This is a genomic window from Thioclava sp. DLFJ5-1, from assembly GCF_002020115.1.
GTDB classification, from domain to species: Bacteria; Pseudomonadota; Alphaproteobacteria; order Rhodobacterales; family Rhodobacteraceae; genus Thioclava; species Thioclava sediminum.
Genome location: NZ_MPZU01000008.1, coordinates 1 through 111,809, shown reverse-complemented (window position 1 = coordinate 111,809; position 111,809 = coordinate 1). Strand labels below are relative to the sequence as shown.

The window sequence follows — 111,809 nt, the reverse complement described above, 5'->3', positions numbered from 1 at the left end:
GGAGTAACCCGACAGTTCAACGCCGATGACGAAGAACAAAAGACCGTTGGCCGCGAGTGCGAAGGCCGCAGGATAGCCGATCAGCAGGAAGACGATCAGCGAGATGAACATGATCGGGGCCATGTTCTGAGCGATAAGCTCGAGCATTACAGACCCTCCTCTTCGGCGATGGGATCATGGCCGTGATGGCCCGCGCTGTCGGCATGGGGATCGTCGATCAGCCCACGCATCACACCGATCTTCTTGATGATCTCGGACACGCCTTGGAAGAACAGCTGCCAGAAGCCGATCAGCAGCAGGAGCTTGGCCGGCCACAGGATCAGACCGCCCGAATTCGTCGACATCTCGCCCGAGCGGATCGAGATCATCACGAAGGGCGTCAGCTTGAACAGCATCAGCAAGACGAACGGCATCAGGAAGAAGATATGCCCGAGCAGATCGATCCAGTGCTGCACTTTCCGCGAGAAGGCACCATAGACGATGTCGATGCGGATATGCTCGTTTTGCTTGAGCGTGTAAGCGGCAGCGCCCAGAAACGCCGCGCCGAAAAGATACCATTGCAATTCCAGCCAAGCGTTCGACGACATGTCGAAGGCTTTGCGCACAATGGCGTTGGTCGCACTCACGAGGACCGACACCAGAATAAGCCACGACACCGCCTTGCCGATGGTCTCGTTTATCCGGTCGATCGCGCGTGAAAGGGCCAGCAAAGCGCCCATCTCACTTCCTCCCTAAATTTGTCCCGAAAGCCTGCGCGAGGCTTTGCCCGTGATTGGCCGAGTGGGGGAGAAAGGTCAAGCAATTAAGGCTCCATCTGGTCTGTTCACTTGACCAGATCGGCCTAAAAGCCCCGCCTCTGAGCCCGATATCGCGACTGACCAAGCGTCAACGAGATCAATTCACCGCGACTGCCCCTGCGGCACCCGGCTCGGGAGCCCCTTCCGGTTTCTCAAAGTTGCGACTCGCAGGTCGCGGCGCGCAATAATCGGGAAGGAAATTCCGCCGCCCGCGACATTTTATTCAGCGTTTGGGCATTGACGCCCCCAACGCCCGATCCTAATGTCCGCGCAAAGCAGTCCGAAAGGGATCCGCAATGGATGCGATTCTTCTTGTCGTCGTAGGAGCCAAGCGCATGGGCCGGTAACGGTACAACCATGAAGGTTCCCATGCGCCCCCGCCTCAAAGCCGGGGGCTTTTTCTTGGACAGGTGGATGCTTGAGAGTTAGCGGTGGGCGGCGTGGCCCTCGCGCAAGGATGGAGTGAGCATATGGCACGGCAGATGACCGGCGCGAAGATGGTGGTTCAGGCGCTGAAGGATCACGGGGTCGAGGTAATTTTCGGCTATCCGGGCGGCGCGGTCCTTCCGATCTATGACGAGATTTTCCAGCAAAACGACATCCGTCACATCCTCGTCCGCCACGAGCAGGCCGCGATCCACATGGCCGAAGGCTATGCGCGCTCGACCGGCAAGCCGGGCGTGGCGCTTGTGACCTCGGGTCCGGGCGCGACCAATGCGGTGACCGGGCTGACCGACGCGCTGATGGACTCGATCCCAATCATCGTGCTCTCGGGTCAGGTGCCGACCTTCCTCGTGGGCACCGACGGTTTCCAGGAGGCCGACACGGTGGGCATCACCCGCCCCTGCACCAAGCATAACTGGCTGGTGAAGGATCCCGCGAAGCTCTCCGAGACGATCCATCAGGCCTTCCACGTGGCGACCTCGGGCCGTCCCGGCCCGGTGCTGATCGACATGCCCAAGGACGTGCAATTCGCGGTGGCCACCTATACCGAGCCGAAAGCCGCGAAGGTCGACCATTACCAGCCGCAGGTGAAAGGCGATCTCGACGCGATCACCAAGCTCGTCGAGCTGATCGAAACCGCCGAGAAGCCGGTCTTCTATACCGGCGGCGGCGTGATCAACTCGGGCCCCGCCGCGAGCCAGCTGATGCGCGAACTGGTCGATGCGACCGGCTTCCCGATCACCTCGACGCTGATGGGGCTGGGCGCCTACCCTGCCTCGGGCAAGAATTGGCTCGGCATGCTCGGGATGCACGGTCTCTATGAAGCCAACCTCGCGATGCATGGCTGCGACCTGATGATCAACCTCGGCGCGCGTTTCGACGACCGGATCACCGGCCGCGTGGCGGACTTCTCGCCGAAATCGACCAAGGTGCATGTCGATATCGACGCCTCCTCGATCAACAAGATCATCGCCGTCGACCTGCCGATCCTCGGCGATATCGGCCATGTGCTCGAAGACGTGCTCAAGGTCTGGAAATCGCGCGGGCGCAAGGTGAACAAGACCGCGATCGAGAAGTGGTGGAAGAAGATCGACGAGTGGAAGAAGGTGAACTGCCTCGCCTACACCAACTCCGAAAAGACGATCAAACCGCAATATGCGCTGCAGCGTCTCGAAGAGCTGACCAAGGGCATGGATCGCTACATCACGACCGAGGTCGGTCAGCACCAGATGTGGGCCGCGCAGTTCCTCGGCTTCGAGGACCCGAACCGCTGGATGACCTCCGGGGGTCTGGGCACGATGGGCTACGGCTTCCCGGCTTCGATCGGCGTTCAGATCGCCCATCCCGAAAGCCTCGTGATCAACGTGGCGGGCGAGGCGAGCTGGCTGATGAACATGCAGGAGATGGGCACCGCGACCCAGTTCCGCGTGCCGGTGAAGCAGTTCATCCTCAACAACGAGCGTCTGGGCATGGTCCGCCAGTGGCAGGAACTGCTGCATGGCGAGCGCTACTCGCATAGCTGGTCTGAAAGCCTGCCCGATTTCGTGAAGCTCGCCGAGAGCTTCGGCTGGAAGGGGATGCAGGTCTCCGACCCCGCCGATCTCGACGATGCGATCATGGAGATGATCAAGCATGACGGCCCGGTGCTGTTCGACTGCCTCGTGGAGAAGCACGAGAACTGCTTCCCGATGATCCCGTCCGGCAAGCCGCATAACGAGATGCTGCTGGCGGCCGATGCCGATGTCTTCAAGGAAGGCGCGGCGCTGGTGTGATGCGTAGGCTGGGGGGGCCAGCCCCCCAGACCCCCCGGGATATTTGGACCAAGAGGAAGATCGGGTCCGAACTAGGAAAAGGAGAGAGGCAATGGCCGCTCTGAAGATCAAGAAAGGCTCCTCGAGCCATTCCGCTTACGACCTGCGCGACAGCCACGACCAGATTGAGCGCAGCCATACGCTCGCCGTGATCGTGGATAACGAGGCGGGCGTTCTGGCCCGTGTGATCGGGCTGTTCTCGGGCCGGGGCTACAACATCGACAGCCTGACCGTGGCCGAGGTGGACCATAAGGGTCACCGCAGCCGGATCACCGTCGTCACCCGCGGCACCGAGAACGTGATCGACCAGATCAAGGCACAGCTGGGCCGGATCGTGCCGGTCCACGAGGTGAAGGACCTCACCGTCGAGGGCTACCCGGTCGAGCGCGAACTGGCGCTGATCAAGGTTGCGGGCACCGGCGACAAGCGCATCGAGGCGCTGCGTCTGGCCGAGATCTTTCGCGCCAATGTGGTCGACTCGACGCTGGAGAGCTTTGTCTTCGAGATCACCGGCACGCCGGAGAAGATCGACGCTTTCGCCGATCTGATGCGCCCGCTGGGTCTGGCCGAAGTGGCCCGCACCGGGGTCGCGGCCCTCTCGCGCGGGGCCTGAGCCCGAGCGACATGGCCGAGCCGCATCTCGCCACCGATCCCGCTCTGGGTGTCGTCATTGTCACCTATCGGTCCTCGGACGTGATCGCGGCCTGCCTCGCCTCGCTGCGCGCCGCAACGGGCGTGGCGCTGCATGTGGTGGTGGTCGACAATGCCTCTCCCGATGACACGGTCGAGGTGATCCGCGCAGCCGTCCCCGATCTGATGGGGGCTGCGGAGGCGGGTCAGGACGGCATCGCTCTGATCGAAGCGGGAGCCAATGGCGGGTTTGCTGCGGGCATCAATCTTGGCCTCGCGCGGCTCGCGGCCAATCCCGCGCTCGACCGGTTCTGGCTGCTCAACCCCGATTGCGTCGTGCCGCCCGAGACGCCTGCCCTTCTCGCCACTCACGACCCCGGACCGCAGGGTGCCGCGATGATCGCGCATCGGGTGGTCTATGGCGATGATCCGGGCACGATCCAGATCGACGGCGGGGTGATCGACCGGCGCACCGGAATCACCCATAACCTCAATCAGTTCGCTCCCGCCGACAGCCCTGCCCCGGACCCGTCCCGGATCGACTTCGTCACCGGCGCGAGCCTTGTCGCCACCCGCGCCCATCTCGAGCGTGCAGGGCCGATGACAGAAGACTATTTCCTCTATTACGAGGAGGTCGACTGGGCGCTGCGCAGGGGCGACCTGCCGATCTCCTATTGCGAAGGCGCGGTCGTCCATCACGTCGCGGGCACGGCAATCGGTTCGCAGCGGATGGGCTCGGTCGCCTCGCCTTTCTCGCAGTACTTCAAACATCGCGCACGGGCGATGTTCCTGCGCCGCCATTTCCCCGCCGGGCTGATCGGCGGTGCGGCGTGGTCGCTGGCGAAAGCCGCGCAGCTGCGGGCCCAGGGGCATGGGGCGGAAGGCGCAGCGCTCTTGCGGGGCTTCTTCGGGATGGCACCGCCCGGAGCGGTGCTGGCCGCGCTCAGCCCCGATGCGCGAGCGAAGATCGGGCGTTAACGACCCAGCGCGCGTGCATAGATCCCCGCCATACCCTCGGCCTTAACCGGCCAGAGCCCTTCTCGCAGAACTTTCTCCTTGCCCCCGGCCCCAAGCCGGGCGCGCAGGTCGGGATCATCGGCGAGCCGTTCGATCGCCGCCGCGACATCGCGGGCCAGTGCCTCGGGCGTGGAGACCGGACATTTCAGCCCCGTCACGCCCTGCTCGACGATGCCGTCGGGCCCGCCGCGGGCTGCGGCGATCACCGGCAGGCCCCAGCGCATCGCCTCGTAGAGAACATTCCCCGCCGGTTCGCGCCAGCTCGGGAAGACGAAGATGTCCGATTGGGCATAGAGGCGTTCGACCTCCTCGCGCGGAATCGCCCCACGGAAATCGCAACGATCTGCGATGCCGAGGCGCGCAGCCTCGGCCCGGCAGATCTCGATCTCCTCGCCGGCCCCGGCGCTGGTCAGATGCAACGCGCGGCGATCCTTCAACAGCCCCATCGCGCGGACCACGTCGCGCAGGCCCTTCGTGCGCACGCCGCGCCCGACATGGAGCAGCCGGATTTGCCCGTCAGCCTGCGGGGCGCGCTCGGGCGCAGGCTCCTCGATCCCGAGTTCCAGCACATTCGCGTAGTCACGGATCGGCACCGAGGCGAGGTGGTCGCGGATGTAAGGCGCGACGCCAAGCACCAGGGCGGCCTCGGCGTAGGAGCGCCGCAGGAACGGATCGAAGCGCAGCCGCAGATGATCGAGTGCGCGCAGTCGGGTATACCACTTCGCCGCCCCGCTCTCTGCGGCGAAGGCACGCGGGGTCGAGAGCGCACCGCCAAGAGGACCGATCACATAAGCCACACCCGCCCCGCGCAGAGGCGTTGCATAGCGCATCGCCTGCGGCATGATCTGATGCGCGATGTCGAACTCGCGCGCGTGATCGCGCAACCAGCGTCGCACATGGCGCGCGAAGATCGGCCAGTCGGGCTTGAGCATCGCGCGCAGACGCGGATTGCTGTCGAGCACCGTGGGGCGCGGCCATGTCACGACCCGCGCCTGCGGGAGCTGTTCGGAGATCGGCGAATGGCGCGGGCTCTGAAAGGTCGCGACCGTCAGATCGACCAGAGGGCTCAACGCCTCGGCCCATTTGAAGGCGACGAAAGCCTCACCGATGGCTTCTTTCGAGAGGGTCGGCGCGATCAGCAACACCCGTAGCCTGTCACTCATGCAAGACGCTCCTTGGGCGCGGCGAACCGGGTATAGCGGCTGCGCGCCGCGGACATGTCGGCAGGCCCGGCCTTGGTTTCAGGCGCCCGCTCCTGCTCATCGATCATCCACATCCCCGCGCCAAACATGAAAAAGACGAAGGCATACATTGCCCCCCAGACATGTACCGTGCACAGCGTGAAGGACATGCCGACGAAGGTGAATACCCAGGCACGGCGACAGACGAGCAGGCGGAAATCGCGGGAGAAGTCACGCCGCATGACTTGGCTCAGCCCCAGCGCATATCCGACCGCGACCAGCAGGAAACCGGGGATGCCGTAGCGTACCGCCATCACCAACCAGAAATTGTCCATCGAACCCGAATACATCCACGAGGGCCGCACCCAGTCCTTAAGCCCCAGCCCGAAGATCGGGTTCGCCCAAACATTCCGCATCCCCCAGTCGAAGATGATCGCGCGCCAATAAGCTGTGTGCGAAGAGAAGGTCGCATAGGACATGAACACCTTGATCGGCGAGCGGTTCGACAGCAGATCGATCGTGACATAGGCCAGCGCAAAGAGCCCCACCAGAAGCCACCAGCGCCACTCGATCTTGCGGAAGGTCAGCGACCAGCCGATCAGTCCGATCTGCAGCAGCAGCGCCAACAGCGCCCCCGAAGACAGCGCGAGCCCGCCGGAAAAGACGATGAAACCGCTCATCACCACGCGCCAGAACCGCGAGCGCAGGTTCTGGAATGCGACGAAGGCGAGCGGGAAGGCGCAAGAGGCATAAAGGCCGAAATGGATCGGGTGATCGAATACCGCCTGCACCCGCTCCAGCCCGAAGCGCGGATCGGGGTAGACAGGCCGGACCGAGGTGATACCGGGCAATTTCGCGATCAGAGTCGGGATCAGCGGTGTGCCGGTCTTCGTCTCGTAGAGCGTGAAGGGCAACAGCAACACGAAAGACCAGATCAGCGCCTTGGCGAGCGCGATGAAATCCTCGCGCGAGCGGATGAAGGCCCGGCCCATCAGATAACCGCCCAGAAACTCGATCCCGACGGAACCCGCCTGCTGGATCACGCGGTCGGGGTTGTTGACCGCCAGCGCGAGGGTCAGCGCGAGAAAATGGCCCAGAAACAGCCAGTCCACCCACAGGATGCGCCCGTATTTGCGCGTGAATAGACCGATCAGAAGCGGTACGACCATCACCAGCATCACCAGCCGCAGCCCGGTCAGCGCGAGCGAGCCGAGATTGAAACTGACCGGGATCAGGATCGACAGCAGCATGATCAGGACCGGCAGCGGCAGTTTCGCTGCGGACAGCCCGTCCTCATTGCCCGGCGCATCCACGGGCTGGGAGGAGTGACCCGAGAGGGCCTCGCGCGATCCGGCCGCAGCCGTTCGACCGATGGCACTGGCCCCCGCCCCGATCATCGCATCGCCCCGCTCACCGCCGGGCTGCTCGCGGTCAGGTCAAGCGCCTCGATCTCGCCGTGGAAGCTGCCCTTGCCGAAGGGATTGCCCAGCGCGAGGCCCCAATACTCCATCGGCTTGAGCCGCCCCGACACGGTGCCCTTGCCGATCACCTCCTCGCCCGAAAGCACCTCGAACAGGCGATCCTCGGAGGCGTAGCGGAAGGTGATGTCGTGCCACTTGCCGTCATAGATCGGGACGCGCTTGGTGCGCAGGAACAGCCGCTGCCCGCTCTCGGGCCAGAACTCGACCTCGAACGTGCCGCGCCCGGTCAACCGCACGATCAGCGACTGATGCAGCCGCAACAGCTCTCCGGCGGATTTGTAATCGCCCACCGCGCGCAGCTTCATATGCAGCGCAAAGCGGTCCGCCCCGTAGAGCGGCGCGACCATTTCGCGCGGGATCACCACGGCGCCGCCGCCCAACCCGAATTCCAGCGCGCCGGGGCTGAGCGGGATCGAGTCGAGCGCCTCCGGCTGCGCCCCGGCATGCGAGATCAGACGGCCCAGCTCGGGGTCATAACTGAGGATACGGTCGTCGCGGACCATGACATAGCCGCTGCTCTGCGCGCTCCGCCCATCGGGCAGCGTCAGCGAAAGCGTCACCTTGTGCCGCCCCGGCATCCGGAAACCCACTGGCACCTGCGCGCCGTCGAGGCTGGTCTGCCCGTCGATCTGCCAGCGATAGGCGACCTCGGCAGGGTCCACCCCCTCGGGCAGCACACTCTCGCGCGCGTCGAATTGTAGCGTTGTGCCGCCGCCCTCGCTGCGCGCGAACCGCATGACCGGCTGGAACGCGTCCGGACCGCCGAGCATATCGAGCATCGGCGCACCGATCCCGCTCCCGGCCAAGGCCCCGCCCGGAAGATAGGCGTAATTCATGATCTCACGCGGGGCACCGGTGCGCGCAGCGACGAAGAGCTGGTCGTAATAGCTCGCCCGCTGCGGCGTGATGTCCTGAATCAGCAGATTGTCGCGGAGCTTCCAGTCGGGCTGCGCCGCCGGGCCTGCGATCTCGCTCACCGCATTGCGGGCGATCTCGACGGCGCGGGCATCGCGCGCCACGCGGATCTGCGGGATCCAGAGAACCGGATCGCGCCTCTCTCCCTCGGAATAGACGTCATGGATGAGCGTGTTGTTGGCGATCTTCACGCCCTCCGCCTCGCCCACCGTGATCCCGTGCAGATGGGCGTTGATGATGACGTTCCCGCTGATCTCGACATTGCGGTAGAACATCTCCGCACCCGCCTTGCCACGATCGACCAGCTCGTTGCGCATCAGGATCGACTGGGTGAAGCCGCCCTCGCCGGAATTGAGCAGGTTGTTCGTGATCGCGATGTCGCGGCTGGGCCGTTCGGTGCCGGCGGTCCAGAACTGGATCATATCGGCATGATCGCCAGACGCGACCGCACGGCGGAAATCGTGAATGTGGTTGTTTGCGATCTCTGCGCGTTCGATCTGGGCGAAGTTCAGCCCGTCCATCCGCATGTCATGGATGTCGTTGGCGACCACCACCAGATCGGTGCAGTCGGTGAAGATCGCACCGCGGTAGAAGCGACGAAACTCGGAGCGTTCGACCGTGATCCCGGTCGAGGCGCGCACGGCGAGGCCGAAGGCGGTGGGCAGCGGCCCCTGCTCGATCAGATCGGGATCGGCGGGCGCGAGGTCCCCATCGAACAGCGCGTTGCGGATCGTCAGATCGCGCGTGGTGAAGACCTGAAACGGGCGGGTGTTGGATCGGTCGCCGTCAGAGTAACGGTAGTCAAAAGTCACCGCCTCGATCACGACATGGCTGACTTCGCGCAGGTTCATCTGCGCGATCACCGCCCGGTTGTCCGGATCGGCAGAGCGGAAGGTGATCGGCGCGTCCTCGCGCCCCGTCAGCCCCCGCAGATCGAGCGCGTCATAGTCGCCCGGCGCGATCAGAACCGTGTCGCCAGGCTCCAGCTTCGCCCCGACCCGCGCCAGCCCGGCCGTATCCGAAACCTGCCAGTCGCGCGCTATCGCGGGCCACGCCCCGAGCACGAGAAGACCGACGGCCAAAAGCCCACGCCGTCCGACGCGGGCTGCATGCCTCGTGGTGAATGCGATCTGCTCCATCGCTGCCTGCCTGTTCCGGGCCGCTTTTTGCGGCTCTGATATCTTGACGTCACGCTAGCGTGAGGAAGATCGACGCAGCAAGCGCTTTAACCCAGATTAAACTTTGCACATCGCCATTGTGGCCTTCGCGCCGCTAAAGCCGCCCGAAAATCGCCTGCCGCAGCATCCAGCCCATCCGCGCGAGCCGCAGCCTCGCAAGCGTCGCCACGGCGCGCCACCGCTCGGTCGCGTCGCGCAGGTCGGGATGGCGCAGCACCTTCGGCAGATGGGCGAGGATCGAGACGGGCATCAAGAGCGCCTTCGCCCCCCAGCGCAGCCGCGCGGGCAGGTTCGAGCCGTTCACGCCGAAGCCTTCTTCGGTCAGGCGCCGCCATTTGCGCGAGAGCGCCACCCAGTCCTGCCGCGACGGATGGCCCACGCGCAGCACGTCGGCATAGATCAGCGAATAGCCCTTCGCGGTCGCCCGACGGCACCAGTCGAGATCCTCCGACAGCCCGGCGATGAACGGTCCCGTCGCCTCGTAGACATCGCGCCGGGTCAGCAGGTTCCCGGTGCCGGAGAACCCTTTTTCCTCGATATAGCGGCGGAAATCGAATGCGAAGACGGTCTCGAACGCCTCCGCGCCGGAACGCGGCGGCGGGGTCTCGTCGAACACGAAGACATGCCCGCCAACCAGATCGCCCTGCCCGGCCACAGCGAAAGCGGTCGCGATCCAGTCCGGGTCGGCCACGCAGTCGCTGTCGATGAAGAACAGCCGTGCCGCCGTCGTCTCCGCCACGCCGCGATTGCGGGCCTCTGCCGCGCCCTTCTTGGCCTCGGTCACGATCCGAAGGTCGGGATAGGCCGCGCGGACGGGGGCCAGATCATCGGTCGAGCCATTGTCGACCACCAGCAGCTCGCAACGCGCATCCAGCTGCGGCGCAAGCGTCTCGAGGCAGCGCATGAGCCGCGTGACGTCGTTGTAATGCGGGATGATGATCGCGGCCTCGGCCATCACAGCGCCTTCATCAAGTTTAACAACGCCGCGTCATAGGCGGCGAGCCGGTCGATCCCCCGCGCCAGCGCCGCCTTCGCCTCTGCCGCGAGCCTGTCGCGATTGGCGAAACCCTGCTCCAACGCCACCATCACCGCATCCGCATCCGCCTTGGTCGCATCGACCGTATGGTCATATCCCAGCGCCCCGAAGACCCCTTCGAACTTGCGGCTATAGGCGAGCGGCACCACAGCGACACCGGACGAGAACGCCGCTATACAGGCATGCATCCGCGCCCCGGTGAAGAAATCGAGCCCCGCGATATAGCTCTTTGCCTCGGACGGGCTCGCGAAGGCAGGCGCGCAGATCACGTCATGCGCGGTGGCCAGCTTTTCGCAGGCCCGGAAATCATCCTCGATCACCATCGGGCCTTCGGGCACGATCACATGCGGGACCAGATGAACCTCCGCCCCCTGCCCCTTGAACCAGTCGATCGCGCGCGCGATCAGCGCGGGATAATCCAGCGCCATCCCGAAATCATTGCCCCCGTGATAGCCCCCCGCCATCAACAGCCCCGAGACGTTGACGCCGACGCGCACCGGTCCATCGTCGCGCGGCGCGGGCGGGTCATAGGGCAGCCGCAGCGCCAGATCGGAGGCCAGAACCGGCGCGCCGCGATAGCCCAGATCGTCCAGCGCCGCGCGCGAGCGTTCGTCGCGCACCGCCACCAAGCCCGAACGGTTGAGGCTCGTCCGCGCCAGCCGCTTCGACCAGCCCTTGGTGAAGGGCCCCACGGTCTGCGGCGCGACCACCAAAGACGTGCCCGCGAGATGGGTGGCGAACTTCATCCAGAACATCTTCACCAGTCGCGAGGCCCCATAGATGTCCGCGAAACTGTCGCCGCCGCCAATGTCGATCACCAGATCGGCCGCCTTAACTTCGGCCCACAAACCCTTGGGGGATTTCAGGAACGCGCCATCCACTTCGATCAGTCTCAAATCGTCGCCTGCCACATAAGGCGCGCGCCGATCCTTCCAGTCGAGCACGGTGATCGCGATCTGGCGCCCCGCTTTGGCGGCAAGATCGCGCAGCAGGGCGATCTCCGACACGGTCAGCGCGCCGACGCCAAGATTGTCCGAGCGCGTCGAGTGGAAGATCAGGCAGACGCGCAGAGTGCGGCTCATTTTCGGCCCCGCAACACACGTCGGACCGTGCCTGCGAAATTGCGCAGGTTCCGCGTGACCGGATTCTGCAGCGCGCAGGCGCGCAGGTTCATCCCCTCGTAGCGCGGGATCGGGCGGGCCATCAGTTTGAGCGCGGCGAGACGCGCGAAAAGGGCGCGGCGACGTTCGCGCTGGCCGGGCTGGATCGCGGCCAGTTCCGCCACATCGAACGGCACGGTCTCGACCGCCGCGGCCGCCTCGGCCTCTCTCAGAATTTCCACGCCGAGCCGCGTGCGTGCCACGATCAGGCTGCGCCCCGGCGCCTCCTCGAACAGCGGATAGCCCGCATCGTCGGCCTCCCACGCATCGGCGCAGACCAGATCGGCGGCCACGCCGGTACCATCGGCGCAAATCTTGCAGCGGTGCTGGATGTGGCGCGAGAGCACCCCGCCCCAGGCCCCGTGATAGCTCGTCTCGCGGGTGGAGCCATCGTGCAGCGCGGCCATCGTCTTGCCCGGCCAGCCATTGCCGCGATAGCGCAAGCCCGCCAGCTGATCCTCGGGCGCGCCCATTTCCGCCAGCAATTCCCGCGCGCCCTCCGCGCTGGGAACGCCCGCGCAGAAGAAGGACAGGATCACCGGGAAACTCCGCGCGAGTTTCGGATCGCGCGCGACCAGCGCCCGCAAAGCCACCGCATCGCAAGGCTTTCCGATCACCGCGAAGCGCCGCCCATCCGCTATCAGCGACGACAGATCGGCCAGCGGCGCCGAAGGCGCATAGCGCGAGCCCGCCGCCCCCAGAACCTCGTCGCGCGTGGTGCTCAGCCGCATCCGGTTGCCGATCGGGTTGTCGGGATCGGGCTCTATCTGCGCGATGGCGTCGACGCGCCCCGATTGCAGCAGATGCAGCGCCAGCGCCGAAAGCGCCCCGCCCGAAGCCCCCGCATGGCGCAGGTCCGCGTCGGTGGCATGGCCCGCTTTCATCTCCATGAACCGCCCCCAGAGCGGCTCCTCTCCGGGCGCGACGCGCTGCGCGCTCTGGCCCAGGCCCGGGCAGCACGCGGCAATCGCGGTCTCTGCCCGCGCGCTGATCTCGGCGCTTTGCACCGGGCGCAGGAAGCCGCGCGCATCGGGCGCCATCGCGATCTCATCCGGCGCGACCCCAGCGCATAGCCCGCAGCCCGCGCAGAGATCGCCCGCCGCGACATGGGCGAGCGCGTCGCTCGAAGGCGTCGAAATGGGGCTGTGATGGGGCATGCTCGGCCGATCTGGTTTTTCAAGGAGTTGAACAGCAAAGCCGCGAATCTGGCAAGGCTTGGCTGGGTCGGTCGCCGCGCGTGACGTGGCCGTCAAGCCACAGCCGCCACAGCGCGCTTGACCCGACGGCCCCTCGGGCGGGATTATGGGCGCAAAACATGCGCGGGCGGCCAAACCCCGCGCCATATCGGACAGTACATGCTTCGCACCGCGATCCTCATCCTCAGCGGGAACGCCGCCACCTCGGCGCTGATGCTCGCGCGCAACCTCGCGATCGCGCGGCTGATCCCGGTCGCCGATTACGGCGTGGCCGCGACCTTCGCGATGGTGATGGCAGTGATCGAGATGGGCTCGACGCTGGGGCTGCAGCAGCAGATCGTGCAGTCGAAGCGCGGCGACGACCCGGCGTTTCAGGCGGCACTTCAAGGTTTCCAACTGCTGCGCGGCGTGATCGCGGCGGCGGCGCTCTTCGTTCTGGCCGGGCCGATCGCAGGCTTCCTCGACATCCCAGAGGCTGCACCTGCATATCGCTGGCTCGCGCTGGTGCCGCTCCTGACGGCGGCGCAGCATTTCGACATCCACCGCGCCCAGCGCAGGGGCCACTACCGCCCGATGCTACTGACAGGCGCCCTGCCCGCACTGGCCGCGCTGATCGCGATCTGGCCGCTCTCGCGCCTCTTCGACGACTGGCAGGTAGCGCTTTGGGCGATCCTGCTGCACGCGGCCCTCGGCGTTGTGGTCTCGCACCTGATGGCCGAGCGCCGCTACCGCCCGCGCCTCGACCGTGCCGAGATGCTCGCGAACCTGCGTTTCGGCGCACCGCTTCTGGCCAATGCTGCCCTGATGTATCTGGTCTTTCAGGGCGACAAGATCATCGTCGGGCGACTGGCGGGGATGGAGGCGCTGGCGATCTTCGCGATGGGCATGACGCTGACGCTGACGCCCACGCTGATCGGCGCGAAATCGGTGCAGAACCTCTTTCTGCCGAAACTCTCGGCCGCGCATGGCCGTGCGGACGCCGTCGCGCATCGCCAGCTTGCCGGGGCGACCTTCGAGGGGATGTTCCTCACCGGATCGACCCTCCTGCTGGGCACGGTCCTGATCGGACCGCTCGTCGTCACGGCCCTTTTGGGGGCGAAATATGCAAGCCTCCTGCCGCTCCTGATCCCCTTCGCGCTGATGAATGCGCTCCGCGCGATCAAGAACGGGCCGAGCACGGTCGCGCTCTCGGCGGGGCAGACCGATAACGGTTTTTGGGGGAACCTGCCCCGGATCGCGATGCTGCCGCTGAGCTATTGGGCGCTTGCCCAGACTGGCTCGGTCGTGCCGGTGATCTGGCTCGGGGTCGCGGGCGAGGCGATCGGTCTTGGCGTGGCGCTCTGGCAGCTGTCGCGGGTCATGGCGCTGCCTCAGGTTGGCCGCGCCGCGCTGACGACAGCACTCGTGCTGGTCGCGATCCCGCTGATCACACTCGCCGCGCCCGGCGCGCTGGTGATCTGGCCGATCGCGCTGATCCTGATGGCGGTGCAACTTGCCGCCCTGCCCCATCTGCGAGCCTATTTCGGACGCCCGCAGATCGGCACTGCCTGACCCCGCGCCTCTGTACGATTTTCGTGCTACACTCCCCGATGACGCGCGCCATAAACCAAAGAGGGAGGATCGGTATGAACCGGTTTCTGGGTTATGTCTTCGTCGCGGCTTTGTCATTCACCACACCTGTCCTTGCCGAGGAGATGCGCGAGGTTCCGGTCTATTTCTCAGCCGGAGCGGATAACGCGGTTCTGAGCGATCGCATCAAGGGCTATGACAGCGTGATCTACACGATCGGCGCCGAGGCCGGTCAGACGATAGATATCAAGCTGTCCACGAAACACACCGCCACGTATTTCAACCTCTACGGTCCCGGGAGCGGCCCGGGCGATCAGGCGATCATGACCAGCCAGTTAACGCCCGAGCTGAACCACTACAAAGGCACGCTGCCCAGTTCGGGAACCTACAAGATCTCGGTCTACATGATGCGCTCGGCGGCCCGGCGCGACGAGGTTGCGAATTTCGACATCCGGATCGGGATCACCGGGAAGACCGGCGCGATCGTGCAGGGCGATTATGCCGACGGGCTGCAGGGCGGGCCCGATTTCTGGGAGGTCCAGACCGGCGACATCAACGATCCGCTGAACCTGCGCGCGGGGCCCTCGACCGGGGCGGCGATCCTCGGGCGGTTCCCCGAGGGGGCGATCCTGCGCAACATGGGTTGTCGGATGGCCGAGGGACAGCGTTGGTGTCAGGTCGCGGCGACCGAAGGGTCTCTGACCGGCTGGGTTGCCGGGCGCTACCTTCGTGAAGGCTCCTCCCCGCCGCCACGTGTGGCCGAACCCGAGACCCGCGATCAGCAGGTCCAGTTCGCCCCCGGCACAAGCGGCGCGGTGCTGAGATCGACCCTCGCCCCCGGAGCCGCGGTGATCTACCGGCTCGGTGCTCGGGAAAAGCAGTTCCTGACGGCACAGCTCCAGACCGACTCGCCTGCGGTACATTTCAACATCTTCACCCCCGACGGCGAGCTTCTTTACGAGAGCCGCGGCGGCAGGCGCGACTATCGCGGGCAGCTCTGGCTCAACGGCGAGAACCGGATCACGGTCTACAATATCGGTGACGCCCCGGCCCCCTTCACGATGATCGTCGGGATCGAGTGAGCGGGCGCCAGCTGGGTCGCCACCCGACCGTGAGCAGGCTTACTCGGAAACCTTTTTCACGAATTGCGACTTCAGCCCCATCTGACCGATGCCGGGCACCTTGCAGTCGATGTCGTGATCGCCGTCCACGAGGCGAATGCCGCGCACCTTGGTGCCGACCTTCACGACCGAGGAAGAGCCCTTCACCTTGAGGTCCTTGATCACGGTCACCGTGTCGCCATCGTTCAGCACATTGCCGACCGCGTCACGCACCTCGGCGGGCGCATCCGCGTCCCCCGAGGCCGACCATTCATGGCCGCATTCGGGACAGATCAGGAGGGCGTCCATCTCGTAGGTGAAGGACGAGTTGCATTCGGGGCACGGAGGCAAGGTATCGCTCATGGGTCATGCCCTTAGTCTCACGCGCCTGTTATCGCCAGAAAAATCTCTCCACCTGCGACAAAAAGCGAGAACGGACCGGTGTGGCTCCCGCCCGCTCAGGCGGGATCGGGCAGGCCGTGAACCTCGCCCGCGCGCAGAACCTCGGGCGCATAGGCCTTGCGGGCAAACACCTCGCGGACATCCTCGACGAAGCTCTCCAGCGGGTCCATCGGATAGTCCGGATCGAAGCTCGACTGATCCCAGCGTTCGCAGAATTGCTCGCAGCTGGTGTAACAGGGATGATCCTTGAACTTCTGGCGCTCTTCCGGGTCCCAACCGTAGTGATGGCCGTAATAGGCGATCTGGAAGATGCCGTGATGCTCCACCACCCACGAGACCTCCTCGCGGACATAGGGGCGCAGGATTTCGGCGGCCATCCGGTCGTGGTTCTGCGGGGCGAGCCGGTCGCCGATATCGTGCAGCAGCGCCGCCACGACCCAGTCGAGATCCGCCCCGTCGCGCCGGGCCCGCGTCGCCGCCTGAAGCCCATGTTCGAGCCGCGTGATCTGGTAGCCCGACAGCGTCTCCTCCGCCTGCGCGGCCAATTCGCGCAACAGCCGGTCCGCCGTGCCTGCAAGGAAGGGTTTCTCCAGCTCTTCGAGCAGTTCGTAGTCCTCGCGGGTGCCGTCTTTCATCTGGGTGAAGGAGACTGTCGGTCCGGATGCGGTCATCTGCGGTCCTTCCGGTTGCGGGTTTCAATCCTCGGCCCCCTCGGGGCCCTGCGCCTATCGTGACGCGCGGGGGCAAAAATGACCAGAGCCCGTCCCGGCCCTAGCCTCTGGAAATAATGCGGCCCTCTCCGGGGGGTTGGAGAGGGCCAGTTTCGCCGATCAGGCTCATTAGTTTACCGCCCGAGCTGTTTTTAGTCTCGCCTGGTCCTTCTCGGCGTCTGGGGCGAGCGCACCCGCCCCGGATCTCGTATCACCCGAGATTATTTCTCGAGCTGTCGTCAGGGTTCGAAGCGACGATCCGCCGTCCGTTCACTCTGCGGACGTGGTATCCTTCGTGCTCTCCACGTTCGACTTGTTCTGCAAGCCGCCCGCGAGTTATTTCCCCTTGCCCCGGAACGTTAAAACGCGTGTTCAATCCGGTGCTTGTCTCTCGGGTTACGGTAATCTTCTTACGTGCCATCTTAATCTCCTTGGCAGCTTATCCACACCTATCCACAGCGACGTGAAAACATGTGGACTTTTGGAAGCACGCTATTGATCCCTTCACCCGGTTCGTGGTCTTTCATCGTTATCGACCCTGTCGGGCCGAGTTTTGGTCCTTCCGCAGCGTGCTAAGCTCTTGCGGAATGGCCCGAGGGGGAAAGTTGGCGCTTTCCTCCTCGACCCTCAATCTCAGTGCAGCGCCATCTCGCGCGCGGTCATCAGGGTGACGGTGGTCGCACCGCCGCCCATGCGGATATCGGTCACGTCGAGCGCGTGGTGATCGAGGTCGCCACCGAGGCAGGCGATCTCGATGCCGGTGAAGGTCGCATCGATCAGCGAGGTCAGTTCCTCGCCCACCAGCTCGGCCTCGATGCCACCGGGAATCCGGCGCGTGGCTTTCGGGGTCACCTTCTTATTGCCGACGATCAGATCCAATTTCCGCTCCTTTTGCCGCCTTTGGCGGTCGTTCTGTCCCTCGGGCCCGTCATGCGAATGGGCCTTAGTCGTCACGTCCCAGTCCCCGACACGCGGATCGCGTGGCGTCGTCGTCGGGGCCCCAGCCGCCAGACCGGAGCCCCTGTCCCTCAAGAGCAACCGCTGGTCGCCCCGCAGGTGTTGCACTTCATGCAGGTGCCGTTGCGCACCAGCGTGTAGTTGCCGCAATCGCCGCAGGCCTCGCCCTCGTAGCCCTGCATCTTGGCCTTGGCGCGCGCATCCATCTGGACACCGCCAGAGGAGACCGCGGTGGAGCTGGACGCACGGGCCTGCGCGCTTTGTGCGGGCATCTGCGAGGTCACGACATCCACACCGCCCTGCAGCACCATCAGCTCTTGCGGCAGGCGCTTGCGCAGGTAGCCGGTCGAGGAAATCTGGCGCAGCACTTCGAGCGATTTCGACGCGTTCTCGGACATCGGCTCGACATTGCCATCGGCGCGCTTGCCCTCGTTCTCACCGCCGCCCAGATCGTCGAAGCTGGTGCCCTGCGGCTTGATATGTGCAAGGTCGGTGCGGTCGAGATAGGACACGGCCAGTTCGCGGAACACGTAATCGAGGATCGAGGTCGCGTTCTTGATCGAGTCGTTGCCCTGAACCATGCCGGCGGGTTCGAACTTGGTGAAGGTGAAGGCGTCCACGAACTCCTCCAGCGGCACGCCGTATTGCAGGCCGACCGACACGGCGATCGCGAAGTTGTTCATCATCGCCCGGAAGCCAGCGCCTTCCTTGTGCATGTCGATGAAGATCTCGCCCAGCGTCCCGTCGTGGTATTCGCCGGTGCGCAGATAGACCTTGTGGCCGCCCACGACCGCCTTCTGGGTGTAGCCCTTGCGGCGCTCGGGAAGCTTCTCGCGGTGGCTGCGCACGATCTCCTTGACCAGCACCTTCTCGACGATCTTCTCGGCGAGCACGGCAGCTTTCTCCTGGGTCGAGCCGGTGGCGAGGATTTCCTCGGCCTCCTCGTCATCCTCGACCAGCGCGGCGGCCAACGGCTGCGACAGCTTGGAGCCGTCACGATAGAGAGCGTTCGCCTTGATGCCGAGCGACCAGCTGAGTTCATAGGCCGCTTTCACGTCTTCGATCGAGGCGTGGTTCGCCATGTTGATCGTCTTCGAGATCGCCCCCGAGATGAAGCTCTGCGCGGCGGCCATCATGTAGATGTGGCTGTCGACGCTGAGGTAACGCTTACCCTTCTTGCCGCAGGGGTTGGCGCAGTCGAACACGCTCAGGTGCTCGTCCTTCAGGTGCGGCGCCCCTTCCAGCGTCATCGTCCCGCAGACATGGTCGTTTGCGGCGTCGATCTGCTTCTTGGTGAAGCCGAGGTGACGCAGCATGTCGAAGGTCGGATCGTTCAGCTTCTCGGCCGGGATGCCCAGCGTCTGGGTGCAGAACTCCTCGCCCAGCGTCCACTGGTTGAAGACGAAGCGGATATCGAAGGCGGTCGGCAGCGCGGCCTCGACCTTCTCGATCTCGCGCGGGCCGAAGCCGTGGCCGATCAGCGCGGTGGTGTTGATGTCGGGGCAGTTGCCGAGGCTGGCGTGACCCACGGCATAGGCGATGATCTCTTCGATCTGCGCCGACCCGTAGCCCAGCGTCTCGAGCGCACCCGGCACCGAGCGGTTGATGATCTTGAAGTAGCCGCCGCCTGCGAGCTTCTTGAACTTCACCAGCGCGAAGTCCGGCTCGATCCCGGTGGTGTCGCAATCCATCACGAGACCGATCGTCCCGGTCGGCGCGATCACCGACACCTGCGCGTTGCGGTAGCCGTGCTTCTCGCCCAGCGCCAGCGCCTCGTCCCAGGCTTGGGTGGCGAGTGCGACCAGATCCTGATCGGGGCAGCCCTTGTGATCGAGCGCGACCGGCTTGGTCTCGAGCGCCTCGTAACCCTCGGTCTTGCCGTAGGCCGCGTTGCGGTGGTTGCGAATGACGCGGAGCATATGCTTGGCGTTCTTCTCGTAGCCCGGGAACGCGCCCAGCTCGCCCGCCATCTCAGCCGAGGTGGCGTAGGAGACACCGGTCATCACGGCGGTCAGCGCGCCACAGAGCGCCCGGCCCTCTTTGCTGTCATAGCCCAGACCCATGTTCATCAGCAGGCCGCCGATATTCGCGTAGCCGAGGCCCAGCGTGCGGAAGTCGTAGCTGCGCTGCGCGATTTCCTTCGAGGGGAACTGCGCCATCAGCACCGAGATTTCCAGCGTCACGGTCCACAGGCGGGTGGCGTGCATGTAGCTTTCCGCGTCGAACTTGCCGTCCTTGTAGAAGGTCAGCAGGTTCATCGAGGCGAGGTTACACGCCGTGTCGTCGAGGAACATGTATTCCGAGCACGGGTTCGAGCCGCGGATTGCACCGTCTTCGGGGCAGGTGTGCCATTCGTTGACCGTGTCGTGGAACTGGATGCCCGGATCGGCGCAGGCCCAGGCGGCGTGGCCAACCTGCTCCCACAGATCGCGCGCCTTCACGGTCTTCGCGACCTTGCCGTCTGTGCGGCGGATCAGTTCCCAATCGGCATCGTCCTTCACCGCTTTCAGGAAGGCGTTGGTGACGCGCACCGAGTTGTTCGAGTTCTGGCCCGAAACCGAGACATAGGCTTCCGAGTCCCAATCGGTGTCGTAGGTCGGGAATTCGATGCTGGCATAACCCTGCCGCGCATATTGCAGCACGCGGTTGATATAGGTCTCCGGGATCATCACGCGCTTGGCGGATTTGATCGCGTCTTTCAGCGCTTCGTTCTGGCTCGGATCGACCGAGGTCTCCGCCGAGCCGTCGAATTCGCGAATGGCGGTGAAGATGCCGTTCAGCTCACGCTCATGCAGCTTGGAGCCCGCGACCAGCGAAGCCACTTTCTGCTCTTCGATGACCTTCCAGTTGACGAATTCCTCGATATCGGGGTGATCCATGTCGCAGATCACCATTTTCGCCGCGCGGCGCGTGGTGCCGCCCGACTTGATCGCACCCGCTGCGCGGTCGCCGATCTTGAGGAAGCCCATCAGGCCCGAGGATTTGCCACCGCCCGACAGGCTCTCGCCTTCGGCGCGCAGCGAAGAGAAGTTGGTGCCGGTGCCCGAGCCGTATTTGAACAGGCGCGCCTCACGGACCCAGAGGTCCATGATCCCGCCCTCTTTCACCAGATCGTCCGAGACCGACTGGATGAAGCAGGCATGGGGCTGCGGATGCTCGTAGGCCGAGGTCGAGGAGGTCAGCTTGCCCGACTTGTGATCGACATAGAAGTGACCCTGACCGGGGCCGTCGATGCCGTACGCCCAATGTAGGCCGGTGTTGAACCATTGCGGCGAGTTCGGCGCGGCCATCTGTTCGGCCAGCATGAAGCGCATCTCGTCATAGTAAGCTTGCGCATCTGCTTCCGTGGAGAAGTAGCCGCCCTTCCAGCCCCAATAGCACCAGGCACCGGCGAGACGGTCGAACACTTGCTTGGCCGAGTTTTCACCGGTGAAGCGCGCCTCTTCGGGGAGCTGAGCAAGCGCCTCTTCATCGGGGACCGAGCGCCACAGGAATTCCGGCACGCCCTTCTCTTTGACCTTTTTCAGCGCCGCCGGAACGCCGGCCTTGCGGAAGTATTTCTGCGCGAGAACGTCAGACGCCACCTGGCTCCAGCGGCCGGGCACCTCGACCGACTCGTTTCGGAACACCACTTTCCCGTCGGGGTTGCGAATCTCAGACGTGGTCGTCGTGAATTCCAGCGCGCCGTAAGCGCCGGTTTCGTCGGTGGTGAACTTCCGTTCGATCTTCATTGCCCTGTCCCCGTTTGCAGTCAGTCCAATCCGGTGCCGGCGGGAGCCGCAGAAGACAAAGAAGCCCGGGCCTCGCAGTCGACACCGCGAGGGCTGCGCGCCCCGGATTCGGGGGTGCAATGTCCGAAATCTGTCCCTTGGCCCCAGGCTCCACTACATCTGGTGGGTTAGCCTCCGACACCACACAACCTGCCGTAGGCGCACCGAGCCGTCAACGAAACTTTCACCTTGAGTCAGTCCATTTTTCAGTTGACCGACCCCAAGGGAAGCGCGCTGCACGATTCCTCCACATTTGGTTAACGCATGGGCGCTGCATTGCGGCACCAATAAGGGCCAAATTTCATTGAAGATTCGGGGGCTTTAGCCGCTCATCTGGCAATTTCAATCCACAGAACGCAATATCTTGTGGATAGCCTCGCCGAGGTTGCGCAAAAATTGGGCAAAGCCGAAGAGCGTGTCGCTAGTGTCACAATCAAGAGCCTACCACTAGATATAGCGGGCCCGATTCCGGCGATTTCGAGGGGATGGTCGGGGCGGCGAGATTCGAACTCACGACCTTCTGTACCCAAAACAGACGCGCTACCAGGCTGCGCTACGCCCCGACGCCCTCTCCTTACAAAGAGGCTCGTCCCAAGGAAAGGGTCATTCGCAGGGAAATGCGGCCAGCGCAGGGTCAACGCTGGGATGCGCCAGCTGCGCCCCCGGTTCGATGCCGTGGCGCGCCGCCATCCCGGCATTGATCTCGAGCACGTAGCGCACCGGTGCGCCGGAGGGAATCGGGGTGTCGTCATTGGGCGCGGTATTCGCTGCGACCTTCACCACTTCGCCTGTCGGGTCGATGAACACCATGTCGAGCGACAGCGGCGTGTCATGCATCCAGAAGGCGACCTCCCGCGCATGCTCGTAGATGAAGAGCATCCCTGCCCCTTCGTCCATCTCGCGCCGCCCCATCAGGCCCTGCGCGCGCTCGGCGCTGCTATCGGCAATCTCGACGGTGAAGCTGACCGGCTGGTTCCCGGTGCGCAGAATAGCGAGGTCATCGCGGCACTGCGCCCCCTCCGCCGCGGCGAGACCCGGCGTTACGGCAAGGAAAAGCGCGGCGCTCAGCGCCCGGATTTCAAGCCTGCATCCCATGCGAGAACCTGTGCCGCCATCCGACCGCGCTTGCCTTCGATCACGCGCAGGCACACCGCTTCGCCGGGGGTAAGATCGGCAAAACCCGACCGGCGCAGAACTTCCATATGGATGAAAATGTCCTCGTCATTCTCGAAGACATTGGCAAAGCCGAAGCCCTTGGATTTTTCGAACCACTTCACCCGTGCAGGCTCAAGCGGCAGCGCCGCGATATCGTCGAACGTGTTGTCGCCCAAATCCTCGATCGGCGCGACGGGCTCGCCTTCCGGAGGAAGAATCTCCAAAACCTCGACCGCCTGCGCGCCGCGCGGGGTCAGCTGCATCTGGACCCGAATCCGCGCGTGATCGGCAATCGAGCCCTGACCGAAATTGCGCAGAACATTCGCATGAAGAAGGATGTCAGGCCCTCCTTCGCCATCGACGATGAAGCCGAACCCTTTGACAGGGTCGAACCATTTGACGGTGCCGGTCACCTCACGAAGCTCTGCCTCGGACTCCCCCAGCATATTCCATCCCGTTTGCATTCGCGGGCTTTCCTGTTCGCATTTCCTCCGCACGTCCTTCTGGAAATGCGGTGTTTAGGGGACACTTCAAGAGATTGCCCAAAGTTTCAAGACCCTATGCAATTCACGAAGCGCGAGTTTCAGGGGTTCAGGCGGGTCACAACCCACTGATCGGCAAGGGTTTGCCGGCTCCAGCGGAAGCGATCATGAAGGCGAAAAGAACCGTCTGCCCAGAATTCCAACTCCAACGGCTTGATTCTGAACCCTCCCCAAAACGGCGGCCGATCGGGATTCGCGCCGTGGCTCGCGGTCACCTTCGCGACCTCCGCCATCAAGGCGCTGCGCGAACTCAGTGGCTCACTTTGCCGTGAGGCCCAGGCGCCGAGACGCGATTTCAGCGAGCGCGACTTGTAGTAGGCATCAGCCTGCGGCCCCTCCTCGCGCTCAACCATACCGCGAACCCGAATCTGCCGGCGCAGCGATTTCCAATGCATCACGAAGGCGGCCTTTCCGGCGCTTTCGATCTCCTGCGCCTTCACCGATCCGTAGTTGGTGTAGAAGACGAAAGCCCCGCCGGAGGGCATGTCGCGCCCCTCGATTTCCTTGAGAAGAACCATGCGCGCATTGGGCAACCCGTCCGGATCGACCGTCGCCAGGGCAATCGCATTGGGATCGTTGATCTCGGTGTCCGCGGCCTCATCCAGCCATGTCTGCGCGATGGCAAAAGGATCGTCGCCTGCGAAAATTCCGGTTCTGTCACTCATACTCGCCTCCAGTCTCGCCGCCGCTTCGCACATCAGGCGCAACGCCCCGATCTGCAACACGATCCACACGATCATGCTTGACCGGAGGTCAGTAGCCTTGATGCGTCTCCACCTTTCGCCTAAAGCATTCGGACTTACCAGAGCGAAGCGGGGGAAAACCTGACATGTCAAACAACCTGATGGCAGGCAAACGCGGGCTGATTATGGGCCTTGCGAATGACAAATCCATCGCCTGGGGCATCGCCAAAGCCCTCGCGGATGCCGGTGCGGAGCTGGCCTTCTCGTTCCAGGGCGAGGCGCTGAAGAAGCGTGTGGGCCCGCTGGCCGAACAGCTCGGCTCCGATATCCTCGTGGAATGCGACGTCGCCAGCGGCGACTCGATCCAGACGCTCTTCGAGACGCTGCGCACCCATTGGGACAGTATCGATTTCGTCGTCCACGCGATCGGCTTCTCCGACAAGTCGGAGCTGCGCGGACGCTACGTCGACACTTCGCGCGACAATTTCAAAACCACGATGGACATCTCGGTCTATTCCTTCACCGCCGTGTGCAAAGAAGCCGCCGCGATGATGAACGAGGGCGGTTCGCTGCTCACGCTCACCTATTACGGTGCCGAGCAGGTCATGCCGCATTACAACGTGATGGGCGTGGCGAAAGCGGCGCTGGAAGCCAGCGTGATGTATATCGCCGAGGATCTGGGCAAGGACGGCATCCGCTGCAACGCGATCTCCGCCGGCCCGATCAAGACGCTCGCCGCGAGCGGGATCGGTGATTTCCGCTACATCATGAAGTGGAACGAGCTGAACTCGCCGCTGCGCCGCAACGTGACTCAGGAAGAGGTCGGCAAGGCCGCACTCTACCTGCTCTCCGATCTCGGTTCCGGCACCACCGGCGAGACGCTGCATGTCGACGCTGGCTATCACGTGGTGGGCATGAAAGCGGTCGACGCGCCCGATATCGACGTGGTCACCAAGCGGAAGGAATGAGATGACCCTCGCGGCCCTCACCGCGATCTATTTCGTGCATCTGGCCGCGGCGATGTCGCCGGGGCCAGCGGTGCTTCTGGCTGCGCGCACGGGTCTGCGCGAAGGTTTCGGGCGCGGCATCTGGCTCGCGCTCGGCATCGGCCTGGGCGCGGTGATCTGGGCGGCGGCGGCGCTGTTCGGCCTCGCCCTCGTCTTCAAGGTCGCCCCTGCCCTGCTGACCACGCTCAAGATCGCGGGCGCGGCCTATCTGCTCTGGCTCGCCTATAAGATGTGGCGCCATGCGGGCGATCCGATGGATGAAGCGATCCCCGACCTGCCGCGCACCCGCTCGGCGCCGCGGCTGATCTGGCTCGGCATCTCGACCCAGCTCGCCAACCCCAAACCCGCCGTGTTCTTCGGCACTGTCTTCCTGACCTTCATCCCGCCGTCGGCGCCCGCCTGGGCCTATGTCGCGATCCTCGGCATCGTGATGTTCAACGATGCGGGATGGAACGTCATCGTCGCGCGGATCTTCTCGCTCGAGAAGACGCGCGCGGCCTATCTGAACCTGAAAACCGTGATCGAGCGCTGCTTTGGCGGCCTGCTGGCGCTGCTCGGTCTGAAACTCGCTCTGAGCTGAGGAGACCCCCGATGTCCGACCGTCTGCCGCATGAAAAAGGCTTCCATGTCAGCTGGGACCAAATCCACCGCGATGCGCGCGCGCTGGCATGGCGCCTCGACGGCAAGGGCCCGGGCGACGGCAGCTGGCGCGCAGTGGTGGGCATCACCCGTGGCGGGCTCGTTCCGGCGGCGATCGTCGCGCGCGAGCTGGACATCCGCACGGTCGATACGATCTCGGTCAAAAGCTACAACCATCAGGAACAGCGCGAAGCGCAGGTCATCAAGCCGACGCAAGAGAGCCTGATGGAAAACGGCGGCGAAGGCGTGCTGATCGTCGACGACCTCGTCGATACCGGCAACACGCTGAAGCTGGTGCGCGACCTCTTCCCGAAGGCGCAATTCGCCACCGTCTACGCCAAACCGATGGGCGCGCCGCTGGTCGACACCTTCATCACCGAGGTCAGCCAGGACACCTGGATCTTCTTCCCCTGGGACATGGCGCTGCAATATGTGCAGCCGTATCGCGGCACGGACTGATCGGTGAAATTCGGCGCCCCCGGAACCCCTCTGGGTCGGTTCCTGCACTGGCTCTTCGAGGTCAGCCTGATCATCAAGGCAATCTTCGAGATTGCGGAAACGCTGTCTGGCCTCGCGCTGCTCGGCCTGCCGAAGAATGCGCTGTTCGATGCGGCGCATTGGCTGACCGCGCGCGAGCTGCGCGAGGATCCCAATGACCGGATCGCCAACGCATTCCTGAACGCGGCCCATCACTTCTCGATCCAGACGCAGGATTTCTACGGCTTCTATTTCACCAGCCACGGCTTGCTGAAACTTGTCGTAGTGCTGCTGCTGATCCGCGGGCTGATCTGGGCTTATCCGATGGCGATCGTGATGATGACGGGCTTCGTGGCCTACCAGATGTATCTCTACAGCCTGAACCATGGCGCAGGCATGCTGGCGCTGACGGTGCTGGATCTCGTGGTGATCGCACTGACCCTGCGCGAATGGTACGTGCGGCACAACTTCGCGTGGCGCAACCACCGTGAGAAACGCAGCTAAGGGGGCGCTGCCTCCCTTCGCCTGCCCCCGGGATATTGCCGCCAAGAGGAAGCGCAAACCCCTTCTTCTCGATCCAAATATCCCCGCCGGAGGCTCCCGCCTCTTGCCAAGCGCGCGGCGCTCTGCTGATCTCGCGCCGATCAGCCAAGAGGACCTTCATGCCCCATCCGCTCAACCCCGCGCTCGCCGCCACCTTCCCGCCCCCGGTCATGGAGGCGCGGCGCTGGCTCGACGGGGTCGAGTTCACCGCCGATCGACCGCTGATCAATGTCTCTCAGGCAGCCCCTGTCGATCCGCCGCCCGAGGCGCTACGTCAGGCTATCGCCGAGGCCGCGCTGAACGATCCGCAGGCGCATCTTTACGGCCCCGTTCTGGGCCTGCCCGATCTGCGTGCCGAACTCGCGCATCAATGGTCGCTGGCCTATGGCGGCGAGATCGCAGCGCGTCAGGTCGCGATCACGCAAGGCTGCAATCAGGCGTTTTGCGCGACGCTGGCCACGCTCGCAGGTCCGGGCGACGAGGTGATCCTGCCGACGCCGTGGTATTTCAATCACAAGATGTGGCTCGACATGGCGGGCGTGCAGACGGTGCCGCTGGCCCCCGGCGCGGGGCTTCTACCCGACCCGGAGGAGGCCGCCGCGAAGATCACCGACAAGACCCGCGCGATCGTGCTGGTCTCGCCCAACAATCCGGGCGGGGCAGAATATCCGGCCGAATTGCTGCGCGCCTTCGCCGATCTGGCCAAGCGGCACAAGCTTGCGCTGATCGTGGACGAGACCTATCGCGATTTCGACTCGCGTTCGGGCGCGCCGCATGATCTGTTCTCGGACCCCGACTGGCCGCGTTATTTCATCCATCTCTACTCGTTCTCGAAGGCCTATCGGCTGACCGGGCATCGCGTCGGCGCAATCGTCGCGGGCGAGGCGCGCCTCGCCGAGGTCGAGAAATTCCTCGACACGGTGGCGATCTGCCCCTCGCAACTCGGCCAGATGGCCGCGCTTTGGGGCATGCTCCACCTGTCGCAATGGGTCGCGGGCGAACGCGCGGAAATCCTGCGCCGGCGCGCGGCGATGGAGGCCGCCTTCGCCGATCTGGAGGGCTGGAAGATGCTCGGCTGCGGGGCGTATTTCGCCTATGTGACGCATCCCGATCCCCGCCCTTCTCCTGATTTCGCAAAGGCTCTGGTGCGCGAAGCCGGGGTGCTGATGCTGCCCGGTACGATGTTCATGCCGCAAGGCGCAAACGGGGCCGCGCAGCAGATGCGGATCGCCTTCGCCAATGTCGATACGGACGGGATCGCGGCCCTTCGCGACCGGCTGGCGGGCCTCGCGCGCGGCTAGCCTTGCAGGCCAGTAATCAAAGCCCTAAACAGCGCCCAACAAACAATGCCCGAGGAGGAACCCCGATGAAGATGCGCAGCCACGGCAAGAGTGTCGTCGTCTGGATCTTGCTGGCCATGCTGATCCTTGGTCTCGGCGGTTTCGGGCTACGCAATTTCTCCGGTTCGGCCAAAGCGGTCGGCGCGGTCGGCAACACCAAAATCACCGTCGACGATTACGCTCGCGCCCTGCGTCAGGAGATGCAGCAACGCAGCCAGCAGCTTGGCCAGCCGGTCACGATGGCGCAGATGCGCTCCTCCGGCGTCGACCAGCAGGTGCTGGGCAAGCTGATCGGTCAGGCCGCGATCGGCGAAGGCGCGCGGCGTCTTGGCGTGTCGGTGGGCGACCAGCAGTTGCAAAAACAGCTCTACGACGTTCAGGCGTTCCAGAACGCCTCGGGCAAGTTCGACCGCGAAACCTATAAATTCGCGCTGCGCCAGCAGGGCTATACCGAGCCGCAATTCGAGGCGCAGCTGCGCGACGATCTCTCGCGCTCGATCATTCAGGGCGCGGTCGCAGGTGGCGTGGATGCGCCCAAGTCGGTGGTCGATGCCTATACGAAATATGTCAGCGAGAAGCGCGGCTTCACCTGGGCCGAGGTGAGCGAGAGCGATCTGACCAAGGCGATCCCGGACCCGACGGACGATCAGCTTCAGACCTATTACAACGACCATATCGATCAGTTCACCGCGCCGCAGACGCGCGACATCACCTATGCGTGGCTGACGCCGGACATGCTGGCCGACAAGGTCAAGATCGACGACGCCACGCTGAAGGCCGAATACGAGCGCCGCGCCGACGAGTTCAAACAGCCCGAGAAACGCCTCGTGGAGCGTCTCGTCTATTCCGACATGGACGCGGCCAAGGCCGCGAAAGCCAAGCTGGATGGCGGCGCAACCTTCGCCGATCTCGCGAAGGATCGCGGCCTGACGCTGGCCGATGCCGATCTGGGCGACGTGACCCGCGACGATCTGGGCAAGGCCGCCGACCCGGTCTTCTCGGCCGAGAACAACAGCGTGGTCGGCCCCGTCGAGACCGATCTGGGCCCGGCCCTGTTCAAGGTGAACGGCATCATCGATGCGCAGGAAACCTCCTTTGCCGAAGCGCGCGACGAACTCGCGGGCGATGCCGAAGCCGAGAAGGCGCGCAACGAGATCGGCAAGATGAGCGAAGATCTGCAGGACCGTCTGGCAGGCGGCGCGACGCTGGAGGAGATGGCCAAGGAAACCGATATGGAGCTTGGCCAGATCGCCTACACCGCCGACAGCACCGACGGCATCGCGGGCTATGACGAATTCCGCAAAGCGGCCGACGAGGCCACGACCGACGCCTATCCCGATCTGCAGACGCTCTCGGATGGCGGCGTCTTCGCGCTGCGCCTAAACAAGATCGTGCCGCCCCAGCCCAAGCCGTTCGCCGATGTGAAGGACGAGGTCGCAGCGGCCTGGCGCGCCGATCAGGTGGTGCAGGCCGAAGAGGACCGCGCCAAGGAGATCGTCTCGGCGGTCGAGGGCGGCAAATCGCTGGGCGAGACCGGCGTGCTGACCACCAAGGTCGCGAGCATCGGCCGGGGCGGCTATTCCGACGAACTGCCGCCGCCGGTGATCTCGAAGGTCTTCAAGACCGAGCCGGGCAAGCCCGCGCAGATCACCGCGAACGGCAAGGTCTATGTCTTCGTCACCGACAAGGTCATTCCGGCGGATATGGAAGATGCCGACACCAAGCTGATCTCGGGTCAGATCGGCACCCAGCTGTCGAACTCGCTGGCCAATGACCTGCTCAATTTCTACGCGACCGCCGTGGAGTCGGAGGCCGGGCTCGATCTCGACAACCAGACCGTGACCGCCGTGCAGTCGCAGATGCAGTAAGGAGGCCCGCCGTGGTCGCTCTCTCCCCCTCTTTCGAGGCGTTCGAGGAACGCTGGGCCAAGGGTGAAAACCAGCTGGTCTACGCGCGGCTCGCGGCCGATTTGGACACGCCCGTCTCGCTGATGCTCAAGCTTGCCGAGGCGCAGCCCAATTCCTTCATGCTGGAATCGGTGACCGGCGGCGAGGTGCGCGGGCGCTACTCGATCGTCGGCATGAAGCCTGACGTGATCTGGGAATGCCGGGGCGAGCAGGCACGGATCAACCGCTCGGCGCGCTTCGACGAGGCGTGGGAAGACCTTCCGGGCCACCCGTTCGACAGCCTCCGGGCGCTGATCGCGGAGAGCCGCATCGAGATGCCCGACGACCTGCCCGCAGCGGCGGCGGGTCTCTTCGGTTATCTCGGCTATGACACGATCCGTCTGGTCGAGAAGCTGCCGAACGTGAACCCCGATCCGCTGGGCGTGCCCGACGCGATGCTGCTGCGCCCGTCGGTCGTGGCCGTACTCGACGGGGTGAAGGGCGACGTGATCATCTGTGCGCCCGCCTTCCAAGCCGAGGGCAAGTCCGCGCGCGCGGCCTATGCGCAGGCCGCCGAGCGTGTCTCGGATGCGCTACGCGATCTCGACCGCACGCCGGTGGAGAGCCGCGATCTGGGCGAGAGCCTGCAGGTCGGCGAGATGCATTCGAACTTCACCAAAGAGGGCTACATGTCCGCCGTGGAGAAGGCGAAGGATTACATCCGCGCGGGCGACATCTTTCAGGTGGTCCCGGCGCAGCGCTGGTCGGCGCATTTCCCGCTGCCGCCCTTCGCGCTTTACCGCAGCTTGCGACGCACCAACCCCTCCCCCTTCATGTTCTTCCTGAACTTCGGGGGCTTCCAGATCGTGGGCGCTTCGCCCGAGATCCTCGTGCGCGTGCGCGAAGGCGAAGTGACGATCCGCCCGATCGCGGGCACCCGTCCGCGCGGGGCGACCCCTGCCGAGGACAAGGCGCTGGAAGAGGACCTGCTGGCCGACAAGAAAGAGCTGGCCGAGCACCTGATGCTGCTCGATCTGGGTCGCAACGATGTGGGGCGTGTCGCCAAGATCGGCTCGGTCCACCCGACCGAGAAATTCATCATCGAGCGTTACAGCCACGTCATGCATATCGTCTCGAACGTCGTGGGCGAGCTGGCCGACGATCAGGACGCGCTCTCGGCGCTGTTGGCCGGTCTGCCCGCAGGCACCGTGTCCGGCGCGCCCAAGGTTCGCGCGATGGAGATCATCGACGAGCTGGAACCGGAGAAACGCGGCATCTATGGCGGCGCCGTGGGCTATTTCGCGGCCAATGGCGAGATGGACATGTGCATCGCGCTGCGCACCGCCGTGGTGAAGGACAAGACGCTCTACATTCAGGCGGGCGGCGGCGTGGTCTATGACAGCGACCCCGAGGCCGAATGGATGGAGACGGTCAACAAGTCGAAGGCGCTGCGCAAAGCCGCCGAGGATGCGGGGCTGTTCGTCGCCACTCGCGGCAACGGCTGAGGCAGTCGCCTTTTCCCAAGCTTTGAGAACGCGGGCTTACTGGCCCGCGTTTTCCATTTTCGGTTCGGTGTCCGGAGTGCCAGCCGCCACGCTATCCAGCGCCAACGCAGAAACCGGGGTCAGCGTCACCTTGCTCTGCGCATCGACATACCAATCCTCGATCCCCTGAACCGATTCCGGCCAGGCCGAGAGCATCACCACGACCGAGCCGTTGCGCTCCGCCTCGAAATCGGCGCGCGCGAGCATCCGCGAGATCACCGCGGCCTTCTCGCGCCCGTCATCGATCACGCGCCAGACCTGTGCGCGCGGCAGATCGGCGGAGGTCGCGATCTGGTTGGCGCTGTCGAAGCCCTTCTTCTGCGTCACAACCCCAAGCCCGCCGCGGCTGAGCGCCGAGATCATCTGGCGCGCAAGCGGGCGGTTGTTCTGGAATTGCGGCTGCGGCGGCTCCACGACGGCGACCGCCTCGGGGATCACGTGACGCCAGGCCTCCAGCGCCACCTCGACATCCTCGGGCGCGGCGTTCGCGGGGAGCCCGGCTGCGAGGATCGCGACCTCGAACCCTGCCGCGCGGAAGGCTTTCGCATCGTCGGCAGCGCCGTCGCGGGTCGGATCGATCGCGATGGTCATCGGCAGATCGCTCGCGGTGATCGTCGCCGGGTCGAGCCCGCCTGCCGCCACGCCCGGATCAATCAGCACAAGCGAGATTTGCGGCTTGTCGCTGATCGGTGCGGGGGCTGCGAATTTCTGGATCGGGTTCAGATCGGCCGCATCGACCGCAGCGACCTCGGGCATGTCCTGCGCGGACTGCGCGTCGGAGCCCTCCTCCGTCGAAGGCGCGGTCGAAGGCGTCACTTGCGGCAGGCGATCCACCACCACGCCGGGCGCGGATTTGAACCCGCCCATCGCTTTGCCCGGCAGCGACGGGGCGTCTTGCAACGAAAAGATGCGCGGCTTGATCGGGGCCGCATCTCCGCCTTGCGGCAGAGCGCGCCCGGCGGGCAGGTGCGGGCTTGCGGTCGGGTCGTTCGATATCTCGGGTTTGTCCGCCTGCGCAGTGTCGATCCCCTCGCCCTCGGGCGGCAACTGATCCGGCGCGGGCATGTCACCGAGCGACGGGGCCGCTTGGGGCGCCGCCTCGGGGGGCGTGATCTCGGCCTCGGGCAGTGCGGGCATCTCATTCGCCGCGACAATCGTGTCGCCCTCCTCCGCAGGCGGCGTCGCTTGCTCGGACGCTTTCGGCGGCTGCAGGGTCACGTCGGGCAGCGCGGGCATCTCGGCTGCTGGCAGAGTTTCAGCGGTCCGCTGCGGCTGCGTTTCGGGCGCGCGCGCAGCGGCAACCTCGGGCGTGGCATCGGGCGCGGGCGCGCCTTGCAAAGAGGCAGGCGGGGCGCTGTCGGGCTGGGCCCCGGCCTCCGGCGCGACCGGCTCGGCGAGCGCGACGGACTCCCCATCCGCGTCGGGACGCGGCTCGGCCATGTCGGTCGCCATTTCCGGGCGCGCGGCGCTTTGGATTTCGTCGGCACTGGGCGGCGCGAGGCTCGGCTGCGGCTCGGACACGCGCGGCGTCTTGGTCGGCGCTGAAATCGGCGCCCCGTCCGGCGTCGGCATCGAGGGCGTGCGATCGGTCGCAGGGCGCGAGAAATCGGAGCCCGCAGGCAGGTCCACATTCGCCGGTTCTTCGGGCGTCGGGCTTCCGGCGAGCTTGATCTCTGCGCCGGGCTCTTTCGGCGCCGGGAAGATCAACGACATCACGCCCGCACCAAGTACCGCGACCAGCAGACCGGCCAGTCCGCCCTTCATCACAGATCGCATCATTGCCTGCCTCCATCTTCACCGCTCTTGATGCGCGGCTTTTCCCGGGGACTGCCCTTGACCCCGACCCTTCGCTGATAGCATCTATAGCCCGACCCGTTCCCCGGTTCACCCCCCTTGATAAGCGCATCGGCGCTTGTGTGCATGGGGGACGCCGGGGGCCAACAAACGAAAGGGCCCGGCCATGCTGCTGCTCATCGATAATTATGACAGCTTCACCTATAATTTGGTGCACTATTTTGGCGAGCTGGGCGCCGATGTGAAGGTCTGGCGTAACGACGCGCTGAACGTGCAGGAGGCGATGGGCATGGGCGCCGAAGCGATCGTGCTGTCGCCCGGGCCTTGCGATCCCGATCAGGCGGGCATCTGCCTGCCGCTGGTGATGGCCGCGGCCGAAGCGAAGCTGCCTCTGTTCGGCGTCTGTCTGGGGCATCAGACCATCGGTCAGGCCTTCGGCGGGAAAGTCGTGCGCGCCTCCGAGATCGTGCATGGCAAGATGGGCGAGATCCGCCACGAGGGCAAAGGCTGCTTCAAGGGCCTGCCCTCTCCGCTGAAAGCGACGCGCTACCACTCGCTGATCGTGGAGCGCGAGAGCCTGCCCGACTGCCTCGAGATCACTGCCGAGCTGGACGACGGCACGATCATGGGCCTGCGTCATCGCGAGCTGCCCATCGAGGGCGTGCAGTTCCACCCGGAATCCATCGCCTCCGAGCATGGCCACGCGATGCTGAAGAATTTCCTGACAGAGGCAGGCGTCAGCCTGAAGGTGCCCGCATGAGCCAACCGATGAGCGAAGCGATGAAGCCGCTGATCTTTGCGGCGTCCGAAGGTCCGCTGAGCCGCGCGCAGGCCGAAATGGCATTCCAGTTGCTGTTCGAGGGCGAGGCCTCGCCCGCACAGGTCGGCGGTTTGCTGATGGCGCTGCGGGCGCGCGGGGAATCCGTGTCGGAATATGCCGCCGCTGCCGCCGCGATGCGTGCGAAATGCGTGCCGGTCAAAGCCCCCGAGGGCGCGATGGATATCGTGGGCACCGGTGGCGACGGGATGCACACGCTCAATATCTCGACGGCTGCGGCCTTCGTCGTGGCGGGCGCGGGCGTGCCGGTCGCCAAACACGGCAACCGCGCGGCCTCGTCGAAATCGGGCACGGCGGATGTGCAATCCGAGCTGGGCATCGACGTGATGGCCGGTCCCGAGGCGACCGAGCGTGGTCTGGCCGAGGCCGGGATCGGCTTCATGATGGCGCAGATCCACCACCCCGCGATGCGCCACGTCATGCCCGTGCGTCAGGAACTGGGCTGCAAGACCATCTTCAACATCCTTGGCCCCCTGACCAACCCCGCGGGCGTAAAGCGGCAGCTGACCGGGGCTTTCGCGCCCGACCTGATCTTCCCGATGGCCGAGACGTTGCAGATGCTCGGCTCCGAGAAGGCATGGTTGGTGCATGGCTCGGACGGGACCGACGAGATCACCATTTGCGGCACGACCGAAGTCGCCGCGCTGGAGAACGGCCGCATCGAGTCGATCCAGATCCACCCCGAGGATGCGGGCCTGCCCGTGCACAAGTTCAAGGATCTGGTCGGCGGCACGGCGGCCGAGAACGCCACCGCCCTGCGCGCGCTGATGGATGGCGAGGCTTCTGCCTATCGCGACGCGGTGATCTTCAACGCGGCTGCCGCGCTCGTCGTGGCAGACAAGGTCGCAGACCTGAAATCCGGGGCGGAAATGGCCGCCGAGAGCATCGATAGCGGAAAGGCGAAGACCGCGCTGGAAACGCTCGCCCGCATCACGCAGGAGGTCGCCGGATGAGCACGATCCTCGACAAGATCAAAGCCTATAAGCTGGAAGAGATCAAAGCGGCCAAAGCCGCGCGCCCGCTGAGCGAAGTTGAGGCTCAGGCCAAGGCGCAGGCACCCACGCGCGGTTTTGCCAACGCCCTGACCGCGAAGGCGGAAACGGGCTACGGGCTGATCGCCGAGATCAAGAAGGCCTCGCCCTCGAAAGGGCTGATCCGCCCCGATTTCGACCCGCCCGCGCTGGCCAAGGCCTATGAAGAGGGCGGCGCGGCTTGCCTGTCGGTGCTGACCGACACGCCCTCGTTTCAGGGCGCGCCGGAATTCCTGTCGGCGGCACGCGCGGCCTGTTCGCTGCCCGCTCTGCGCAAGGATTTCCTCTATGACACCTATCAGGTCGCGGAAGCCCGTGCCTGGGGCGCCGATTGCATCCTGATCATCATGGCCTCGGTCGAGGATGATCTGGCCGCCGAGCTGGAAGACGCAGCCTTCGGTTGGGGCATGGATGTGCTCGTCGAAGTGCATGACATGGAAGAGACCGAGCGCGCCCTCAAACACCTGAAATCGCCGCTTCTGGGCGTGAACAACCGCAACCTGAAGACCTTCGAGGTTACGCTCGACGTGACCCGCGAACTTGCGCCGAGCATCCTCGCCGAAGGCCGCGATCTGGTCTGCGAGAGCGGCATCTTCACCCGCGACGACATGGCCGCGATGGCCGAAGTCGGCGCGCGCCGCTTCCTGATCGGCGAAAGCCTGATGCGGCAGGACGATGTCGCGGGCGCAACCCGGACGCTTCTGGAGGTCGCATGAGCCTGTCGCATTTCGACAAGGACGGTCAGGCCCATATGGTCGACGTCTCCGATAAGGAGGTGACCGACCGCATCGCCGTGGCCGAGGGGCGCGTGGTGATGCTGCCCGAGACGCTGGACTATGTCCTGAAGGGCACCGCGAAGAAGGGCGACGTTCTAGGCATCGCACGGATCGCGGGCATTATGGCCGCGAAGAAGACCTCCGATCTGATCCCGCTCTGTCATCCCCTACCGATCACCAAGGTCACGCTGGACTTGGAACCCGACGAGGCGCTGCCCGGCGTGCGCATCCGTGCCACCGTGAAGACCTCGGGTCAGACTGGCGTGGAGATGGAGGCGCTGACGGCGGTCTCGGCGGCGGCGCTGACGGTCTATGACATGCTCAAGGCGGTCGAGAAATCCATGCAGATCGAAGGTATCCGCGTCGTGCTGAAAGACGGCGGGAAATCCGGGAAATACGAGGCCGAAGGGAGCGCATCATGAGCCTGTTGCCCGTCGAAGAGGCGCTGGAAAAGGTTCTGGCACTGGTCGAGCCGCTGGGCACCGAACGCGTGAGCCTGCGCCACGCCCTTGGCCGCGTGATGGCCGAGCCCGCCACGGCGCAACTGACCCAGCCGCCCTTCTCGGGCTCGGCGATGGATGGCTACTGGATCGACGTGGCCGACCACCTGCCCGGCGCGACGCTCACCGTCGAGGGCGAGGCCGCCGCCGGTCGCGCTTATGACGGCACGCCCACCCCCGGTCAGGCGGTGCGCATCTTCACCGGCGCACCGGTGCCGGGCCCGAATGGCGTGGTCGTTCTGCAGGAGAACGTGACGCGTGAAGGCGACACGATCACCCTGCCGCAAGAGCTTGAAACCCATAACAATATCCGACCCAAGGGCCAGGACTTCGCGCAAGGCGAGAGCTTCTGCCCCGACCGCCCGCTGACCGCGCGCGATCTGGGCCTGCTGGCCGCGATGAACGTGGCCGCCGTCACGGTGCGCCGCCGCCCCATCGTCGCGATCATCGCCACCGGCGACGAGTTGGTGATGCCGGGCGAAGAGCCGGGACCGGACCAGATCATCTGCTCCAACAGCTTCATCGTCGCGGCACTGGCCGAGCGCATGGGCGCCGAGGCTCGCATGCTGCCGATCGCGCGCGACGACCGTGACAGCTTGCGTACCGTGTTCGACCTTGCGAAAGGCGCCGATCTGGTGGTGACCTCGGGCGGCGCCTCGGTCGGTGCGCATGATCTGGTGGGCGAGGTCGCTGCGGAACTGGGGCTCGACCGCAGCTTCTGGAAGATCGCGATGCGCCCCGGCAAGCCCTTGATGGCGGGCCAGATCGGCGAGGCCGCGATGCTGGGCCTGCCGGGCAACCCGGTCTCGGCCACCGTCTGCGCCGAGCTGTTCCTGCGCCCGATGCTGCGCAAGCTCGCGGGTCTGCCGACCGAAAGCCGCGTGCAACAGGCGATCCTCGCGACCGATACCGGCCCGACCGGCCCGCGCACCCATTACATGCGCGCCACCCTCGCACCCGGCGATCCCCTGCCCCGCGTCACGCCCTTCGACAATCAGGACTCCGCGATGCTGAGCCTCCTGTCGCAAGCCGATTGCCTTCTGATCCGCCCCTTGGGCGACGGGCCGCGCAAGGCGGGCGAGACGGTCGAGATCCTGCCACTGGACTAAGCCGCGCCCGCCTCGGGCGTTGACAGGCCCCGTGAACAAGGGTAGAACAATCCTTGAACATGTGCCTTGACCGGGGAACGGAGGGTCGCGGATGCTGACGCGCAAGCAGCTGGAATTGCTGGAATTCATTCAAAAACGGATGATGAAGGACGGTGTTCCACCCTCTTTCGACGAGATGAAGGACGCGCTGGACCTGCGCTCGAAATCCGGCATCCACCGTTTGATTACCGCTCTGGAAGAACGTGGCTTCATCCGCCGCCTCGCTCATCGGGCCCGCGCGATCGAGATCGTGAAACTGCCCGATGCACTGGAGAAGAAATTCGGCGCCCCCGCAGGCGACAACGCTGGCAGCTTCGCGCCGCAGGTGATCGAGGGCGACAAGACCGACCCGCCGCGCGGCGCGATGCCGGTCGACGTGATCCACGCGCTGGAACTGCCGGTGATGGGCCGGATCGCCGCCGGTGTCCCGATCGAGGCGATCTCGGAAGTCTCGCATCACGTCGCCGTCCCAGGCTCGATGCTGAGCGGTCGTGGGGAGCATTACGCGCTCGAGGTCAAAGGCGACTCGATGATCGAGGCCGGCATCAACGATGGCGATGTCGTAGTGATCCGCGAACAGGGCACCGCCGACAATGGCGATATCGTGGTCGCGCTGGTCGAGGGGCATGAGGCGACACTGAAGCGCTTCTACCGTCGCAGCGGGATGATTGCGCTGGAAGCCGCGAACCCGGCCTATGAGACGCGGCTGCTGCGCGACGATCAGGTAAAGGTGCAGGGGCGGCTCGTCGGGCTGATCCGCAGCTACTGAGATTTGGTGAATTTTTGGGAAAGAGCGTCCTGCGGGGCGCTCTTTTTCGTATGTCGCGCCGGTGGCGTGGGCGGGAGCCTCCGGCGGGGATATTTGGAAAGAGCGAAGATCAGGGGCGCGTCCAGAGGCGGCGGCCTTTGATTTGCGCGGTCGTTGTGACTTCGCCCGTGGCGCTGATGGCGACAGCGCCAGTCTCCCGCAGGCGCGCGGCGTCCCACAGATCGCAGGGGCCCGTGGGGGCTTCGATCTTGCTGGAGATCACGACGATACCCCCCTTCGCGCAAATCGCAGGCAGGGCCTCTTTTGCCGATTTTCCCGTGAGATGAGCGAGCGGCGCGCGTCGAAACTGCGCAATCCGCGCACCGCGCGGCCCAGAGAAGGCGGAGCGTGCGGCGGCCTCTTCCAGCGACACCGGATCGCAATCCGCCGCTAGCCAGCGTTCGGAGATGAACCCCGCGCCCGGCTTCGACAGCGCCCGGCCCAGCGGCGTCATCAGCCCGACCTGCTGCGCTTCGGGCGCGATCAGGAGTGCCGGACGCTCCGCCTCGGCGCGCAGCCAAAGGGCGCCGCCCAGAAGGATCAGACCGACGCTCGCACTGCGCCCGGCCCCGCGCGTCAGGATCACCCCCAGCGCGCCAAGCGCGATCAAAGGGATCACCCACGGCCCCGGCTGGACGATCGCAAGAACCGAACCGTCGAGGCCGCTCACCCACTCCGCCACGCGCAAGATCCACGCCGTGCCCTGCCCCATCGCCCAAAGCGCGGGCCCGGCGAGGCCGAGGGGCGCGAGCAGTGCTGCGAGCACCCCCATCGGCATGATCACCAGCCCCATTGCAGGCACGGCGAAGAGATTGGCCAGCACCCCGTATTCCGAGAGCCTGTAAAACTGCGCAGCCACGATCGGCGCGGTGGCTGCGCCTGCGATGAGAGAGGTAGCGATCAGCATCAGCACCGGGCGCAGCAGGCGCGGCAGATAACGCGACGCGCGGGTCCACGGCCCCAGCGCCACGATCAGCGCGGTGGTTGCGGCGAAGGACATCTGGAAGCCGGGCTCGGTCAGGCTCTCGGGCTGCCAGATCAGCAACAGCGTGGCGGCGAGCGCAACGGTGCGCAGGCTCAGCGCGCGCCGGTCGAAGAGCACCGCGAGAAGCATGATCGACACCATGATCCACGCGCGCTGGGTCGAGACCGCAGGCCCCGCGAGCCAGAGATAGGCGCTGGCCGCAACCAGCGCCGCGATGGCGGCCAGTTTCTTCGTAGGCCAGATCAGGGCGGGGCGCCCCGCCAGCGCCAGACCGTAGCGCACCAGACCGAAGACGAAGCCCGCGAGCATCCCCATATGCAGCCCGGAAATCGCGATCAGATGGGCGAGGCTGGAGCGGCGCATCACCTCGCGCGTGGCCTCGCTGAGGCCGGAGCGGTCGCCGGTCATCAGTGCCGCTGCGACCGCACCGGGCTGGCCCGCGATCCGCGCCTGGATCGCCGCCGAGAGCCGCATCCGCGCGCGATGCGCCGCCATCGCCCAATCGCCGGGATCGGGCGGCGCGATGCGCAGCACCGGCGCGCGAGTATAGCCGATCGCGCCGAGGCGATCGAACCAGGCGGTGCGGCGAAAGTCGTAATCCCTTGGGGCCGCTGGCGGCGGCGGGGGCGAGAGATTCGCCGTGAGCATGACCTGCGTGCCGGGCTCGGGGCGGAACTGACTTTGATCGCCGTGCAGAGTGACCCGCACCCGTGCCGGGGTCTTGGCGGGAGGAATTCGGTCGATCCGCACTCGGTCCAAGGTCAGCCGGATCAGGTCGGAGCGCGCGCGGTCGATCTTCACGATCCGCCCGCTGACGGGGCCGTAATAGCGATACTGCAGCACCGGGGCGGCGACGAGATGGGCGCGCAGCCCCGCGAGCAACAGCCCCAGAGCCGCGAGGGCGATCAGCGCCGCGGGCAGCCGGAGCCACGCCGCGCCGCGCAGCCAAAGCGTCAGCGAGACCGCGCAGATTACGAGCGTGCTCAGGTAGATAGGCCATCCCGGCTCGACGCCGAGGGAGAAATACGCCCCGACCCCGACACCGAGCGCCACCGGCATCCACAGGAAAAGCTGCGCACGGGCCCGCGCCAGCGCGCCCAGCGGATCGGAGAGCCCGCCGAAGAGCGCCGCGATCAGACGCGGAGCGCGGCCCGCGCCCGTCGCACCCTCCGGCTGCGCCCAGTCGCCGGGTTCGGCATTGATCGCCATGCTTGTCCTCGGCCCCGTCCCTGCTTATGCATCGAGCCGAGAAAGCCTATGCGCTTGATGGTTTCCGATAGGTTAACGCGGGCCGGTAAGAGCCCGCGAAGAAAGGTCCCGACATGTCCGACCAGATTGTCACCCGTTTCGCCCCCTCGCCCACCGGCTATCTGCATATCGGCGGTGCGCGCACGGCCCTGTTCAACTGGCTTTATGCCCGTGGGCGCGGCGGCAAATTCCTGCTCCGTATCGAGGATACCGATCGCGAACGCTCCACCCCCGAGGCGACGGCGGCGATCCTTCAGGGGCTCGAATGGCTGGGGCTCGATTATGACGGTGAGGTGGTAAGCCAGGCTGCGGGCGCGGCCCGCCATGCCGAGGTTGCCCATCAGATGCTCGAGAAGGGCCACGCCTACAAGTGCTTCTCCACGCAGGAAGAGATCGCGGCCTTCCGCGAGGACCCGGCGAACAAGGGGCAGATGTTCCCCTCGCCGTGGCGCGATGCCGATCCCGCGACGCATCCGGATGCGCCCTATGTGATCCGTCTGAAAGCGCCCCGCGAGGGCACGACGGTGATCACCGACGCTGTGCAGGGCGAGGTAACGATCCGCAACGATCAGCTCGATGACATGATTTGTTTACGTTCTGATGGCACACCGACCTACATGCTGGCCGTTGTCGTCGATGACCATGATATGGGCGTGACCCATGTGATCCGCGGGGACGACCATCTCGTCAATGCCGCGCGGCAGATGCTGGTCTATCGCGCGATGGGCTGGGACGTGCCCACCTTCGCGCATATCCCGCTGATCCACGGCCCCGACGGCAAGAAGCTGTCGAAACGCCACGGCGCGGTCGGCCTCGAGCAGTATCAGGCGATGGGCTACCCCGCGACGGGGATGCGCAACTACCTCGCGCGGCTCGGCTGGAGCCATGGCGACGACGAATTCTTCACCGACGATCAGGCGAAGGAATGGTTCGACATCACCGGCATCAACAAGGCGCCGGCGCGGCTCGATTTCAAGAAGCTCGAAAATATCTGCGGCCAGCATATCGCGATCACCGATGAGGCCGAATTGCTGCGCGAAATCGAAGGTTATCTCGCAGCTGCAGAAAAACCGCCGCTGGGTGACGCACAGAAATCTGCGCTTATGCGCACGCTTCCCATCGTGAAGGGCTCGGCGAAGTTGTTGCCGCAACTTCTTGAAAAGGCGCAATTCTCTCTGACTCAGCGCCCGATCGAGATCGAAGAGAAAGCGGCCAAGGCGCTCGATGATGTATCCCGTGGTATACTGAGTGAATTGACCTTTGCGCTGCAACGCGCTAATTGGTCGCGGGAAGACCTGGAAGCCGCCGTCGGACAGGTTGCCGAAGCGCACGGACTGGGCCTTGGGAAGGTCGCTGCTCCGATGCGGGCGGCCTTGGCGGGGCGAGCGGCTACCCCCAGCGTATTCGATATGATGCTCGTTTTGGGCCAAGAGGAAACTCTGGCACGACTCGACGATCAGGCGGCCTGAGGCCTGGCCGCCCTCTCCGGACGCCTGTCCGGACGCGATAGACCGGCGCGGCCCAGCCGGAGGATGAAAGGGAATTTACATGGCAGACAACTCGAAGACCGCCACGCTCTCGCTTGACGGACAAACCTATGAGCTTCCCGTGCTCTCGCCCTCGGCTGGTCCCGACGTGCTCGATATCCGCAAGCTCTACGGTCAAGCCGACGTCTTCACCTACGATCCGGGCTTCACCTCGACCGCAGCCTGCGAGTCCAAGATCACCTTCATCGACGGTGGCAAGGGCGAGCTTCTGTATCGCGGCTACCCGATCGACCAGCTCGCCTCGGAATCGCACTATCTCGAAGTGTGCTACCTGCTTCTCTACGGGGAACTGCCGAGCAAGCAGCAGATGGAAGATTTCGAATATCGCGTGACCCGTCACACGATGATCCACGAGCAGATGAAGCAGTTCTTCCAGGGCTTCCGCCGTGACAGCCACCCGATGGCGACCATGGTAGGCGTCGTGGGCGCGCTCTCGGCCTTCTATCACGACAGCCTCGACATCTCGGACCCGTGGCAGCGCGAGGTCGCTTCGATCCGTCTGATCGCGAAGCTGCCGACGATCGCCGCGATGGCCTATAAGTATTCGATCGGTCAGCCCTTCGTCTATCCGAAGAACGAGCTGAGCTACGCCGAGAACTTCCTGCATATGTGCTTCTCGGTCCCGGCCGAAGACTACAAGATCGAGCCGGCGCTCGCGAAGGCGATGGACCGTATCTTCACGCTCCACGCCGATCACGAGCAGAACGCCTCGACCTCGACCGTGCGTCTGGCAGGCTCTTCGGGCGCGAACCCGTTCGCCTGTATCGCAGCCGGCATCGCCTGTCTCTGGGGCCCGGCCCACGGCGGCGCAAACCAGGCCTGCCTCGAGATGCTGCGCGAAATCGGCACCGTCGATCAGATCCCGGAATACATCAAGCGCGCCAAGGACAAGGACGATCCCTTCCGCCTGATGGGCTTCGGTCACCGCGTCTACAAGAACTTCGACCCGCGTGCGAAGGTCATGAAGGAATCGGCGGACGAGGTGCTCGACCTGCTCGGCATCCACGACAATGAAACCCTTCAGGTCGCCAAGGAACTCGAGAAGATCGCTCTGGAGGACGACTATTTCGTCTCCAAGAAGCTCTATCCGAATGTCGACTTCTACTCGGGCATCATCCTCGAGGCGATGGGCTTCCCGACCTCGATGTTCACCCCGATCTTCGCGCTCTCGCGCACCGTCGGCTGGATCTCGCAGTGGAAAGAGATGATCGAGGATCCGACCGGCAAGATCGGTCGCCCGCGTCAGCTGTATACCGGCGCGACCTATCGCGATTATGTCGATATCGCCAAGCGCTGAGCGTAAGCCACATCATTGCGGGCCGGAGGGGAGACCTTCCGGCCCGTTTTCTATTCTGATACCGGGGACAAGGGGGCGCTGCCCCCTTATGGCTGCGCCATTCATCCCCCGGGATATTTATCCAAGAGCGAAGACATAGCTGACCGTCTGACATATCGCCCGCATCATTTCCTCTGCTCGCTCGGTTTCGAGGGGAAGGGATATTCGGATCGCTTCACCGCGAATATGACCGACATCGTCGAAGGACGGTTGCGGCAACCGGAGGGCGCGGCGGTGGAGATCGAAGTGGTGGACGCGGCGGATGACATCTGCGGCCCCTGCCCGTCGCGGCGCGGATCGGGCTGCACCGCGCAGGCGAAGATCGATCGGCTGGACGCGGCCCATGCCGAGGCGCTGAACATTGCGCCGGGCGATGTGCTGACATGGGGCGAGGCGCTGGAGCGGATGGCCGCCCTGCCCGCCGATGTGCATCAGACGATCTGCGCCGAATGCCAATGGCTGAGCGCGGGCATGTGCGCCGCCGCCCTCGCCCGACTTCAGGACGAGGCTTAACGCCACCCCGGGTCAGGAGGGCAGCACTGTAAAGCCGCCCAATGCGCTCGCCCGCCAGTTTGCAAAACAGCGGGAAACGCGCGGGACGTGCATCTGCACGCTTGCGCGACGGCGGGTGTGGTGGCAAGAAACGCGCCATGAGCACGGATCAGACCCAAGACCCTTCGCAGGGCAAGAAACTGGCGCTTGTCACAGGCGCTTCGCGTGGCCTTGGCGGGGCGATCGCCGAAGCTTTGGCCGCAGACGGCTGGCACGTCATGGCCGTCGCACGGACCACCGGCGCGCTGGAAGAGCTCGACGACCGCATTCAGGCGAAGGGCGGCACCGCTTCGCTCGGTCCGCTCGACGTCACCGAACCCGATCAGATGGCGCATCTCGCGCAGTCGATCGGTGCGCGCTGGGGTGGGCTCGATCTCTGGGTGCACACGGCGATCCATGCTGCACCGCTCTCGCCGACCGGGCATATCGACGGGAAGGAACTGGCCAATTCGGTCAAGGTGAACGTGACCGCGACCGCGCAGCTCATTGGGCTGATGGAGCCGCTGCTGCTCGCGCGCGAAGGCACCGCGCTGGCCTTCGGCGATCCGCGTGCGGGCCAGAAATTCTTCGGCATCTATGGAGCTACGAAAGCCGCGCAGATGGCGATGATGCGCTCGTGGCAGGCCGAGACCGTGAAGATCGGGCCGCGCGTGGTGATTGCGGAGCCTGCACCGATGGCGACCGCGCTGCGCGGACGGTTCTTCCCCGGCGAAGATCGCGAGGCGCTGGCCGATCGCCACGCCGAGGCACGGCGCATCCTCGACACGCTCTGATCGCGACCAAAGCGCCGTCGAAATGGCCTTCGGCTGCGGCGCTTTGGCGACACATCCGCACTGTCGCCCGCCCCCGCTTTACCCTTCATCCGCCGCACGGTAAGCATCGGGTGACGCGACGGCGAACTGGGGGCAACATGCGTATTCTCATCACCAATGACGACGGGATCGACGCACCGGGACTGGCCGTTCTGGGCGAGATCGCCGAAGAACTTGCAGGCCCCGATGGCGAGGTCTGGACGGTCGCGCCGGCCTTCGAGCAATCGGGCGTCGGCCATTGCATCTCCTACACCCGGCCGATGATGATCTCGAAGCTGGCAGAGCGCCGTTTCGCCGCCGAAGGCAGCCCCGCCGATTGCGTGATGGCCGGCCTGTATGACGTGCTGGAGGAGCAGCGACCCGATCTGGTGCTCTCGGGCGTGAACCGGGGCAACAACTCCGCCGATAACGCGCTCTATTCCGGCACGTTGGGCGGCGCGATGGAGGCGGCGCTGCAAGGTGTGCCCGCGATCGCCCTGTCGCAATTCATCGGCCCTGAGGTCTTCAACGCCCCCGACATGTTCGAGGCAGCCCGGGTCCATGGCGCGGCGCTGGTGCGCAAGCTGATCGACCAGGGCATCTGGGACGATGGCGATTACCGGGTCTTCTACAACGTCAACTTCCCGCCGGTGCTGGCCAAGGACGTAAAAGGCCACAAGGTCGCAGCCCAAGGCTTCCGCAAGGATTGCTTCTTCTCGACCGAGGCGCATCACGCGCCCTCGGGGCGACGTTTCCTCTGGATCAAGGGCGGCCCGCAGCACACCCCGACGCAGCCGGGCACCGATGCCGCCGTCAATCTCGACGGCTATATATCGGTCACGCCGATGCGCGCCGATCTGACGGCGCATGACGTGATCGCCGATCTGGAGGCCCGTCTGGGATGAGCGAGGATGCGGAAGAGGATCTGGCCGAGCGCAAGATGCGGTTCCTCTTCGCACTGCGCTCCAAGGGCGTGACCGACGCGCGCACGCTGCACGCGATGGAGGGGATCGACCGCGGCCAGTTCGTGCGCGGCATCTTCGCCGATCGCGCCTATGAGGACATGCCGCTGCCCATCGCCTGCGGGCAGACCATTTCGCAACCCTCGGTCGTGGGGCTGATGACGCAAGCCGCGGATGTGGGTTCGCGCGACACCGTACTCGAGATCGGCACCGGCTCGGGTTACCAGGCCGCGATCCTGAGCCAGCTCGCCCGCCGCGTCTATACCGTGGACCGGCATCGCAGGCTGGTGCGCGAGGCCGAAGGCGTCTTCAACGCGCTGCGGCTCACCAATATCGTCGCGATTTCCGGGGATGGCTCGCACGGGCTGCCCGATCAGGCGCCCTTTGATCGAATCATCGTGACTGCCGCCGCGGAAGACCCTCCCGGGCCGCTCTTGGCCCAGCTGAAGATCGGGGGTATCATGGTTTTACCCGTGGGCCAGTCGGACACGGTGCAAAGCCTGATCCGGGTGCGCCGGCTCGAGACGGGTTTCGATTACGAAGAATTACGTCCGGTGCGCTTTGTTCCCCTCGTAGAGGGCGTGGCAAACGACTAAGTGGCAGGTAAGAACGGACCCCGAAGAGGTCTGAGAGACAGTGAGGACGAGCGGATGGCAACGAAGATTTCCCGGCTGCGGCTGATCCTGGCAGGTGGCGTCGCGCTGACGGCGTTGGCCGCCTGTAACCCGAACGGATTCGATCTGGACATGCGCGGCTACGGCAATGGCGGGCTCGATACGAGCGCCGCGGCCCGGCAGGCGGTGCAGGATCGCCCGCGCCCGAACGCACAGGGCATCATCACCTACCCGAATTATCAGGTCGTCGTGGCGCGCCGCGGCGATACGGTCAATTCGGTCGCGCAGCGGATCGGCACCGATCCCGGCGCGCTGGCTCGCTACAACGCGGTCGCACCCGATGCGGTGCTGAACGCGGGCGAAGTGCTCGCTCTGCCCAACAAGGTCGCGACCACGGGCGGCTCCGCGACGCCGGGCAACTCCAGCGCGCTGACCTCGGAGACGATCGACATCACCTCGCTCGCCTCGAACGCGATCGATAGATCGCAGGCGAACCAACCCGCCAAACCGACCCCGGCCTCGGCCCCGGTCTCCACAAACAGCGCCGAGCCGATCCGCCACAAGGTCGCACGCGGCGAGACCGCCTATTCCATCGCGCGCTACTACTCGGTGCCGGTGAAGGCGCTGGCCGAATGGAACGGGCTGCCGAACGATCTGCGGGTGCGCGAAGGCCAGGTGCTGATCATCCCGGTCGCGTCGAGCCGCCAGCCCGCGAAGGTCGAAACGGCAACGGCCACGACTGCGCCGGGCACCGGTTCGCCGACCCCGGTGCCGCCCTCCGCGGCAGAGCCCCTGCCCCAGAAGACACCGCCGAAAGCGTCCGAGCCGGTCAAGACGAAGACCCCGGACATGAGCACCGATCGCACCAAGGCGTCGGACACGTCGAAGATGGCGATGCCGGTGCCGGGTTCGATCATCCGACCCTACAAGAAGGGCTCGAACGACGGCGTGGATATCTCGGCTTCGGCCGGGACGGCGGTGAAAGCCGCCGAAAGCGGCACCGTGCTGCTGATCAGCCAGGACACCGACGATGTCGCCTTCCTCGCGATCAAGCACCCCGACAATCTGGTGACGGTCTATTACAACGTGACCGGCATCACGGTGAAAAAAGGCGCGAGCGTCAAGCGCGGCCAGACCATCGCGAAGGTCGCGTCCGGCGATCAGGGTTATTTGCATTTCGAGGTCCGCAAGGGGATCGATTCCGTCGATCCGATGCCCTACCTCAACTGATCTTTTGCGGCGGGCCGGAAGTGTTCCGGCCCGCCCGCACGCCCTGCCCGCTCACCCTGCGACAGGCGCAAGCAGCAGACAGCTTTCGCTGTTGAGCACTCCCGGAATTTCCCGAATATCGCGCAAGGCCCGGTCGAATTCGCCCAGGGTCTCGGCCCGGATTTCCGCCACCAGATCCCAGTTGCCATTGGTCGCGAAGACCGTCGTCACCTCCGGGATACGGTGCAGTGCCCGGATCACCGCACGCGACATCTTGCCCTGCAACTCCACGAGCGTGATCGCGCGCACCTGCCCCTCGACATCCGTCTCGGTCTCGATGGTGAAGCGCCGTATCTGCCCCGAGGCGACCAGCGCCTCCAGCCGGGCCCGCGCGGTCGTGCGCGACACGCCCACCTGCAGCGCCAGATCGGTCATCGAGAGCCGCGCATCCGCGCGCAGCGCGGCCATGATCGCGCGGTCCGTATCGTCGAGCTGCATTACCCCTCCGTTTTGATCAACTGACTTATCAAATTGATCAAATTTAGTTCCGTTTTGCGCAAATTGACAAGCGAAACCTCTGCGCCATTTCGTCAGACTAAGACCAACAAGGGAGATTTCGATGACACGCACAGTTTCGATTCTGGGCGCGCCTATTCAAACTGGCGCTTCGCAACCCGGCTGCATCATGGGTCCGGCCAGTCTGCGCATCGCGGGGCTGGGCGACATCCTGACCGAGCTGGGCTGGGAGGTGGATGATCTGGGCGACCTGTCGATCGCCCCGCAAGAGCCGGTGCCGCACAAGAACCCCGCGATCCACGATCTGGCCGAAACCCGTGCCTGGATCGAGGCACTCTCGCAGGCGGCGTTCGATGCCGCGCAGACCCATGACCGCCCGATCTTCATCGGCGGCGATCACGCGCTGGCCGCGGGCACGCTGAGCGGTCTCGCACGGCACGCGAAGACGCAAGATCGCCCCCTTTTCGTGCTCTGGCTCGACGCGCACCCGGACCTGCACACGCTGGAGACCACGACCAGCGGCAACCTGCATGGCACGCCCGTGGCCTATGTCACCGGGCAACCCGACTTCGAAGCCTTCCCGCCGTTGGAAGCCAGCATCGACCCGAAGAATTTCTGCATGATGGGCATCCGCTCGGTCGATCCGGCGGAGCGCGCGCGCATCAAGCAGATCGGCTTGGAAGTCCATGACATGCGCGCCATCGACGAGACCGGCGTGCTGGCGCCCCTGCGCGCCTTCCTCGACCGCGTGCGCGAAGCCAACGGGCTGCTGCATGTCAGCTTCGACGTCGATTTCCTCGACCCCGGCATCGCGCCCGCCGTGGGCACGACCGTGCCGGGCGGCGCCACGTTCCGCGAGGCGCATCTGATCATGGAAGAGGTCGGCGACAGCGACCTCGTAATCTCGCTCGACATTGTCGAGCTCAACCCCTTCCTCGACGAACGCGGTCGCACGGCGAAACTGCTCTGCGACCTCGCCGCCAGCCTCTTCGGCCGCCGCGTTCTCGACCGCATGACACGGAGCTTTTGATGGATATGTCCCCGCTCGCCCCCTCCAAGCTGGCCTTCGTGCCCTTCGTTTCCGTCGCCAACATGATGAAGCTGGTGAACGAGATCGACCCCGAACAGGTGATGCGCGACCTCGCCGCCTATATCGAAGAAGATTTCCGCCGCTGGCCGGATTTCGACAAGACGCCGCGCGTGGCAAGCCATTCGGCGGAGGGCGTGATCGAGCTGATGCCGACGGCGGATGCCGAGAATTACGGCTTCAAATACGTCAACGGCCACCCCAAGAACGGCCGCACCGGGCACCAGACCGTGACGGCGTTTGGCGTGCTGTCTTCGGTCGCGACGGGCTATCCGCTGCTGATGACCGAGATGACGATGCTGACCGCGCTGCGCACCGCCGCCACCTCGGCGCTGGTGGGCAAATACCTCGCCCCGAAAGGCGCGACGGTGATGGGCATGATCGGCAATGGCGCGCAATGCGAGTTTCAGGCACTGGCCTTCCGCGCGATCTGCGGCATCGACACGCTGCGCCTTTACGACATCGACCCGACGGCGACCGAGAAGGCTGCGAAGAACCTGATCGCGCAAGGGTTCAACGTCACCAAGTGCCGCTCGGCCGAGGAAGCCGTCGAAGGCGCGCAGGTCATCACCACCTGCACCGCCGACAAGCAATATGCGACGATCCTGACCGACAACATGGTTGGCTCCGGCATCCATATCAACGCGATCGGCGGCGACTGCCCCGGCAAGACCGAGTTGCATCGCGACATCCTCACCCGCTCGGAGATCTTCGTCGAATACCCGCCGCAGACCCGCATCGAGGGCGAGATCCAGGCGCTCGACGAAGACCATCCGGTAACCGAGCTGTGGAAGGTCATGCGCGGCGAGGCCGAGGGCCGACGCGACGCGAAACAGATCACGCTGTTCGATAGCGTCGGCTTCGCAATCGAGGATTTCAGCGCGCTGCGCTACATCCACGACCGTGTGAAGGGGGGCGACTACGCGCAGATGCTCGATCTTATGGCAGACCCCGACGATCCGCGCGATTTGTTCGGGATGCTGACGCGGGCGGGCTGAGCCCGCTTGCGCTTAGCGCGCGCGCGTGGCACCGAAAGCCAAACGCCCCTTTCAGACGAGTGCGCGACATGACCCATCAGACCCACCCCTATGCGGGCGACGGCAGCCATACCGGCAGCTACTATGCGGCTTCGGCCAACCCGGCGCCCTTGCGCGCGGAACTCGTGGGCGAACAGGAGGCCGATATCTGCGTCGTCGGCGCGGGCTTCTCGGGTCTCTCGACCGCGCTTCATCTGGCTGAAAAGGGCTATAGCGTCACCGTCGTCGAGGGCGCACGCATCGGCTGGGGCGCATCGGGCCGCAATGGCGGTCAGGTCGTGAACGGGCTGAACGCCAGCCTCGACGTGATCGAGAGCCGCTACGGGCAGGACACCGCGAATTTCGTGGCCAGCCTCGTGATGGAAGGCGGCGACATCATCCGCGAGCGCGTCGCGACCTATGACATCCAATGCGACCTGAAGCCCGGCAATGTCTTCGCGGGGCTGACGGCCAAGCACATGCAGGAACTGGAAGCGCGCTGGAAGCTCTGGCGCAGCTACGGCATCGAAAGCCAGGAGATGCTAAGCCGCGAGCAGATGCGCGAGCACGCGAATTCCGACCTCTATGCAGGCGGCATGATCGACCATAAGGGCGGCCATCTGCATCCCCTCAACCTCGCGCTTGGCGAGGCGGCGGCAGTCGAGAAACTCGGCGGCACGATCTACGAGATGTCGCCCGTCACGTCCGTCGACACCGAGGCCGCGCGCCCGGTCATCAAGACCGCGAAGGGCCAGATCACCGCGAAGACGCTGATGCTGTGTGGCAATGCCTATCTCGGCCATGTGGTGCCCACGCTGGAGCGCCGCGTGATGCCTGTCTCGACGCAGGTGATGGCGACCGAGCCGCTGGGCGAAGCGCAGGCGCGTGCGCTGATGCCGTCCGACGTCTGCATCGAGGACGTGCGCTACATCCTCGACTATTATCGCATGTCTGCCGACAACCGCCTGCTGTTTGGCGGCGGCACGGTCTATGGCGGCGCCGACCCGAAGGACATCAAGGCGAAGCTCTGGAAGAACCTCGAGAAGGTCTTCCCGCAGCTGAAGGGCACGAAGATCGACTACGCATGGTCGGGCAATTTCGCGCTGTCCTTTAGCCGCGTGCCGCAGATGGGCCGGATCGGGCAGAACACCTATTTCGCGCATGGCTACTCGGGCCACGGCGTGACCGGGTCGCACACCTTCGGACGCATCCTGTCGGAGGCGATCAACGGCGATCTGACCCGGTTCGATACGTTTGCGAAACTGCCGTGGATCCCATTCCCCGGCGGGCGCACCTTCCGGGTGCCCTATTCGGTCGCAGGGTCGTGGTGGTATGCGCTGCGCGATCGGCTGGGGGTGTAAGCCCCCTCCCCGCGCCTTAGACGATGCGGCGAGGCGCGCTTACAGCGCGACGCCGCGCCGCCCGGCCAGATCGGTGAAATACTGCCATGCCACGCGGCCCGAACGCGCCCCGCGCGTCGCCTGCCATTCGATGGCCTCGGCGCGCAGTTCCTCGTCGGAAATTTCCACGCCATAGCTGTCGCAATAGCCGCGGATCATCGTGAGATATTCGTCTTGCGAACAGGGGTGGAAGCCCAGCCACAGGCCGAAACGATCCGACAGCGAGACTTTCTCCTCCACCGCCTCGGACGGGCTGATGGCGGTCGAGCGTTCGTTCTCGATCATGTCGCGCGGCATCAGGTGGCGGCGGTTCGACGTGGCATAGAGGATCACGTTCACGGGCCGCCCCTCGATCCCGCCATCCAGCACCGCTTTCAGCGATTTGTAATGCTGATCGTCATGGCTGAACGAGAGGTCATCGCAGAACAGGATGAAGCGCATCTCGGGCGCGTCGCGCAGATGCGCGAGCAGACGGCCGACGGAGGGAAGATCCTCGCGCGCAAGCTCCACCAGTTTCAGCGGCAGCCCCTCGGCCACCGCCGCCGCGTGGGCGGCTTTCACGAGCGAGGATTTCCCCATCCCGCGCGCGCCCCAGAGAAGCGCATTGTTCGCCGCCGCCCCGCGCGCGAATTGCAGCGTGTTGGCCAGCAGCGTGTCGCGCGAGCGGTCGATGCCGTGCAGCAGGCTCAGGTCGACCCGGTTCACCTGCGCCACGGGCTCCAGCCGATCCGGCGCGGTGTGCCAGATGAAGGCGTCGGCAGAGGCGAAGTCCGGCGCGGGCTGCGGCGCGGGCGAGAGCCGCTCCAGCGCCGAGGCGATGCGGGTCAGCGCCGCGTCACTCATGCCTTGCCGTCCTTCTCGTCCTCTTCGTCCTCGTCATCGTCCCACTCGTCGGGGTCGATCCAGGTGCCTTCAGCGCGCATCCGGGCTTCGCGGGTCTTCTCGATCCGTTTCACGAGCTGGATGGAAATCTCGTAGAGACCGTACACCACCGTGAACAGGATGACCTGAGAGATCACATCCGGGGGCGTGGCGATCGCCGCCACCACGAGGATCGCGACCACGGCATATTTGCGCATGTTGCCGAGACCTTCGGAGGACACCAGCCCCGCCTTGCCCATCAGCGACAGCAGCACGGGCAGCTGGAAACAGATCCCGAAGGCCATGACGAACTTGATCGTCAGGTTGAGATATTCCTGCACCGAGCCCTGGAAGCCGATCGCGGCCATCTCGTTCGCGCCCGAAGTCGCGCCGATCTCGCCCTGCTGGAAGCCGAGGAAGAAGTTAAAGGCCAGCGGCAGGATGATGTAATAGGCAAACGCCGCGCCAAGGAAGAACATCACCGGCGAGGCGACCAGGAAGGGCAGGAACGCGTTCTTCTCGTTGCGATAGAGGCCCGGCGCCACGAACCGCCACATCTGATAGGCGATGATCGGGAAAGCCAGGGCAAAACCGCCGAGGAAAGAGATGTTGATCGCGACGAAGAAGCCTTCCTGCAGCTTGATCAGGTAGAGGCCACATTGCTCGCCGCGCGATTCCAGTGCCGAGCAGACCGGACGGGTCAGGAAGTTGAAGATCGGGTTCCAGACCGTATAGCAGACCACCATCGCGACGATGAAGGCCCCCAGCGAATAGAGGATGCGCGTGCGCAGTTCGGCAAGGTGCTCGATCAGCGGGGCCGAGCTTTCCTCGATCTCGTTATTGTCGCTCATGCGTCACCCTTCTTCGCGGCGGGTTTCTTCGCCGCCGTCTTCTTGGCCGCCGGTTTGGCACCGGTTTTCGCGGCGGGTTTACTGCTCGATTTGGTTGCCGGCTTGGCGCTGGATTTCGCTGCGGTCGAAGTGCCCGTCTTGGTGCCAGTCGTCTTGGCGCCAGTCTTGGCTGCGGTCTTCGGCGCGGCTTTCTTCGCAGCGGGCTTGGCCGCCGGCTTGCTTGCCGTCTTGGATGCCTCGGGTTTGGCCGTCTCGGCCGGGCTCGCCTCGGGGTGGGCAGCCTCGGGCTTGGGCGGCGCCGCCTCGGGATCGGGCTTGAGCGAGGTCTTCCCGCTCTCGGACCGGCCCGGCTCCCATTTCTCGAACGCATCGGTCGCTTTTTCCAGCGCGTCGAGCCCGAGCGATTTCTTGGACGCCAGCGATTTCAGATCGCGCACGGAGCCCGCGGCTTCATCGAGCCCGGTATCCTTCGCCGCATCTTCCATCGCCCGCGAAAACTCGCGCCCCATCGCCTTGGCCTTCGCAGTGATGCGGCCAAGCTGGTGGAACATCTTGGGCAGATCCTTCGGCCCCACGACGATCAGCGCCACGACGCCGATCAGCAGAAGCTCGCTCCAACCGATGTCTAACATGAGTGCTCAGGCCTCCGGCCGATTGAGGACGCAAAGGCAAACGGGCAATCGCCCGCAACCCCCGAATGCGATCAGGCTCAGGCCTTGTCTTTTTCTTTCTGGACTTCGTCAGCCGGGGTCACGTCACGTGCCTCGTCGACGGTGCCGTCCTCGATTTCTTTCGAGCCGTCGCTCACGCCTTTCTTGAAGGCGGTGATGCCTTTGCCGACTTCACCCATGAGCGAGGAAATCTTGCCGCGGCCAAAAAGAACCAGAACCACGACGGCGATCAGAAGAAGGCCGGGAAGGCCGATATTGTTGAGCATTGTTGTCTCTCCTCTGGTCACGGGCCCGCCGCCCGCGCCTTATGTCGGTCCCGAGTTTTAGGATCATGCGGGTCTCAATCCTAGACCGATTCCGCCCAAACGGCGCTGTGAGGCGCAGATTACTGACAGTTCATTGTCAGTTGCCCTCCCTCGCGTTACCCTTCTCGCGACCCTATCGGAGAGCCCCATGACCCGCGACGAGCGGCTGCAACAGATCATCGCCATCCTGCGCGACGGCAAGATGCATCGTGCCAGCGATCTGGCCGAGCGGCTGGGCGTTTCGGTCCGCACGATCTGGCGCGACATGGCTGAAATCTCGGCCTACGGGGTACCGGTCGAGGGCGAGCGCGGCGTGGGCTACATCCTGCGCCGGGCCGTGGGCCTGCCGCCTCTGGTGCTGACCCGCGAGGAGCTGGCGGCGCTCGATCACCTGCTCGATCTGGCCGAGGCGGTGGACGATCCGCGCCTTGCCGGAGGGGCCGCGAGCTTGGCCGCGAAGATCCGCGCCGCCCTGCCCTCTGCGCCTGCCGAAGCGCCCACCGAAGCCTCTCCCGAAGACGCCGGGGAAGGGCTGGCGGGGGACCCGGGTTCACGCTAGGCTCGCCCGCGAAACTTGGAAGGAATGCCCCTACGTGATCGGTGCGGAATACATCACTGCTTTCGTGACGCTTTTCGTCATCATCGACCCGATCGGGCTCGCCCCGGTCTTCATCGCGCTGACGCTGGGCGAAAGCCACCGCGCGCGTCTGCGCATCGCCTTCCGCTCGCTCATCATCGCCGCCGTGCTGCTGACGCTGTTCGGCATCTTCGGGGACAAGATCCTTGCAGGTATCGGCATCTCCATGCCCGCATTCCGCATCGCGGGCGGGGTGCTTTTGTTCCTTACCGCGCTCGACATGCTGTTCGAACGCCGCACCAAACGCCGCGAGGCGCAGGGCGAAGAGCACGAGGCCGACCCCGAGACCGATCCGTCCGTCTTCCCGCTGGCGACGCCGCTGCTGGCCGGCCCCGGCGCGATGGCCACGATGATCCTGCTGGCGGGGCGCGAGGGCGGCGACTGGCTGCATGTCGTGGCGATCATCGCCATGATGCTTCTGGTGCTGGGCTGTGTCCTCGTGATGTTCCTGCTCGCCACCCCGATCGAGCGCGCGCTGGGGCGCACCGGCACGATGGTCGTCACCCGGCTTCTGGGGATGCTGCTGGCCGCGCTGGCGATCCAGTTCATCCTCGACGGGCTGCACGGTGCGGGGCTGATGGGCGGCGTCCCGACAAGCTGAGGCAATCCGCCCTCTGGGAAAGTCACCTGCGCGGACCTATCTGAAAGAGATCGGTAGGGGTAACGAGGATCATGGTGGAGACGATCATCAGCGAAAACTGGGGACGGCTGGTCTATCTGAGCCTCCTGCTCCTCGCCGTGGGCGGGTATTTCGTGCTCGAGATCCGCCGCCGTCCCGGTCGCACCATGCAACAGGCCGCGATCTGGGGGCTGATCTTTCTCGGCACGCTCGCCGCGGTCGGGCTTTGGACCGATATCCAGCGGCAAGTCTCGATCCCCGATCAGGCGGTGATGCGCGATGGCCGGATCGAGGTGCCGCAAGCGCCTGATGGCCACTACTACCTGACAGCCGAGGTCAACGGCACGCCGATCCGCTTTGTCGTCGATACCGGCGCAAGCCAGATCGTGCTGACCCAGCGCGCCGCCGAGCGCGCGGGCATCAACACTTCCGATCTCGCCTATATCGGGCAGGCGCGCACCGCCAATGGCATCGTCGCGACCGCGCCGGTGCGGCTGGAGCGCTTCGATCTGGGGCCGATCCACGACAGCAACCTGCGCGCCGTGGTCAATCGCGGATCGATGGATACCTCGCTTCTGGGCATGACCTATCTCACCCGCTTCGCGAAGGTGGAATTCGCGCGGGGCACACTGATCCTCGAACGCTGAGGGGGCACGGCCCGCAATCGTCGTGATCCTGCCTTTTTTGCGCCTCAATCTTTGCCGAGGCTCCGAGGGCGCCCGCCGCTCAGGCCGCGCCACTCAGGCTTCGTTACGAGGAAAACACGCATGGTTGCTTTCGACACCCTCGCTCTCGCGATCATCACCGTCGTCGCCATTCGCGAAGCCTACCTCCGCCTGCGCCCGCTGATGCGCTCTGCCGAAGCAGAGCGCGGCTAAGCTAGCCTTTCACCAAAACCGCGAGATCGGCCACATTCGTGCCGGTCGCCCCCGTCATCAGCAGCGCATCCGCCGCCTGCAGGACGTGATAGCTGTCATTGCGCGCAAGCGCCGCATCGCAATCGACGCCAGCCGCCCGAGCCGCCGCGCAGGTCTGCGGCCCCACCAGACCGCCCGCTGCGTCCGTCGGCCCGTCACGGCCATCTGTGCCGCCCGAGAGGAAGCGCCACGCGCCCTCGATCCCGGCCGCTTCCGCCCCGCAGGCCACGCGCAGCGCCAGCTCCTGATTGCGGCCGCCGCGCCCGTCGCCCTTGATCGTCACGGTGGTCTCCCCGCCCATGACCAAAGCGCCTGCGGGCATATCGCGCAGCAGAGCCACGATCTGCGGCGCAAGATCGGCCACGTCCCCGTCAAGCGCGAAGGGCGCCGCCTCGGCGCCTGCCGAGACCATCGCCGCGACCGACAGCCCGTTCGCCCCGATCAGACGATTGCGGGCAGCGGGCAAAGCGGCCTCCGTGCCCGAGGCCTCAAGATGCCCCTGCACAGGGGCGGGCAAAGCCTCCCAGATCCCGAGATCACGACAAAGCTGCGCCGCCTCAGCCCGCGTACCGATCGGCTCGACCGTCGGCCCCGAGGCAATCACGCGCAGATCGTCGCCCGGCACATCGGACAGGATCAGCCCGGTCACGGGGGCCCCGCTGGCAAGCAGCCAACCGCCACCCTTGAGCTGGGAAAGCTGCTGGCGGATCAGGTTCATCTGCGTGATATCCGCCCCGCAGCCGAGCAGCAGGCGGCTGACTTCGGCTTTGTCCGACAGGCTCAGCCCCTCGGCGGGGGCGACGGCCAGCGCGGAGCCGCCGCCGGAGATCAGCGCCAGAACCCGATCCTCCGGCCCACAGCCCTGCAAGCACTCCAGAATCGCGCGCCCTGCCCGCTCGCTGCCCTCCCCCGGCACGGGGTGGTCGCCCGCAATCAGCGTGACGCCCGCGCGCGGGGTAGCCGCTTCGGCATTCTCGGGATTGGTGACGACCAGCGCCTGCGCCTCCGCTGGCAGCGCGTCCAGCGCCGCGGCAGTCATCGCCAGCGCCGCCTTGCCGAGCGCGATCACCTGCCAGCGCCCGCCCGGCCCCGGCGGGTTCTCCATCGCCCATCCCATCGCGCGGGTCACCCCCGCTGCCGGGTCGGCCGTCTTCACCCCGATGTCGAACAATTCGCGCGCGCGTGCTTCCAGATCCATTCCTGCCCCCTTGGTTTGGCTCAAGTATCCCCGGGGAGCGGCGGGCTGCAACCCCGCCGGGGGAAGACAAGCCAAAGGCAGGACCAAATGAAAAGACGCCCGCGGGGAGCGCGGGCGTCGAAACACGATCAGGCGGAAGGCCCCTGTCGGTTTAGGTGAGCGGGGACCGAAGCCCCCGCCCGGGGAGGGTGTTAGCCACCTTGGCTCTCGATGTAGGCGAGCACCGCCTTGACGTCTTCGGGGTCTTTCAGACCGGCGAAGGACATCCGGTTCTTCGGAATGTAGCCCTTCGGATCGGCGAGATATTCCTCGACGGTTTGCTCGGTCCAGACCAGACCGTCCTCGCCGTGCTGGGTCATCGCGCTCGAGTATTTGAAGCCGTCAACCGTCCCGGCCTGGCGCCCGATCAGCCCGTTGAGCACGGGACCGACACGGTTCTTCGCGCCGTCGCCGACCTGGTGGCAGGCCTTACACTTCTTGAAGACCTTCTCGCCAGCCGCGACCAGCTCCGGGTCAGCCGAGAGGCTTTCCGCCGGTGCGGCCTCTGCCTTGGCTTCCTCCGCAGCCGCCGGAGCGTCCTGCGCCGGAGCTTCGGCAGTGTCGGTTTGGGCCGTATCGCTTTGGGCCGTGTCGGTTTCCGCCGCAGTATCGGCAGCCGCCGTATCTTCGCCGTTGCCCTCATCGGGGGTCACGTCGAGAATGGTCGCCTTTTTGGTGATCTGCACGTCGGTCTTACAGTCGCTCATGCAAGCGGCTTCCGAGAACTTCGGCACTTCGACCTCATCGCGGTTATCCACGATGAACCCATCGGCGTTCGGCATCTCCACGTCGAGGAAATTATCCTTCGTGAGGACGAAATCGTCTTCCACGAGATAGTTCGAGTAGAGGATGTAGGCGACGATGGCATAGGTTTCGTCGACGGTCAGCGTCTGCGCGTTGCCGAACGGCATCGAGCGGTGCGCATAATCCCAGACGGTCGACAGGTAGGGCCAGTAGGAACCGACGGTTTTCACCGGGTCCTTGTTGGCCAGCGTCCCGTCGCCCCCGGCCAGTTTCGGCCAGTTGTCGACGCCCTCGGCGAAGTCGCCGTGACACGCCGCGCAGTTGTCGGCGAAGATTTTCTCGCCATCGGCAACCGAACCCGAACCTTCGGGAAGGTTCTTGCCATCGGGGAAGACCTCGACGGTCCAGGCGTTGATTTCCTCGGGCAGCGCTTCGCGCCCCAGACCGTATTTCTCGGCCAGAGCGGGCGTCGCGACGAGCGGAGCGGCCAGAAGCGTGGCCAGCAGCAGATTACGACGACACTTCGACATTCTCGGACTCCCCGTTTTCCTTGACCCACCAGGTCTGGATACCGTTGTTGTGATAGACCGAATTCTCGCCACGGATCGCGCGCAGCGCGTCCTTGGTCGGCTGAACGTAGCCGGTGGAATCGGTTGCGCGGGACTGAAGGAGCATCTCCGAACCGTCCCAGTCGATCTCGAGGTAGAAGCGCGAGACCGCCTTGTCGACGCCCGGCTCGGCCAGACGGGCTTCCTGCCAGTTCGCGCCGCCATCGATCGACACGTCGACCTTGGTGATGTGACCGCGACCCGACCAGGCCATGCCGGTGATGACCAGCGGGCCCTTGCCGTGCTTGATCGGCATCTGCGGGCTGGGCGAGGTGACGACCGATTTGGCGTCCATGACCCAGGTCCACTTGCGCGACGTGCCATCGGCGAGCGTGTCGGTGTATTTCGAGGTTTCTTCGCGCGACTGCACGGCCTCGTCGGTGACTTCGAGGCGACGCAGCCACTTCACCCACATGTTGCCTTCCCAGCCCGGAACCACGAGGCGCACCGGATAGCCGTGCTCCTTGCGCAGCGCCTCGCCGTTGGCCTTGATGGCCACGAGACAGTCGTCGAGGGCTTTCTCCAGCGGGATCGAGCGGCCGTTCGAGGACGCATCGGCGCCTTCGGCATAGACCCACTTGTCCTTGATCTGGTCGCCGAGATTGGTGATCCCCGCTTCTTCGAGCAGCGTCCGCAGCGGGATGCCCGAATATTGCATGTTGTGGATCATGCCCTGGGTGAACTGCGCACCGTTGAGCTGTGCACCAGCCCATTCCATGCCCGAGTTCGCGGCGCATTCGAGGAAGTAGGTGCGGTTCTCACGCGGGAAACGCTCCAGATCCTCGTAGGTGAAGACCAGCGGCTTATCGACGAGGCCGTTGATCATCAGGCGATAGTCTTCCTTCTTCAGCTCGATCGCGCCCGAGTGGTGACGCTCGAAAGCGCAGCCGGTGGGGGTGATCGTGCCGTCGAGGGCGTGGATCGGCGTGAAGTTGATCGACGAAATCGTGTCCGCCGTCAGCCAGCCGACATTACGGCGGATGACGTCATCTTCGAATTCGATCGGCAGGCCGTAGGGGGTTGCATCGACCCCGTCGCCCCAGCCCGAAGCCCAAGGCTGAACTTCGGTGATCAACGGATCGGGTTGGGTTTGCGCGCGTGCGGCACCAGCACCTGCGGCCATCGCACCAACCGCAGCCCCTGCGCGGAGGAACCCGCGGCGGCTGAGGGCGGCATTGGTGGCCGGGTTGCCCTGGCGTTCCTTGTCGTCCATGTGTTTTCCTCCAGTCTCTAACCCCCTGCGGGGCGCAATCATCGACGGGCGGGACCGGCTTAAACGCCAGTCACGACCACCGAGTCATTCGGTTTCAAGTCAACGGTTTTGATCTTGCGCAGGTGATCGGCGATCACGTCCCAGATCTGCGGCCCTTCGGTGCCTTCGTTGACCGAGGCCCAGCCCGTCACGACGTAGTTGCGTGCCGGGTCGATATCGGAGCCGTCCTTCAGGAGCGTCATGTTGGAAATCCGCTCGCCGATCGGCTTCGAAACGTCGATGTGGTAGCCCATGCCACCCACACGAACCATGTCCCCGCCCTGCTGGTAGTAGGGGTCGGTGTTGAAGATGTTGTCGGCCACGTCTTCGAGAATGGTCTTGATCAGCTCGCCCGTCATCTCGGTGCGATAGTTCTCGCCATAGGTCATCGAAGTGGCGTTGAGCACGTCTTCCATGGTGATTTTCTGCCCCGGGATCAGCGACGGCCCCCAGCGCACGCCCGGGCTCATCGCGATCTCGGCGTCCTGCTCGGACAGCATCGCCTCGCAGATCAGGTCGTCCCAGGTGCCGTTGAAGTTGCCGCGGCGATAGAGCAGCGAGTTGGTCTCGCCCACGACTTCCTCGAGCTCGGCCTTGTAGGGCTCACGATGGCCCATGATGACGTCGGTCATCTCTTTGTCGGGCTCGATCACGTCGGAGAAGATCGGGATCAGTTTGTGGCGGAAGCCCATCATCTTGCCGTCGCGCACGTCGAGATCGACGCGGGAGACGAATTTGCCGTTCGAACCCGAGGCGATCAGGATCGTCTCGCCCACGAGGACCGGCTCCGGAATGGCGTCATGGGTGTGACCGGTGAGGATCACGTCGATGCCCTTCACGCGGCTCGCCATCTTGTGGTCCACGTCGAAGCCGTTATGCGACAGGCAAACGACCAGATCGACGCCCTTCGCACGAACCTCGTCGACCACCGCCTGCATACGCTCTTCGCGGATGCCGAAGGAATAGTCGGGGAACATCCAGCCGGGGTTGGCGATCGGCATGTAGGGGAAGGCCTGACCGATGACCGCGATCTGCGTGCCGTTACGCTCGAAGATCTTGTAGGGCTCGTAGGCAGGCTCGTCCCATTCGGCGTCAAAGATGTTCGCGCCGAGGAAGGGGAAGGGAAGGCCGTCGACGATCTCGTTCACGCGGTCCTGACCATAGGTCCATTCCCAGTGCGAAGTCATCGCCTCAACGCCGAGCGTGTTCATGACGTCGACCATGTTCTGGCCCTTGGTCTTCAGCGCGACCATCGAGCCATGCCAGGTGTCGCCGCCATCGAGCAGCAGCGCCTCGGGACGCTCGGCCTTGATCGCTTTGACGATCGTCGCCACGCGGTCCATGCCGCCCATCTTGCCGTAGGACTTCGCGAGATCGGTGAAGTTCTCGTAGGTCAGCGCGTAGGCGTCAGGGGTGTTCGGCTCGATGTTGAACATCTTGAGGAAGTCCGCGCCGGTGACATGCGGCGGACGGCCCTTGGCCTCACCCACGCCGAGGTTGATTTCCGGCTCGCGGAAATAGATCGGCATCGCTTGCGCGTGGATGTCGGTGATGTGGATCAGCGTCACGTTGCCCAGCGGCTCGAACTGCAGGAGCTGGTCCTGAGTCAGCGACTGCTGCGCCATGGCGCGCGACCAGCGCGACAGGCCCGAAGCACCGAGGATAGTCGAGGCGGCCAAGCTCGCCTGAAGAAATTCCCGCCGGGAAATCATGCGATGTGTCTCCTTCTTCTCACCGGGCCCGTGCGCCCGGCGGTCGTTTCATTCGGGTAAATTGACAAACGAATTCAGACAGATATTAAAAATTGAATATGTTGAAACGAAACGCGCGGGACAGGGAGGCCCCTGCCCCGCGCATCAAGTCAAAGGTCAGGGACGGACGCCGCCGCCTTCGATGTCGAGACCCAAGCCGCGCGAGGCGACGTAGAGCTCAAGATTGCGGAACTCGTCCGAACCGGGGCTGTAGGTTTCCGCGCGCGTGTCGCGGATACAGCCTTTGAAGCGGTTGTGGATCGACACCACGCCCGCGTTCTTCAGACGGTAGACCGGGAAGCCCTGAATCTGGCCCTGGCTGAGGTGGTCAGCGCGGATGTAGTTGCCGTAGTTCTCTTCGTGGCACGACGCGCAGGACAGTTCGAGCTGGCCATAGCGGGTGTAGTACATCTCCTTGCCCTTCTCCCAGAAAGGCTGGGCGTCGCCGTCGATCTTGACGCTGACGGGCATGCCACGCGACTCGACCGCGATTGCGGTGGTCATGTTGTGCATCGGAGCGCTGTCCCAACCCCAGGCTTCGGCGCCCATGCGGTTGGTGCGGCAATCGTTGATGTAATCTTCCATCGACCACAGCTTGCCGGCTTCGTTCACCTTCGGCATCGAGGCGCGGACGCCTTTCATGCCTTCACTGATGTCGCCGTGGCAATCCGCGCAGGACTTGCCCTCGGAGCCGTCAGCGGTCGACCAGGTTTCCTGGCCTTGCTCGGCGAAGATCATGATCGGGTTGTCGAAGTCGTCCTGTTCCATCGCGCGGGTCTCGTCCGTGCGGAAGAGCCAGCCGGAATAGACCTCGTCGAGGTGCCCTTCGAGGTGATCGGCGGCGGGCGCCTTCACCGTGATCGGGGTGTCGCCGTTGATGACGAGTTCGTCGTCAGCCATTTCGGCGTGCAGCGCCGCGGTGCTGAGCGCGAAGGCTGCAGTGGCGGCTAGGATGGTGCGGCTGGTGCGCAACGTCATATTCTGTGTCCTCCCTGGGTGTGCCCCGCGCCCATCGATCTCCCCAAACAGGCGCGGTTCTCTGTTCTTGGTGAGGCGGCGCGCTCCCTCACGCGCCGCTAGCCATTCGGCCGATCAGCTCACTTCGATCTTCTGGCTGTCTTCGTAGGTCGAGCCGTCATCATCGTACCAGGTGAACTTGAACTCACCCGATTTCGGGACTTTCGCCTCGAATTCGATGTAGGGGTTCGTCGAGATCGCCGGCTCGAGGGTCACGTCGACGACGTTCTCACCGTTGAAGTCGCAGGTGAAGCGATTGATGATCTCGCGCGGGATGACGTTGCCGTCCTTGTCCTTGCGCTGCCCCGATTCCATCGGGTGCGAGATCAGGGTCTTGATGGTGATCGTGTCACCGGCCGAAGCTTTTTTCGGCACTTTTACGCGGGGTCTCACGCCTTTCATGGTCTTGTCTCCTCAGATACCGAAAAATTAGCCGCCGCAGCCGCCGATGGTGACCTTCACGGTCGATTTCGCCTGGACGTAGCTACCGTCGGCCATCTTGGCGACAGCGATGACGTCCTGGGTCTTCGAGAGGCGAATCCGGGTCGAAGCCATCTGCGAGCCGGCCAACGGACCGAACTTGAAGGTCACGACGTCGGGCGTCGGGTTGCCGGTAGCGAAGACCGCGATCTCGGTTGCGCCGGGCGCATCCACGGAGATCGGAACGGTGTTCCCGTTCTCGGCGATTTCCGGCGCGGTCAGGGTGACGCCGTCACCCATTGCGGCATCGGCGCCGCCGGTGAACTTGGCGATGGCGTCGGCACCGGCATCGGCCAGCGCGGGCAGCGGCAGCATGGAAGCGGCAACGCCGCCCATCGCCAGCGCCAGCGCGTCACGTCTGGTCATGGTCATGTTGTATCTTCTCCTCTCGGGTTTGTCGTTCAGAGGGTCACTCTTCCTTGAGGGTCATCAAGAAAGCGACCACATCCTCAACCTGTTGTGCATTCAAAATCGGCGGCAGATCGGCAGGCGCAGCCTTGCCGGTGTACCCGTCGCCGGGGCGAATGAAGGGGCCGGTCTTATACATCGCCGGCATTACCGTGCCTTCGAACGTGTGCTTGGCATCGACGACGATGCCGCGCAGCTGCGACTCGTCCCAGCGGTCGGCGGCGCCGTTCAGCTCCGGGCCGACATTGCCTTGGAACGACGCGTCGAGCGCCGAGACCTTATGGCAGGCCACGCAGTTGCCCAGCGACTTGGTCGCCGCGACTTCTGCGCCTTTAGCTGCATCGCCCGGCTGGCCGGTCAGCGACTCGGCCACCGCGCCCACATCGGTGAATTTGACATCCATCGGCGCGGTTTCTGCGATCGCGGCGCTGGCTGCGAAGGTGACGGCCATTGCGGCCCACGCAACGTGGCGTTTCATAGAAGTCCTCCCAAATTCTCTCCCTGACTCACTTTTAAGCGAGCGCGCTACAGTGGTGCAATGGATAAATTCAAAAAACCGCATATTTTCCAATATGTTCACTCGGATATATCGAAGCATACAGCCGTATACCCAAGATTTTTTTAGCAAAATCAGAAACATTCGCGGGTGCAGCACGAATGCTGCACTGGCAAGCAAGCGATCACGACTCTGTCAGAATCGCCAAGAGAGCGCTCACTTCGCCATAACTTTCTCGGCAACGTACTTCTGAAAGTTCTGTCCGCTCTCATAGCCGTGAGTCTTTACCCACTCGAACAGAGCCATCGTCGTGCCTTTCCCGAAAGCCCCCGGCATCTGCGCCACGGCCTGCTTGTTGGCGGGCTGGTCGGTAGCCTCTTCAGGGAAGAACATCATGGTCGGCGTGAACATCACGCCCCACTTCATCGCCATCTCTTTTTCGGGCAAAGCCTCGCCGTCGAAATCGGTCACTTCGACATCGCCGAAGAGGTTCATCTGCACGACGTAGTAGTTGTCGGTGATGTATTGCGCGATCTCGGGGTCGGAGAAGACCTCCTCATGCATCTTCTTGCAGTAGATGCAGCCGCGCTGCTCCCAGATGACCATGAAGCGCTTGCCCTCGTCATTGGCCGTCGCGAGGTCGTCCGACATGTCCTTGAACGTGTCGTGGAACCACGGCTCCTTGTGCAGCCCGTCATCGCCCAGCTCGGCCGCATGGACCGGCAAGGCCAGCATCGCGGCGGTGAAAGCGGCAGTCAGAAAATGACGCATGATCGTTCTCCCTTGTCACAGACTGTCAGCCGAGACTCCCACTCGGCATGACGTCGATCAGAAACTCCCCAATGTAGCGCAGCCCTCCGGTCACGATGAGAACCGCGAACAGGATCAGCATAACCCCCATCGCCTTCTCGACATAGCCAAGCTTCGCGCGGTGCTTCGCCATGAAGGCGAGGAAAGGCCGCGTGAAGAAGGCCGCGATGATGAAGGGCAAGGTCATCCCGATCCCGTAGGCAAAGAGCAGCAACCCGCCCTTCGAGATATCGCCCATGCCCGACGCCACCATCAGGATCGCCGCGAGCGCGGGGCCGACGCAGGGCGTCCAGCCGAAGCCGAACGCGAGCCCCATCACATAGGCACCGAGGAAGGTCGTGGGATCGGTCTTCGCCTCCATCCGCGCCTCGCGATAGAGGAACGGGATGCGGATCACGCCGAGGAAATGCAGACCGAAGACCAGCAGAATCGCTGCGGCCACCCAGCTCAGCGGCCCCATCCATTCGCGGAATGCAGCCCCCAGCGCGGTCGCCCCCATCCCCATCAGCACGAAGATCGTGGTCACGCCCAGCGCGAAGGCCACCGAAGAGGCCACCATGCGCGCCTGCGCGCCCGGCGCGATCTTGCCGTCGCCACGCAACTCCGACATCGACAGCCCGGCCATGTAGGACAGATAGAACGGCACCATCGGCAGAATGCACGGCGTCAGAAAAGACAGCAGGCCAGCAAAAAACGCCCCGCCATAGGTAATATCGATCGGCACTGTTTCCTCCCTCGTGACGCGCCCTAGCCTATATGGCCTCGGTCTCCCAACCGTCCTTGAAGGGGCCCGTCAAACACATTACGATCTTTATATGTAAAAAGGGGTCCGTCAATGTTCCGCATTGTGTGGCATACGATTTCCATGGCCGCGGCGCTGGCAGTCACGCTGGGCGCGACGGGCGATGTCGCGCGCGCCGATACAGCCTCGCAAGCCGCCGACACGACGGTCGCCGCCACATCCGAGGCCGAGACCAGCGAGGCGATAGCCGAAAGCGAATTCCGGCTCCTGATGGTCGAGCAGGTCGGCTGCATCTATTGCCGGATGTGGAACAACGACCTTGCGCCGATCTACCCGAAGACGCCCGAGGGCAAGACAGCCCCTCTGCAGCGAGTCGATCTGCACAAACCCTTCCCCGAGGACATCACCATCACCGGGGGCAAACCGCTTTTCACACCGACCTTCATCCTGCTGCAGGACGGGGTCGAAGTCGCCCGCATCGAAGGCTATGCGAGCGAAGATTTCTTCTGGGGCCTGCTCGATCAGGCCCTAAAAAAGAATGGCGCGACGTATCAGACCCCATCGAACTGAGGTTTGACCTGCGCGCTTTTGTCTCGCTTTTGGCGGGTTTTTGCGCTCTCGGGCTTTGTTCCAGCGAATCGACATGCTAAAGCCTGAGTCATTCGATCAATACGGTCGCACTCTGTGCGGCTTCCAAGGAAGGACGATGCGGTGCGGCATCTGGTGCCTGACGGTCATGCCGAAAAGCTTGCCTCTGCCACGGCCGAGTCGAGATGTTCCCGCATGGATGCAGAAGAGCTACTCGATCGCGCGCAAGACGCCTCCAACCTCATGAAGGCGCTCGCCCATGAGGGGCGGCTGATGATTCTGTGCCATCTGAGTTCGGGCGAGAAATCGGTGACCGAGCTGGAAAACCTGCTGGAATCGCGCCAAGCCGCGGTGAGCCAGCAATTGGCACGGCTGCGTCTCGAGGGGCTCGTCAGCGCACGCCGCGAAGGCAAGGCGATCTACTACACGCTCTCGGATCCGCGTGCGCGTCGCCTCGTCGAGACGATTTACGACATGTTCTGCGCCACCGACTGACGCCGGTGAGCCATGAGACCGGACACTGGGTGATCCGGGAGGGAGAAGGGCAATGGAACAGATTCCGATGGGTGCCTTGGCAGCCATGGTCGGGGCGATCGGCGGCATCATTCTCGGCCTCGCCGCACGCCTTGGCGATTTCTGCACCCTCGGCGCGCTGGAAAGCGCGGCCTATGGCGACGACCAGAGGCGCCTGCGTCTCTGGGGGATCGTGCTGGGCGTGGCGATCACCGGCGCCTTCGTGGCAGAGGCCCTGGGCTATGCCGACATCACCCGCAGCTTCTATCACACGATCAAATGGTCGCCGCTCGCCTCTATCGTCGGCGGGCTCGTCTTCGGCTATGGCATGGCACTCGCCGGCAATTGCGGCTTCGGAGCGCTGGTGCGCTTCGGCGGCGGCGATCTGCGCGCGATGGTCGTGGTCGTGGTGATGGGCATCTTCGCCTTCGTGACGCTGTCCGGGCCCCTCGCCCATCTGCGCCTTCTGATCTTCGACCAGCAGGCCGCCGACACCCCGCAAGGCATCGCGCATTGGCTCTCGGCGCGGACCGGGCTTCCGCCCCTGGTCTTCGCCCTGCCCGTCGCCGCCGGCTTCCTTGCCTGGGCGCTGAGCTATCAGCCGCTGCGCGCCGACAAACGCCGCCTCGCCTGGGGCGTGGCCGCGGGTCTCGCAGTGGTCTGGTGTTACGTCGGCACCTCCTATCTCTTCAACCAGAGCATGGGCGCGACCGGCGTCGAGGCGCCGTCCTTCACCGCCCCGCTCGGGCGCACGATCCTCTATTTCATGACCTCCACGGCGGGCGGGCTCACCTTCTCCGTGGGGCTCGTCGCGGGCGTGCTGGGCGGAGCCTTCCTCGGTTCGGCCATTCGCGGCCTCTTCAAATGGGAAGCCTGCGAAGACCCGCGCGAACTGGGCCGTCAGGTCAGCGGCGCGGCCCTGATGGGGATCGGCGGCACGATCGCGGTCGGCTGTTCGATCGGCCAAGGGGTGAGCGCGATGGCTGTGCTCTCCTTCTCCGCACCGGTCACGCTGGCCTCTATCGTGATCGGCGGGCTGATCGGCCTGCGCCAACTGATCCACGGCTTCCAACCCGAGTAAGTCCCGGCCGCGCAAATCGGCCCATTTTCGGCTTGGCTGAAATATCCCGGGGGTGAGGCGCGGACGCGCCGAGGGGGCAGCGCCCCCTCTCCCCCGAACTCTTCCCGCACAACGCTTGCGAATCTGATCCGGGTTTCCTATATCGCCCCTCGAGAGGTTGGCGCGGGCGAGCGCCTCGCCAACCCGGTCAGGTCCGGAAGGAAGCAGCCGCAACGAGCCCCGCTTGGGTCGCTGTCCAGCCTCTCACCCTACCCCCCTACAAGCGCCCTTTGCTTTGCCGCCGCGTCACCATGCCCGATTGTGCGATGACGTCGCCAAGCTAAACTTCCCGCCAAAGGGGAGGTTTCACCATGTTTCGTTTCGCTCTGGCCGCTCTGGCCATTCTACCTGTGCCGCTCTTCGCGGGCACGCTCAAAACCGTCGAAGTCGCACCGAACACCTATGCAATCGAGGGCCCCTTCGGACAGCGCGATGCCGAGAACCTCGGCAACAACGCGACCTTCGGGCTGATCGTCACCGATGAGGGCGCGGTGCTGGTGGATGCGGGCGGCACCTACAAGGGGGCGGCGGCGCTCGACGAAGTGATCGGCACGCTGACCGATCAGCCGGTGAAATACGTGATCGACACCGGCGGGCAGGATCACCGCTGGCTCGGCAATGGCTACTGGAAAGAGCATGGCGCAGAGATCATCACCTCCGAGGATGCGCTCGCCGACCAGAAGGCCCGCGCGTCGCTGGAGCTGACGATGCTGGATGCGCTGGTGGGCAACGAGGCGCTCGCAGGCACGGACCCCGTCTATGCCGATACGACCTTCGACGAAAGCTACACGCTCACCCTCGGCGGGCGCGAGATCGAGATCACCCATCCCGGCCCCGCCCACACGCCCGGCGACAGCTTCGTCTGGTTGCCTGCAGAGAAGGTGATGTTCACCGGCGATATCGTCTTCGTGGGCCGCATCCTCGGCGTGCTCGACATGTCCTCCTCGATCGGCTGGGTCGAGGCCTTCGAGGCGATGGCCGCCTATGAGCCCGCCCATGTCGTTCCGGGCCACGGCCCCGCCACCGATCTCGCGACCGCGACGAAGGACACCTATGATTACCTGACCAATCTGCGCAGCCAGATGGCGGATTATATCGACGAGGGCGGCGACATCATCGGTTCGGTCAATGTCGACCAGTCGCAGTTCGAATATCTCGAGGATTTCGACACGCTCGCCAAACGCAACGCGCAGGCGGTGTTCAGCCAGATGGAATGGGAATGAGCCGGGTGGACGCCGACGCCCCGGGGGCCTAGTCTGACGGCTGCCTATGACACCGGAGCTTCGATGACCGACACCCAATATCAGGTTCTCGCCCGCAAGTACCGTCCCGAGACCTTCGCCGACCTGATCGGACAGGCGCCGATGGTGCGCACCCTCAAGAACGCCTTCGCGGCCGACCGGATCGCGCAGGCTTTCATCATGACGGGGATTCGCGGTACCGGGAAAACCACCACGGCGCGGATCATCGCCAAGGGCCTCAACTGTATCGGCCCCGACGGCAATGGCACCCCCACGACCGACCCCTGCGGCGTGTGCGAACATTGTCGCGCGATCATGGAAGGCCGCCATGTCGACGTAATGGAGATGGACGCCGCCTCGCGCACCGGTGTGGGCGACATCCGCGAGATCATCGAGAGCGTGCATTACCGGGCGGCCTCGGCGCGCTACAAGGTCTACATCATCGATGAGGTTCACATGCTGTCCACGAGCGCGTTCAACGCGCTCCTGAAGACGCTCGAGGAACCGCCCGCCCATGTGAAGTTCATCTTCGCCACCACCGAGATCCGCAAGGTGCCCGTCACCGTGCTCTCGCGTTGCCAGCGCTTCGACCTGCGCCGGATCGAGCCCGAGGAAATGATCGCGCTGCTGCGCCGGATCGCCGATGCGGAAGGCGCAGAGATCGCCGATGACGCGCTCGCGCTGATCACCCGCGCCGCCGAAGGGTCCGCCCGGGATGCGACCTCGCTGCTCGATCAGGCGATCGCGCATGGCGCAGGCGAGACCACCGCGGAACAGGTCCGCGCGATGCTGGGTCTGGCCGACCGCGCCCGCGTGCTCGATCTCTTCGACATGATCCTGCACGGTCAGGCCGCCGAGGCTTTGACCGAACTTGCCGCGCAATATGCCGATGGCGCCGATCCGATGGCGATCATGCGCGATCTGGCCGAGATCACCCATTGGGTCTCCGTCATCAAGGTCACGCCCGAAGCCGCCGAAGACCCGACCGTGCCGCCCGAGGAGCGCAATCGCGGTCAGGAAATGGCGGCTGCCCTGCCGATGCGGGTGCTCTCGCGGCTCTGGCAGATGCTGCTCAAAGCGCTCGAAGAAGTCGCGAGCGCGCCCAATGCGATGATGGCGACCGAGATGGCCGTGATCCGCATGACCCATGTGGCCGACCTGCCCGACCCGGAAACGCTGATCAAGAAAATCCAGCAGGGCAACACCCAGACTCAGGCCGCAGGCCGGGGTCCCGCGCCCTCGACCGGACCCGTCCACGGCGCGACGCTGCGCGCCCGGCGCGCAGGTGGCGGCGCCGTGGCTGCTGCGGCCCCTGCCCCGCAGCACGATCCGATGGCCGACGCACTCGCCCGTTTCGCGAGCTTCGACGACGTGGTCGACCTGATCGCCCGGATGCGCGACATGACCCTGCTGCTGGAGGTCGAGAGCAATCTGCGTCTCGTGAATTACCGCCCCGGCCGGATCGAGTTCGAACCGACCCCGCAGGCCTCGCGCGATCTCGCGGCGACGCTTTCGGCACGACTGCAAGGCTGGACCGGCGCACGCTGGGGCGTCTCGGTCGTCTCCGAAGGCGGCGCGCCCACGATTGCCGAGGTGAAGGCCGAGGAAATGGCGAAGGCCGAAGCCGAGGCGATGAAGAACCCGCTGGTGGCGGAGATTTTCGCCCGCTTCCCCGGCGCGAAGATCGAAATCCTGCCCGAGGAAGATACCGCCGCGATCGAGGCCGAGGCTCTGGCCGAGGTCGAAGACGAATGGGACCCCTTCGAGGAAGGCTGAGCCACACCAAGGGCGGCCCCGCGCAATCGCACGCGCCGCCCTGTCGCGCCGTTTTCCCGCCTTGTCCCTTGTCCCTTCGCGCAGCGATGCGTATCTCTCACTCAAGCCAAACGTGACGGAGAAAGCGATGTTCAAGGGATTGGGCGCCATGGGCGACATGGCCAAGATGATGAAGGCCGCCAAGGAAATGCAGGAGAAGATGGGCGAGCTCCAGGAAGAGCTCAAATCCATCGTCGTCACCGGCGAGGCCGGGGCCGGTCTCGTGCAGGCCCGCGCCACCGCGAAGGGCGAATTGACCGGGCTCTCCATCGATCCCTCGATCCTGCAGGCCTCCGAGAAGGAAGTCGTCGAAGACCTGATCCTCGCCGCGATCAAGGACACGCAGGAAAAGGCCAAGTTCCGCGAACAGGAAGAGCAGAAACGCCTTCTGCGCGAGCTGGGCCTGCCCGAGAACATGGACCTGCCGGTCTGATCCGATGAGCGGCGCGCGCGACGAGATAGAGGCGCTGATCGCCCTGATGGCGCGACTGCCGGGGCTTGGTCCCCGCTCCGCCCGGCGCGCGGTGCTGCATCTGATCTCGAAACGCGCGCAGCTGATGGGCCCCTTGGCCGAGGCGATGGCGCAAGTGGCCCGCACCGCGCGCGAATGTGAGCGCTGCGGCAATATCTCCACCGCGCCGGTATGCGACATCTGCGAAGACCCCAAACGCGCCACCGGCGAGATCTGCGTGATCGAGGATGTGGCCGACCTCTGGGCGATGGAGCGCGGTCACGCCTTCAAGGGCCGCTACCACGTCCTTGGCGGTACGCTGTCTGCGCTCGATGCAATCGGCCCGGAGGACCTCCGCATCCCCGACCTGCTCGAACGCGCCACCGAGGAAGGCATCACCGAGGTGATCCTCGCCCTCAACGCCACCGTCGAAGGCCAGACCACCGCGCATTACATCGCCGAGGCGCTCGAAGGGCGCGGCATCGCAGTGACCAGCCTCGCCCAAGGCGTGCCGATCGGCGGCGAGCTGGATTATCTCGACGACGGCACGATCCAGGCGGCGCTGCGCGCCCGCAAAAGCTTCTGATGGGCACCCGGCCCGAGACGGAGGCGCTGCTGCGCGACTGTCTCGGCGACCGGATCGCGACCCGGCCGATGTTCGGCGAATACGCGGTCTATATGGGCGGCAAGACGGTGGCGCTTCTGTGCGACGACACGCTGTTCGTGCGCCAATTGCCCGAGGCCACGCGCTACCTTGAAGACAGCGGCCACGCGCCCGTCGCAGGCAAACCCTATCCGCGCGCCAAGTATCACTGGCAGATCGACCCGGACCTCTGGGAAGACACGGAGTGGCTCTTAGGCCTTCTGAGCGTGATCGAGGCCGCCCTGCCCGCCCCCAAACCAAAACGCAAACCCAAGCCGAAAGCCTAGTCCCCGCACCCTTTCGGCTTGGCAAAAATATCCCCGCCGGAGGCATCCGACCCGTGCCCCCCGCGCCACCTTCCGGCAAGGGAACGCCATCGGCGGGATGGTCGCCATTGAACCCGCCCGCGCCCGCCGTTATCAGTTCTCCAAATCCCCAACGAGAATTGCGAGCGTCGCCCCGATGATCCGCCTCTACCATGTCGCCCTCTCCCCGTTCTGCCGCAAGGTCCGCCTCACGCTGGCCGAGAAGAAACTCGAGGTCGAACTCGTCGAGGAACGCTACTGGGAACAGCAGCCCGATTTCCTGCGCCGCAACCCGGCGGGCAAGGTCCCGGTTCTCAAGATGGACGGCATGATGATGGCCGAGAGCCAGGCGATCTGCGAATATATCGACGAGACCCATACCGACGCGCCGCTGATGCCGCGCGATCCGGCCGCGCGCTACGAGGTGCGCCGCCTGTGTGCGTGGTTCGACGATAAGTTCAACGCCGAGGTCACCGCGCGGATCATGGGCGAGCGGGTCTGGAAGAAGGTCCGCAAGGAAGGTTATCCGGACAGCAAGACGGTGAAGGCGGGCCTTACGGCGATCAAGTATCACCTCGATTACATGGGCTGGCTGCTGGAGCAGCGCCGCTGGCTTGCGGGCGACGTGATGACGCTTGCGGATTTCTCGGCGGCCGCGCATCTGAGCTGCCTTGATTACATCTCCGACGTCGACTGGAACCGGCAGGAAGCCGTGAAGGACTGGTATGCGAAGATCAAGTCGCGCCCTGCCTTCCGCTCGCTTCTGGCCGATCAGCTGCCCGGCATGCCGCCCGCGTCGCAATATGCGGAGCTGGATTTCTAAGCGCCGCGCGCGTCCTACCCAACATCGCCATACTTTCACTGCGCCGTCCGACCATCTCGGGCGGCGCAGTCATTTTGCGCGGCACGGTGCTGGCTCACGCAAAGGTGCGCGCCTCACGAAATTCAAACAATTGATTTAATCACTCGCTTCGCTACCTCAGGGACAGGCCCAAGCCGATCCAGAGCTTGGCCCGGACTGCAAAGCGAGGACTGCCATGCCCCACCCTGTGCTGATCGTGGGGGCCGGCCCGACCGGTCTCACCGCCGCTTACGAACTGGCCCGCCAGGGCGTGCCCGTCCGTCTGATCGAGAAATCCGCAAGCCCCGCCACCACCTCGCGCGCGATCGCGGTTCAGGCCCGCACGCTGGAGATGCTGGCGCAGCGCGGTCTGGCGGACACCCTTGTGGCGCGCGGCGTGCAGACCCGGATCGCACAGTTCTATGGTGAGGGCGCCCCGCTCTTCCGGCTCGACTTCGCCCATCTCGAGAGCCGCTTCCCCTATATCCTCTTCGTCTCACAGGTCGAAACCGAGACCGTGCTGCGCGAGGCCTGCGCGGCCCTTGGCGTCGAGACGGAGTGGAACACCGAACTCGTCGCGATCGCCCGCGAGGGCCATGATGCGCAGGCGGGCCCCATAGCGGTGCTGCGCGGCCCCGGCGGCACGCTCGAAGAGCTGCGCCCCGATTGGGTGATCGCCAGCGGCGGGGCGCATAGCCTGATCCGCCGCACGCTCAATCTGCCCTTCGAGGGAAAATCCGTGGGTCAGGGTTTCGTACTCGGCGACCAGATGGTCAGCGGCGCGATGGCCCCCGAGGAACTGCATATCTTTTCCTCCGGCGAGGGCTTTCTGGGCATGTTCCCCTTAGGTGGCAGACGTTTCCGTCTGATCGCCTCGGATGTTGCGGACAGCGAACAGCCCGACCTTGAAACGCTGCAGCAGGTCTTCGACGCCCGCGCCCATCTGCCTGCGACGCTGCATGACCTGACGTGGTCTTCGCGCTTCGCGATCAACAGCCGGATGGTCGGGACGCTGCGCGTGGGGCGCTTCCTGCTGGGCGGCGATGCCGCGCATATCCACTCGCCCGCAGGTGGTCAGGGAATGAACACCGGCATGCAGGACATGATGAACCTCGGCTGGAAACTCGCGCGGGTGATCGAGGGCACGGCACCCGAAAACCTGCTCGACAGCTACGAGGCCGAGCGCCTGCCGGTGATACGCGACCTGTTGCACGGGACCGAGGCGCTGACCGCCAATATGGCTTCGACCTCGCCGGTGCGCCGGATGCTGATCGACCATATCAGCCCCTATCTCGGCAGCCGCGACCTCGTGCAGGAGAAAGTCGCGGCCCGGATGGGCCAGATCGCGATCGGCTATGAGGGCGGACCGCTCGCCGACGGCCCGCATGCGCGCGGCACCATCGCACCGGGTGCGCGGCTTCCCGACCCGCTCTTGGAGGTGGCGCGCGATGGGGCATGGCATCCGGCCCACGCGCAGGATCTGGTCGATCCGTCGGGCTTCGTCCTGCTGTGCGCGGGGGATGGCCCCGCCCCGGAAAGCCCATTTGCCAAGAGCCTGAAACTGCGTCCTGCCCCCGATCACGCGGAGGCGTTTGCGCAGGTCTTCGGTCGCGAGGGCACGGCGGTGTTGGTGCGGCCCGACGGCTACGTGGCACTGAGCGCGCCGCTTGCCGACGCAGCCCGCGCGGTGGCGGCTTACGCGGAAGCTCATTTCGCCAGCTGACGCGCGCAGCCCCGCCCCTTGTCTTGCCCGCCCGGCTCCGAAAGGATACGGCGACGGTGCGATGCGGGCCGCATCCGTCACGCGCCGAGGGGGCTCTGCCCCCGCCGGCCTGCGGCGCGGCCCCCCGGGATATTTGGACCAAGGCGAAGCCATGAGTGCGGAGTTGAAAGCGCGGTTGATCGAGACGGCCCTTGCCGAGGGTTTCTCGAAGGCGCGCATCACCACGCCCGACGCGATCCCGCAGGCCGCCGAGCGGCTGGCCGCCTTCGTGGGCGCGGGCATGCATGGCCAGATGGGCTGGATGGAAGAGCGCATGGGCTGGCGCGGAGATCCCACGGCGCTGTGGTCCGAGGCGCGCTCGGTGGTGATGCTGGCCGAGACCTACACGCCCGATTACGACCCTTTGGATCTGCTGAAAGCGCGCGATCACGGGGTAATCTCGGCCTATGCGCAGGGCAAGGATTACCATGATCTGGTGAAGAAGCGGCTCAAGCGCGTCGGGCGCTGGTTGCTCGATCAGGCGCCCGATGACGCGGAGATCAAGGTCTTCGTCGACACCGCCCCGGTGATGGAAAAGCCCTTGGGCGAGGCCTCGGGTCTGGGCTGGCAGGGTAAGCACACGAACCTTCTGGCGCGCGATCTGGGCAGCTGGTTCTTCCTCGGCGCGATCTTCAGCACGGTGGAGCTACCACCCGACGCGCCGGAGGTCAGCCATTGCGGCTCGTGCACGGCCTGCCTCGACATCTGCCCGACCGAGGCCTTTCCGGCGCCCTACCAACTCGATGCGCGGCGCTGCATTTCTTATCTGACGATCGAGCACAAGGGGCCGATCGACGAAGAGCTGCGCGCCAAGATGGGCAACCGCATCTATGGCTGCGACGATTGTCTGGCCGTCTGCCCGTGGAACAAGTTCGCCGCAGAGGCGCGGGAGGCGCGCTATCACGGCGGCGTCGGCGCGCCGCCTCTGGCGGAATTGGCCGCACTCGACGATGCCGGGTTCCGGGCGCGGTTCTCGGGCTCGCCAATCAAGCGGATCGGGCGCAACCGCTTCCTGCGCAACGTCCTTTATGCGATCGGAAATTCCGAGGATCCGAAACTGGCCGAGGCCGCGCGCCCGCATCTGGACGATCCCGATCCAGTGGTGGCCGAGGCTGCGCGATGGGCGCTCGACCAGCTCGGGCAGGTATCGCGATGAAAGCGATTGCCGCGCCCCGCGCATGGCCTATCTGATCGCGGCCATGCAACCAGTTACCACCCAGACCCCTCGCCCACTCCTTGGGATCGCGCTGAAGCTCGGCACGGTCACGGGCTTCGTCATCATGCAGGCGCTGATCAAATCGGTCTCCGACCGGGTGCCGCCGGGCGAAGCGGTGTTCTTCCGGTCTTTCTTCGGCATCGTGCCGATTATCCTGTGGCTGCTGTGGCGCGGTGAGTTGCAGGGCGGGTTGCGGGTGGAGAAACCAATCAACCACGTTATGCGCGGCGTCGTGGGAACCACCGCGATGGCGCTGAGTTTCGCCGCCCTCGCCTTCCTGCCGCTGCCCGAGGCGACCGCTCTGGGCTATGCGGCGCCCCTTCTGACGGTCGTCTTCGCGGCACTTTTGCTGGGCGAGACGGTTCGGATCTTCCGCTTCTCGGCGGTCGGGCTGGGCATGGTGGGCGTTCTGATCGTGCTCTGGCCCCGTCTGGGCGGCAGCGGGCCGGAAGGCGGGGCGGAGGCGCTTGGCGCGGGGCTGGCGCTGGCGGGCGCAACCTGCGCGGCGCTGGCGCAGATCCAGATCCGCCGCATGGTCGGGACGGAGCGCACATCGGCGATCGTCTTCTGGTTCTCCTGCACCGCCTCGGTGCTCTCGCTGGCCTCCCTGCCCTTCGGCTGGGTCGTGCCGACCGCGTGGGAGGCGACGCTCCTGATCCTCGCAGGGCTGATCGGCGGCACCGGGCAGATCATGCTCACCTCGGCCTATCGCTTCGCCGACGCCTCGCTGGTGGCCCCTTTCGATTACGCCTCGATGCTGCTGGCATTGGTGATCGGCTATACCATTTTCGCGGAAGTGCCGACCCATGCAACCCTCGCCGGGGCCGCGCTCATCATCGCGGCCGGTATCGCGATCATCCTGCGCGAGCATTGGCTGGGGCTGGAGCGCAAGCGCGCGCGCAAAGCCGCTACGCCCCAGGGCTGAGCGCCGATCCGCCTGCGACAATAAACCTGCCTGCCCCTGCGTCACAACTCGGTCGAATCGTGCTATGGTGTGACTATCAGAGGCGATGACGAGAGGAGGAAGATATGTCCCGTCACATCATCGACCGCGCCGAACTCAAGGCAGAAGGGCCGCGCGTGAAGCGGTTTCTCGAATTGCAACGGCGCGAAGGCATCCACCCGGTGATCAAGGAGCTCAGCAAACGCGGGCGGCCCGAGCACGGCGCGCGGATGAAACAGTTCCTGCGGATCGAGCGGGCCGAAGCCACCTGACCACCTGACTTAGGCTTGAGAGCTATACAAACGCGAAAGGGCGTGCCGGGGGGCACGCCCTTCTGTTTTCTCGACCGAAGCGCGGATCAGGCGCGCACGAGTTTCTCGTAGGTCTCGGCGATATCGCGGGTTAGCGCGCCGACCTCGAAGTTGAAGTCGCGGATCTGGCTGACGGGCGTCACTTCGGCTGCGGTACCGGTGAGCCAGCACTGCTCGAACTCAGCCAGTTCGGTCGGCTCGATCAGGCGCTCGTGGACGGTGATGCCCTTTTCCTTCAGCAGGCCGATCACGGTCTGACGGGTGATCCCGTTGAGGAACACGTCGGCCTTGGGCGTGTGAACCTCACCGTCTTTAACGAAGAAGATGTTCGCACCGGTCGCCTCGGCCACGTAGCCGCGCCAGTCCATGAACAGCGCGTCCGAATAGCCGCGATCTTCGGCGGCGTGCTTGGACATGGTGCAGATCATGTAGAGACCGGCGGCCTTCGCCTCAGCCGGGATCGTGCGCGGATCGGGACGACGCCATTTCGCGATGTCGAGCTTGGCGCCCTGCATCTTCGCATCGCCGTAGTAATTGCCCCATTCCCAGCCAGCGACGGCCAGACGCACGGGGTTCTTGCGCGCCGAGACACCCATATCCTCGCCCGCGCCACGCCAGGCCACCGCGCGCACATAGGCGTCGGTCCAGCCATTGGCCTTGAGCATGTCGTATTTGGCCTTTTCGATCTCTTCGACCGAATAGGGGATTTCCATGTCGAGCAGTTGCGCCGATCTGCGCAGGCGGGCGGAATGCTCTTCGCCTTTGAAAATCTTGCCGTTGTAACAACGCTCGCCTTCGAAGACGGAGGACGCGTAATGCAGCGCGTGAGTCAGGATGTGGACATTGGCGTCGCGCCACTCCACAAGCTGTCCATCCATCCAGATCTTGCCGTCACGATCGTCATACGAGCCCGACATCTTACTCTCCTTGCAGTCACGCCATTTTACGAATATTGCGCAACTTGCGTCCGAAGTGGACACTTTGTTGCGTCAAAACTGCTCTGCGGTAGCAGTTGAGTCTTGGATAGTCAACAAGGCTGACATAAAGTCACGCAAAAGAGAGGGACGATATGGCAGATAGCGGAAGCCCCGGGGGCGAGACACTTCTTTTTCTGACTGACGAGCAATTGCGCAAAGGCATCGAGGCGATGTTCTTCGCCTATCGCGCCTTTACCGCCGATCCTGACCGTCTGCTCGAAGAATACGGCTACGGGCGGGCGCATCACCGCGCGCTGCATTTCATCAACCGCCAGCCGGGGCTGACGGTGACGACGCTGCTCGCGGTTCTGGGCGTGACCAAGCAATCGCTCAACCGGGTGCTGCGCACGCTGATCGAGGACGGGTTGGTGGAAAGCCGCGTCGGCACCCGCGACAAGCGCGAGCGGCGGTTGCATCTGACCGCTGAAGGGGAAACGCTGGAACGTGCGCTGTCAGAAGCCCAGCGCGGGCGAATGCGCTCTGCCTATCGCGCGGCGGGGCCGCAGGCGGTGGCGGGCTTCCGGCAGGTTCTCGAGGCGATGATGGGCCCCGACTTGCACAAGCTCTATCAAATGATGAAAGACGACTGATGCCCTACTCGGCCGACCCTCATCTCCTTATCGTCGACGATGACGAGCGCATCCGGACGCTGCTCAAGAGCTTTCTGCAGCGCAACGGTTTTCTCGTCACCGCAGCGCGCGACGCGGCCCATGCGCGGTCGCTGCTGTCGGGGCTGGAATTCAGCCTGATCGTGATGGATGTGATGATGCCGGGCGAGGACGGGCTGTCGCTGACCCGCGATCTGCGCGCCAGATCGATCGCCACGCCGATCCTGCTGCTGACGGCGCGCGGCGAAACACGCGAGCGGATTGAGGGGCTGGAAGCGGGCGCCGACGACTATCTCGCGAAACCGTTCGAGCCGAAGGAATTGCTGCTGCGGATCAACGCGATCCTGCGCAGGGTGCCGCAGGAGACCGAGAGCGGTCCGAAATACCTCTCGCTGGGGCCGCTGAAATACGATCAGGAGCGGGGCGAGCTGTGGGATGGCGACGCGCTGGTGAAGCTGACCGCGACCGAGGTGCAGCTGATGCGCATCTTCGCGACTCATGCGGGCGACGTGGTCAGCCGCACGGAACTGATCGAGGAATTGGGCCGCGAGCGCGGCAGTGGCGAGGAAGGCGGCGGCGATCGGGCGGTCGATGTTCAGATCACGCGCCTGCGCCGCAAGATCGAGCGCGACCCCCGCGAGCCGCGCTATCTGCAGACGGTCCGCGGTCTGGGCTACCTGCTCGCGCCCGACTGAATGGAAGGACGGCGGATACTACATATTGAGGGGCCACCATAGGGGTGCGATAGGCGCCGCGTGGGGCTCGCTCATCTTCAAAAATGCGAATTTGTTATATGTTTTTAAGGTCACGAATCGCTTTTCCCCAATAGGGAGCAGTATTTGTGCGTCGAGCTTCCCGCGCGGCCCCCTTCGCCGATGCGCATGGCCATTGACCTTGGGTGATCTGTTGCAAGAGCGACATTTAACTGCCCCTCAACACAAATTCAGGCGAATGTGTTCTGGACTGACAAATTCGTGATTGGTATGAGAGCGGCCATGTTTGGCGGCACCTCGCGACGTGCCCCGGCACGTCACTATCGGCCCCCTCGCGGGCCCGGGAAGGAGAGACAACGTGTCCCACGCAGATAATAACGCAGGCACCCGGAGGGATTTCCTCTACTACGCCACCGCCGGTACCGGCGCGGTGGTGACCGGCGCAGCCGTCTGGCCGCTGGTGAACCAGATGAATGCCTCGGCCGACGTCAAGGCGCTCTCGTCGATCTATGTCGACATCTCGGGCGTCGAGACCGGCACGCAGCTCACGGTGAAATGGCGCGGCAAGCCGGTCTTCATCCGCCGCCGCACCGAGGAAGAGATCGAACTGGGGCGTGAAGTGCCGCTCTCCGATCTGGTCGACACCTCCGCCGAGAACGCGAACAAGCCGGGCGCCGAAGCGACCGACGAGAACCGCACCCTCGACGAGGCGGGCGAGTGGCTGGTGATGATCGGCGTGTGCACCCACTTGGGCTGCGTGCCGATCGGCAACGGCTCCGGGGACTACCACGGCTGGTTCTGCCCCTGCCACGGGTCGCATTACGACACCGCCGGCCGGATCCGCAAAGGCCCCGCACCGCGCAATCTCGATATCCCGGTGGCCCAGTTCACCGATGAAACAACCATCAAGCTGGGCTGAGGAGGCATTTAAATGTCGGGCATTCCCCACGACCATTACGAGCCCAAGACGGGCTTCGAGAAATGGACGCATAAGCGTCTTCCGATCATCGGGCTGATCTACGACACGATCATGATCCCCACCCCCAAGAACCTGAACTGGTGGTGGATCTGGGGCATCGTGCTGGCCTTCTGCCTCGTGCTGCAGATCGTCACCGGCATCGTTCTGGTGATGCATTACACTCCTCATGTCGATCTGGCTTTCGCCTCGGTCGAGCACATCATGCGTGACGTGAATGGCGGCTACATGCTGCGCTACATCCACGCGAACGGCGCCTCGCTGTTCTTCCTCGCCGTCTATATCCACATCTTCCGCGGCCTCTATTACGGCTCCTACAAGGCGCCCCGCGAGATCACCTGGATCATCGGCATGATCATCTACCTGTGCATGATGGGCACGGCGTTCATGGGCTACGTTCTGCCCTGGGGTCAGATGTCCTTCTGGGGCGCGACCGTGATCACCGGCCTGTTCGGCGCGATCCCGGGCATCGGCGAGTCGATCCAGGCCTGGCTGCTCGGCGGCCCGGCGGTGGACAACGCGACGCTGAACCGTTTCTTCTCGCTGCACTACCTGCTGCCCTTCGTGATCGCGGCGCTCGTCGTCGTTCACATCTGGGCCTTCCACACCACGGGCAACAACAACCCGACGGGCGTTCCGGTCCGCACCGGCTCGAAAGCGGAAGCCGAGAAGGACACCCTGCCCTTCTGGCCCTATTTCGTGATCAAGGACCTGTTCGCGCTCGCCGTGATCCTGCTGGTCTTCGCAGCGGTCGTGGGCTTCATGCCGAACTATCTCGGCCACCCCGACAACTACATCGAGGCGAACCCGCTGGCGACGCCCGCACACATCGTGCCCGAATGGTACTTCCTGCCGTTCTACGCGATCCTGCGCGCCTTCACCTCGGACGTCTGGGCCGTGATGTTCGTCAACTGGATCACCTTCGGCATCGTCGACGCGAAGTTCTTCGGCGTGCTCGCGATGTTCGGCGCGATCCTCGTGATGGCGCTGGCCCCGTGGCTCGACACCTCGAAAGTGCGCTCGGGCGCCTACCGCCCGATGTTCAAATGGTGGTTCTGGCTGCTGGCGATCGACTTCATGGTGCTGATGTGGGTGGGCGCGATGCCGACCGACGGGATCTATCCCTACATCTCGCTGATCGGCGCGACCTACTGGTTCGTCTATTTCCTCGTGATCCTGCCGCTGCTTGGCCTGATCGAGAAGCCGCAACCGCTGCCGGCGACGATCGAGGAAGACTTCAACCACCACTACGACATCAAATCGGCTGAATGAGTAAGGAAGAGGGACACCAAATGAAACATCTTCTGATCTCTGCCCTGTCGGCGCTGGTGATCGGGGCAAGCGCCCTGACCTCCCCGGCGATGGCGGCCGAAAGCGGCGAAAGCCATGTCGAGGATATCGACTTCTCCTTCGAGGGCCCCTTCGGGACCTTCGACCAACAGCAGCTGCGCCGCGGCTTCCAGGTCTACCGGGAGGTCTGCTCGGCCTGCCACGGCCTGCGCTATGTCGCCTTCCGCACGCTCGCTGATCAGGGCGGCCCGATGATGGACCCGGCCTGGGTGCGCGCCTATGCCGCCGAGTTCACCGTGATGGACAAGGAAACCGGCGAAGAGCGCCCCGGCAAGGAGACCGACCACTTCCCGTTCATCTCCGGCATGGGCATGGGTCCGGACCTGTCGCTGATGGCGAAAGCGCGCGCGGGCTTCCACGGCCCCTACGGCCTCGGCATCAACCAGTTCTTCCGCGGCATCGGCGGCCCCGAGTATATCTACTCGGTCCTGACCGGTTACACCGGCGAAGAGAAGGAAGAGGCGGGCTCGTATTTCTACGGCAACCACACCTTCCCGGGTGGTTGGATCGCCATGCCTCCGCCGCTCTCGGAAGACCTCATCGAATATGAGGACGGCACGCCCGCTACCGTCGAACAGATGGCCCAGGACGTGTCCGCCTTCCTGATGTGGACCGCCGAGCCGAAGCTGGAATCGCGCAAGCGCTGGGGCTTCGTCGCGGTGCTGATGCTGGCGGTGCTGAGCACGCTGCTGTACCTGACCAACAAGAAGCTCTGGGCGCCGCATAAGGGCAAGAAGTTCGACCTGTAAGCCCGGGCTCGACCTGCTAGACTGATGAACGCCCCCTCGCCCGCGAGGGGGCGTTTTCCGTTCTCTGGAGCTGCCCGATGTCCACCCCGCCCCCCGGCTTCGCGCCCCTGCCCGACCCGCCCTATTACGCGGTAATCTTCGCCTCCCTGCCCGGGGCGAACGATGAGGGCTATGGCGCGATGGCCGAACAGATGGCCGCGCTCGCCGCTCAGCAGCCCGGCTATATCGGGATGGAGAGCGCACGTGACGCGACGGGCTTCGGACTGACCGTCAGCTACTGGGCCGACGAGGCGGCCCTGATCGCGTGGAAGGCGGTGGCGAAACACCAGCTCGCGCAGCAACTCGGCAAGGATCGCTGGTATCGCCATTACGCGCTGCGTGTCGCCAAGGTCGAACGCCAGTATGACGGCCCCGAGGGGCGCTGAAATTCTCCCTCCGCTGACGCGGCGCAAAGCGTCCGCGCTCTTGGATGTCGCGGGCAAGAGGGCTATCTGGGAAGGGACAACAGGAGTAACAATGCCCGACATTTCCGACCTGCCCCATATCAGCCCCGCCTCCCGCGCCCCGCGCCTGTGCGTGCTGATCGACGCCGATAACGTCCCCGCCGGATATGCCGAAGCGATCTTCGAAGAGATCGCCTCGCTGGGCGAAGCCTCGGTGCGCCGCATCTACGGCGACTGGTCGGCGCAGCGCCTCGCGGGCTGGGCCAAGCGCGTGGCCGAACTGGGCCTCGTCGCGGATCAGCAATTCGCCAATACGAAGGGCAAGAACGCCTCCGATATCGGCCTCGTCATCGCGGCGATGGATTTCCTGCATTCGGATCTGTTCGACGGCTTCGTGCTGGTCTCCTCGGACAGCGACTTCACCCGCCTCGCCGCCCGCATCCGCGAGCAGGGGCTGGACGTCTATGGCATCGGCGAACAGAAGACGCCCGAGGCCTTCCGCAAGGCCTGCAAACGCTTCATCTATGTCGAGAACCTCGGCAATGGCGACAGCACCACCGACACCACCGCCAAGCCGACTTCGGACAAGACCAGCAGCACCAGCGCCCCGAAATCTTCGGGCGGCAAGCAGGAGCCCAAAGCCGCGATCCCGATCATCGTCAACGCGATGAAAGCGATCGGTCTCGAAGAGGAATGGTATTCGCTGGGCCAGCTCGGCCAGTTCATCACGCAGGCCAACCCGGATTTCGACACCCGCACCTATGGCAGCGCGAAGCTCTCGGACCTGCTGATCAAGACGGGCCGTTTCCAGTTGCAGCGCGGTGAAGGCAATCAGTGGATGGTGCGCGATCTGGCCTGATCAGGCCTTCGCCGCGTAGCGCGCGAGGAACATCGCGACTGCGCCCCGGATCACGCGCTCCTTCTGCTCGCCGCTGAAGCTGTCGCAAATCCCGAACAGAAGCTTCGGGTGCAGTTCCGACTTGCACAGTTCGATGAAGAGGTAGGCGGCAAGGTCGATATCGTCGATCACCAGTTCGCCCCTATCCGCAGCACAGCGCAGATAGTTCATCAGCAACTCATGCACGAGTTCCGGACCCGCCGCGTAGAAGGCGCGGCCCAGTTCGGGAAACCGCTCGGATTCGGCGACGCAGAGCCGGTAGAGCCCCTGGTTCAGCTTGCAGCTCATCGAGTCGACGATCTGCGCGGCTGCAAGCGACAGCACCACCTCGGGCGCCGCACCGAAATCGATCGTGGCGACCGCGCTGTCGGTCTGCTCTTTCAGTTGCGAGCGCACGACCTCGACGAACATCAGCCGCTTATCGGGGAAATAGCTGTAAAGCGTGGCTTTCGACACGCCCGCTTCCTTGGCGATGTCATCGACCGAGGCCCCGTCGAACCCGTCACGCAGAAAGATCGTCCGCGCGCCTTCGAGCACCTGATCGAACTTGCGCCCGCGATTGATCTGATCTGTCTGTGACATCTGCCCTCCGGTTCCGGGAAACGCCCCCCGGGGCTCGCAGAATAAACCGGGCGGTTCACATCCCGCAAGGTCGCACACGTGACGTCATGGCGCTCTGCACCGGTGATCCGGCAGACTGCGGCCTATCTTCGGCTTGGCGAAAATATCCTGGGGGGCTCCGAAGGAGCGGGGGCAGAGCCCCCTCTTGCCTCGATAATGTCGCCCTACGGCGACGGGGGCAGCGCCCCCTCAGCCGATCGTGCCGCGCACACCGCCGGTCTGCGCCCGGTCCATCAGGAACTGATCAAGGATCACACAGGCCATCATCGCCTCGGCCACCGGCACCGCGCGGATGCCGACACAAGGGTCATGACGGCCCTTGGTGATCACCTCCACCTCTTCCCCCGCGACATTGACCGAGCGGCGCGGCGTCAGGATCGACGAGGTCGGCTTCACCGCAAAGCGCACCGTGATCGGCTGGCCGGTAGTGATCCCGCCAAGGATGCCGCCTGCGTGGTTCGACAGATATTCGACGCCATCGGGCCCCATCACCATCTCGTCGGCATTCTCCACGCCGGTCAGGGCTGCCGAGGCCATGCCCTCGCCGATCTCGACGCCTTTCACAGCGTTGATCGACATCATCGCAGCGGCCAGTTCGGTATCCATCTTGGCGTAGATCGGCGCGCCGAGACCTGCCGGGCAGCCCTCGGCCACCACCTCGATCGCGGCGCCCACCGAGTTCTGGCCCTTGCGGATCGCGGCGAGGTAATCGGCCCATTCATCCGCTGCCTCGGCATCGGGCAGGAAGAACGGGTTTTGCAGGATCGCATCGCGGTCGAACTTCGCGCGGTCCAGATGTTTCGCGCCCATCTGCACCATGTAGCCATAGATCTGCAGATCGGGGACCAACTGGCGTAGCGCGGCCTGCGCCACGCCCCCGGCGGCCACACGCGCCGCCGTCTCGCGCGCGCTGGAGCGCCCGCCGCCGCGATAGTCGCGAACACCGTATTTCTGGTGATAGGTGATATCGGCATGACCGGGGCGGAACTGTCGCGCGATCTCGCCGTAATCCTTCGAGCGTTGATCGGTATTCTCGATCATCAGCTGAATCGTCGTCCCGGTCGTCTTTCCCTCGAAGACACCCGACAGGATGCGCACCGCGTCGGGCTCCTTGCGCTGGGTCGTCTCCTTCGACTGGCCCGGACGGCGACGGTCGAGGAATTGCTGGATGAACGCCTCGTCGATCTCGATGCCGGGCGGGCAGCCATCCACCGTCGCGCCAAGCGCAGGCCCGTGGCTTTCGCCCCAGGTGGTGACGCGGAACTGGTGACCGAAAGTGTTGAACGACATGGGACGCGCGCCTCGCAGGTTTCCTTCGGCGCTGGCTTAGCAAGTCAGGGGCTGCGAGGCAACGCGCATGGCATTGGGCGCGGCAGCTTAGAAAGACCTTGGTTGCGCGCGGGACGCGCTCACTCCACCGCACGGATCAGCTTGCGCTCGAGCACCCGCAGCACCTGGCGCAGATCGTGGCCGCGCCGCAGCACCTGCCCCTGCTGCCCGATCACCGCATATTGCCCCTGTTTCGAGCGTAGCGCGGGCCGTTTCTCGATCCGGTAAATCGGCACTTCGGCGGCGCGGCGAAAGATCGAGAAGACCGCGACATCGCGCAGGAAACTCATCCCGTAATCACGCCACTCACCGGCGGCGACCGCGCGCCCGTAAAGCGACAGGATCACGCCAAGCTCGGAGCGATCGAACGCGATCCGCTCCGGCACGCCGGAAGGGTTCGGATGGGGGGAAGGCGTTTGAACCGTCATTTACAAAGGGTACATCGCGCGTGGCGCAAATCAAGCCCACCCGCGCTAAGGTTGCATACGCCTTTGCCGCGCCGGAATAAGACCGCGAAAATGCCTGATTTCCTGCGCCTTCCTGCCGGGTTTCCACGCCATCTTCAAATCAGCGGAAAACGCTAAAGCCCGACGGTGCGGTAAACAGCCCCCACCCAGTTCGTATCGTCGGGCGCTTTTCCCTCCTGCAGAAAAGCCCCGTGTCCTGGTCAGACACGGGGCTTTTCCTTTTCCCGATCCGCAGCACTCTCTGCCCTAGTAGCAGCGCACCGCCGCGATCGTGCCGCTCTCGTCGATCTCGAAATTCACCCGATCCGGGGCGTAATCCATCGTCACCGCATCGCCCGGATGAATGATGCGATGGGGCCGCGCGAGGGTAAGCCCCGCCAGCACTGATTCAGGCCGCCCTTCCAGCGCCGCGAGCCCCGGCGGCGGACAGGTGCCGGCCGCGGGCGGACCCGAACGCGGTGGCATGCGGTGCGGCTGGCACGCAGCGCCCCCGAAAGCCGCTATCCCCAATGTGACGATCAGACCGATCCGCGCCCTGCTCCGTTCCATCAAGCTCACCCGCAATCGATATTGTAGACATTCCCGCGCGAGTCGAGCCGGAACACGACGCGCTGCGGGTTGTAGACCTGATCCTCGACGCCGCGCCATTCCACGATGCGATAGGGTTTGGTGATCCCCAGCGTCTGAATCTGTGCCGCCGGCTGGCCGAGGACCGAGGTGTAGTTCACCGCGCCGCAAGTGTCCGGCTCACGCTCCTGCAGGCCGCCTTTGGTGAGGGTGACAGGCGGGGTGACATAGGGCGCGGGCGCTTCGGCCTGAGGCGCGGGAGCTGCGCTATCCGAGGGGGTCTCGCTCATCGGACCCGCGGGATCGCAGGCCGCAAGCGCCAGCATCGAACCCGTGACGAAAAATCGTTTCAACATGTCGCACCCTTCATTGCATTGGCCGCGCCGATAACGCAGGCTATTGCGGAATTTATACAAGGAGTATGCGCCCATGAGAACCCGTGCCGCAGTCGCGCTAGAGGCGGGAAAACCGCTCGAAATCATGGAAGTGGAGCTGGAAGGCCCGAAAGCGGGCGAAGTGCTCGTCGAGATCAAGGCCACCGGCATCTGTCACACCGACGAATTCACCCGCTCGGGCGCTGACCCCGAGGGCATCTTCCCGACCATCCTCGGCCATGAGGGTGCGGGCGTCGTGCTCGAGGTTGGCGAAGGCGTCACCACGCTGAAGCCGGGCGATCACGTGATCCCGCTCTACACGCCGGAATGCCGCGAATGCCCGTCCTGCCTGTCGGGCAAGACGAACCTCTGCACCGCGATCCGCAACACCCAAGGTCAGGGCCTGATGCCGGACGGGACCACGCGCTTCAAGATGCTCGATGGCACGCCGATCTATCACTACATGGGCTGCTCGACCTTCGCGAACCACACGGTGATGCCCGAGATCGCGCTCGCCAAGGTCCGCGACGACGCGCCGTTCGAGAAGATCTGCTATATCGGCTGCGGCGTCACCACCGGTATCGGCGCGGTGATCAACACTGCTGGCGTCGAGATCGGCTCGACCGCCGCCGTGTTCGGCCTCGGCGGCATCGGTCTGAACGTGATTCAGGGCCTGCGCATGGCGGGTGCCGACATGATCATCGGCGTGGACCTGAACGACGGCAAAGAGGAAATGGCGCGCAAGTTCGGCATGACCCATTTCGTGAATCCGTCGAAATCGGACGTTCCGGTGGTGCAGCAGATCGTCAACCTGACCAAGACCGAGCGCGATCAGATCGGCGGCGTGGACTATTCCTTCGACGCCACGGGCAATGTGCAGGTCATGCGCGACGCGCTGGAATGCTCGCATCGTGGCTGGGGCGTGTCGGTCATCATCGGCGTCGCACCCGCGGGGGCCGAGATCGGCACCCGCCCGTTCCAGCTCGTCACGGGCCGGACGTGGAAAGGCACCGCATTCGGCGGCGCCAAGGGCCGCACCGATGTGCCGAAATTCGTCGAGTGGTACATGAACGACAAGATCGAGATCGACTCGATGATCACCCACACCATGCCGCTCGAAGACATCAACAAGGCGTTTGATCTGATGCATGCGGGCGAGTCGATCCGCTCGGTCGTGATCTACTAAGCCCAAGTCCGGGGGCGCTGCCCCCGGACCCCCGGGATATTTGGGCCAAGGCGAAGCCAAGGGAGCGATCTCCCCTTCGCTCTTGGTCAAATATCCCCGGGTGAATTCGCGCCAGCGAAGAGGGGCAGCGCCCCTAACTCCCCAGATAATCCCGCAGCGCAGGCGGCGGATCGTCGAGAAGCGGTCCGGTCTCTTGCGGCGCATGGGCGTGGCCCTCGGCCACCAGAACCGTCTGCGGGCAAAGCGCGCGCGCATCCTCGGGATCGTGGCTGACCATCAGCACCGTCGTGCCCTGTTCGCGGGCGATCTCGGCCACCAAAGCCAGCATCTCGGATTTCAGCGCGGGCCCGAGCGCCGCGAAGGGCTCGTCGAGCAGCAGGATCGGGCGGCCGCGGAGCAACGTCCGCGCGAGCCCCGCACGGCTTTGCTGCCCGCCCGACAGCGCGCCGGGTTTGCGCCTCTCCATCCCCTCGAGGCCCACACGCGCCAGCGCGGTCTCGATCCGGGCGCGGTCGGTGGCGTCGATCTTGCCCTCCGGGTTCAGGCCGAGCGCGAGATTGGTCTCGAGCCGAAGATGCGGGAAGAGGTTCTGATCCTGAAACAGGATCGAGAGCGGGCGCTCCCCCGGCGGCATCGCGGTGATGTCTTCGCCCTGCCAGAGGATGCGGCCACTTGCGGGCGGCAAGAAGCCGGCGATGGCCGAAAGCAGCGTCGATTTCCCCGCGCCGGACGGGCCGATCAGCGCGACGCGCGCGCCGGTCTGGATCGTGAGGTCGGCATCGAGGCGGAAATCGCCCTGTGTGAGGGTCAGTCTATCGAGGGTCAGCATAATACCCCGCGCGGTCGAGCGCCCAGAAAAGCGCGAAGGTGAGGATCAGGAGCAGGCTCGCAGCGCCTGCCGCCTGATCCATGCGATAAGAGCCCATGAGCTGGAAAAGCGCCAGCGGCAGGGTACGGGTCTGGCCATCGGAGAATAGCGTGATGACGCCCAGATCGCCCATCGAGAAGGCCGCGGCCAGCCCCGCCGAGAAGCCCAGCGGCCGGGCCAGACGCGGGAGCGTCAGCAGGCGCAGCCGGGCAAAGCCGCGCAGCCCGAGCGAGGCGGCGAGCCGGTCGTAATCGGCCTGCAAAGTGCGAATCTCGGGCATCAGGATGCGAGTCGCAAAAGGCACCGACAGCGCGGCATTGGTCAGCAGAACCATCGGCAGGGCGAGGTCCGTGGGGTTCACGAAGGGCCGCGCGATCAGGAAAGCGCCGGTCCCCATCACGAGGCTCGACGCTGTCATTGGCAGCATCGCCGCGATCTCCGCCCAGCGTTGCCGCGTGGCCACCAGCGCGAGCGGCAGGGCGATGGCAAGAGTGATCACCGTCGAGGCCAGCGCGATCACCAGCGATGTCAGCGTGGCGGGCCAGATCATCTCGGGCAGCTCGGCCAGCGCAGGCAGCCCACGGGCGAAGACCGCCCCGATCGGCAGCAGCAGGAAGACGGCTGCCAGAAGGATCGCGAGCGTATCGAAGGCCACGCGCTCTGCCCCGCCGGACAATTGCGGGATCGGCGTGGCGCGGCGGTCATGCCCCGCGCCGAAGCTCGACGGCAGGGTCGCGCGCGCGGCGATCAGCAGGGCTGCGACCGAGATCGCGACCTGCACCAGCGCAAGGCTCGCCGCGCGACCCATGTCGAAATCGAAGCGGAAGGCTTGGTAGATCGCCAGCTCCACCGTGGTCGCGCGCGGGCCTCCGCCCAAGGTCAGCGCGACCGCGAAGGAGGTCAGGCAGACGAGGAAGATCGCGAGAAACGCGCCGGGCAGGACGCTGCGCAGCATCGGGCGTTCGAGGTGGCGGGTGACCTCTGCCGGGCCGAAGCCCAGCGTGGCGGCAAGGCGGAACCGCTCGGTCGGGATCGCCTCCCATCCGTGCAGGATCATCCGCGTGGCCAGCGGCAGGTTGAAGAAGACATGCGCGATTATGACGCCCTGCGCGCCATAGATCGAGATCGGATCGATGCCGAAGGGCGCAAGTGCCGCATTGACCAACCCGCGCCGTCCGAAGACCGCGATCAGCCCGAAGACGGCGACGATCACCGGCAGGATGAAGGGCGCGCCCAGCAGCGAGATCAGCAGCCCCCGCCCCGCAAAGCGGCGCCGGTGCAGCGCCCGTGCGACCGGGACCGCCAGCGCGCAGGAGATCAGCGCCGAGGCCGCCGCCTGCCACAGCGTGAAGCGGATCGCGGCGAGATCGGTCTCGCGCAGCCCCGTGAGCCCGCCCGCGCGGAGCGACACCGCCGCCAATGTACCAAGGACGAGCGCGGCCAAAGCCGCACCCGCCAGCACCGCCCAGAGGGGCGCGCGTTTTATTTGGAGAAGGCGCGTTGCCATTCGTCCAGCGCCGAACCGCGCAGTTTCTCGGCCTCGGCCTCACCCAGATAGAGCGTCTTGTCGGGCATCGGCAGGTTGCGGAACACCTCCGGCAGTTGGTCATGCGGCAGTTTCGCCGGGAAGGACCAGTTCGCCGTCGCGATCATGCCCTGAAAATCGGGGCTGAGCACGTAATCGAGGAATTTCTGCGCCAGCTCGGGATGTTTCGAGGTCTTGAGCTGCGCGACCAGTTCGGGGGTGAAGTAATGCCCCTCGGGGAAGATCGCGGCGACCTTGCTGTCATCCTCCTCGGCCATGATGTGATAGGCGGGCGAGGTGACGTAGCTGAGCACCATATCCGCCTCGCCATCGGTGAACATCCCGTAGGCCTCGGACCAGCCCGGCGTCACGGTCAGCACCTTGGGCGCGAGCTTCGTCCAGGCCTCTTCGGCCTTGTCGCCGTAGATGTCCTTCACCCATAGCAGAAGCGACAGACCCGCGACCGAACTGCGCGGATCCTCGATGACGATCTTGTAGGCGTCATCGGGCGCATCGAGCAGCTCCTGGAAGCTCGCGGGCGGGTTCTTCAGCTTGGTCTTGTCGTAGACGAAGGCCAGCTCCGACCAGTCGAAGGGCAGAAAGATCGGATCGTCCCATTTGACCGGCATGGTCAGATCGGAGGTGTCCTCGTTATGCGGGGCGAACAGGCCCGTGGCGCGCGCCTTCGCGGTCACGTCGGTGTTCAGGCCGATCGCGATATCGGCGGAGGTCTTGTCGCCTTCTAGCAGGATGCGCGGCAGCACATCGCCCGCCACGAATTTCAGATCGCAATCGCAACTCGCCTCGAACCCCTTCTCGATCGCGGGGCCGGGGCCCCATTCGCTCGTGAAATAATCGGGCGCATAGACGGTGAGTACGGGCTTGTCCTCGGCCGCCGCCATCGTGGCGATCAGGCTCAGGGCTCCCGCAAGCATCAGGTGGGTTTTCATGCCTCACTCCTTGGGCTTGCCGGGCGGAGTGGGGCCGGGAGAACCGGCTACCTTCCCTCCGCCGGTCTTAACCGGTTCAGGTTCAACGGGTTCGCGTGGATCGCATCTCAGCCAGCCTTGCGCTGGCACCCCGAGGTAGGGCGCAACGTAAGCGCGCGCGGCTGCGGACGCAAGGGCAAGCAGGCACAGCGTCCCCGCCCCGCGCCCCGGACCCTCTGGCGAGTTCCCGCCAGTGGCGACCCGCGCCGGATTTCAATGGCTTGCAACTGCGCGCGGCGCGACGCAGGCTCAATCTGGAACGGATTTGGGAGGAACCGATGCGCATTACCCTCACGGCGGCCCTGCTGGTCGCGACCGCCCTGCCCGCCTTGGCCGACACGATCGAGGCACCGGGCAAGATCACGGCCGTGACGCTCTTTCCGCAAGGCGCGCAGGTGGTGCGGCAGGTGACGCTCGACGCCCCCGAGGGCAGCCATGACCTGCTGGTGCCGGGCTTTCCCGAGGGCACCGACATCTCGACGCTGCGGGTTTCGGGCGACGGTGTGCAGATCGGCGCGGTGAGCCTGCTCTCCGGGCGCGCGCCCGCGATCAGCGGGCAGGACAGCGCCGCAGTGAAATCTGCGCGCGATCGGTTGGCCTCGGCGCAAGAGGCGCTTGCGGAACAGGAAGACGCCGTGGCCGTGATCCGCGCGAAGGCGCAGGCCGCGCGCGACCAGATCACCTATCTCAAGAACACCGACTCGCAGGTAACCGCGCCTGAACAGCTCCGCGCGCTGGCGCAGATGGTGGAGGACCAGATCCTCTCCGCCACCGAACGCGCGATTGCCGCCGAGGCGGAAGCCCGCCGCGCCGAAGCCGCGCTCGACCCCGCGAAAGAGGCGGTGAAGCAGGCGCAGGCGGCGCTCGATGCGCTACTGAACCCGGCAGAGGATCACGACGTGCTGAGCGCCAAGGTGCAGGGCTCGGGAACGCTGACGATCACCTCCTACGTCAAGAACGCGGGCTGGCAGCCCTCCTATGATCTGCGGCTCGATCGCGACAAGGAAGCGGTGGACATGGAGCGGTTCGTCTCGGTCCATCAGGCCACCGGCGAGGATTGGCGCGGCGTCGATCTGACCCTCTCAACGGCACGTCCCGGCGGGCGGGCGGAGCCGGGCGAGGTCTATCCGCGGCTGGCCAGGATCGGTGATCCCGATGCGCCGCCCACGCCGGTGCCGATGAAGCGTTCCCTCGCCGCGTCCGATGGCGCTGCCTCTGCCCCGATGATGGAGGCCGCGATCAGCGACCGCGCCGATCTGCAGATGCAAGGCGAGACGGTGACCTATCATTACCCGAGCGCGGTGGACCTGCGCGACGGGGTGGACGATCTGCGCCTGAGCCTCGATTCCAAGACCCTGCCGATGGAGGTCTTCGCCGAAGCTGCCCCGTTGACCGATCCGCAGGCCTATCGCGTGGCCGAGGGCAAGAACGACACCGGCGAAATCCTGTTGCCCGGCCCCGCGAACCTCTATGCCGATGGCGCGCTCGTGGGTCAGTCGCACCTGCCGATGGTCGCGGCGGGCGACGATCTGACGCTTGGCTTCGGGCCGATCGAAGGCATCCGCGTGGACCGCCGCATGCCCGACACGATGGAAGGCGATAGCGGCTTCATCTCGAAATCGAACGAGCGCCGCGAGGTGGTCGAGATCGAGGTGAAGAACCTCACCGACAAAGGCTGGCCGATGCGGGTGATCGACCGGGTACCCTATTCCGAACAGGAAGACCTGAAGATCACGACCAAGGCGACCCCGCCTGCGAGCGAGACCGACTACGACCATCGCCGTGGCGTGCTCGCATGGCGCTTCGATCTGGGCGCGGGCGAGACCAAGACGATCCGCACCGAGACCACGCTCAGCTGGCCGACGGATCAGGTTCTACGCTAAGGCAAGGCTGCGCGTGCGGCCCCGCGCGCGGCGAAGGCCAGCGTGATCAGGCTGCGTTTCGCGGATCGGCCGCAGCGCGCAGTTTCGCGAGCAGTGCCGGTGACAGGCGCAAAAACCCGCGCGCGGGAGGTTCGGCCTTCGCTGCCTCGGGGGGCTGTGCCTCTGCATCGCCAGTCTTCTCTGTCGCCTCGGGCGCCCCGTCCTCCGGCGCGGCTTGCGGGCCCACCGCCTGCGCGGCCTGCGCTGCCGCATATTCGGCGGCAGCGGCCCGTGCCGACGCGCCCTCCGCCACGGTCGCGCCCTGCCCCGCCGTTGCACCTACGATCTTGGTGCGCCCGCCATCGTCACCCGGAAACGGCGCGCCGAAGCGCAGCACAAGCTCCGTCAGGCTCGGCCCGATTTCGTCGAGCAGCATCAGGAAGCGGTTGGTGGGCCATGCGTGCAGCCCCAAGGCCCCGCCGCCTGCAAGCCGCAGCACGAAACCCTCCCCCCGCAGCCGATGTTGCAGATCGAACCAGTCGCGCGCCTGATCCAGCGCCTCCTGCACCGCGTGCATCTCCGGCAGCGGCGCTTTCGCACCGGATGCTTCGAGCACTGCCTCCTCCGCCAGACCGTCCTGCAACACGCGCCGGATCAGTTCTGCCGGGGGCAGACCGAACGCACGCGCTTCCGCCGCGATGCGGTCGATCAGATCGAGCGGCAGGCGCAGAGAGACAAGGCGGTGCTGAGAATGGGAGCGGGATGCAGATTGTGGCATGGCGGGTCGAAGCTCGTTCGCATTGGCGGGGTTCCCCCAGCCTCGCGCATCAAGCTTAACAGCCCGTGAACACCAGTCGGATTTCCGCCGCAGCGGCGCCGTCGGCCCCGCGCCGGGGCCAACGGAAAGGACAAAGCCTCAGAACGTCTCGAACCGATCCGTGTCGGCGTTATACTGTTCGAGCACGCCTTCGCCGATGTCATGGCGCAGCCCGTGCAGCGTCATCCGGTCCGCATCGAGCGCCTCGCGCACGAAGGGGAAGGTCATCAGGTTCTCGAGGCTGACTTTCACCGCCTCACGCTCGAGCGCCAGCACCTGCTGATCCTCGGGCAGGTCGGTCACGCGCTCGTAGCCCGGGCGCAGCAGGTTCAGCCAGGTGCCGACGAAGGAGCTTTTCTCCTCCAGCTCCGGCGCATGGCCCGAGCACATCGCATGGCAGCCCGCGACACCGCCGCAATTGGAGTGGCCGAGCACGATCAGATGCGCGACCTTCAGGCTGGTCACCGCATATTCGACCGCCGCCGAGGTGCCGTGGTGGTCACCATCGGGCGTGAATTCCGGCACGAGGTTCGCGATGTTGCGGTGGATAAAGAACTCGCCCTGATCGGCGCCGAACATCGAGGTGACATGCACGCGGCTGTCACAGCAGGCGATGATCATCGAACGCGGGCGCTGCCCTTCGGAGGCGAGGCGGCGATACCAGGCGCGGTTCTCGTCATAGGCGGTGGCGTGCCATCCTTGATAACGGCTCACAAGGTAGCTGGGCAGCGGTTTCACATGCTCTCTCATCGATCCCTCGTCTGGTGTCTGGCGTCTTATCGCTGCGTCAAATAGCGCGTTGCGCGCCGGGTTTCGAGAAGATTTTCCGTATCGCTCAACGAAATCTTGAGACCTCTCGATCACGTTACCGCCCGGGCGATGGTGAAATCAAAGGGGGTGTCGGGGTGACACAAGTGTCTCGCTTGCGCTGCAAGGAAAAGATGTCGTTGGATACGGCGCGGCTGGTGGTGCTCTATGCGGAGCTGGGACAGGACGGGGCGGAGCGGGTGATCTGCGCCACGGTCGAAGATCTCGCCTTCCATCTCAGCGCGTTGGAAGAGGCCACGAAATCGGGCCAATGCGGCAAGCTGCGCCGCGCAATCGTCGAAGTGATGGAGCTTGCCGAACAGGTCGGGCTGGTGTCGATGGTCAGCACGGCGCGCGACCTTCTGGAGTGCATCTCGGGTGGCGATGCGGTGGCGCAGGCGGCGGTGATGGCGCGGCTGGGCCGGATCGCGGAACGCTCGCTCACCGAGGTCTGGGATATCGGCAACCTGTCTTCCTGAGGCGTGATCGATCGGCCCTTGCGGGCAGGCGCGGCAACGCTAGGCTCTGGGACGAAAGCAACCACCAGAGCCAAGGAGCCGCCCCCCATGAGCGCAGACAAGACCGCAAACGTGCCCGCCGAGTTTTCCTTTCTCGCCCCGCGCCCCGCGATGCGCTTCGCCGAGGCGGACGCGCCCGCGCGCGCGCTGATCGCCGTTGCGCCCGAAGGATTGGAGCAGGCTCTGGCCGATCTGCCTCCCGCGCAGCGCGCCTTCGTCGAAGCGACGGGCTTCAAGGCGAGCGCAGGTCAGGTCGCGCTTCTACCCGGGCCGGACGGTGCGGAGGCGGCGCTTCTGGGCCTCGGGACTGACGCGGCACGGGCGCGCGAGCGGTTCTCTCTGACGCGCGCGGCCTCGGCGCTGCCCGAAGGTGCATGGCGGATCGAGGGAGATTTGTCTGAAGAGTTGAAGGCGGAAACGGCGCTTGGCTGGTTGCTCGCGGGCTATCGGTTCGGCCGCTATGCCGAAGCCACGCCGCCGAAAGCGCGGCTGGTCTGCCCGGAGGGCTTGGACGCGGCGCAGATCGAAGCCGTGGCCGAGGGCGAGGCCTTCACCCGTGACCTGATCAACACCCCCGCCTCTGACATGGGCCCGGACGAGCTGGAGGCCGCCGCGCGCCTTCTGGCCGAGCGTCACGGCGCAGAGGCCAATGTGATCAAGGGCGACGACCTTCTGACTCAGAACTTCCCGATGATCCACGCGGTGGGCCGCGCCTCCCCGCGCACGCCGCGGCTGATCGAGCTGAGCTGGGGCCGCGAAGGGCCGGCGCTGACGCTCGTCGGCAAGGGCGTCTGTTTCGACACGGGCGGGCTGAACCTCAAGCCCGGCGCTTCGATTGGGCTGATGAAGAAGGATATGGGCGGCTCGGCCACCGTTCTGGGCCTGGCCCATATGATCATGGCGACCGGCGCGAAGCTGCGCCTGCGCGTGCTGGTCCCGGCGGTGGAGAACTCGGTCGGCGGCGACAGTTTCCGCCCCGGCGACATCCTGACCAGCCGCAAGGGGCTGACCGTCGAGATCAACAATACCGATGCCGAGGGGCGGCTGGTGCTGGCCGACGCGCTGGCCTATGCCGATGAAACCCCGCCCGACCTGATGATCTGCATGGCGACGCTGACGGGGGCGGCGCGGGTCGCTCTGGGGCCGGACATCCACCCGTTCTACACCGATGACGAGGGCGTCGCGCAGGCTTTGGCGACGGCCTCGGGCGCGGTGGCCGATCCGCTCTGGCGGATGCCGTTCTGGACGCCCTACGAGGCGAAGATCGAACCCGGCATCGCCGATCTCGATAACGCGCCCTCGGGCGGTATGGCGGGCTCGATCACCGCGGCGCTGTTCCTGCGCCGCTTCGTGACCGAGACAAAGCGTTTTGCCCATTTCGATATCTACGGCTGGCAACCCGCCGCCGCCCCCGCCCGACCGAAAGGCGGGGTCGGGCAAGGCGCGCGGGCGATCTTTGCCGCTCTGCCTGAGGTGCTGAAATGACCGACCGTCGCCGCCTGCCCTATTCGGGCGCGTTCGCGCTCGAGGCCCTGCGAGGACAGGTCGAGGCGGAAGGCTTCACCCATGGCATGCCCGCGCGGATCGTCGTGCCCGTGACCGATCTTTGCCCCGAGCCCGGAAGCTTGCGTGACCGGCAGCTTCTTTTTGGCGCCGCGGTGACTGTGATTGACCAGCGCGACGGCCTCGCCTTCGTGCAGGCCGCATGGGATGGCTATTGTGGCTGGATCGCCGCCGATACCTTCGGCACGCCCGAACCTTCCACCCATGTCGTGACCGCGCCCGCCACGCATGTCTATCGCGAGGCGGCGATCAAGCGCGGCGAAGTCATGCAGATCTCGATGGGCGCGCATCTGTCAGTGACCGGGGACGACGGAATGTTCGCCGTGACCGCCGAGGGCTTCGTGCCGCGCCAGCATCTGCGCGCGCTCGATCGGCCCGAGGACGATCCCGTCGCGGCGGCCGAGCGGCTGCTGGGCACGCCCTATCTGTGGGGCGGCAACAGCCGTGCGGGGATCGACTGCTCGGGTCTGGTGCAGATCGGTTTCGCGCTGTGCGGGCAATCCGTGCCGGGCGACAGCGACCTGCAATGGGCGGAGATGGGCGAGGTGGTGCCGGAGGGCGCGCCGCTGCAGCGTGGCGACCTGCTGTTCTGGAAAGGCCATGTCGCGCTCGCCTGCGATCGCGAGAAGATGATCCATGCCAACGGTCATACGATGAGCGTGGCCTATGAGGGCATCGAGGCCGCCAAGGCGCGGATCGCGGCGGCGGGCGAAGGGCTGTATCTGGGGGTGAAGCGGGTCACGCGGTAAGGGACGCGCCCGAGCCTTGGGTGGGCGCTTCGATCCGCCTGTGGCCAGGCGCTTTATCTCGCAAGCCCGAGTGACGGTTATGCGCGCGATGACCTCGCCAATGCGCCCTCCCGGGGGGAGGGTCGGGCGCGGCCCGGGCTGGTCGCCCGGGCGGCCCCTCGTCTCCGAGAACACCGCCAAAAGAAAAACGCCCGATCTTCCGACCGGGCGCTTCCAAATCCAAAAAGGCCGAACCCTCAGCCCTTCTTGAGCACGCGGTTGCCCAGCGTCTCGGCGATCTGCACCGCGTTCAGGGCCGCGCCCTTGCGCAGGTTGTCCGACACGCACCAGAGGTTCAGGCCGTTCTCGATGGTCGAGTCCTGACGGATGCGCGAGATGAAGGTGGCGAAATCGCCGACGCATTCGACCGGGGTGATGTAGCCGCCATCTTCGCGCTTATCGACGACCATGATACCGGGCGCTTCACGCAGGATGTCGCGCGCTTCGTCTTCGTCGAGGAAGTCCTCAAACTCGATATTTATCGCTTCGGCATGGCCCACGAAGACCGGAACGCGCACGCAGGTCGCGGTCAGCTTGATCTTCGGATCGACGATCTTCTTCGTCTCGGCGACCATCTTCCACTCTTCCTTGGTGGAGCCGTCGTCGAGGAACACGTCGATATGCGGGATCACGTTGAACGCAATCTGCTTCGGATAGACCTTCGGTTCCACTTCCTGACCGGGGACATACATGCCCTTGGTCTGGTCCCAAAGCTCGTCGATCGCGGCTTTGCCCGAACCCGACACCGACTGGTAGGTCGAGACCACGACGCGCTTGATCTTGGCGCGGTCATGCAGCGGCTTGAGCGCAACGACCATCTGCGCGGTCGAGCAGTTCGGGTTCGCGATGATGTTTTTCTTCGCGTAACCGTCGACGGCTTCCGGGTTCACCTCCGGAACGACCAGCGGCACGTCCGGGTCATAGCGATAGAGCGACGAGTTATCGATCACCACGCAGCCCTGCTTGGCGGCAATAGGCGCGTATTTCTTCGTGGCGTCCGAGCCGATCGCAAACAGCGCGATGTCATAGCCGGTGAAATCGAAACCCTCGATATCTCTAGTCTTCAGGGTCTGATCGCCAAAGCTGACCTCTGTGCCGAGGCTCCGGCGCGACGCGAGCGGCACCAGTTCATCGACCGGGAACTGGCGCTCGGCCAGGATGTTCAGCATTTCGCGGCCCACGTTCCCCGTGGCGCCCGCAACGACGACTTTATAGCCCATGAGGACCTCCTTGCTCGAATAGAACGCGGCTTCCTACCGCTTTACGTCAGGAAATGAAAGAGGCTCGACGCGCAGTCAGTTCCGAATGATGCGCGGATCGGAGGCGAGAAACCCACCAACCATCTCCGCTTCCGCGGCGAAATCATGCGGCACCTTGTCGGCCGAGCGCCGCCCCGACAGCGAGAGCGAGGCGAAGAAATCGAAGCCATAGAGGTCGAGCCGCGCCAGATCCGAGCGCAGGAGCATCTCGATCAGCATCGCCCCGGTGGTGGGCTGCGCGCCGAGCTTGAGCTTCAGCCCCTCGTAGTCGTCCAGCGGATGCAGGTAGAAACCGGGGCTCGTGGCGGTCTGCCAATCGAGCCGCTTGCGCTTATGGCTCATCCACAGGATGCGCGAAGGGGCGATGCGGGCGCGCTCGGCCTCGGGTAGCGAGGTCGCAAGCGCCAGCCAGTCGGTGCGCGTGCCGTGGCTCGTCGCCGAGGGCATCGGCGCGCGGTTGATCCGGATCACCACGTCATGCGCGTCGATCTCTGCCCCCGCCTGCCCTTCGGCAAGTGCGCGGGCATTGCCGACCAGCGCCACGGATTTGTTCGCGAGATCGCCCAGCAACGCCTTTTGCGAAACGGAGAGCGCGGCCAGCGGGGCCTCGCGCCGCAGCGTACGATTGATCAGAAATCCGAGCCGGGTCATGCGATGGGTTTAGCTCATGCCATCGCCGCTGTCGCGGGCGAAAACGTAGAAAACCAACCCGATCATCAGCGGCGCAAGGAAGAACGCAAAGAGCAGCCCATAGGCCACCGCGGGCGTATGCCCCACCGAGACCGCGTCGAACACGGGCCGAGAGGCGAATTGCATCGCGGCCACGCCCATGATCGAGAACATGTTGTGCAGCGTCACGCCCCGGCCCGTCAGATGCGGCGGGTAGAAGGTGCGGCCATGCGCCATGATCACCGGGAAGGACGCGCCGAAGAAGCCGATCGCCGCCAGAAGCACCGTCGCCAACCACAGCGACTGCCCCGGCAGCACGAAGAGCACCGCCAAGGCCACGGCCAGCACCGCATTGCCGTAAAGCGCGACCCGCTTGTGGCTGCCGAAAATCTTGTCCGCCGGGCCATAGGCGAAATTGCCCGCGATCATCGCGAGGCCCATCACCAGCGTCACCTTGCCGATCAGTTGCGCATCGGCTCCGAAGACATCGGCCAGATAGGAGCCCGCCCAGACGCCGCGGATCCCGGCAGCGGCGGTGTAATTCGCGACCGTCAGCGGTAGCAGCACCCAGAAACCCGGCAGGCGCAGCACGTCGAGCGCGGTGCCGCGGCGGCCTGAAGGCTGCTCCACCCGCTCGGGATCGCGCGCAAGCCACAGGATCAGCGCCGCCACCAGCAGCGTCAGCGCCGAGAGCGCCCAAAGCGTCTGACGCCAGCCGAAAGCCTCGATGGAAGCCGCAAGCGGGGCCGCGCCCGCGAGGTTGCCAAGGCTCCCCGCCCCGATCATCGAGGCCGCGAGCGTGCCGAATAGCGCCGGCTTGAAGCTGCGCGCGAAGATGAAATAGCTGCCCACCAGAACCGGCGCGCAGCCCGCCCCGATCAGGATCATCGCGATGTGGATACCCATCGGCCCCTGCGCCATCGCGAAGACGGCAGCGCCGCCGCCCCCGCCAAGCGCCATCAGCACGCCCACGGTGCGGCGCGGCCCGATCCGGTCCAGCGCCTCGCCGATCGGGATCTGGATCAGCGCAAACGCCCCGTACCAAAGCCCCAGAGACACGGCGAGATCGCCCGGCGTCACGCCGATTTCCTTGCCCAGAACGGGTGTCAGAACGGCCAGACAGGTGCGGTAGAACTGGCTCAGAAGATAGGCGCCCACAAGCGAGGCGATCGAGATATACATGCGGGGGCTCCTTCCTTCGCGCGCACGCTCGCCCAAGGCGCGGGCAATGGCAAGAGCACACGAGCCCTGTCTCGTTAACCCCCGCCCCCTTGTCTTGGCCCTTGCACAGGATCAGGATAAGGGACGCATGACGTGACGAGCGCGAGGGATGCCCGAATGGAACTGACCCGCCTGATGATGCGCCTCTATTTCGACAAGGCGATGCTGGGCCCCGGCAAGGTGCGGCTGCTCGAGGAAATCGCCGAGCACGGCTCGATCTCTGCGGCGGGGCGCGCGATGAAGATGAGCTACAAACGTGCGTGGTCGCTGGTCGAAGAGATGAATGCGGGTTTCAAGGAACCGCTGGTGGACCGCGCGCGGGGCGGGGCGAAGGGCGGCGGCGCGTCGCTGACGCCCGAGGGCGAAGCAGTCCTCGCAGCCTATCGGCGGCTGGAGGAGAAAGCCCGCGAGGCAGGCACCGAAGAGATCGCCCTGATCGGCGCGATGGTCGCTGACTGAGGTCCCCAAGGTCCTTGCGCCGGATCAATGCGCATCGAGCTAAGGTTCGCGCATCCTGCTGGCAGTCGCCAGTAACGGACCAAGACCATGTTCGATCTTTCGAAGAAGATTGCCGCGCGCGTCGCGACCCTCGGGCTCGCAGCCGCGCTTGCAGCCTGTATGCCGAGCGGCACCTCCGGCGCGCAGACGCTTGCCGCCAAGGTGGAAACCCTGCGCGCCTATGACCTCGCGACGGTGGACGGCAAGGCGCCCGCGCGGGCGATCCGCTTCTATATCGGAGAGAATTCGCGCTTCGCCGTCTGCGGGCATTGCCTCTGCGTGACCGGGGTGATGTTCGCCCCCTACCCCGCGCTTGGCATCCGGCCGACCTCGGCCTCGCCCACGTTCGCCTGCGAGCAGGAGACGCCGGAGTTCAAGGCCGATGCGGGCCTCGCGCAGCTCTTCTTCGACATGAAGCAGGCGCAGGTCGAAGGCACGGCTGTCACCTTCACCGGCAGCGGCGACCATGTGATGGTGTTCCAGCGCGGCGGCACCGATCTCACGCCGCCCTGACCTGCCCCCAGACAGCAAAAAGCGCGGGAGTTACCCCCCGCGCCCGTCATTTTTCACCGATCGTAGATGCCTCAGGCGTCGACCGTCTCGACCTGCTTGGCCTCCGACCTGGTCGGGCCTGCAATCTCGATCCGGCGCGGCTTCAGCGCCTCGGGCACTTCGCGGACGAGATCGAGATGGAGCATCCCGTCTTCATGGGTGGCCCCGGTGACCTTCACATGATCGGCCAGCGCGAAGCGGCGCTCGAAGGCGCGGGTCGCGATGCCACGATGCAGGTAGGTGCGGCCGGAATCGTCCTCGGCCTTGCGACCGGTCACGATCAGCGCGCCGTCCTTCATCTCGACGGTCAGCTCGTCCGATCCGAAGCCCGCGACGGCGATCGAGATGCGATAGGCATTCTCGTCGGTCTTCTCGATATTGTAGGGCGGATAGGTCGGCTGCGCGAGATCGCTGGTCAGCGCACGGTCCATCAGATCAGCCACGCGGTCGAAGCCCACGGTGGCGCGGTAAAGGGGCGAAAGATCAAAGCTTCGCATATCATCATCCTCTCTTGAGCGATGGTTATGAAACCCGCCCCGTGCGGGGCCGGGCAGTTGGGCGCCAGAACCCTCATCAGGCATTCCGGCACTCATAAATTTGGGAAATCTCTCGCGACGTTTCAAGAGGTACGCCGCTTCGGGCCAAGCCCTTAGGGACGAACGAATTTCGCCCCGGTTGAGCCCCCGCCGGACAGGATACGCGGCTGGCCCTGCGCGGGCTCCGTGCGCCGGATCTGCGGCGCGGCGGAGGCGCTGGGGCCGGCGCTGGGGGATACGGCGCGGATCAGGCCCCGCCCGCTGCGCAGAGCGGATTTCAGCTGCGCGACGATCGCGGGCAATTCCATCCCGTAGGCGCGCGAGACGCCATTCTTGCGCGAGCCCGAGGAAACCAACGACACGATCTGCGCCCGCCCGCCTGCGGCGAGCCCCGAGCGGTCGAAGACCGGCGCCCCCGAGGAGCCGTGATTGACATCGCAGTCGAAGCCGATCAGCCCCTTGGCCTGCCCGAACACGCGGCACGCCTTTTGCCAGGACAGCGCATCGGCCCGGCCCTGCGCGTAAGACACGACCGACACTTCCGCCCCCGCGGCAGGCACCGCGCCCACGCGGAAGGGCGCTGCGACCGAGGTCGGGATCGGCGTAGACAGCTGCAGAAGGGCGACGTCGTGACGCACGGTGTCCACCGAGAGCGGCACAAACGGGTTATAGTCGGGATCGGCGACCATTGCGGCGACCGGGCGCGCGGCGACCTCCGCCCCGTCGGTTTGGGCTGCGGCAAAACCAAGGGTCGCCGGGTCTCGCGGCCCTTTGGCGCGCCGGTCGTAGATACAATGGCCCGCCGTCAGCACCAGATCGGGCGCGATCAGAACGCCGGTGCAGTAGCCGTCAGCGCCGATGGTGACCTTGCCCACGGCCTCCCAGCCGAAGAGATCGGCGCGTTGCGACAGCCGGTCGAGCGCGGAATTGCGCGCCTCCTGCGCCTCGCCCATGCCACCCAGCAGAGCCAGAGCCACCACGCCGAAGATGATCCGCTTAACACCCATCGCGCTTATTTCGCCTTGATGAATTTTGCCCCGCCCGCGCGAATTTCGCGGGTGGTGGCGACGTTGTCGCGGCTCTCGATGGCCTGCCGCAGATCGGCGACCCCACTGGCCAGCGCCCCGATAGAGACCGGGCGCGCGCCCATCTCGGCCTTGGCGGAGACCACCGAGACGATCTCGGGGCGGCCATTGGCGAAGCTGAAAACCGGCGAGCCGGAGGCCCCGAAATCGGCCGAGCAGCTCATCACCACCGTCGCGCCCGCACGTTCCAGCACCGAACAATTGCGTTGCAGCGACGGCGCCTCCGAGCGGCCCTGCGCATAGGACAGAACGCCCACTTCCTCGCCGCGATAGGGCGCGCTGCGCGACACCTTAAAGGGCTGAAGCTGCGGCAGGCGGATCGGCTGGGCGAGCTTGATCAGCGCCAGATCGAATTCCGAACGCTTCACGCCCACCGGCCCGCCATAGTGATAAGAGGGGTGCAGCACCGCGCGCGACACTTTTCGATAAGCCTCGGCACGGCCATTGCGCCAGCCTGCGCGAAACTCGATCTCGCGTGCGTCGATCAGCGCGCCGCTGCGCTTGTCATAGAGGCAATGCCCCGCCGTCAGCACCAGATCGGGCGCGATCAGCGTGCCGGTGCAAAAGCTGCCATGCCCCAGATCGAGCCGCCCCACCGCCTCCCAGCCGCGCGTGTCGTCGCCGGTCTCCAGCGCGCGCAAGGGCGTCGCGTGGGTGATCGTCTCGGCCCGCGCCAGCACAGGCAGGGCAGTCAGGCAGGCAAGAGCGAGAGCAAGAAGGCGCATCGGGGCTCCGAAGATTGCGGGGCGTTTCGCCTTTCGTAGCGCCCCGATGCGGCCAGATTGTGGCGTGGATCAGGCCTGTGCAAGCGCCGGTGGCTTCGGCCCGCCCGTCGCCCAGTCCAAAAGTTCGACAGTGTGGACGACGGGCACCTCGGTGCCGCCGCCGATCTGCACCATGCAGCCGATATTGCCCGCCGCGATCACTTCCGGTTCCTTCGCCTCGAGCGTCGCCACCTTGCGCTTTTTCAACTCGTCGGAAATCTCCGGCTGCAGCAGGTTATAGGTGCCCGCCGAGCCGCAGCACAGATGGCTGTCGGCAGGCTCGACCACCTCGAAGCCTGCCTGTTTCAACAGGTCCTTCGGCGCGGATTTGATCTGCTGGCCATGCTGGAGCGAACAGGCCGCGTGATAGGCGACCCGCATCCCGCCCTTGCCCTCCGGCAGGCCGATTTTCACGAGGAATTCCGACACATCACAGGCCAGACCCGCGACCTTCGCCGCCTCCTCGGCCATCGGATCGTTGCGGAACATATGGCCGTAATCCTTCACCGTCGTGCCGCAGCCCGAGGTATTGATGATCACCGCATCCAGATCGCCCTCGCTCAGATAGGCACGGATGTTGCGCGCCGCCTGCGAATGGCTCTCGTCCTCGCGGCCCATGTGATGCGAAAGCGCCCCGCAACAGCCGAGATTCTTCGGGATCACCACCTCGCAGCCCAGCCGCCGCAGCAGCCGGATTGTCGCATCGTTGATATCGGTGTTGAGCGCCCGCTGCGCGCAGCCGATCTGCAGCGCCACGCGGTATTTCTTCTCGCCCATCGGGGCGAAGACCTGTGCATCGTCATTGCGGCTGACCGGCGGGATGGTCTTGGGCGCCATGCCCACCATCGCGCGTAAACGCTTGTCCGGCAGCAGCCCCGCGAAGGGTTTCGCCAGTTTCGCCCCGCCCATCGCCAGACGGAAGCGGCCCGGATAGGGCACGATCTTCGCCAGCGTCCAGCGCAGCAACCGATCCATCATCGGGCGCTTGTAGGTTTTCTCGACATGGGCGCGGGCATGGTCGATCAGATGCATGTAATGTACGCCCGAGGGGCAGGTCGTCATGCACGCCAGACAGCTCAGACAACGATCGAGATGCTTGACCGTCTTCTCATCCGCGGGCCGGTCGTTCTCCAGCATATCCTTGATCAGGTAGATGCGCCCGCGCGGGCTGTCCAACTCGTCGCCCAGCACCTGATAGGAGGGGCAGGTCGCGGTGCAGAACCCGCAATGGACGCAGGCGCGCAGGATCTCGTTGGAGCGCGCGACGCCGGGATCTTTCAGCTGTTCGGGCGAAAAATTCGTCTGCATCAGCCCATCCTTCCGGGGTTCAGAATACCTTTGGGGTCGAATTGCGCACGCAGCGCGGTGGTCAGCGTGGCGATCGGCGCGGGTTCGGGCTCGAAGGTCACGCCCGCCGCGCCGCGCATGCAGGTCGCGTGGCCGGTATAGAGCGAGGCCAACGCACGGGCGTCGCTGCCTTCGGGCAGAAGCGCCCAGATCAGCCCGCCACCCCAGTCGAGCAGCACCTCGCCACCCAGACGCGCGACGATCTCGGAGGCCTCCGACGGCTTCACCGAAAGCCGCCACAGATCGCCGTCCTTGCCGATAAACGGCTCCAGATCGCGCAGGCTTTGCCAGATCGCGGCCGAGCCCTCTTCCTCGACCCGCACCGGGCCGAAAGGCTCCATCAGTTTGCGCAACTGCTCCGCCCGGTAGGCGACGGATTCGGCCAGCCCCTCGACCCGCACCACCGCACCGTGACCGGGCAGCCAGCCCGCACCGGACACGTCGTAGGGCGAGCCCAAAGCCGCCGCCAGAGCCACCTGCGCGGCCCCTGCGGGCAAGTCGATCACAACCGTCGCCTGAGACGGGGCTGCTGGCAGCAGCTTGAAGGCCACCTCGCTCATCACCCCGAGCGTGCCCCAGCTTCCGGCCATCAGCTTAACCAGATCGTAGCCGGTGACGTTCTTCATCACCCGGCCACCGTTCTTCACGATCTGCCCGCGCCCATCGACGAACCGCGTCCCGATCAGGCTGTCGCGACAGGCCCCCGCCTGCACACGCCGCGGCCCCGAGACGTTCGCCGCCACGACACCGCCCACGGTGCTCGTACCCGGCACACCCAGAACCGGCCCCCAATTCGCGGGCTCGAAGGGCAGGCGCTGGCCCTCGGCAGCAATCGCCGCCTCGACTTCGGCCAAGGGCGTCCCCGCGCCCACGACCAGCGTCAGCGCGCCCGGCTCATAGAGCGTGATCCCAGAAATCCCGACTTCCAGCGGCTCACCCAGACACCGGCCCACAGGTCGCGTGCCGCCTCCGCGCACGGCCAGCGCGCCACCCGCATCCCGGACGGCCTCGGCCAGCTGCGCCTCGCTCTCAACTCTCATGAAATCTGCCTTCCTCTTGGCAAAAATATCCCGGGGGCTCGCGTCAGCGAGCGGGGCAGCGCCCCTCCCGGCCGTCAGCTCGCACGGCGGCTCGCGCTCGCGCCCAGCGGGAACACCTTCGCCGGGTTCAAAAGCCATTTCGGATCGAACACGTCCTTCACCCGCATCTGCGCTTCCAGATCGGCGGGCTCGAACTGCACATCCATCAGGTCGCGCTTCTCGATGCCCACGCCATGCTCGCCGGTCAGACAGCCGCCCGCCTCTACGCAGAGCTTCAGGATCTCCGCGCCCAGCTTTTCGCATTGCTCCTGCTGACCCGGCTCGTTGGCGTTATACAGGATCAGCGGGTGCATATTGCCGTCGCCCGCGTGGAAGACATTGGCCACGTCGAGCCCGTAATCTTTCGACAGCTCGCCGATCCGGCGCAGTACGAAGGGCAGCTCCGAGACCGGGATCGTCCCGTCGAGACACATGTAATCGTTGATCTGCCCCATCGCGCCGAAAGCGGATTTCCGGCCCAGCCAGATCCGCGCGGCCTCGTCGGCCGATTGCGCCTCGCGGAACTCGACCGGCTCGTGACGGGTCGCGATCTGGCGGATCATGCCGATCTGCTCGTCGATCTCGGCCGGGCTACCTTCGCATTCGACGATCAGCAGCGCCTCGCAATCGGGATAGCCCGCGTGGCAGAAGGCCTCGGTCGCCACGATACAGGGACGGTCCATGAACTCGATCGCGACCGGCAGGATACCCGCCTTGATGATATCGGCGACGCAGGCGCCCGCGACTTCGTTCGAGTTGAAGCCGATCAGCACGGGCCGCGCGCCTTCGGGCTTGGGCAGGATCTTCAGCGTGGCCTCGGTCACGACGCCCAATTGCCCCTCCGAGCCGCAGATCAGCCCCAGAAGATCGAGCCCGCCCGCGTCCAGATACGGCCCGCCGATCTCGACCACCTCGCCCTCCATCGTGACCAGCGTCACGCCAAGGAGGTTATTCGTGGTCACCCCGTATTTCAGGCAATGCGCGCCGCCGGAATTCATCGCGATATTGCCCGAGATCGCGCAGGCGAGCTGCGACGAGGGATCGGGCGCATAGAACCAGCCGTCGCTTTCCACTGCGCCGGTCACGGAGAGGTTCGTGCGCCCCGCCTCGACCCGGATGAAGCGGTTCGTGTAATCGGTCTCGAGCACGGCATTCATCCGCGCGAGGCCCAGCACCACCGAATCCTCCTGCGGCATCGACCCGCCCGCAAGCGAGGTGCCCGCGCCGCGCGGCACCACCGGCACGCCCAGCTCGTGGCAGGCCTTCAGCGCCGCCGCGACCTCCGCCGTCGACCGCGGCAGCACCACACCCAAAGGCTGGCAGCGATAGGCCGAAAGCGCATCGCACTCATAAGCACGCGTCTCGCTGGGGTCGTCGATAACCGCATCCGCAGGCAGAACCTCGCGCAGGCGGGCGATGATCTGCGGCTTGCGCGCCAGCAGATCCTCCTTCGGCTTGGGCATTTCCATGGCAAACTCCTCCCGGTTGGTCAGAAAATATAACCAATAAGCCCCGGTGACAAGAGAAGCTGCATCGCGCTAACTGTCGATATGATGACGACGTTTCATATCGGCCCGCTGGGGCCACTCGACCTCGCGGCGCTCGCCCTTCTGGTCGCCTGCTGGATGGTGATCGGCTGGACGACCGAACATCCGAGTGCCGCCCGCCCTTCGATGGGCAAGTTGATGGAGAGTTATCGTCGCGAATGGATGCGCCAGCTTGTGACGCGCCAGCCGCGGATCTTCGATTCGGCGATGGTGGATGGGCTGCGGCAATCGACGACCTTCTTCGCCTCGTCTTCGCTGATCGCCATCGGTGCCGGGCTGGCGCTGATCGCGAATCCGCAGCCGCTCGCGAATCTCGCCGATGATTTCGACATCGCGCGCGGCCCCGATCTGCTCTGGGAGGCGCGCATCCTCACCGCCGTTCTGTTCGGCGCGAATGCGTTTTTGAAATTCGTCTGGTCGCACCGGCTGTTTTCCTATGCCGCGATCGCAATGGCGGCGGTGCCCAACGAGCCCGAGGACCCGCTCGCCTATCCGCGCGCCGAGCAGGCGGCGCAGGTGAACATCAACGCCGCGAAAAGCTTCAATCGCGGGCTGCGCTCGGTCTATTTCGCGCTCGCGACGCTGGCGTGGCTGCTGGGACCCTATGCGCTCATTGCGGCGACGCTGTTCACGACGGGGATGCTATGGCGGCGTGAATTCGCCTCGGACTCGCGCCAAGCGCTGCTGCAAGACATCCCTGAGTGAGGGCCCGAATGACGGCCCGAGCGAGCTCCGCTTCATAGTGGCTGGCAGGGCTCGCATGATTTGGCTACACCCGAAGGCATGAGCAGTTTCCTTTCCGTCGAGCAATCCCTGACAGGCCGCCGCTGGATCGGCCCCACCCCCGAGGCCGACCGGCTGGCCGAGGCGATGGCGCAACAGACGCGCCTGCCCCTGCCGCTCGCCCGCATCCTCGTCGCGCGCGGCGTGACGCCGGAGGAGAGCGAGGGCTTCCTCGAACCCACGATCCGCGACCTGCTCCCCGATCCGCGCAGCTTACGTGACATGGAGCAGGCAGCCGCGCGGTTCCTGAAAGCGGTGAAGTCCGGCGAGAAGATCGCGGTCTTCGCGGATTACGACGTCGATGGCGGTTCCTCGGCGGCGCTGCTGATCAATTGGCTGCGCGCGATGGGGCGCGAGGCGACGCTCTATATCCCCGACCGGATCGACGAGGGCTACGGGCCGAACGTGCCCGCAATGGAGAGCCTCGGCGCCGAGCATCCGCTGATCGTCTGCGTCGATTGCGGCACGCTGAGCCATGAACCTGTGGCCGCCGCGAAACCCGCCGATGTCGTCATTCTCGACCACCACCTAGGCGGCGAGACCCTGCCGCCTGCGCTGGCCGTGGTGAACCCGAACCGGCAGGACGAGACCGGCGAGCTGGGCCATCTCTGCGCCGCCTCGGTCGTCTTCCTGATGCTGGTCGAGGCGAACCGGCAGCTTCGCGACGAAGGCGTACAAGGTCCGCCGCTGATGACGCTTCTCGATCTCGTGGCACTGGCGACGGTGGCCGATGTCGCGCCGCTCACGGGCTGCAACCGGGCGCTGGTGCGTCAGGGCCTCAAGATCATGGCCCGGCGCGAGCGGCCCGGCCTCGTGGCGCTGTCGGATGTGGCGCGGCTCGACCGCGCGCCCGCCGCCTATCATCTGGGCTTCGTGCTCGGCCCTCGGATCAATGCGGGCGGACGGATCGGGGCGGCCGATCTGGGCGCGCGCCTGCTGTCGACAACCGACCCGCATGAGGCGCAATCCATCGCGGAGCGGCTCGACCAGCTCAACACCGAGCGCCGAGAGGTCGAGAACGCCGTGCGGGAAGCCGCACTGACACAAGCCGAGGAACGCGGGCTGAATGCGCCGCTGGTCTGGGCGGCGGGAGCGGGCTGGCATCCGGGTGTCGTGGGCATCGTGGCCGCGCGGCTGAAAGAGGCGACGAACCGCCCCTCCGTCGTGATCGGCGTGGATGACGGGATCGGCAAAGGCTCGGCCCGTTCGGTCGCGGGCGTCGATATCGGGGCCGCGATCCAACGCGTCGCTGCCGAGGGACTGCTGCTGAAAGGCGGCGGGCACAAGATGGCCGCGGGCCTCACGGTCGAGGAAGACAAGCTGGAGCCCGCGATGGCGCGCCTGTCGGAGCTTCTGGCCAAACAGGGCGCGGGCGAAATCGGACCGCGCGACCTGCGCCTCGACGGGATGCTGATGCCGGGCGCCGCGACGCCGCAGCTGATCGAAGAACTCGACCGCGCAGGCCCCTTCGGCCAGGGCGCCCCCGCCCCGCGTTTCGCCTTCGCCGATATGGAAATCATGGGGCCGCGCCGGATCGGGGAAAGCCATCTTCGCTTTCTCTTCGGCGACGGTATGGGCGGTCGGATCGAGGCGATCTGCTTCGGCGCCTTCGACGGCCCGCTCGGCCCCGCGCTGAGCCAGCCGGGCGCGCAGCGCTTCCACCTCGCCGGGCGGCTGGAGATCAACACATGGGGCGGGCGCAACAAGGTGCAGCTGCGCCTCGAAGACGCCGCCGAAGCGTAACCGCTACCCCGCCACCGCACGCGGAAAAGGACTGTAATTCCAAGGCTTCCAACCTGCCGTAACGGAGGGGCAAAAACTTTCCGAAAATCCGCAATTACCCTCTTGCGAGTCACGGTTCTCTGGCCTAAACACCGCTCCACCTTAGGCAGGTATGCCCGGAAGGTTCAGAGTGGTCCGTTCGTCTATCGGTTAGGACGCCAGGTTTTCAACCTGGAAAGAGGGGTTCGATTCCCCTACGGACTGCCACT

The 111,809-nt window shown here is 65.3% G+C and carries 113 protein-coding genes, 2 tRNA genes, 1 other RNA gene and 1 riboswitch (1 of these 117 running past the window's edge); of the genes, 62 read left to right on the top strand and 54 right to left on the bottom strand.

The genetic code is table 11. From position 1 onward, the window contains the following. The 3 genes from BMI86_RS19785 to BMI86_RS21105 all read right to left on the bottom strand — a co-directional run. Positions 1-147, bottom strand: the start of a protein-coding gene (locus BMI86_RS19785) for a TRAP transporter large permease subunit (protein ID WP_078542859.1). The gene continues 1,605 nt to the left of window position 1, outside the view; only the first 147 of its 1,752 coding nucleotides appear in the window; it begins with the start codon at positions 145-147; its stop codon lies beyond the left edge, outside the window. Next, the gene (locus tag BMI86_RS19780; protein WP_078542858.1) at positions 147-719 is read right to left on the bottom strand and encodes a TRAP transporter small permease subunit; all 573 of its coding nucleotides are present in this window, start codon (positions 717-719) and stop codon (positions 147-149) included. The genes BMI86_RS19785 and BMI86_RS19780 overlap by 1 nt, the downstream gene beginning before the upstream one ends. Before the next feature lie 230 nt (positions 720-949). Next, positions 950-1,168, bottom strand: coding sequence for a hypothetical protein (locus BMI86_RS21105; protein ID WP_134330847.1), 219 nt, complete (start codon positions 1,166-1,168; stop codon positions 950-952). Between the two features lie 99 nt (positions 1,169-1,267). Between BMI86_RS21105 and BMI86_RS19775 the strand changes: the two genes are divergently transcribed. The 3 genes from BMI86_RS19775 to BMI86_RS19765 all read left to right on the top strand — a co-directional run bounded on the left by BMI86_RS19775 (position 1,268) and on the right by BMI86_RS19765 (position 4,660). After that, positions 1,268-3,013 (top strand): acetolactate synthase 3 large subunit, encoded by a 1,746-nt coding sequence (locus BMI86_RS19775; RefSeq protein ID WP_078542857.1) that lies wholly within the window; start codon positions 1,268-1,270, stop codon positions 3,011-3,013. Positions 3,014-3,104: 91 nt separating this feature from the next. Beyond that, complete coding sequence (gene ilvN / locus BMI86_RS19770; RefSeq protein ID WP_075775634.1) at positions 3,105-3,665, top strand: acetolactate synthase small subunit; 561 nt, start codon at positions 3,105-3,107, stop codon at positions 3,663-3,665. An 11-nt stretch (positions 3,666-3,676) separates the two neighbouring features. After that, positions 3,677-4,660 carry a glycosyltransferase family 2 protein gene (locus BMI86_RS19765; protein ID WP_078542856.1) on the top strand — a complete coding sequence of 328 codons (984 nt, stop codon included), beginning with the start codon at positions 3,677-3,679 and terminating at the stop codon, positions 4,658-4,660. Here the strand turns inward: BMI86_RS19765 and BMI86_RS19760 are convergent. The 6 genes from BMI86_RS19760 to BMI86_RS19735 all read right to left on the bottom strand — a co-directional run bounded on the left by BMI86_RS19760 (position 4,657) and on the right by BMI86_RS19735 (position 12,807). Then, on the bottom strand, positions 4,657-5,862 hold the full coding sequence (locus tag BMI86_RS19760; RefSeq protein ID WP_143594883.1) for a glycosyltransferase family 4 protein: 1,206 nt from the start codon (positions 5,860-5,862) through the stop codon (positions 4,657-4,659). The two genes, BMI86_RS19765 and BMI86_RS19760, sit on opposite strands and share 4 nt — an antisense overlap. Then, on the bottom strand, positions 5,859-7,277 hold the full coding sequence (locus tag BMI86_RS19755; RefSeq protein ID WP_143594882.1) for an O-antigen ligase family protein: 1,419 nt from the start codon (positions 7,275-7,277) through the stop codon (positions 5,859-5,861). The genes BMI86_RS19760 and BMI86_RS19755 overlap by 4 nt, the downstream gene beginning before the upstream one ends. Further along, positions 7,274-9,415 (bottom strand): right-handed parallel beta-helix repeat-containing protein, encoded by a 2,142-nt coding sequence (locus BMI86_RS19750; RefSeq protein WP_078542853.1) that lies wholly within the window; start codon positions 9,413-9,415, stop codon positions 7,274-7,276. The genes BMI86_RS19755 and BMI86_RS19750 overlap by 4 nt, the downstream gene beginning before the upstream one ends. 133 nt (positions 9,416-9,548) lie before the next feature. Continuing rightward, the gene (locus BMI86_RS19745; protein WP_078542852.1) at positions 9,549-10,409 is read right to left on the bottom strand and encodes a glycosyltransferase family 2 protein; all 861 of its coding nucleotides are present in this window, start codon (positions 10,407-10,409) and stop codon (positions 9,549-9,551) included. Next, positions 10,409-11,572 (bottom strand): polysaccharide pyruvyl transferase family protein, encoded by a 1,164-nt coding sequence (locus BMI86_RS19740; RefSeq protein ID WP_078542851.1) that lies wholly within the window; start codon positions 11,570-11,572, stop codon positions 10,409-10,411. Before BMI86_RS19740 ends, BMI86_RS19745 begins: the two co-directional genes overlap by 1 nt. Further along, positions 11,569-12,807, bottom strand: coding sequence for a Coenzyme F420 hydrogenase/dehydrogenase, beta subunit C-terminal domain (locus BMI86_RS19735; protein ID WP_078542850.1), 1,239 nt, complete (start codon positions 12,805-12,807; stop codon positions 11,569-11,571). Before BMI86_RS19735 ends, BMI86_RS19740 begins: the two co-directional genes overlap by 4 nt. Before the next feature lie 198 nt (positions 12,808-13,005). Between BMI86_RS19735 and BMI86_RS19730 the strand changes: the two genes are divergently transcribed. Together BMI86_RS19730 and BMI86_RS19725 are read left to right on the top strand one after the other, a co-directional pair. Further along, the gene (locus BMI86_RS19730; RefSeq protein ID WP_078542849.1) at positions 13,006-14,397 is read left to right on the top strand and encodes an oligosaccharide flippase family protein; all 1,392 of its coding nucleotides are present in this window, start codon (positions 13,006-13,008) and stop codon (positions 14,395-14,397) included. A 74-nt stretch (positions 14,398-14,471) separates the two neighbouring features. Further along, positions 14,472-15,497, top strand: coding sequence for an SH3 domain-containing protein (locus BMI86_RS19725; protein ID WP_168173896.1), 1,026 nt, complete (start codon positions 14,472-14,474; stop codon positions 15,495-15,497). A gap of 39 nt (positions 15,498-15,536) precedes the next feature. Here the strand turns inward: BMI86_RS19725 and BMI86_RS19720 are convergent, their stop codons facing one another. The 8 genes from BMI86_RS19720 to pdxH form a co-directional block, all read right to left on the bottom strand. Continuing rightward, a complete protein-coding gene (locus BMI86_RS19720) occupies positions 15,537-15,878 on the bottom strand; it encodes a zinc ribbon domain-containing protein YjdM (protein WP_075775641.1) in 342 nt (113 codons plus the stop codon). Positions 15,879-15,973: 95 nt separating this feature from the next. Next, positions 15,974-16,588, bottom strand: a complete 615-nt coding sequence (locus BMI86_RS19715; protein ID WP_246831775.1) for an HD domain-containing protein — start codon at positions 16,586-16,588, stop codon at positions 15,974-15,976. A gap of 672 nt (positions 16,589-17,260) precedes the next feature. After that, positions 17,261-17,506, bottom strand: coding sequence for a hypothetical protein (locus tag BMI86_RS19710; protein ID WP_078520114.1), 246 nt, complete (start codon positions 17,504-17,506; stop codon positions 17,261-17,263). Positions 17,507-17,655: 149 nt separating this feature from the next. Further along, positions 17,656-21,315 carry a vitamin B12-dependent ribonucleotide reductase gene (locus tag BMI86_RS19705; protein WP_078542847.1) on the bottom strand — a complete coding sequence of 1,220 codons (3,660 nt, stop codon included), beginning with the start codon at positions 21,313-21,315 and terminating at the stop codon, positions 17,656-17,658. 525 nt (positions 21,316-21,840) lie between these two features. Further along, positions 21,841-21,917, bottom strand: a tRNA-Pro gene (locus tag BMI86_RS19700). Between the two features lie 40 nt (positions 21,918-21,957). Continuing rightward, positions 21,958-22,449: a DUF192 domain-containing protein gene (locus BMI86_RS19695; protein ID WP_078542846.1), complete on the bottom strand. Its 492-nt coding sequence runs from the start codon at positions 22,447-22,449 to the stop codon at positions 21,958-21,960. Continuing rightward, complete coding sequence (locus BMI86_RS19690) at positions 22,419-22,955, bottom strand: cold shock domain-containing protein (protein ID WP_078520559.1); 537 nt, start codon at positions 22,953-22,955, stop codon at positions 22,419-22,421. The genes BMI86_RS19695 and BMI86_RS19690 overlap by 31 nt, the downstream gene beginning before the upstream one ends. Before the next feature lie 137 nt (positions 22,956-23,092). Further along, on the bottom strand, positions 23,093-23,716 hold the full coding sequence (gene pdxH / locus BMI86_RS19685) for a pyridoxamine 5'-phosphate oxidase (RefSeq protein WP_078542894.1): 624 nt from the start codon (positions 23,714-23,716) through the stop codon (positions 23,093-23,095). 164 nt (positions 23,717-23,880) lie between these two features. On the opposite strand from pdxH, the gene fabI reads away from it, so the two are divergent. The 7 genes from fabI (at position 23,881) to trpE (ending at position 31,131) form a co-directional block, all read left to right on the top strand. Continuing rightward, the gene (gene fabI, locus BMI86_RS19680; RefSeq protein ID WP_078520117.1) at positions 23,881-24,702 is read left to right on the top strand and encodes an enoyl-ACP reductase FabI; all 822 of its coding nucleotides are present in this window, start codon (positions 23,881-23,883) and stop codon (positions 24,700-24,702) included. Position 24,703: 1 nt separating this feature from the next. Next, positions 24,704-25,321, top strand: coding sequence for a LysE family translocator (locus tag BMI86_RS19675; RefSeq protein ID WP_078542845.1), 618 nt, complete (start codon positions 24,704-24,706; stop codon positions 25,319-25,321). A gap of 11 nt (positions 25,322-25,332) precedes the next feature. Further along, complete coding sequence (gene gpt / locus BMI86_RS19670; protein WP_075775650.1) at positions 25,333-25,839, top strand: xanthine phosphoribosyltransferase; 507 nt, start codon at positions 25,333-25,335, stop codon at positions 25,837-25,839. Between the two features lie 3 nt (positions 25,840-25,842). Beyond that, a complete protein-coding gene (locus BMI86_RS19665; protein ID WP_078520119.1) occupies positions 25,843-26,361 on the top strand; it encodes a DUF2127 domain-containing protein in 519 nt (172 codons plus the stop codon). A gap of 158 nt (positions 26,362-26,519) precedes the next feature. Next, a complete protein-coding gene (locus BMI86_RS19660; RefSeq protein WP_078542844.1) occupies positions 26,520-27,701 on the top strand; it encodes an aminotransferase in 1,182 nt (393 codons plus the stop codon). Between the two features lie 65 nt (positions 27,702-27,766). Beyond that, a complete protein-coding gene (locus BMI86_RS19655; protein WP_078542843.1) occupies positions 27,767-29,608 on the top strand; it encodes a SurA N-terminal domain-containing protein in 1,842 nt (613 codons plus the stop codon). 11 nt (positions 29,609-29,619) lie between these two features. Continuing rightward, entirely contained in the window at positions 29,620-31,131 is a 1,512-nt protein-coding gene (trpE, locus tag BMI86_RS19650; protein WP_078542842.1) for an anthranilate synthase component I, read from the top strand. 36 nt (positions 31,132-31,167) lie between these two features. Here the strand turns inward: trpE and BMI86_RS19645 are convergent, their stop codons facing one another. After that, positions 31,168-32,949 carry a divergent polysaccharide deacetylase family protein gene (locus BMI86_RS19645; RefSeq protein ID WP_078542841.1) on the bottom strand — a complete coding sequence of 594 codons (1,782 nt, stop codon included), beginning with the start codon at positions 32,947-32,949 and terminating at the stop codon, positions 31,168-31,170. A 181-nt stretch (positions 32,950-33,130) separates the two neighbouring features. On the opposite strand from BMI86_RS19645, the gene BMI86_RS19640 reads away from it, so the two are divergent. From BMI86_RS19640 to lexA, 6 genes are all read left to right on the top strand, one after another. Beyond that, a complete protein-coding gene (locus tag BMI86_RS19640) occupies positions 33,131-33,724 on the top strand; it encodes an aminodeoxychorismate/anthranilate synthase component II (protein WP_078520124.1) in 594 nt (197 codons plus the stop codon). Between the two features lie 8 nt (positions 33,725-33,732). Then, the gene (gene trpD / locus BMI86_RS19635; RefSeq protein ID WP_078542893.1) at positions 33,733-34,755 is read left to right on the top strand and encodes an anthranilate phosphoribosyltransferase; all 1,023 of its coding nucleotides are present in this window, start codon (positions 33,733-33,735) and stop codon (positions 34,753-34,755) included. Then, a complete protein-coding gene (gene trpC / locus BMI86_RS19630) occupies positions 34,752-35,549 on the top strand; it encodes an indole-3-glycerol phosphate synthase TrpC (RefSeq protein WP_078542840.1) in 798 nt (265 codons plus the stop codon). Before trpD ends, trpC begins: the two co-directional genes overlap by 4 nt. Next, positions 35,546-36,031: a cyclic pyranopterin monophosphate synthase MoaC gene (moaC, locus tag BMI86_RS19625; protein WP_078520127.1), complete on the top strand. Its 486-nt coding sequence runs from the start codon at positions 35,546-35,548 to the stop codon at positions 36,029-36,031. The genes trpC and moaC overlap by 4 nt, the downstream gene beginning before the upstream one ends. 2 nt (positions 36,032-36,033) lie before the next feature. Then, positions 36,034-37,218 carry a gephyrin-like molybdotransferase Glp gene (gene glp / locus BMI86_RS19620; protein WP_078542892.1) on the top strand — a complete coding sequence of 395 codons (1,185 nt, stop codon included), beginning with the start codon at positions 36,034-36,036 and terminating at the stop codon, positions 37,216-37,218. 91 nt (positions 37,219-37,309) lie between these two features. Then, complete coding sequence (lexA, locus tag BMI86_RS19615; protein ID WP_078542839.1) at positions 37,310-38,026, top strand: transcriptional repressor LexA; 717 nt, start codon at positions 37,310-37,312, stop codon at positions 38,024-38,026. Positions 38,027-38,135: 109 nt separating this feature from the next. On the opposite strand, the gene BMI86_RS19610 is transcribed toward lexA, so the two are convergent. After that, entirely contained in the window at positions 38,136-40,259 is a 2,124-nt protein-coding gene (locus tag BMI86_RS19610) for a ComEC/Rec2 family competence protein (protein WP_078542838.1), read from the bottom strand. A gap of 113 nt (positions 40,260-40,372) precedes the next feature. Between BMI86_RS19610 and gltX the strand changes: the two genes are divergently transcribed. The 7 genes from gltX to BMI86_RS19575 all read left to right on the top strand — a co-directional run bounded on the left by gltX (position 40,373) and on the right by BMI86_RS19575 (position 47,330). Next, the gene (gene gltX / locus BMI86_RS19605; protein ID WP_078542837.1) at positions 40,373-41,767 is read left to right on the top strand and encodes a glutamate--tRNA ligase; all 1,395 of its coding nucleotides are present in this window, start codon (positions 40,373-40,375) and stop codon (positions 41,765-41,767) included. Positions 41,768-41,846: 79 nt separating this feature from the next. Continuing rightward, positions 41,847-43,142, top strand: coding sequence for a citrate synthase (gltA, locus tag BMI86_RS19600; RefSeq protein ID WP_078520131.1), 1,296 nt, complete (start codon positions 41,847-41,849; stop codon positions 43,140-43,142). A gap of 135 nt (positions 43,143-43,277) precedes the next feature. Next, complete coding sequence (locus BMI86_RS19595) at positions 43,278-43,694, top strand: DUF1284 domain-containing protein (RefSeq protein ID WP_078542891.1); 417 nt, start codon at positions 43,278-43,280, stop codon at positions 43,692-43,694. Positions 43,695-43,831: 137 nt separating this feature from the next. Then, positions 43,832-44,506: an SDR family oxidoreductase gene (locus BMI86_RS19590; RefSeq protein WP_078542836.1), complete on the top strand. Its 675-nt coding sequence runs from the start codon at positions 43,832-43,834 to the stop codon at positions 44,504-44,506. 137 nt (positions 44,507-44,643) lie between these two features. Beyond that, positions 44,644-45,429: a 5'/3'-nucleotidase SurE gene (gene surE / locus BMI86_RS19585; RefSeq protein WP_078542835.1), complete on the top strand. Its 786-nt coding sequence runs from the start codon at positions 44,644-44,646 to the stop codon at positions 45,427-45,429. Beyond that, entirely contained in the window at positions 45,426-46,082 is a 657-nt protein-coding gene (locus BMI86_RS19580) for a protein-L-isoaspartate(D-aspartate) O-methyltransferase (RefSeq protein WP_078520134.1), read from the top strand. Before surE ends, BMI86_RS19580 begins: the two co-directional genes overlap by 4 nt. 54 nt (positions 46,083-46,136) lie before the next feature. After that, positions 46,137-47,330, top strand: coding sequence for a LysM peptidoglycan-binding domain-containing protein (locus BMI86_RS19575; RefSeq protein WP_078542834.1), 1,194 nt, complete (start codon positions 46,137-46,139; stop codon positions 47,328-47,330). Positions 47,331-47,381: 51 nt separating this feature from the next. On the opposite strand, the gene BMI86_RS19570 is transcribed toward BMI86_RS19575, so the two are convergent. Then, positions 47,382-47,807, bottom strand: coding sequence for an Lrp/AsnC family transcriptional regulator (locus BMI86_RS19570; protein ID WP_078520136.1), 426 nt, complete (start codon positions 47,805-47,807; stop codon positions 47,382-47,384). A gap of 121 nt (positions 47,808-47,928) precedes the next feature. Between BMI86_RS19570 and rocF the strand changes: the two genes are divergently transcribed. The 3 genes from rocF to BMI86_RS19555 all read left to right on the top strand — a co-directional run bounded on the left by rocF (position 47,929) and on the right by BMI86_RS19555 (position 51,289). Then, positions 47,929-48,855, top strand: coding sequence for an arginase (rocF, locus tag BMI86_RS19565; RefSeq protein ID WP_078542833.1), 927 nt, complete (start codon positions 47,929-47,931; stop codon positions 48,853-48,855). Positions 48,856-48,860: 5 nt separating this feature from the next. Then, the gene (locus tag BMI86_RS19560; RefSeq protein ID WP_078542890.1) at positions 48,861-49,910 is read left to right on the top strand and encodes an ornithine cyclodeaminase; all 1,050 of its coding nucleotides are present in this window, start codon (positions 48,861-48,863) and stop codon (positions 49,908-49,910) included. Between the two features lie 68 nt (positions 49,911-49,978). After that, on the top strand, positions 49,979-51,289 hold the full coding sequence (locus BMI86_RS19555; RefSeq protein ID WP_078542832.1) for an FAD-binding oxidoreductase: 1,311 nt from the start codon (positions 49,979-49,981) through the stop codon (positions 51,287-51,289). A 39-nt stretch (positions 51,290-51,328) separates the two neighbouring features. On the opposite strand, the gene BMI86_RS19550 is transcribed toward BMI86_RS19555, so the two are convergent. The 4 genes from BMI86_RS19550 to BMI86_RS19535 all read right to left on the bottom strand — a co-directional run bounded on the left by BMI86_RS19550 (position 51,329) and on the right by BMI86_RS19535 (position 53,977). Then, entirely contained in the window at positions 51,329-52,171 is an 843-nt protein-coding gene (locus BMI86_RS19550; RefSeq protein ID WP_078542831.1) for an ATP-binding protein, read from the bottom strand. Continuing rightward, positions 52,168-53,040: a twin-arginine translocase subunit TatC gene (gene tatC, locus BMI86_RS19545; RefSeq protein ID WP_078542830.1), complete on the bottom strand. Its 873-nt coding sequence runs from the start codon at positions 53,038-53,040 to the stop codon at positions 52,168-52,170. Before tatC ends, BMI86_RS19550 begins: the two co-directional genes overlap by 4 nt. Continuing rightward, positions 53,037-53,672, bottom strand: coding sequence for a Sec-independent protein translocase protein TatB (tatB, locus tag BMI86_RS19540; protein ID WP_078542829.1), 636 nt, complete (start codon positions 53,670-53,672; stop codon positions 53,037-53,039). The genes tatC and tatB overlap by 4 nt, the downstream gene beginning before the upstream one ends. 77 nt (positions 53,673-53,749) lie before the next feature. Beyond that, positions 53,750-53,977: a twin-arginine translocase TatA/TatE family subunit gene (locus BMI86_RS19535; protein WP_078520142.1), complete on the bottom strand. Its 228-nt coding sequence runs from the start codon at positions 53,975-53,977 to the stop codon at positions 53,750-53,752. Between the two features lie 187 nt (positions 53,978-54,164). Between BMI86_RS19535 and BMI86_RS19530 the strand changes: the two genes are divergently transcribed. The 3 genes from BMI86_RS19530 (at position 54,165) to BMI86_RS19520 (ending at position 55,919) form a co-directional block, all read left to right on the top strand. Next, positions 54,165-54,575 carry an HTH domain-containing protein gene (locus tag BMI86_RS19530; protein WP_078542828.1) on the top strand — a complete coding sequence of 137 codons (411 nt, stop codon included), beginning with the start codon at positions 54,165-54,167 and terminating at the stop codon, positions 54,573-54,575. 34 nt (positions 54,576-54,609) lie between these two features. Further along, entirely contained in the window at positions 54,610-55,254 is a 645-nt protein-coding gene (locus BMI86_RS19525; protein WP_078542827.1) for a MarC family protein, read from the top strand. 71 nt (positions 55,255-55,325) lie between these two features. Next, complete coding sequence (locus BMI86_RS19520) at positions 55,326-55,919, top strand: TIGR02281 family clan AA aspartic protease (protein ID WP_078542826.1); 594 nt, start codon at positions 55,326-55,328, stop codon at positions 55,917-55,919. Positions 55,920-56,151: 232 nt separating this feature from the next. Here BMI86_RS19520 and BMI86_RS19515 read toward each other — a convergent pair whose 3' ends face one another. The 10 genes from BMI86_RS19515 to BMI86_RS19470 form a co-directional block, all read right to left on the bottom strand. Beyond that, entirely contained in the window at positions 56,152-57,387 is a 1,236-nt protein-coding gene (locus tag BMI86_RS19515) for a DUF4147 domain-containing protein (protein ID WP_078542825.1), read from the bottom strand. 191 nt (positions 57,388-57,578) lie between these two features. Beyond that, positions 57,579-58,700, bottom strand: coding sequence for a c-type cytochrome (locus BMI86_RS19510; RefSeq protein WP_078542824.1), 1,122 nt, complete (start codon positions 58,698-58,700; stop codon positions 57,579-57,581). Then, positions 58,681-59,991, bottom strand: a complete 1,311-nt coding sequence (gene soxC / locus BMI86_RS19505; RefSeq protein WP_078542823.1) for a sulfite dehydrogenase — start codon at positions 59,989-59,991, stop codon at positions 58,681-58,683. The genes BMI86_RS19510 and soxC overlap by 20 nt, the downstream gene beginning before the upstream one ends. A 59-nt stretch (positions 59,992-60,050) precedes the next feature. Next, positions 60,051-61,742: a thiosulfohydrolase SoxB gene (gene soxB, locus BMI86_RS19500; RefSeq protein WP_078542822.1), complete on the bottom strand. Its 1,692-nt coding sequence runs from the start codon at positions 61,740-61,742 to the stop codon at positions 60,051-60,053. 156 nt (positions 61,743-61,898) lie between these two features. Continuing rightward, positions 61,899-62,759: a sulfur oxidation c-type cytochrome SoxA gene (gene soxA / locus BMI86_RS19495; protein WP_078542821.1), complete on the bottom strand. Its 861-nt coding sequence runs from the start codon at positions 62,757-62,759 to the stop codon at positions 61,899-61,901. A gap of 114 nt (positions 62,760-62,873) precedes the next feature. Further along, a complete protein-coding gene (gene soxZ, locus BMI86_RS19490) occupies positions 62,874-63,200 on the bottom strand; it encodes a thiosulfate oxidation carrier complex protein SoxZ (RefSeq protein WP_078542820.1) in 327 nt (108 codons plus the stop codon). A 27-nt stretch (positions 63,201-63,227) separates the two neighbouring features. Next, positions 63,228-63,650 (bottom strand): thiosulfate oxidation carrier protein SoxY, encoded by a 423-nt coding sequence (gene soxY, locus BMI86_RS19485; RefSeq protein WP_078542819.1) that lies wholly within the window; start codon positions 63,648-63,650, stop codon positions 63,228-63,230. A gap of 37 nt (positions 63,651-63,687) precedes the next feature. After that, entirely contained in the window at positions 63,688-64,164 is a 477-nt protein-coding gene (soxX, locus tag BMI86_RS19480; RefSeq protein ID WP_078520153.1) for a sulfur oxidation c-type cytochrome SoxX, read from the bottom strand. A 234-nt stretch (positions 64,165-64,398) separates the two neighbouring features. Then, positions 64,399-64,953, bottom strand: a complete 555-nt coding sequence (locus BMI86_RS19475; protein ID WP_078542818.1) for a thioredoxin family protein — start codon at positions 64,951-64,953, stop codon at positions 64,399-64,401. A gap of 25 nt (positions 64,954-64,978) precedes the next feature. Then, positions 64,979-65,716, bottom strand: a complete 738-nt coding sequence (locus BMI86_RS19470; protein ID WP_232621622.1) for a cytochrome c biogenesis protein CcdA — start codon at positions 65,714-65,716, stop codon at positions 64,979-64,981. 111 nt (positions 65,717-65,827) lie between these two features. On the opposite strand from BMI86_RS19470, the gene BMI86_RS21595 reads away from it, so the two are divergent. The 14 genes from BMI86_RS21595 (at position 65,828) to BMI86_RS19400 (ending at position 77,444) form a co-directional block, all read left to right on the top strand. Continuing rightward, positions 65,828-66,304, top strand: coding sequence for a hypothetical protein (locus tag BMI86_RS21595; protein ID WP_348638958.1), 477 nt, complete (start codon positions 65,828-65,830; stop codon positions 66,302-66,304). Between the two features lie 213 nt (positions 66,305-66,517). Further along, positions 66,518-66,817: a metalloregulator ArsR/SmtB family transcription factor gene (locus BMI86_RS19460; protein WP_078520155.1), complete on the top strand. Its 300-nt coding sequence runs from the start codon at positions 66,518-66,520 to the stop codon at positions 66,815-66,817. Positions 66,818-66,869: 52 nt separating this feature from the next. Continuing rightward, positions 66,870-67,916 carry a YeeE/YedE family protein gene (locus tag BMI86_RS19455; RefSeq protein WP_078520156.1) on the top strand — a complete coding sequence of 349 codons (1,047 nt, stop codon included), beginning with the start codon at positions 66,870-66,872 and terminating at the stop codon, positions 67,914-67,916. Between the two features lie 151 nt (positions 67,917-68,067). Continuing rightward, positions 68,068-68,164, top strand: an RNA gene (gene ffs, locus BMI86_RS19450) — signal recognition particle sRNA small type. Positions 68,165-68,266: 102 nt separating this feature from the next. Then, complete coding sequence (locus BMI86_RS19445; RefSeq protein ID WP_078542817.1) at positions 68,267-69,178, top strand: MBL fold metallo-hydrolase; 912 nt, start codon at positions 68,267-68,269, stop codon at positions 69,176-69,178. Between the two features lie 33 nt (positions 69,179-69,211). Then, positions 69,212-70,972 carry a DNA polymerase III subunit gamma/tau gene (locus tag BMI86_RS19440; RefSeq protein ID WP_303741011.1) on the top strand — a complete coding sequence of 587 codons (1,761 nt, stop codon included), beginning with the start codon at positions 69,212-69,214 and terminating at the stop codon, positions 70,970-70,972. 127 nt (positions 70,973-71,099) lie between these two features. After that, a complete protein-coding gene (locus BMI86_RS19435) occupies positions 71,100-71,444 on the top strand; it encodes a YbaB/EbfC family nucleoid-associated protein (protein ID WP_078520159.1) in 345 nt (114 codons plus the stop codon). 4 nt (positions 71,445-71,448) lie between these two features. Next, a complete protein-coding gene (gene recR, locus BMI86_RS19430; protein ID WP_078542815.1) occupies positions 71,449-72,048 on the top strand; it encodes a recombination mediator RecR in 600 nt (199 codons plus the stop codon). Then, positions 72,048-72,392 (top strand): TfoX/Sxy family protein, encoded by a 345-nt coding sequence (locus BMI86_RS19425; protein WP_078542814.1) that lies wholly within the window; start codon positions 72,048-72,050, stop codon positions 72,390-72,392. Before recR ends, BMI86_RS19425 begins: the two co-directional genes overlap by 1 nt. 175 nt (positions 72,393-72,567) lie before the next feature. Continuing rightward, entirely contained in the window at positions 72,568-73,233 is a 666-nt protein-coding gene (locus tag BMI86_RS19420; RefSeq protein WP_078542813.1) for a glutathione S-transferase family protein, read from the top strand. Between the two features lie 214 nt (positions 73,234-73,447). Next, positions 73,448-74,974, top strand: a complete 1,527-nt coding sequence (locus BMI86_RS19415; protein ID WP_078542812.1) for an FAD-dependent oxidoreductase — start codon at positions 73,448-73,450, stop codon at positions 74,972-74,974. A gap of 151 nt (positions 74,975-75,125) precedes the next feature. Beyond that, positions 75,126-76,169, top strand: a complete 1,044-nt coding sequence (gene queG, locus BMI86_RS19410) for a tRNA epoxyqueuosine(34) reductase QueG (RefSeq protein WP_078542811.1) — start codon at positions 75,126-75,128, stop codon at positions 76,167-76,169. Positions 76,170-76,191: 22 nt separating this feature from the next. After that, complete coding sequence (locus tag BMI86_RS19405) at positions 76,192-77,154, top strand: DMT family transporter (RefSeq protein WP_143594880.1); 963 nt, start codon at positions 76,192-76,194, stop codon at positions 77,152-77,154. Positions 77,155-77,258: 104 nt separating this feature from the next. After that, complete coding sequence (locus BMI86_RS19400; protein WP_078542810.1) at positions 77,259-77,444, top strand: hypothetical protein; 186 nt, start codon at positions 77,259-77,261, stop codon at positions 77,442-77,444. An 86-nt stretch (positions 77,445-77,530) separates the two neighbouring features. Here BMI86_RS19400 and BMI86_RS19395 read toward each other — a convergent pair whose 3' ends face one another. After that, positions 77,531-78,400: a branched-chain amino acid aminotransferase gene (locus BMI86_RS19395; protein WP_078542809.1), complete on the bottom strand. Its 870-nt coding sequence runs from the start codon at positions 78,398-78,400 to the stop codon at positions 77,531-77,533. Between the two features lie 152 nt (positions 78,401-78,552). Between BMI86_RS19395 and BMI86_RS19390 the strand changes: the two genes are divergently transcribed. The 7 genes from BMI86_RS19390 (at position 78,553) to BMI86_RS19360 (ending at position 84,158) form a co-directional block, all read left to right on the top strand. Beyond that, positions 78,553-79,050, top strand: coding sequence for a MarR family transcriptional regulator (locus tag BMI86_RS19390; RefSeq protein ID WP_075775697.1), 498 nt, complete (start codon positions 78,553-78,555; stop codon positions 79,048-79,050). Continuing rightward, on the top strand, positions 79,050-79,763 hold the full coding sequence (locus tag BMI86_RS19385; RefSeq protein WP_078542808.1) for a response regulator transcription factor: 714 nt from the start codon (positions 79,050-79,052) through the stop codon (positions 79,761-79,763). The genes BMI86_RS19390 and BMI86_RS19385 overlap by 1 nt, the downstream gene beginning before the upstream one ends. A gap of 376 nt (positions 79,764-80,139) precedes the next feature. Beyond that, positions 80,140-80,700 carry a ubiquinol-cytochrome c reductase iron-sulfur subunit gene (gene petA, locus BMI86_RS19380; RefSeq protein WP_078520169.1) on the top strand — a complete coding sequence of 187 codons (561 nt, stop codon included), beginning with the start codon at positions 80,140-80,142 and terminating at the stop codon, positions 80,698-80,700. A 12-nt stretch (positions 80,701-80,712) separates the two neighbouring features. Continuing rightward, complete coding sequence (gene petB / locus BMI86_RS19375) at positions 80,713-82,029, top strand: cytochrome b (protein ID WP_078542807.1); 1,317 nt, start codon at positions 80,713-80,715, stop codon at positions 82,027-82,029. Between the two features lie 20 nt (positions 82,030-82,049). Further along, on the top strand, positions 82,050-82,856 hold the full coding sequence (locus BMI86_RS19370) for a cytochrome c1 (RefSeq protein WP_078542806.1): 807 nt from the start codon (positions 82,050-82,052) through the stop codon (positions 82,854-82,856). Positions 82,857-82,933: 77 nt separating this feature from the next. Next, positions 82,934-83,281: an antibiotic biosynthesis monooxygenase gene (locus BMI86_RS19365; RefSeq protein WP_078542805.1), complete on the top strand. Its 348-nt coding sequence runs from the start codon at positions 82,934-82,936 to the stop codon at positions 83,279-83,281. 91 nt (positions 83,282-83,372) lie between these two features. Next, complete coding sequence (locus tag BMI86_RS19360) at positions 83,373-84,158, top strand: NYN domain-containing protein (protein WP_078542804.1); 786 nt, start codon at positions 83,373-83,375, stop codon at positions 84,156-84,158. Here BMI86_RS19360 and BMI86_RS19355 read toward each other — a convergent pair whose 3' ends face one another. The 5 genes from BMI86_RS19355 to BMI86_RS19335 form a co-directional block, all read right to left on the bottom strand. Next, on the bottom strand, positions 84,159-84,779 hold the full coding sequence (locus BMI86_RS19355) for a TetR/AcrR family transcriptional regulator (protein WP_078542803.1): 621 nt from the start codon (positions 84,777-84,779) through the stop codon (positions 84,159-84,161). Between the two features lie 228 nt (positions 84,780-85,007). After that, complete coding sequence (gene aroC / locus BMI86_RS19350; RefSeq protein ID WP_078542802.1) at positions 85,008-86,108, bottom strand: chorismate synthase; 1,101 nt, start codon at positions 86,106-86,108, stop codon at positions 85,008-85,010. A 119-nt stretch (positions 86,109-86,227) separates the two neighbouring features. Continuing rightward, the gene (locus tag BMI86_RS19345; protein ID WP_078542801.1) at positions 86,228-86,575 is read right to left on the bottom strand and encodes a DUF2794 domain-containing protein; all 348 of its coding nucleotides are present in this window, start codon (positions 86,573-86,575) and stop codon (positions 86,228-86,230) included. Between the two features lie 285 nt (positions 86,576-86,860). Next, complete coding sequence (locus BMI86_RS21340) at positions 86,861-87,079, bottom strand: I78 family peptidase inhibitor (protein WP_078542800.1); 219 nt, start codon at positions 87,077-87,079, stop codon at positions 86,861-86,863. Between the two features lie 89 nt (positions 87,080-87,168). After that, positions 87,169-87,537: an I78 family peptidase inhibitor gene (locus BMI86_RS19335; RefSeq protein WP_078542799.1), complete on the bottom strand. Its 369-nt coding sequence runs from the start codon at positions 87,535-87,537 to the stop codon at positions 87,169-87,171. Positions 87,538-87,610: 73 nt separating this feature from the next. Here BMI86_RS19335 and BMI86_RS19330 point away from each other — a divergent pair, with 73 nt between their 5' ends. Then, on the top strand, positions 87,611-88,741 hold the full coding sequence (locus BMI86_RS19330) for an S-(hydroxymethyl)glutathione dehydrogenase/class III alcohol dehydrogenase (protein ID WP_078542798.1): 1,131 nt from the start codon (positions 87,611-87,613) through the stop codon (positions 88,739-88,741). A gap of 133 nt (positions 88,742-88,874) precedes the next feature. Here BMI86_RS19330 and BMI86_RS19325 read toward each other — a convergent pair whose 3' ends face one another. Genes BMI86_RS19325 through thiB form a run of 3 tightly spaced genes read right to left on the bottom strand, consistent with a single transcriptional unit; the run spans position 88,875 to position 92,084 of the window. After that, positions 88,875-89,570 carry an ATP-binding cassette domain-containing protein gene (locus tag BMI86_RS19325; protein ID WP_078542797.1) on the bottom strand — a complete coding sequence of 232 codons (696 nt, stop codon included), beginning with the start codon at positions 89,568-89,570 and terminating at the stop codon, positions 88,875-88,877. Then, positions 89,554-91,116 carry a thiamine/thiamine pyrophosphate ABC transporter permease ThiP gene (locus tag BMI86_RS19320; protein WP_078542796.1) on the bottom strand — a complete coding sequence of 521 codons (1,563 nt, stop codon included), beginning with the start codon at positions 91,114-91,116 and terminating at the stop codon, positions 89,554-89,556. Before BMI86_RS19320 ends, BMI86_RS19325 begins: the two co-directional genes overlap by 17 nt. Further along, complete coding sequence (gene thiB / locus BMI86_RS19315) at positions 91,092-92,084, bottom strand: thiamine ABC transporter substrate binding subunit (RefSeq protein ID WP_078542795.1); 993 nt, start codon at positions 92,082-92,084, stop codon at positions 91,092-91,094. The genes BMI86_RS19320 and thiB overlap by 25 nt, the downstream gene beginning before the upstream one ends. A gap of 36 nt (positions 92,085-92,120) precedes the next feature. Beyond that, positions 92,121-92,227: riboswitch (TPP riboswitch) on the bottom strand. Positions 92,228-92,401: 174 nt separating this feature from the next. Here thiB and BMI86_RS19310 point away from each other — a divergent pair. Next, positions 92,402-94,006 (top strand): DUF4139 domain-containing protein, encoded by a 1,605-nt coding sequence (locus tag BMI86_RS19310; RefSeq protein WP_078542794.1) that lies wholly within the window; start codon positions 92,402-92,404, stop codon positions 94,004-94,006. Between the two features lie 46 nt (positions 94,007-94,052). Here BMI86_RS19310 and BMI86_RS19305 read toward each other — a convergent pair whose 3' ends face one another. Together BMI86_RS19305 and BMI86_RS19300 are read right to left on the bottom strand one after the other, a co-directional pair. After that, positions 94,053-94,763 (bottom strand): hypothetical protein, encoded by a 711-nt coding sequence (locus tag BMI86_RS19305; RefSeq protein WP_078542793.1) that lies wholly within the window; start codon positions 94,761-94,763, stop codon positions 94,053-94,055. Between the two features lie 138 nt (positions 94,764-94,901). After that, a complete protein-coding gene (locus BMI86_RS19300) occupies positions 94,902-95,552 on the bottom strand; it encodes a carbonic anhydrase (protein WP_078542792.1) in 651 nt (216 codons plus the stop codon). A gap of 191 nt (positions 95,553-95,743) precedes the next feature. Here BMI86_RS19300 and BMI86_RS19295 point away from each other — a divergent pair, with 191 nt between their 5' ends. The 3 genes from BMI86_RS19295 to BMI86_RS19285 all read left to right on the top strand — a co-directional run bounded on the left by BMI86_RS19295 (position 95,744) and on the right by BMI86_RS19285 (position 98,439). Then, positions 95,744-96,088: a hypothetical protein gene (locus BMI86_RS19295; protein ID WP_078542791.1), complete on the top strand. Its 345-nt coding sequence runs from the start codon at positions 95,744-95,746 to the stop codon at positions 96,086-96,088. An 87-nt stretch (positions 96,089-96,175) separates the two neighbouring features. After that, positions 96,176-97,612, top strand: a complete 1,437-nt coding sequence (locus tag BMI86_RS19290) for a leucyl aminopeptidase family protein (protein ID WP_246831774.1) — start codon at positions 96,176-96,178, stop codon at positions 97,610-97,612. After that, positions 97,609-98,439 (top strand): NlpC/P60 family protein, encoded by an 831-nt coding sequence (locus BMI86_RS19285; protein ID WP_078542790.1) that lies wholly within the window; start codon positions 97,609-97,611, stop codon positions 98,437-98,439. The genes BMI86_RS19290 and BMI86_RS19285 overlap by 4 nt, the downstream gene beginning before the upstream one ends. 236 nt (positions 98,440-98,675) lie before the next feature. Here BMI86_RS19285 and BMI86_RS19280 read toward each other — a convergent pair whose 3' ends face one another. The 3 genes from BMI86_RS19280 to BMI86_RS19270 form a co-directional block, all read right to left on the bottom strand. Continuing rightward, positions 98,676-99,698 (bottom strand): aspartate-semialdehyde dehydrogenase, encoded by a 1,023-nt coding sequence (locus BMI86_RS19280; RefSeq protein WP_078542789.1) that lies wholly within the window; start codon positions 99,696-99,698, stop codon positions 98,676-98,678. Positions 99,699-99,773: 75 nt separating this feature from the next. Then, positions 99,774-100,388, bottom strand: coding sequence for a glycosyltransferase family 29 protein (locus BMI86_RS19275; protein ID WP_078542788.1), 615 nt, complete (start codon positions 100,386-100,388; stop codon positions 99,774-99,776). 9 nt (positions 100,389-100,397) lie between these two features. Next, complete coding sequence (locus BMI86_RS19270; protein WP_078542787.1) at positions 100,398-101,588, bottom strand: MFS transporter; 1,191 nt, start codon at positions 101,586-101,588, stop codon at positions 100,398-100,400. A gap of 156 nt (positions 101,589-101,744) precedes the next feature. Here BMI86_RS19270 and BMI86_RS19265 point away from each other — a divergent pair, with 156 nt between their 5' ends. Continuing rightward, positions 101,745-102,086: a LysR family transcriptional regulator gene (locus BMI86_RS19265; RefSeq protein WP_246831773.1), complete on the top strand. Its 342-nt coding sequence runs from the start codon at positions 101,745-101,747 to the stop codon at positions 102,084-102,086. An 87-nt stretch (positions 102,087-102,173) separates the two neighbouring features. After that, entirely contained in the window at positions 102,174-102,638 is a 465-nt protein-coding gene (locus tag BMI86_RS19260; RefSeq protein ID WP_078542786.1) for a hypothetical protein, read from the top strand. A 71-nt stretch (positions 102,639-102,709) separates the two neighbouring features. Here BMI86_RS19260 and BMI86_RS19255 read toward each other — a convergent pair whose 3' ends face one another. The 6 genes from BMI86_RS19255 to BMI86_RS19230 form a co-directional block, all read right to left on the bottom strand. After that, the gene (locus BMI86_RS19255; protein ID WP_078542785.1) at positions 102,710-103,174 is read right to left on the bottom strand and encodes an Hsp20 family protein; all 465 of its coding nucleotides are present in this window, start codon (positions 103,172-103,174) and stop codon (positions 102,710-102,712) included. A 152-nt stretch (positions 103,175-103,326) separates the two neighbouring features. Continuing rightward, complete coding sequence (locus BMI86_RS19250) at positions 103,327-104,220, bottom strand: serine protease (RefSeq protein WP_078542784.1); 894 nt, start codon at positions 104,218-104,220, stop codon at positions 103,327-103,329. A gap of 5 nt (positions 104,221-104,225) precedes the next feature. After that, positions 104,226-105,023 (bottom strand): trypsin-like serine protease, encoded by a 798-nt coding sequence (locus tag BMI86_RS19245; protein WP_078542783.1) that lies wholly within the window; start codon positions 105,021-105,023, stop codon positions 104,226-104,228. A gap of 69 nt (positions 105,024-105,092) precedes the next feature. Further along, positions 105,093-106,370: a glycolate oxidase subunit GlcF gene (glcF, locus tag BMI86_RS19240; RefSeq protein ID WP_078542782.1), complete on the bottom strand. Its 1,278-nt coding sequence runs from the start codon at positions 106,368-106,370 to the stop codon at positions 105,093-105,095. After that, entirely contained in the window at positions 106,370-107,449 is a 1,080-nt protein-coding gene (locus BMI86_RS19235; RefSeq protein WP_078542781.1) for an FAD-binding protein, read from the bottom strand. Before BMI86_RS19235 ends, glcF begins: the two co-directional genes overlap by 1 nt. A gap of 74 nt (positions 107,450-107,523) precedes the next feature. After that, entirely contained in the window at positions 107,524-108,957 is a 1,434-nt protein-coding gene (locus BMI86_RS19230; RefSeq protein ID WP_078542780.1) for an FAD-linked oxidase C-terminal domain-containing protein, read from the bottom strand. Positions 108,958-109,038: 81 nt separating this feature from the next. Here BMI86_RS19230 and BMI86_RS19225 point away from each other — a divergent pair, with 81 nt between their 5' ends. From BMI86_RS19225 to BMI86_RS19215, 3 genes are all read left to right on the top strand, one after another. After that, positions 109,039-109,740 (top strand): DUF599 domain-containing protein, encoded by a 702-nt coding sequence (locus BMI86_RS19225; protein ID WP_078542779.1) that lies wholly within the window; start codon positions 109,039-109,041, stop codon positions 109,738-109,740. 78 nt (positions 109,741-109,818) lie between these two features. Continuing rightward, on the top strand, positions 109,819-111,561 hold the full coding sequence (recJ, locus tag BMI86_RS19220; RefSeq protein ID WP_078542778.1) for a single-stranded-DNA-specific exonuclease RecJ: 1,743 nt from the start codon (positions 109,819-109,821) through the stop codon (positions 111,559-111,561). A gap of 171 nt (positions 111,562-111,732) precedes the next feature. After that, a tRNA-Glu gene (locus BMI86_RS19215) sits at positions 111,733-111,807 on the top strand. Positions 111,808-111,809: the final 2 nt, after the last annotated feature.

Coding starts and splice junctions, on each gene's coding strand:
- BMI86_RS19780 (WP_078542858.1), bottom strand. CDS start 719: ATGGGCGCTTTGCTGGCCCTTTCACGCGCGATCGACCGGATAAACGAG.
- BMI86_RS21105 (WP_134330847.1), bottom strand. CDS start 1,168: ATGGGAACCTTCATGGTTGTACCGTTACCGGCCCATGCGCTTGGCTCC.
- BMI86_RS19775 (WP_078542857.1), top strand. CDS start 1,268: ATGGCACGGCAGATGACCGGCGCGAAGATGGTGGTTCAGGCGCTGAAG.
- ilvN (WP_075775634.1), top strand. CDS start 3,105: ATGGCCGCTCTGAAGATCAAGAAAGGCTCCTCGAGCCATTCCGCTTAC.
- BMI86_RS19765 (WP_078542856.1), top strand. CDS start 3,677: ATGGCCGAGCCGCATCTCGCCACCGATCCCGCTCTGGGTGTCGTCATT.
- BMI86_RS19760 (WP_143594883.1), bottom strand. CDS start 5,862: ATGAGTGACAGGCTACGGGTGTTGCTGATCGCGCCGACCCTCTCGAAA.
- BMI86_RS19755 (WP_143594882.1), bottom strand. CDS start 7,277: ATGATCGGGGCGGGGGCCAGTGCCATCGGTCGAACGGCTGCGGCCGGA.
- BMI86_RS19750 (WP_078542853.1), bottom strand. CDS start 9,415: ATGGAGCAGATCGCATTCACCACGAGGCATGCAGCCCGCGTCGGACGG.
- BMI86_RS19745 (WP_078542852.1), bottom strand. CDS start 10,409: ATGGCCGAGGCCGCGATCATCATCCCGCATTACAACGACGTCACGCGG.
- BMI86_RS19740 (WP_078542851.1), bottom strand. CDS start 11,572: ATGAGCCGCACTCTGCGCGTCTGCCTGATCTTCCACTCGACGCGCTCG.
- BMI86_RS19735 (WP_078542850.1), bottom strand. CDS start 12,807: ATGCCCCATCACAGCCCCATTTCGACGCCTTCGAGCGACGCGCTCGCC.
- BMI86_RS19730 (WP_078542849.1), top strand. CDS start 13,006: ATGCTTCGCACCGCGATCCTCATCCTCAGCGGGAACGCCGCCACCTCG.
- BMI86_RS19725 (WP_168173896.1), top strand. CDS start 14,472: ATGAACCGGTTTCTGGGTTATGTCTTCGTCGCGGCTTTGTCATTCACC.
- BMI86_RS19720 (WP_075775641.1), bottom strand. CDS start 15,878: ATGAGCGATACCTTGCCTCCGTGCCCCGAATGCAACTCGTCCTTCACC.
- BMI86_RS19715 (WP_246831775.1), bottom strand. CDS start 16,588: ATGACCGCATCCGGACCGACAGTCTCCTTCACCCAGATGAAAGACGGC.
- BMI86_RS19705 (WP_078542847.1), bottom strand. CDS start 21,315: ATGAAGATCGAACGGAAGTTCACCACCGACGAAACCGGCGCTTACGGC.
- BMI86_RS19695 (WP_078542846.1), bottom strand. CDS start 22,449: ATGGGATGCAGGCTTGAAATCCGGGCGCTGAGCGCCGCGCTTTTCCTT.
- BMI86_RS19690 (WP_078520559.1), bottom strand. CDS start 22,955: ATGCTGGGGGAGTCCGAGGCAGAGCTTCGTGAGGTGACCGGCACCGTC.
- pdxH (WP_078542894.1), bottom strand. CDS start 23,716: ATGAGTGACAGAACCGGAATTTTCGCAGGCGACGATCCTTTTGCCATC.
- fabI (WP_078520117.1), top strand. CDS start 23,881: ATGTCAAACAACCTGATGGCAGGCAAACGCGGGCTGATTATGGGCCTT.
- BMI86_RS19675 (WP_078542845.1), top strand. CDS start 24,704: ATGACCCTCGCGGCCCTCACCGCGATCTATTTCGTGCATCTGGCCGCG.
- gpt (WP_075775650.1), top strand. CDS start 25,333: ATGTCCGACCGTCTGCCGCATGAAAAAGGCTTCCATGTCAGCTGGGAC.
- BMI86_RS19660 (WP_078542844.1), top strand. CDS start 26,520: ATGCCCCATCCGCTCAACCCCGCGCTCGCCGCCACCTTCCCGCCCCCG.
- BMI86_RS19655 (WP_078542843.1), top strand. CDS start 27,767: ATGAAGATGCGCAGCCACGGCAAGAGTGTCGTCGTCTGGATCTTGCTG.
- BMI86_RS19645 (WP_078542841.1), bottom strand. CDS start 32,949: ATGATGCGATCTGTGATGAAGGGCGGACTGGCCGGTCTGCTGGTCGCG.
- BMI86_RS19640 (WP_078520124.1), top strand. CDS start 33,131: ATGCTGCTGCTCATCGATAATTATGACAGCTTCACCTATAATTTGGTG.
- trpD (WP_078542893.1), top strand. CDS start 33,733: ATGAGCGAAGCGATGAAGCCGCTGATCTTTGCGGCGTCCGAAGGTCCG.
- trpC (WP_078542840.1), top strand. CDS start 34,752: ATGAGCACGATCCTCGACAAGATCAAAGCCTATAAGCTGGAAGAGATC.
- moaC (WP_078520127.1), top strand. CDS start 35,546: ATGAGCCTGTCGCATTTCGACAAGGACGGTCAGGCCCATATGGTCGAC.
- lexA (WP_078542839.1), top strand. CDS start 37,310: ATGCTGACGCGCAAGCAGCTGGAATTGCTGGAATTCATTCAAAAACGG.
- BMI86_RS19610 (WP_078542838.1), bottom strand. CDS start 40,259: ATGGCGATCAATGCCGAACCCGGCGACTGGGCGCAGCCGGAGGGTGCG.
- gltX (WP_078542837.1), top strand. CDS start 40,373: ATGTCCGACCAGATTGTCACCCGTTTCGCCCCCTCGCCCACCGGCTAT.
- gltA (WP_078520131.1), top strand. CDS start 41,847: ATGGCAGACAACTCGAAGACCGCCACGCTCTCGCTTGACGGACAAACC.
- BMI86_RS19590 (WP_078542836.1), top strand. CDS start 43,832: ATGAGCACGGATCAGACCCAAGACCCTTCGCAGGGCAAGAAACTGGCG.
- surE (WP_078542835.1), top strand. CDS start 44,644: ATGCGTATTCTCATCACCAATGACGACGGGATCGACGCACCGGGACTG.
- BMI86_RS19580 (WP_078520134.1), top strand. CDS start 45,426: ATGAGCGAGGATGCGGAAGAGGATCTGGCCGAGCGCAAGATGCGGTTC.
- BMI86_RS19575 (WP_078542834.1), top strand. CDS start 46,137: ATGGCAACGAAGATTTCCCGGCTGCGGCTGATCCTGGCAGGTGGCGTC.
- BMI86_RS19570 (WP_078520136.1), bottom strand. CDS start 47,807: ATGCAGCTCGACGATACGGACCGCGCGATCATGGCCGCGCTGCGCGCG.
- rocF (WP_078542833.1), top strand. CDS start 47,929: ATGACACGCACAGTTTCGATTCTGGGCGCGCCTATTCAAACTGGCGCT.
- BMI86_RS19560 (WP_078542890.1), top strand. CDS start 48,861: ATGTCCCCGCTCGCCCCCTCCAAGCTGGCCTTCGTGCCCTTCGTTTCC.
- BMI86_RS19555 (WP_078542832.1), top strand. CDS start 49,979: ATGACCCATCAGACCCACCCCTATGCGGGCGACGGCAGCCATACCGGC.
- BMI86_RS19550 (WP_078542831.1), bottom strand. CDS start 52,171: ATGAGTGACGCGGCGCTGACCCGCATCGCCTCGGCGCTGGAGCGGCTC.
- tatC (WP_078542830.1), bottom strand. CDS start 53,040: ATGAGCGACAATAACGAGATCGAGGAAAGCTCGGCCCCGCTGATCGAG.
- tatB (WP_078542829.1), bottom strand. CDS start 53,672: ATGTTAGACATCGGTTGGAGCGAGCTTCTGCTGATCGGCGTCGTGGCG.
- BMI86_RS19535 (WP_078520142.1), bottom strand. CDS start 53,977: ATGCTCAACAATATCGGCCTTCCCGGCCTTCTTCTGATCGCCGTCGTG.
- BMI86_RS19530 (WP_078542828.1), top strand. CDS start 54,165: ATGACCCGCGACGAGCGGCTGCAACAGATCATCGCCATCCTGCGCGAC.
- BMI86_RS19520 (WP_078542826.1), top strand. CDS start 55,326: ATGGTGGAGACGATCATCAGCGAAAACTGGGGACGGCTGGTCTATCTG.
- BMI86_RS19515 (WP_078542825.1), bottom strand. CDS start 57,387: ATGGATCTGGAAGCACGCGCGCGCGAATTGTTCGACATCGGGGTGAAG.
- BMI86_RS19510 (WP_078542824.1), bottom strand. CDS start 58,700: ATGTCGAAGTGTCGTCGTAATCTGCTGCTGGCCACGCTTCTGGCCGCT.
- soxC (WP_078542823.1), bottom strand. CDS start 59,991: ATGGACGACAAGGAACGCCAGGGCAACCCGGCCACCAATGCCGCCCTC.
- soxB (WP_078542822.1), bottom strand. CDS start 61,742: ATGATTTCCCGGCGGGAATTTCTTCAGGCGAGCTTGGCCGCCTCGACT.
- soxA (WP_078542821.1), bottom strand. CDS start 62,759: ATGACGTTGCGCACCAGCCGCACCATCCTAGCCGCCACTGCAGCCTTC.
- soxZ (WP_078542820.1), bottom strand. CDS start 63,200: ATGAAAGGCGTGAGACCCCGCGTAAAAGTGCCGAAAAAAGCTTCGGCC.
- soxY (WP_078542819.1), bottom strand. CDS start 63,650: ATGACCATGACCAGACGTGACGCGCTGGCGCTGGCGATGGGCGGCGTT.
- soxX (WP_078520153.1), bottom strand. CDS start 64,164: ATGAAACGCCACGTTGCGTGGGCCGCAATGGCCGTCACCTTCGCAGCC.
- BMI86_RS19475 (WP_078542818.1), bottom strand. CDS start 64,953: ATGCGTCATTTTCTGACTGCCGCTTTCACCGCCGCGATGCTGGCCTTG.
- BMI86_RS21595 (WP_348638958.1), top strand. CDS start 65,828: ATGTTCCGCATTGTGTGGCATACGATTTCCATGGCCGCGGCGCTGGCA.
- BMI86_RS19460 (WP_078520155.1), top strand. CDS start 66,518: ATGGATGCAGAAGAGCTACTCGATCGCGCGCAAGACGCCTCCAACCTC.
- BMI86_RS19455 (WP_078520156.1), top strand. CDS start 66,870: ATGGAACAGATTCCGATGGGTGCCTTGGCAGCCATGGTCGGGGCGATC.
- BMI86_RS19445 (WP_078542817.1), top strand. CDS start 68,267: ATGTTTCGTTTCGCTCTGGCCGCTCTGGCCATTCTACCTGTGCCGCTC.
- BMI86_RS19435 (WP_078520159.1), top strand. CDS start 71,100: ATGTTCAAGGGATTGGGCGCCATGGGCGACATGGCCAAGATGATGAAG.
- recR (WP_078542815.1), top strand. CDS start 71,449: ATGAGCGGCGCGCGCGACGAGATAGAGGCGCTGATCGCCCTGATGGCG.
- BMI86_RS19425 (WP_078542814.1), top strand. CDS start 72,048: ATGGGCACCCGGCCCGAGACGGAGGCGCTGCTGCGCGACTGTCTCGGC.
- BMI86_RS19420 (WP_078542813.1), top strand. CDS start 72,568: ATGATCCGCCTCTACCATGTCGCCCTCTCCCCGTTCTGCCGCAAGGTC.
- BMI86_RS19415 (WP_078542812.1), top strand. CDS start 73,448: ATGCCCCACCCTGTGCTGATCGTGGGGGCCGGCCCGACCGGTCTCACC.
- queG (WP_078542811.1), top strand. CDS start 75,126: ATGAGTGCGGAGTTGAAAGCGCGGTTGATCGAGACGGCCCTTGCCGAG.
- BMI86_RS19405 (WP_143594880.1), top strand. CDS start 76,192: ATGGCCTATCTGATCGCGGCCATGCAACCAGTTACCACCCAGACCCCT.
- BMI86_RS19400 (WP_078542810.1), top strand. CDS start 77,259: ATGTCCCGTCACATCATCGACCGCGCCGAACTCAAGGCAGAAGGGCCG.
- BMI86_RS19395 (WP_078542809.1), bottom strand. CDS start 78,400: ATGTCGGGCTCGTATGACGATCGTGACGGCAAGATCTGGATGGATGGA.
- BMI86_RS19390 (WP_075775697.1), top strand. CDS start 78,553: ATGGCAGATAGCGGAAGCCCCGGGGGCGAGACACTTCTTTTTCTGACT.
- BMI86_RS19385 (WP_078542808.1), top strand. CDS start 79,050: ATGCCCTACTCGGCCGACCCTCATCTCCTTATCGTCGACGATGACGAG.
- petB (WP_078542807.1), top strand. CDS start 80,713: ATGTCGGGCATTCCCCACGACCATTACGAGCCCAAGACGGGCTTCGAG.
- BMI86_RS19370 (WP_078542806.1), top strand. CDS start 82,050: ATGAAACATCTTCTGATCTCTGCCCTGTCGGCGCTGGTGATCGGGGCA.
- BMI86_RS19365 (WP_078542805.1), top strand. CDS start 82,934: ATGTCCACCCCGCCCCCCGGCTTCGCGCCCCTGCCCGACCCGCCCTAT.
- BMI86_RS19360 (WP_078542804.1), top strand. CDS start 83,373: ATGCCCGACATTTCCGACCTGCCCCATATCAGCCCCGCCTCCCGCGCC.
- BMI86_RS19355 (WP_078542803.1), bottom strand. CDS start 84,779: ATGTCACAGACAGATCAGATCAATCGCGGGCGCAAGTTCGATCAGGTG.
- aroC (WP_078542802.1), bottom strand. CDS start 86,108: ATGTCGTTCAACACTTTCGGTCACCAGTTCCGCGTCACCACCTGGGGC.
- BMI86_RS19345 (WP_078542801.1), bottom strand. CDS start 86,575: ATGACGGTTCAAACGCCTTCCCCCCATCCGAACCCTTCCGGCGTGCCG.
- BMI86_RS21340 (WP_078542800.1), bottom strand. CDS start 87,079: ATGCCACCGCGTTCGGGTCCGCCCGCGGCCGGCACCTGTCCGCCGCCG.
- BMI86_RS19335 (WP_078542799.1), bottom strand. CDS start 87,537: ATGTTGAAACGATTTTTCGTCACGGGTTCGATGCTGGCGCTTGCGGCC.
- BMI86_RS19330 (WP_078542798.1), top strand. CDS start 87,611: ATGAGAACCCGTGCCGCAGTCGCGCTAGAGGCGGGAAAACCGCTCGAA.
- BMI86_RS19325 (WP_078542797.1), bottom strand. CDS start 89,570: ATGCTGACCCTCGATAGACTGACCCTCACACAGGGCGATTTCCGCCTC.
- BMI86_RS19320 (WP_078542796.1), bottom strand. CDS start 91,116: ATGGCAACGCGCCTTCTCCAAATAAAACGCGCGCCCCTCTGGGCGGTG.
- thiB (WP_078542795.1), bottom strand. CDS start 92,084: ATGAAAACCCACCTGATGCTTGCGGGAGCCCTGAGCCTGATCGCCACG.
- BMI86_RS19310 (WP_078542794.1), top strand. CDS start 92,402: ATGCGCATTACCCTCACGGCGGCCCTGCTGGTCGCGACCGCCCTGCCC.
- BMI86_RS19305 (WP_078542793.1), bottom strand. CDS start 94,763: ATGCCACAATCTGCATCCCGCTCCCATTCTCAGCACCGCCTTGTCTCT.
- BMI86_RS19300 (WP_078542792.1), bottom strand. CDS start 95,552: ATGAGAGAGCATGTGAAACCGCTGCCCAGCTACCTTGTGAGCCGTTAT.
- BMI86_RS19295 (WP_078542791.1), top strand. CDS start 95,744: ATGTCGTTGGATACGGCGCGGCTGGTGGTGCTCTATGCGGAGCTGGGA.
- BMI86_RS19290 (WP_246831774.1), top strand. CDS start 96,176: ATGAGCGCAGACAAGACCGCAAACGTGCCCGCCGAGTTTTCCTTTCTC.
- BMI86_RS19285 (WP_078542790.1), top strand. CDS start 97,609: ATGACCGACCGTCGCCGCCTGCCCTATTCGGGCGCGTTCGCGCTCGAG.
- BMI86_RS19280 (WP_078542789.1), bottom strand. CDS start 99,698: ATGGGCTATAAAGTCGTCGTTGCGGGCGCCACGGGGAACGTGGGCCGC.
- BMI86_RS19275 (WP_078542788.1), bottom strand. CDS start 100,388: ATGACCCGGCTCGGATTTCTGATCAATCGTACGCTGCGGCGCGAGGCC.
- BMI86_RS19270 (WP_078542787.1), bottom strand. CDS start 101,588: ATGTATATCTCGATCGCCTCGCTTGTGGGCGCCTATCTTCTGAGCCAG.
- BMI86_RS19265 (WP_246831773.1), top strand. CDS start 101,745: ATGGAACTGACCCGCCTGATGATGCGCCTCTATTTCGACAAGGCGATG.
- BMI86_RS19260 (WP_078542786.1), top strand. CDS start 102,174: ATGTTCGATCTTTCGAAGAAGATTGCCGCGCGCGTCGCGACCCTCGGG.
- BMI86_RS19255 (WP_078542785.1), bottom strand. CDS start 103,174: ATGCGAAGCTTTGATCTTTCGCCCCTTTACCGCGCCACCGTGGGCTTC.
- BMI86_RS19250 (WP_078542784.1), bottom strand. CDS start 104,220: ATGGGTGTTAAGCGGATCATCTTCGGCGTGGTGGCTCTGGCTCTGCTG.
- BMI86_RS19245 (WP_078542783.1), bottom strand. CDS start 105,023: ATGCGCCTTCTTGCTCTCGCTCTTGCCTGCCTGACTGCCCTGCCTGTG.
- glcF (WP_078542782.1), bottom strand. CDS start 106,370: ATGCAGACGAATTTTTCGCCCGAACAGCTGAAAGATCCCGGCGTCGCG.
- BMI86_RS19235 (WP_078542781.1), bottom strand. CDS start 107,449: ATGAGAGTTGAGAGCGAGGCGCAGCTGGCCGAGGCCGTCCGGGATGCG.
- BMI86_RS19230 (WP_078542780.1), bottom strand. CDS start 108,957: ATGGAAATGCCCAAGCCGAAGGAGGATCTGCTGGCGCGCAAGCCGCAG.
- BMI86_RS19225 (WP_078542779.1), top strand. CDS start 109,039: ATGATGACGACGTTTCATATCGGCCCGCTGGGGCCACTCGACCTCGCG.
- recJ (WP_078542778.1), top strand. CDS start 109,819: ATGAGCAGTTTCCTTTCCGTCGAGCAATCCCTGACAGGCCGCCGCTGG.